Genomic DNA, 115,343 nt, shown 5'->3' with positions numbered 1-115,343 from the left:
AATTACGATAAACAGAAATGGATGCGGCAGTAAAAAGATATTGGCGAAGAAATCTACAACGCCTTCTATAACTGTAGAAATTCCATCAAACAGTGGACCGAGATGAGCGGACATCCAGTCCACCAAACTCTGAATCCAATCAGATAGCGGCAGTTTCGGAAGCATGATCATCCCCCCTTTCCAGTTCTGACCCGCCGGCAAGCGCACCCAGCAAAGCTCCGCGGATAATTACGCCAATCAGACGATTCTGTTCGTCTACGACGGCAAGCGGCAGCTTGGACGTGCTTGTCAGTTCAAACAGCTCGTTTAAGACACGGTCCGGAGATACGGTAGGCGTCTCCCGGATCATAATATCTTCCAGCGACTTCTTGCTGCGAATGGCCTCGGAAGCATCCTCCGCCGTAATGATGCCAAGAAGCTTCTTGGAACGGTCGATGATAAAGAGGTTCGAAATCCCTCTCTCCCGCATAAGCTCCAGTGCTACACGCGGACCCCGATCCAGCGTAATCGTCTCCGGCCGCCGCATCACATGGGAAGCCGTCAGCACCTTCGACAAATCCACGTCTTCCACGAATCGTTCCACATAACGGTTGGCCGGATGAATCATAATCTCCTCAGGCGTACCGATCTGCACCACAGCACCGTCTCTCATCAAGGCGATCCGGTCGCCAATCCGCAAAGCTTCATCTAAATCATGCGTGATAAACACGATCGTTTTCTTCATTTTCTCCTGCAGATCCAGCAGTTCATCCTGCATATCCCGGCGAATCAGCGGGTCAAGCGCACTGAAGGCTTCATCCATCAGCAGCACTTCCGGATCGTTCGCCAGAGCCCGGGCCAGACCGACCCGCTGCTGCATGCCGCCGCTGAGTTCATCCGGCATCTTGTCTTCCCAACCTTTAAGGCCGACAAGCTCAAGCGCCTGCGCTGCTTTTTCCGCGCGTTCCTTCTTATTTACTTTCTGGACCTCAAGTCCGTATTCCACGTTCTCCAGTACCGTCCGGTGCGGGAACAATGCGAATTTTTGGAAAACCATGCTGATCGTCTTACGCCGAACCTCGCGAAGCTGTTCACGATTCAACTTGAGCAAATCTTTGCCGTGAACCAGAATCTGCCCGCCTGTCGGCTCAATCAGCCTGTTCAGCATCCGAACCAGTGTGGACTTGCCGCTTCCCGACAATCCCATAATGACGAAAATTTCGCCTTGTTTAATATCAAAGCTGACTTGGTTGACACCAACCGTGATGTGTTTCTCTTTGGCCAGCTTCTCCTTGCCCCAGCCTTCCTCAAGCAGCTTCATCCCCTGCTCGGTGTGGGGACCAAACAGCTTGCTGACCTGTTTCAATTCCAATATAGCCATGTAAACACCCCTTTTGTGGTCAATCTTTTCTTGTGGTCAAACTTCCTTATAAGATCTCTTTATTTAGGATCTCTTGGTTTAGGCTGCCTGTAACGCCCAGTCTTCAGCATACGCTTCCGATCCGCCGTCTGCAGCCGAAGTTCGCCTGTCGGTCCAATGGAATGTACCTATTGTAACAACAAGCCGCGCCATATATCAACCTAAAAATCCGTACGTATAGTACGTACAGAAAAAACTGTACAAAGTATATCTCTATTTTCCTGCCATATGCTTCTAAATGCTGCCTAGATTGCTCCTTTACTTCCTAAGGGCGCTTCATTACAATGAACCATATTCAAATTGAACCTCCACTGCTTAGAGGTTTCCGCATAGGAATAGGAGGAAGAACAATCATGGTCCAGGACCAATTAACGGAAGAGCAGCAGGCTATTATTCTGAAGATACGAAAACGTGTCATTGAACATATAGGCATCAATATGGATTTGTACGGACTTACGCAATCGGCAGGCCATTTGTATGGGCTGTTATTTTTCACGGGCAAGCCGATGACCCTCGACGAAATGGGCAGTGAAATGAAGATGAGCAAGACGAGCATGAGCACCGCAGTTCGCAGCATGCTGGATTTAAGAATGGTCAATAAAATATGGGAGAAAGGCTCCCGGAAGGATTTGTACGAGGTTGAATATGACTGGCATCAAACGTTTCTCGACTACTTTGCAATCCGCTGGAAAAAAGCCGTGGAAAGCAATCTGCTTGCCATCCAGAAAGGAATCAAGGAAACCGACAAATGCCTACAGGAGACGGACAGCGAAACGTTTAAAGCGGTGCTGCAGCGGGATAAAGAAAAGCTGCTGGAGGCCAAATCGTATTACCACTGGCTTGACCGTCTGATCGACGCGATGGAGAGCGGGGAAATATTTGATCTTGTGCCCAGATAGTTCTTTTAAAAAATGAAAAGCCTCCCCGCTGATTTCTTATCGGGTGAAGGCTTTTTTTCATGTTACAATGATGTTAGCAAATCCATTCCGTCGTGAACGGATTTGATTGTCATTTCTACATCATTACAGGAGAACTTATGGATACTCAACTTGAAGCGCTATATCCTGAACGTCCCCGGCTCAAGCCTCCGCTCAGGCAGCGGTTGAAAGCACGGGTGGCGGCTACTTACCGCTATGATACTTTATTTTGGCAGGTTTCGCTGTTCGGCCTCTGGGCGGTTGTACTTGCGGCCTTCACTTTAACAGCCCTGGGGCTGCCCACCGGCTTCGGTACCGCAGCCGATGTACTGATGTTTACGGCCGGCGGCACGATCGCCATGGCCGTCTGCGCCAATGCGATCGCCCTGCTGCTGGCGATCGCCGGCCTTCCCATGCCCCGGTTATACGTCGGGGCATGGCTGTTCACCGCTGGAGCCGTGCTGACCATCTTCCGCTACGCGGGAGCCAGATGGGACGTGTCGACGGCGGTGGCCTTGTTTGCCGCGTGCGCCGGCACGCTTGCCGGCTTCACGGCCGGCTTCCTGGCCAAGCCGCGGCTGCGGACGCGCCGCAGGCTGGCCATGTCCCTGCTGCCGGCGGCTGCGTGCGCCGTGCTGTTTTATCTGCCGCTGCATACGAGCGGCAGCAAGCCGGCCGAGGAGCCAGCCGTGGAAACGGCGGCTGGCTCCTCGGCCGTAATCAAAGTCGCCAATCCGGGGCTCCCCGGGGCGGCGGCTTACCACTATTTTACCTATGGCAGCGGTAATGACCGGCACCGGGATGAATTTGGCAAGGAAGCCGAATTTCTCTCCGATTCCGTAGATGCTTCCGCGTATATCTCCAAGTGGTCCAAAGCCCGAACTTCGTTCTGGGGTTTTGATCAGAAAGCCCTCCCGATCAACGGCAGGGTCTGGATGCCGGAAGGCAGCGGTCCCTTCCCGCTCATACTGCTGGTGCACGGGAATCATTTAATGGAAGATTTCTCGGATGAAGGGTACGCCTATCTGGGCGAGCTGCTGGCCAGCCGGGGATTCATCGCCGTTTCCGTCGACGAGAATTTCCTGAATTATTCGGCATGGACCGGTATTCCGGACAACGACATGAAAGTCAGAGCCTGGCTGCTGCTGAAGCACCTCCAGCAAATTGAACAATTTGCGGACCTCAGCGGCACACCCTTTTACAATAAAGTGGATTTTAATCGGATTGGTCTGGTCGGACACTCCCGAGGAGGCCAGGCCGTAGCGATGGCAGCGGACCCGCTCCGCTGGTTCCAGCGCGGGGATTCACTTGAAGATATCGACAAGTTCCATATTGTGAGCGTAGCCGCTATAGCGCCTACCGATAAACTTGTGGACAATAACCAGGCCAGACTCAGCAACGTGAATTATTTCTCCCTGCAGGGAGCTCAGGATGGCGATGTCAGCGATTTTTACGGGGACCGCCAATACAATCGTGCGACCTTTGACAAGGGAGCATCGACTTTTAAAGCTACTTTGTACGTCGAGGGGGCGAATCACAGCCAGTTTAATACGAGCTGGGGGCACTATGATTCCAGTTTACCCACCGGTATTCTGCTGAGCCGAAGCCGGATTATGGATGAAGACAGCCAGCGGCAAATCGCCAAAGTCTATGTATCCGCCTTTATGGAAGCGACGCTTCATGGACAATCCGAATATACGAAGCTGTTCCAGGATTACCGCAGCGGGCTGGACTGGCTGCCTGATACTTCGTATTTCAACCGGTATGAGGACGGTCATTTCACGGTACTGGCCGATTATGAGGAAGACAATGATCCGCATACGATTCGGGGCGGCGGCACTGCCGAAGCCCGCAATGTTCAGGTAGTAGAGGAACAAGCGAAGGACCGCGACAATGCCGCCAAGAAAGAGCGCGGAGCGGTGCTGGAATGGCCGAAACAGACGCAGGAGCCGGCTCAAACGAATGGACAGACACGGACGCAGGGGCAGACTCCAAAGCAGAGCCAGACGCCAGTACAAGCAGAAACGCCAACGTATGGGCAGACGCTGGCTCCGGCTTCCTCCGAATCTATCCCGGCCAACGAAGAGCCTTCTTATACGCTTCATTTGCGATCGGCCGGCAACAGCAGCCGGTTTATCTATGCCCTGTCGCATGCGGCTGGTTTATCCTTTTCAATGGTGAATTTGAACTATCAGATCCAGGCCGCCGATTCGCCCGATATCTCTCTGGAGCTGGCAGATGCGGACGGCGAACGGGTTAAGCTGCCGTTAACGGATTTTATGCCTGTAAAACCGCTACCCGTAAGCAAATTCACGATCAATTCTTGGCTCGATAACAAATTCGAAGGCGGCAAATATAAAGAAGCAACCGAAGCGGTTTTCCAAACCTATCGAATTGATTTCAAACCTTTTGTTGATCAGAATCCGGCTTTTAATCCAGGCAAACTTGTTTCCATTGCCTTCTATCTGGGCGAAGGGCCGGGCAAAGTGATGCTGAGCACGATTGGCTTATATTTGAAGTAGAAGTTATCCAACATCCGCAGGCGCTGTCTTGTCCCATTTTCATCTAGACTTTAGCCTTGAGCCGGTTTGACAGTTCCCGGATATACTCGGCGGACGGCTCGCCGCCATGGTGCAGCAGGCCAATTGTAAAAGATCTCTCCAGCAGTGTTCCCGGGACCGGGAACACTGCTATTTCTTTATCTAACTCCTCCAGTCCTTCCGAGGCTGTTCGAGTTGCGAACGCGGCCCCTATTCCCAGCCTGACCGCCTGAAGCGCAGCCGCAAAAGACGATACCACCGTCCCGATTTGCATGCTGAGCTTTCGTTTCCCGGCCCAGTTTAGGGCGGCCTGGGTTAAATAAGAGGAGGCGTCATAGCCGACCAGCTTCTCCTGCTGGATTTCTTCTTCAGAAAGCCTCTCCTCTCCCGCCCATTTATGCTGCCGGCTGCAGATGATGACCAGCTCATCCTGAAACAATTCTTCAAACCTTCCGCCTGCCTTGTCTGCCGAGCTTCGCTCGCTGATTACGGCGTCAAGTGACCCTTCCTCAAACCATGTGATTAACTCCTTCTCCGGCGCAAAACGAACCTCCAATTGCAATTCCGGATTTTCCGTCCCCAAATCCCTGAGCCCTTTCATCAGTACAGCTGAATAAACATCTTCGGCGCCGACCCGTAGCACGCTTGCTCCTGTCCTTTTAAACAGCTCAAGGGTCCGCTCAGCCTCGCTGTATAATGTCGTCATTTTCTGGGCATAGGGATAAAGAGCTTTTCCTGCCTCACTAAGCCACACTCTGCCGCTTCTGATTTGATATAAGGTTACGCCAAGCTCTTCCTCTAAACTTTTCATATGGAAGGTTACGGTGGGCTGCTTGATATGGAGCTCATTCGCAACGTCGGTTACCTTTTTATATTTCTCTATAAGAACTAAGATCTGTAATTTCAATAAATTCAAAGCAAGTTCTCTTCCTTTCTGTACGCTCTAAAATGATTATACATTTTATCTATAACATTTATAGAGAATCTATATCGAATTTTATTATTAAATTTACATTATTCTGACTTCTGTCAAATGAACGATTTTTATAATTAAAAATGTCGATGAGGACAAGATAACTTATCGAGAAAACAAATAAATCATTATGGGGGAATACTACGTCATGAAATTTGGTAAATCCGCAGTACTTGCACTTACACTTGCGTTCAGTGTCTCTTTGGCGGCTTGCGGCAACAACAATAACAGCTCTTCCGGCAGCAATGCTTCGGACAATGCATCGAATGCTTCCGCCGCGAGCAACACTGCTTCAACAGCTCCAGCTGAAACTTCCCTTAGCGGTTCCGTTATCGCTTCCGGTTCCACAGCCCTTCAGCCGCTCGTTGACCAAGTTGCTAAGAAGTTCTCTGAAACAAACAGCGGTGTTTCGATCCAAGTGCAAGGCGGCGGTAGCGGTACCGGCTTGACGCAAGTATCTGAAGGTCAAGTTCAAATTGGTAACTCTGACGTATTCGCTGAAGAAAAAATCGAAGACGCTGCTAAAGCTGCAGAACTGAAAGATCATCAAGTTGCTGTAGTCGCTATGGCTGCTGTAGTAAATAAAGAAGTTGGCGTAACCAATCTGACTAAACAACAGCTGGTTGAAATCTTCACTGGCAAAATCACTAACTGGAAAGACCTTGGCGGTAAAGATCAAGGTATTGTGATCATCAACCGTCCAAGCAGCTCCGGTACTCGTGCTACTTTTGAGAAATACGCTTTGGGTCAAAAAACTGAAGACCTGAAAGGTTCTATCCAGGAAGATGCTTCAGGAACAGTTAAGAAGCTGGTTACTGAAACTCCAGGAGCTATCGGTTACCTGGCCTTCTCTTACATCGACGATACAGTCCAATCTGTACAGTACGAAGGCGTAGATCCAACAACTGAGAACGTTGCTACTGGCAAATATCCGGTTTGGGCTTACGAGCACATGTATACAAAAGGTGATCCAGATGCCGCTACTCAAGCTTTCCTTGATTACATGGTATCCGATGAAGTTCAAAAAGGCGATGTTGTTGAACTGGGCTACATTCCAGTATCCGATATGAAAATTGTACGTGATATCGACGGCAACATCACTAATAAATAATTAGTTCATCTGTTAGGCACTTGTTTTGACAGGAGGCCGAAGGCGTTTGCCTTCGACCTCTATTTTCACGTTTTCCCTCTATAAATAATTCAAGAAAGAAGGCCATTCATGAACGAAAAACAAGAGACCCCTCTTCTATTCCGAAAGCATCGGGCCGAAGAATGGATCGGGCGAATATACACGACCTTCTGTGTAGTACTTCTTATTGTGATCATTGTTTCGATTGTTTATTATGTTGCCAGTAAAGGTGTTGCAACTTTCGCAATCAACGGCGTAAGTTTGTCCCAATTTCTGTTCGGACAAACCTGGCAGCCTGATTCCAATAAATTTGGTGCGCTGCCTTTTATTTTCGGCTCTTTTGTCACATCACTTCTGGCGGCGGTTATTGCCAGTCCCTTAAGTGTGTGTGCCGCTCTTTTTATGACGGAAATCACCCCTAACTGGGGAAAAAAAGTGCTGCAGCCCGTTGTTGAACTTCTGGCTGGTATCCCGTCTGTCGTTTATGGCTTTATCGGTCTTAGTGTATTGGTTCCTTTTTTGCGGGATGTGTTTCCGGGTCAAGGGATTGGCGTTGCGGCTGGTTCGATCGTCCTGTCGATTATGATCCTGCCTACCATTACAAGTATTGCGACAGATGCTTTGAGCTCCCTGCCTCGCAATCTTAAAGAAGCGTCATACGGTTTGGGAGCCACACGCTGGCAGACGATTGCAGGCGTTGTCATCCCAACTGTCTTGCCTTCCGTCCTGACGGGGGTTGTTCTCGGCATGGCACGTGCTTTCGGGGAAGCTTTGGCTGTTCAAATGGTTATCGGGAATGCGCCGCATATCCCAACCTCACTGTTTGAATCTGCTTCTACCCTGACTAGCGTGATCACGTTAAACATGAGTAATACCGTAATGGGCTCCGTTCAGAACAATGCATTGTGGAGTATGGCGCTGATCCTGCTGCTCATGACCTTTGTTTTTGTCCTGATTGTGCGACTGCTTGAAAGGAGGACAAGAATTTGAGCGCAAAAGTTAAAGACCGGATTGCCACCGGCGTCATTATCTTCTTTTCCGTATTGATTATTGCCATTCTCGTAGGGATGCTCGGTTATATTATGGTCCGGGGAATCAGTCATATCGATTGGCATTTCTTGACTTCCGAACCGGAGACGATCAAGGCTGGGGGCGGAATTGGGCCCGAACTGTTCAATTCGGTATATTTGCTGATTCTGACCTTAATCATTACCATCCCGCTTGGTATCGGAGCGGGCATATACATGGCCGAATATGCGAAAGAAGGACGGATTACGGCTTCCATACGTCTGGTTGTTGAGGTCCTGTCTTCCTTCCCGTCCATCGTCGTTGGTTTGTTTGGTTTGCTCGTTCTGGTTAATACCTTTAATTTCGGATTCTCCGTCTTATCCGGCGCCTTGGTGCTGACGATCTTTAATATGCCGCTGATGGTTCGCGTCACTGAGCAGGCGTTCCACAACGTGCCTATCGAACAAAAGGAAGCCGGTCTAGCAATGGGATTATCCCATTGGAAGATCATCACCTCCATTCTGTTCCCGGTTGCACTCCCTGCTATCATCACCGGTACCATTCTTGCTGCGGGACGGATCTTCGGTGAAGCCGCTGCTCTGCTGTTCACCGCCGGTTTGACGACACCGAAGCTGGATTTCACCGACTGGAATCCAACAAGCCTGCATTCGCCGATTAACCCGCTGCGGCCTGCCGAAACGTTATCCGTTCACATCTGGAAGGTGAATAGTGAAGGCCTTTCGCCAGATGCGGCCCAAATTGCTGCCGGTGCATCCGCTGTGCTCGTCATCATGGTCCTGCTCTTTAACCTGCTTGCCCGATGGATCGGCAGATTGCTGTACAGAAAGTTTACTTCCATTAAATAAGAATTGGAGATCGATGAAATGACGGATATTCTTCGCACCGAAGATCTGAAGATTTATTACGGTCAAAATGAAGCCGTTAAAGGCGTCGATTTGTCCTTCTCGGAAAGTTCGGTTACCGCTTTGATCGGTCCTTCCGGCTGCGGCAAATCTACATTCCTTAGAGCCTTGAACCGCATGAATGATGAAATTCCGGGTTCCCGCATGACCGGAAATATCTGGATTGACGGTAGAAATATAAATGCTCCCGAAACGGATGTTACGGTACTGCGTCAAAAAATCGGGATGGTTTGGCAGCGTCCAAACCCTTTCTATAAATCCATCTACGCCAACATTGCGTTTGGCCCCAGATACCATGGAATCAGAAATAAAGCACAGCTGGATGAAATCGTCGAAGACAGCCTGCGTAAAGCCGCTTTATGGGACGAGGTTAAAGACCGTCTTCACTCTTCGGCTTTGTCCCTTTCCGGCGGACAGCAGCAGCGTCTGTGCATCGCACGCGCTTTATCCGTACAGCCCAAGATTCTGCTGCTTGACGAGCCGGCGTCGGCGCTTGACCCTGTCTCTACCTCCAAGATTGAAGAAACCATTCTTCAGCTCAAGGAACAGCTGTGCATCGTAATTGTGACGCATAACATGCAGCAAGCGGCCCGGATTTCCGGCCATACCGCCTATTTCTATATGGGCAAACTTATTGAATATGATGAGACCGAGAAGATTTTCACCAATCCTTCCGAACCAATGACCCAAGAATACATCTCGGGCCGTTTCGGTTGAGGCATTACATTCCTTCTTCTCTTTCCCTTTTGCTTTAAACAAACAGCGACAGGCTAGAGACCTTATTGGGTCCAGCCTGCCGCTGTTATTTATACAGCTATGATGATTTCACTTCAATCAGGAAAGCTCCTTGGGAATCCAATCAAAGATTTCCCCGCTCTCCATCGCATCAATTAAACGATCCAGCCAGGCATAATAGGCCATGGCGTTCTCCATTTTATTCTTATCCTGAAGCAGGATCTGACGAAATGCATCCGCTTCATCTTCCGGCTGTGACTGAAGCAGCAAACGGTTAATTTCCGCAAGGGAACGGCGTAAAGCATTCCGGTTACTCTCGACGGCTCTCCTCCACTCTGTAGCGAAGAAATCAGCAAAGGTCTGATGCCAGTCATACTCCACTTCATATAGATCCTTACGGGAGCCTTTCTCCCAGACTTTATTAACCATTTTCAAATCAAGCAGCTTACGCACCCCGGTGCTCATACTTGTCTTGCTCATCTTCATTTCCTGGCCCATTTCATCCAGCGTCATTGGTTTATCGGAGAAAAACATCAATCCGTACAAATGCCCCGTCGACTGGGTAATGCCGTACAAATCCATGTTGCTTCCAATGGTTTCGATGACTCTCTTGCGAATACGGGCAACCTCAGCTTGTTCTTCCGGAGTAAGCTGTTCCAAACCCATTGCTGCTAACCTCCCGTGAAATGTCTCCTGCTGCCGTATGACTAATTAGGACTAATCCTGCGGCTTATGCCGAGCTATGTACATTCTTGTCTTATTGTATGAAAGTGAACCCCAAAAGTAAAGAATACAAGAGCCCGAAGAACATGTATAAACCTTCCCTCGACTGGAGATATTTAAAAGGATAAATCAACAAAACCACTCCGGGTAACCCCGAAGAGGTTTTGTCAATCATACCCTGTTATAGCTAATTGCTTCTACTCAACCTAAAGAGTTACAGCCAGAAGGTTCTGGAGATGATGACGAGCAAGATGAACAATACGAGGATGATGCCGGTGGAAGTGAATCCAACGCCTGGACCAACCGGGCCTACATCGACGCCACCCACACCACAACCGCAATCTCCAACATTATTCATTCCGAATTCCTCCTTAAGTTCAACTTCAAGGGCAGTATATGTCCTTATCGCTCATAAGGCATAAACTAAAGTCCATCTCTGAAGAAAAGGGCAATTTAAGTTTATTTAAGGGCGCATCCATGGTATACTTAGCTTAAATTTAAAATAAGCGACAACTGGAGGAGCCTGCCAACGCAGGCTCCTTTATGCCTTTTTTTGGGTTGAAATCTGTGGATCCCCTGCGTTTGCGGCTTACTTTTGTTTGCTGGGAAAGGGGTTTTGTCATGGAATTCGTACTGACCTTATGTTTGATTTTAATCGTAACCAAATTGGCCGGCCATGCGGCGGCCAGACTGGGACAGCCTTCTGTATTAGGTAAATTGATCTCAGGGATCATCGTGGGTCCCGCTGTTCTCGACTGGGTGCATGATGCTGACTGGATTCATATTTTCTCTGAAATCGGGGTTCTGCTGCTGATGTTTATTGCCGGTCTTGAAACCGACCTTAAGCAGCTTAAAGAGAACTGGAAGACGGCTGTAGCCGTTGCTCTTGGCGGCATTCTTATGCCTTTGTTCGGCGGTTATGCCGCCGCTTTGGCCTTTGGCCTCAGCCAGTCCCATGCCTTGTTCCTGGGTCTGCTGCTCTCGGCTACTTCCGTCAGCATTACCGTTCAAAGCTTAAAGGAAATGGACCGTTTGAAATCCCGTGAGGGCTCGGCCATTCTTGGAGCTGCCGTAATCGACGATGTTGTAGTTGTGCTGCTGCTCGCCTTTATGCTCAGCTTCCTGGGTGCCAGTAACGGCGGGGATTCCCTGCTCTGGATTACAGGCAAGAAGCTGATTTTCTTTGGCGTATCCATAGCGGGAGCCTGGCTGCTTGTCCCGTTGGTCATGAAATTGTTCGGCAGGCTTAAAGTGACCGAGACCGCCATTACCGCCGGCTTGATCGTCTGCTTTGGCTTCGCTTATTTTGCCGAAATCATGGGTGTAGCCGGAATCATCGGCGCCTTCATCGGTGGTATTGCTGTTTCTGCTACTCCTTCGAAACATAAAGTCGAAACCCGGATCGAACCGATTGCTTATGCGCTGTTTGTGCCTGTCTTTTTCGTCAGCATCGGCTTAAAGGTCAGCTTCGACGGCGTACTCGAACAGCTGGGTATCATTGTTGTGCTAAGTATTGTTGCCATCTTGACCAAATGGATTGGCGGAGGCCTGGGAGCCAAATTAACAGGGTTTTCCCTGCGGTCTTCATCGGCAATTGGAGCCGGGATGGTCTCCCGGGGTGAAGTTGCCCTGATCCTGGCCGCAACGGGACTGACCTCCAATCTCCTGGCCGAGTCTTATTTTACAACCATTGTGATTGTGGTTATGATTACAACCCTTGTGACCCCGCCATTGCTGAAAGCAACCTTCCCTCGTCATGAAGGTAAAGGGCAGAAGTCTCCAGCAAATTCTAATAGGCCGAACAACCATTAAGGCCAAAATAAACAAACCGCAGAACAAACTTGCTTAAGCAAGTTTGTGTTCTGCGGTTGTTTTGCATTTATTTATGCGAAATCTTGGATAGTGGTGCGGGTTAGGACTTCTGGCTGTTCGCGAGCGAACGGAGGGCACGAAGCACATCAGGATCAAGCAAGCCCAGATTTTTGAGCATTTGGAGCGCGATCAGATCCGGAATGCTTTTGTCCGCTGAAGTTGTGATGGCGCCTGCAGCTTTGCCGGCACGAACAGCGGGTTCTGCCCACGACGGAAGCGGTTCCTTACCAGACATGTTCAGCTTCTTCTCCATGGCCGCTATCCGTGCTTCCTGGGCCTGAATAACCTGCTGCAGCTCTTCTATGGTTGCCATATCGTCCACATCCTTTCTACCTGACTTTCCCTCTGACTTTCCACCTGACTGGTTCGCTGTCCAAGCTCTAAGCTCGGTTAGTGATCCGCTGAACACGTTTAAATCGACTGCCCCCGAGATGCCGGGAACACTTCCTTTCTGGCTGTACTGCCAGAAGGTCCAGGCCGACCAAGCCGGTACGTTCCATGGAGGCTGGGTATTGTACCGGGCCACCCAGAGATCATAAGCGCCCATTGGAGTATTGAAGTTCTGTGCAAAGTCATTTCCGGTATAAAGAATAGGTTTTCTCGCGGTAATCCGTTCGATTTCCGTAAGGAAAGCCTTGGCAACCGCGTTCAGCTCACTTTGGCTGATTCCCGAAGGATTCGTTTCATAATCCAGCACCGGCGGTAAATCCAGACTTGCCGCGCCTCCGACCACGGACATGGCCGCTGCAAAGTTAGCCGCTTCATTTATGGCCGTTTCCCTATCCTTGGCATTCAGAAAATGATAAGCCCCGACAAGCAGTCCGGCTTGTCTCGCACCACGGACATTCGTCTCAAACGTAGGGTCCTTATAGGTCGTGCCTTCGCTCGCTTTCACGAAAACAAACGAATAACCGCTGGCCGCCACCCTTTGCCAGTTCACCGTACCATTATGGTGAGAAACGTCAATTCCTTTGGCATTATCAGAGCTTCGAGTCTGCATACTCTCCCCCCTTCTATCCTATTTAATGCCGAATTTAAGGAATCTGCTTGTGCTTATAACCTGTCTTCTTCCTTAAAAAATATTCGTCAGCCGCCAAAAGAATACGTGCTGTCTGTAATGTTTAAACGGCTTTTGAGTCCGGGAGTTGCGTATATTTTATTATCGTCCGTTACGAAAAAAGCCTCGATCTTCTCCGGCAGCGCCTCCAGATAAGCCAACCCATCCTGCACGCCCATCAGAAACACCCCGGTTGACAAAGCGTCGGCATCTGTTGCTTTTGGGCTCATGATGGTCAGGCTTTTAATCCCGTTTTGGGCAGGGAACCCGGTCCGGGGATCCAGAATATGATGGTAGCGAATGCCATCCTGCATAAAGAAACGTTCATAAACACCGGAGTCATCAATGACTTCGTTGTTGATTTTGATCGTGCCCAGCTGGGTCCCCCTGCTTTGATCAGGATCCTGCAGGCCGATATTCCAAAGCGATCCGTCCGGTTTGGCTCCCAAGGTAATAATGCTGCTGCCGCCCAAATCGATCAGCGCACTCGTAATGCCTTGACTTCGCAAATAGTCAGCCACCTTGTCCGCCGCATAACCTTTGCCGATGCCGCCAAGATCCAGAACCATCCCTTTTCGGGCAAGCTTAATGGTTTTGGCTGTCTCGTCTATCAGCACCGCTTTGTAATTGATTAGCTTCAGCGCCTCATCGATTTCATGCTGCTGCGGAACACGGGCATTCTCAGTACCTATTCCCCACAAATCTACAAGCGGTCCGATAGTCGGATCAAACAGGCCGCCCATTTCCTTGGCATAATTCAGCGACAGCTTGACGGCCTCCAGCGTTTCATCCGAAACCGGTACGGCCTGCACGCCCGCAAGACGGTTAACCTCATAGACTTCGCCGCCTTCTTTCGTTCGGCTAAGTTCCCTATCCAAACGCTCCAGCAGCTGCTTGATATCATCCAGGTTACGCTGTGACGCCTGTTCCCCGTACAGCTTGATATTAACTACCGTATCATAGATGTAATAGGTTTGAGAGAAAGACGGAGCATTGCTGCCGCTGCCTGAGTGAGGAACCCATCCTGATCCTGACTTTCCGGTGGAACTTAATCCATATATAACCGCTGCTGTAAAGCCGAGCAGTAGAATCAAAACAATCATATAGACGGAGAAACGTCTGCCTTTTTTGTTGGTCATGCTGACCCACCACCTTCTGAAGCTTCTATTCCCGGCTATCTTAACATGACGTTTCAGGTGGGCGATGAGACATTTGTCACTTTTATCCCTTCAAATTTAAATGATTTTTCATTGAAGTTTAATGATTTGCATTTAAGTAATCTGGACTTTAAATTTTCTAATCCGTTGTCTTCCTTTCTTTCTCTCTTCGTCTCAATATGAAATAATATAAAGAATAGGTTTGTTCCCGCATTTGGCGGGTAAGCTAGTTCATATACAGACTGAACCGAATGAATTCGACTTATAAGGAGAACTCTATGAATCACAACTCTAATATGGGCATCATTGATATCGGGTCTAACTCGATCCGGCTAGTCATCTATGAAATCGAACCTGGCGGCTGCTACCGGATTATCTATGAAAATAAATATTCGGCCCGCTTAAGCCGGGAGGTCGCTCCGGACGGAACCATTCCGCGCAGCCATCTGGATGCGGCCGTAAATATACTGAACCAGTTCAAAATGATTTGCCGCGATTTCCGAACGACACATATCCGCGCTGCCGCTACGGCTGCTATTCGCAATGCTGCGAATGCCGAGGAAATCATCGGCTGGCTTGAAGCCGACACCGGGCTGGTGATCGAGCGGGTGAGCGGTGAACGGGAAGCCTATTACGGCTTTCTGGGCGTGCTTCAGTCCATGGATGTTCAGGATGGTATGATCGTGGATATTGGGGGAGGCAGCACGGAGTTAACTCTGTTCCGGAACAGGAAACTGCTGCACAGCATCTCTATCCCTCTTGGAGCCGTTAACGGGCTCGCCCGCTTTGCGACGGAGGAGCAGTGGGACAAAAGCCAGATCGAAGCGCTCCGGGCAGAAATTAGACAGGCGCTTGAGCCGCTCGGCTGGCCTCAAAGCAATCCCGGCCTTCCGCTGATCGGACTCGGCGGAACAATCCGGACGCTGGCCAAAATACATCAGCGGCAGACGAAATATTCCCTGCCTGCTGTGCATCACTACGAAATGGAAGGGAAAACCGTGGATGGAATGGCCGAGCTGCTGCCCTCTGAATCCTCTTCTTTCCGCAAAAAATTACCCGGCTTGTCCAAGGACCGCGCCGATCTGATCGTGCCAGGCCTGCTGATTCTGCAGACGGTCTTTCATACCATCCAGGCCGATCGTTACATCGTCAGCGGCGCAGGACTGCGCGATGGTTTGTTCCGGGACTGGTTCGCTCCCAAGGAGCCGGTTGTCGCCGATGCACTGAAGACAAGCGTGCAGAACATGCTCCGCTTCGGTCCTCCAGCACCAGAAGCATCGCTTGAGGCAACCTACAAAGACATGTTCAAAATCTACAAAGCTTTGGAGCACAAGGAGCCTGACGAGCGGGACACAGCCGTCATGTATACGGCCGCCATGCTTAGCGATTCCGGCATTCTGATTAACTATTACAAAAGCAGCCAGCATGCCGTATACCGGATCATGTACGGGGGGATTTACGGCCTCTCCCATAGAGAAGCCTTACTTAGTGCGATTACGGCCGACTATCATCCCAAGAAAAGAACACCACAGCTGCTGGAGCAGCATGCCGACATTCTGAAATCCTCCGATACGGAACGGGTTCATCGGCTCGGGTCATTGCTCATTCTCGCGAAAGCCATCCGGTCTGCCCCGGTTGTCGAGGACATTTCCGTTAAGACAGCAAACGGCTCGCTGCACGTGCAGATGCACTGTACCGCTGAGCCGCTTGTTCAGAACAATCGATTGGAAGAAGCCTGCAAGGATCTTGAGGAAGCCTGGAAGATCAAGTTAACATGGTCAAATCTTGAGGTTTCCAAAGGTTAATATTCATCGCCTCCGTCTGGCTGCGCAGCGGAGGCTCTTCATTTTTCACAAATACATAATTGCCGCTGGCCTGAAGCTCTCTTGCCTTAATGTTATCCCGCAGCAGGAGCTTCAGAATGTTGATGACCATTTCCTTCGTCACCGGATCCGAAACCGGACACATCAGCTCGATACGCCGCTTGAGATTCCGTGTCATCCAATCTGCGCTGGACAGGAACACCTCTGGACTGCCTTCATTCTCGAAATAAAAGATCCGGCTGTGCTCCAGGAACCGGTCCACGATACTGATCACCCTGATATTCTCGCTCAGCCCCTCCACGCCGGGACGCAGGCAGCACACGCCCCTGACGATCAGCTCGATCTGCACGCCCGCTTGGGAAGCCAGATAAAGCTCATCAATCATGTCCTGATTGGATAAGGAGTTGATCTTGGCGATAATCCGGGCTTTCTTGCCTTTGCGGGCATGCTCCGCTTCCCGCCGAATCAGCCGGAACAGCTCGTCCTTGAGACCGGTTGGCGCAATGCGCAAAGCCTTGAGATTCTTCGGACCGGAGAAGCCGGTAATTTCATTAAACAGCTCCGAAGCATCGTCACCGATGACCGGATTGGAGGTAAACAGTCCTACGTCCGTATACATTCTGGCCGTGCTGGCATTGTAGTTGCCAGTTCCGACGTGTACATAACGGCGGAGTCCCTGCTGCTCGCGGCGGACGACAAGGATGATTTTGGCATGGGTCTTCAAGCCGACCAAACCGTAGACGACATGACAGCCTGCCTTCTCCAGCTTTCTTGCCCAGGCGATGTTTCGTTCCTCATCAAATCGGGCTTTAAGCTCGACCACCACCGTCACCTGCTTGCCGCACTCCGCGGCATGCGCCAATGCCGGAATGAGCTGCGAGTCGCCGTTCACCCGGTACAGCGTCATCTTGATCGCCATGACCTTCGGATCCTCCGCAGCCTCCTGCACAAAATCGGTCACCGCATCAAACGATTCATAGGGATGATAGACCAGCACGTCCTGCCTGCGCAGCACTCCAAAATGGCTTTCATGCGGCGCAAACTCCTGCGGATACACCGGCTGAATTGGCGGGTATTTCAAATGGGAGAAGCCTTCCAGACTATCGGCAAAACCGATCAGGTAACTCAAATCGAGCGGACCGTCGATTTCGTAAATATCCTCAAGCTCGAACTCTTCCTGTAGTTCGGCGAGCGCATCGGGGTGAATGCCTTTCTGAACTTCAAGCCGGACAGGTGCACCACGTCTGCGGCGGCGAAGCTCTTTCTCAATCTCCTCCAGCAAATCCTCCGCCTCTTCCTCGTTGATCGTCAAATCCGCATTCCGTGTTAAACGGAACTCATGAACGGCAAGGGGCGTATAGCCGACAAACAGCGTATGGATATGATGTTTGATCAATTCTTCGATCAGGATAAAGGATTTGCGCTTGCTGTTGGCCCGAAGCGGTACGGGAACGACCCGAGGCACATTCGACGGCACCTGGACAATAGCGAAAAAGGTCTCTTCCCCCTCCTCCGCATCCTCCGCATCCTCTTTGCGAAGCAAAACGGACAAATAGACGAATTTCGGATGCACGAGCGGAAACGGACGGCTTTGATCTACCGCCATCGGCGTTAATACGGGAAAGATAATTTCATGGAAGTAATGGTCCAATGCTTTCTGCTGAGTCGCATTAAGCGTCTCGTATTCCTGAAAGACGATCCCCTTACGGGCCATCGAACGTGTCAGATCCCGGTAGCTTTTGTACTGCTCGGCCGTCATCTGCTTGATCCGCTTGACCAGTCTGCGGTACAGGCCGGATGGGGCGTAGCCGGTGAAATCTTTCTGCGTAAAGCCCGCTTTGATCTTCTCCATCGTTTCGGCAACCCGCACGGCCATAAACTCGTCCAAATTGCTCGCTACAATACCAAGGAATTTCAAGCGCTCCAGCAGCGGCGTCTCACTGTCCTGGGCCTCCTGCAGCACCCGGCGGTTAAACTCCACCCAGCTCAGATCCCGGTTTACATATTTTCCTGTGTTTATTTCTCTCAACATGTCGGGCCTCCGAATGTCAGCATAATTAATCAGCTTAACTATATAATTGTACTTTGCAGACTTGTGGTTCGTGTAATGAGAGTGTAAAGCCAGTGTTAATTTTATGTAAATCCAATATTAAACCAGCTTAATACAAGCGAATTTGAATTTCCTAGTTTAGTTCCCAGTATACCTCTGAAATAAAAAAACTTCTTTAAAAATTCAACCTCAAATTCTTACAAATTTAGGTATAATAGCTGTACACCTTGGAAAACTCTTCCAGAATTGAATTACGATTTGTGTAGAAAGGAGGAAGATAATCTAGTATTTTGCAAACGCTTTCCTGTTATTTGAATCTAGTTTTAGTCAAGTCCACAAGCGGTTTATCAAAACCTATTACGGGAGGAGACAATTATGTTCAGAAAAGCAGTGTCCGTCGTTTCCAGCTTGGTCATGACGGTGGGATTCCTGGCGGCTGATCCCGGTTTTTCCCATGCAGCGTCGATCAGCGATGCAAACTCCACGATCTTTGGCCCTAATGTCTATGTATTCGACCCTTCTATGCCAGCTTCAGATATTCAAAACACGGTGAACTCTGTGTATGCTGTTCAGGAGTCCAACGAGTTTGGTACCCAGCGTGACGCTCTGTTGTTCAAACCAGGGTCTTACAATATTAATTTTAATGTAGGCTTCAACACCCACGTAGCCGGACTCGGACAAAATCCCGGGGACGTTACGATTAATGGGGGATTAAACATCAATGCGGATTGGGATAACGGCAACGCAACGCGCAATTTCTGGCGCGCCATCGAGAATTTGACCATCGCTCCTTCGAACGGAGTGACTCAATTTGCCGTCTCCCAGGCAGCACCGCTCAGACGGCTGCATATTAAAGGCGAGCTTGATCTGTTTGACTTCGACTCGAACTGGAATGCCGGCTGGGCGAGCGGCGGTTTCCTTGCGGATTCTATCGTGGACGGTACGGTTGTCCCGGCTTCCCAGCAGCAGTGGTTCTCGCGCAACAGCCAATGGGGCTCCTGGAACAACGGGGTTTGGAATATGGTCTTTGTAGGTGACACTAACGCGCCGTCGGGCCAGTTCCCGGAACCTCCGTATACCGTAGTAGACAAAACGCCGATCATGCGGGAGAAACCTTATCTGTATATCGATAACGCCAGCCAATACCGGATATTTGTTCCTTCGCTTCAAACCAACACCCAGGGCGTCAGCTGGGCAAACGGCTCCACCCCGGGCACATCCCTCTCTATTGACCAATTCTATATCGCCAAACCGGAGACGGCTACGGCGGACTCTATTAACGCCGCTCTTGCCCAAGGCAAAAACCTGCTGTTTACACCTGGTTTCTTCCACTTAAACGATACGATCCGCATCACCAATCCGAACACCGTCGTGCTTGGCATCGGTATTCCGACCCTCGTGCCGGACACCGGGAAACCGGCCATGTCGGTAGCGGATGTAGATGGCGTCAAAATCGCCGGATTGACCTTCGATGCCGGTCCGGTCAACACTTCAAGCCTGCTGGAAGTCGGCCCTGCGGGCAGCAGCGCAGGCCATGCCGCCAATCCGACTTCACTGCATGACCTCACCTTCCGGGTCGGCGGTGCTTCCAATGGCCGGACGGATGCCGGACTGATCATCAACAGCCGTGACGTGATCGGCGATCATTTCTGGATCTGGCGTGCCGACCACGGCAACGGAGCCGGCTGGACTAGCAACGTGTCCAAAAACGGTCTGATCGTAAACGGTGCCGATGTCACCCTGTACGGTCTGTTTAATGAGCATCACAACGAATACCAGACGCTATGGAATGGCAACGACGGACGACTATATTTCTATCAATCGGAAATCCCGTACGATGTTCCTAACCAGGAGGCCTGGATGTCAGGCGGCGGAACAGTTAACGGCTATGCCTCCTACAAGGTGGCCGATTCCGTAACAAGCCATGAAGCCTGGGGGCTTGGCGTTTACTCCTACTTCCGGGATGCGGCTGTCAAGCTGAACAGTGCGATTGAAGTGCCTAATGTGCCGGGCGTCAAGATCCATCACGCCACAACGATCTGGCTCAACGGCACGCCTGGCAGCGAAATTACCCACATTGTCAATAATACTGGCGACCGTGTTTATGGGAACAATCCGGCTTCCGCCATGCGGCAGACGCTTACCGAATTTACCGGAAACGGCAGCGGAAATTCGGGGGACGGCAGCACAAATCCGGGAGGAACAGCGCTGGATCGCAGCGGCTGGACAGCCGTCTCTGATCCTTCCAGCGGCGATGCCGCTGCGAATCTGTTCGATGGTAATGCCGCGACCCGCTGGAGCACTGGCGTGCCGATGGCTTCCGGTCAATCCTTGACGATCGACATGAAAAAGGCGTACAACGTGAGTTCGATCAAAATGGACTCGACCGGCAGCGATAACGATTATGCCCGCGGATATCAAGTTTATTTGTCCAGTGACGGCAGCACCTGGGGCAATCCGGTGGCATCAGGAACCGGCAGCGGTTCTGTAATCACCGTCAGCTTTACCGCGCAGAATGCCCGGTACATCAAAGTTGTACAGACCGGTACCAGCACCAGCTGGTGGTCGATCCACGAACTAAATGTATTTGGCTCCGCGGCCAGCTCCTCGGATACGCCGCTTGCCCGCAATGGCTGGACGGCTTCCTCGGCGCCTTCCAGCGGCGACCTGCCGGCCAGCCTGTTTGACGGGAACCCCTCCACTCGCTGGAGCTCAGGCGCGCCGATGGCACCGGGCCAGTCCTTGACCATCGACATGAAGACTGGGAGCAGCTTCAGTAAAATCGTCATGGACTCCGCAGGCAGCAACAACGACTATGCCCGCGGATACGAGATTTACGTATCCAATGACGGCACCAGCTTTGGTAGCGCCATTGCAACCGGCACAGGGAACGGTCCCGTTATAACAGCAACCTTCTCACCGCAAAACGCGAGATACATCCGCATCGTGCAAACCGGTACCAGCACCAGCTGGTGGTCGATTCATGAGCTGAATGTGTATCCTTAACCGCTGAAGGCTGGATCAATCGCAAGAGGGGTCTCCATTTTAGGAGACCCCTCTTTTTTTATGGAAAACAGCCAAGGCTGTGGATTGAACTGAGGCTTATGCCCGTTCAAGCCGAATCGCTATAGAGATCACTACAGCGGCCAGAAAAACAATTCCGCCGAGGACCAGAAATACGGTTTTCGCGCCGTAGCCGATAAGTTGAGTGGCCAGAATCGGGCCCATACTGGCTCCAACGAATACGAAGAAGGCATATACGGCAGTAGCACTCCCCCGCGCCTGACTGCCAAGCTGTCCGACCATGACAATGATGCCGGGAACCGCCGAGGCGATGCCGAGGACAAAGACCGCGCTTGCTACAACAAGCATCGGAAGCGAGCCGGAGAAGGCTTCAAGAATGAGGCCTATCCCGGCTAACAGTAAACTGTAGACGGTCACCTTTTTCGGACCTATCCGTTTGATCAGGCTCCCCGCTCCGATGGACAGCAGGATGCTGGGGATTCCCGCAACACGGATCCAGGTCAACGTTGACGAATCGCCGTGGAACTGTTCCGTAACAAAGGAAGAAAGGGCCGAGTACATACCGACAAAGCTGAGCAGAATGGAAACGGCAGCAAGCCAGGCAATCAGCAGTCTTCCGTTACTAAACAACCGCAGCATCTGCGCATAAACTTGAAACAGAGAAGCTTTTGTTGTCCCCTGGACAGCCCCTTTAGGCAGCTTCATCATGAATAAGGCAATAATGAAATATACGGCGGCCAGAATCCAAAATGCGCTCCGCCAGCCGAGAGATGCCTGAAGCGCTGTGGCATAAACCTGCCCCAAGATCCCGGCCAGCAGAAAGCCGCAGCTGATGAATGAAATGGCAAGCGCCCGGTAGTGCGGAGCAAGAACATCACCTACATAAGCAATCGCAACGGCAGGGAAAGAAGCGGCAATCAGTCCTTGCAGGCCCCGTAAAGCAATTAAAGCTCCGATAGAGGGGCTTAAACCGACGAGGATCGTGGCTCCGGTAAGCAAAAACAACCCTGTGTAAAGAATTTTTATACGCTGAAATCTGTCCGAGAGAGTCCCCCAAAAGATATTCCCCAGTGCATAAGCGAATCCAAAGGCACTGCCCGTCCAGACGGCAACGCTTTGGGCTACTTTATAATGGTCGGCCCATATAGGAACAAGCGGAATGGTTATATACATGAGCGAAAGGATAAGAACCGAACTTAATCCTAGTATGGTTACCACCTTAAGAAAAGCCGCCCGTTCGTTTGCTTGTTCTTGCTGAACTAAAGCTTGACTCACGGAAATTCCTCCTTAGTTACAATAAAATTCAAATATCCTCTGGACTTAGTATGGATGATTTGATAAAGCAGGCGGTAGCCTATTTCTATAGAGACTTTGCCTAATTCTCCACGGATTGTTTCCTCCTTCAATGCCTCCCCTTAAAACAAAAAGAGCCGCGTCATGCCAACGGGCTCTCATCCTTCTGTATTGATTTTGATCTCCTATGATTTTCTATGATCTCCTATGATCTCCTATCAGTTCCCGGGATTCAGGCTTCTTTAGTCAGCGGGAAAAAGACGGCTTTCACCTGTTCCGCCAGCTGCTGCGGGTTCAGCTCCATTTGTGTACCTATTCTGCCCGCGCTGACCGCGATGATCTTCAGCCCTTCGGCGCTGGCATCTATAAAGGTGGGATACAGCTTTTTCATGCCGACAGGAGAACAGCCGCCGCGGATATATCCCGTCCATTTGAGCAGGTCCTTCACGGGCAGCATCTCTATCTTTTTGGCGCCGGCCGCTTTGGCTGCTTTCTTCAAATCGAGTTCCTCCGCCACCGGGATAACAAACACGCAGATTTGACTAATTTGGCCGCTTTGGTGGGCCACCAGCGTTTTAAAGACGGACTCCTGTGGTCTGCCGATTTTCTCCGCAACAGCCGTGCCGTGAATCTGCCCGTCCTCGTGATCGTAATTCAAGGTTTCGTATGGAATTTGAGATTTATCGAGCAATCGCATTGCATTGGTTTTGCTTTCCGCCATTAGGGTGTTCCTCCTTCTTTATTGCTTAACCTTTGAATAAATTAGGACCAAACGATGAAATCCGAAAGGAGACAATCATGAGTTATCCCAAATATCCTTACATGGGCTGGACAACGCAGTGCCGCAGCGTCCCGGTTGTTTTCCCAGCGCAGCATCAAGACCGCCATCCCGGCTTTGAATATATCATGACCCCCCGCCCGATCTCCGATAATCCGGCATACTCCGGCAGCGGCAGATTAACCAACAAAATCGCGCTGATTACCGGCGGAGACAGCGGGATCGGCCGCGCCGCCGCCATAGCTTTCGCCAAGGAAGGCGCCGATATCGCCATCGTTTACCTCGACGAACATCAGGATGCGGCTGAAACCCAGCAAATGATTAACAAGCTTGGCCGCCAATGTTTGACCCTTGCCGCCGATTTGAGGCACGAGAACAACTGTTATGCTGTAGTAGAGAAAACCGTCCAAACCTTCGGCAAGCTGGACATTCTGGTCAACAATCACGGGGTGCAGTTCCATCAGCCCAGCATTTTGCAGATTTCCCGAGAACAGCTGCTGAATACCTTCCATACCAATATTATTTCATTTTTTGACATGACGAAAGCTGCGCTGCCCCATCTGCGTGCAGGAAGCTCGATTATTAACACCACCTCGGATACTGCCTTCTCCGGAATGGCTAACATGATCGATTACACCGCCACCAAAGGTGCCATTGTATCCTTTACCCGTTCATTGGCCCTCTCCCTGGCCGATCAAGGCATTCGCGTCAACGCTGTGGCACCCGGGCCGACTTGGACGCCATTAATCCCGTCCGCCTTCACTGCGGAAGAAGTCACCACCTTTGGAACCGAGGTTCCGCTCGGACGGCCCGGCCAGCCGTTTGAACTGGCTCCCGTATATGTGCTGCTCGCCTCGGACGATGCTTCGTATACGTCAGGGCAGATTTATTTTGCTAATGGAGGGTCCGTTGTTACCTGAATTGGAGACCTGAGCTGGGATTTATAGGTTTGTAGATTTGTTATTTAGAATGCTGCCTGAAGGAAGGGACGAAAGGACGTACCGACTCTAAAGAAACGGACATACCAACTCTAAAGGAGGGATCCGGTTGTTTAAACTTACGCTGGAGCTTGCCAAACAGCTGCTTGAGGCTGCAGAACAGAAAGCCCGCCAGATGAAGCTGGCCTGCGACATCGCTATCGTGGATGAAGGAGCTAATCTAGTCGCTTTCCACCGCATGGACAATGCCAGAATCGGCGATATCGAAGTGGCTCAGAGCAAGGCCTGGACCAGCGCCGCCCTAAAAATGCCAACAGAACAGCTCGCCAAGCTCGCTGCTCCCGGGGGTGAAGCTTTTGGAATTAATAGCATTAATCAAGGTAAAATTACGATTTTGGGCGGAGGCATCCCTTTTGTGGTGGAAGACAGAATGATCGGAGCAATTGGCGTAAGCGGAGGAGTCAGCGCGCAGGACATCGAAGTCGCCAAATCAGCCGTTCAAGCCTTTGAGAACCTGAAGCTGAGCGGCTCCCCTCCTCCTGTCCGTGCACGAATTGGGTCAAATGCGGCTGACTGGACTTTCCCCTGAACAGAAAAAGAAGCAGGTTCCGGATGTGCATTCCGGAACCTGCTTTCTATTTGGCTTGATTTTGCTGGAAAATCAGGCTTTAACGCTGTATTTCTCACGGCTGAGGCGAGTGGCTTCTACCATGTTTCTCAGCGCCAGCACCGTTTCTTCATCTTTGCGCGTCTTCAGACCGCAGTCCGGATTGATCCAGAATTGGGACGGCTTCAGCACCCGCAGAGCGCGGTCGATCATCGAGGTCATTTCCTCAACCGGCGGTACACGCGGGCTGTGGATGTCATAGACTCCCAGGCCGATGCCTTTGTCATACGTATATTTCTCAAAGCTTTCGATCAGCTCGCCGTGGCTGCGCGAGGTTTCGATCGAAATAACGTCCGCATCCAAAGCGCTGATTGCTTCGATGATGTCGTTAAATTCGCTGTAGCACATATGGGTATGAATTTGCGTTTCATCCTTGACCGTTGTCGTGGACAGTTTGAATGCCTTCACCGCCCATTCCAGATAATGCGGCCACTGTTCGCGTTTGAGCGGAAGCCCTTCGCGCAGAGCCGGTTCATCCACCTGGATCATACCGATGCCGGCTGCTTCCAACGCCTCGACCTCTTCTCGCAGGGCCAGCGCAATCTGATAAGCAACCTCTTCGCGGGACAGATCATCCCGGACAAACGACCAGTTGAGGATCGTGACCGGACCCGTCAACATACCTTTCACCGGTGCTTGGGTCAGCGATTGAGCATAAACCGTTTCAGCCACCGTCATCGGAGCGGTGAACTCGATATCCCCGTAAATGATCGGCGGTTTCACGCAGCGGGAGCCATAGGATTGCACCCAGCCCAGCGACGTGAAAGCAAACCCTTCCAGCTTCTCTCCGAAAAATTCCACCATGTCCGTACGTTCGAACTCCCCGTGAACCAGCACATCCAGCCCTAGCTCCTCCTGAATCCGGATCCAGTCCTGGATCTGCTCCTTGATGAACGTTTCATAGCGCTGCGGGCTCCATTCGCCCTTGCGCCATTTCAGTCTGGCGCTGCGGACCTCCGGCGTCTGCGGGAAGCTGCCGATCGTGGTTGTCGGAAGCAGGGGAAGCTGGAACTTGTCCTGCTGAACCTTGCGACGCGTCTCCACATCAGCCGTTCTCTCGGCAGGTTGGGCCACCGCCTCGGCGGTACGCTGGCGCACCGCCGTTTTGTTTCTGGCCGGCGACTGCTGGAGCGCCTTGCGGCCGCGATCAGCCGCAGCCAGCCCGGCGCTGACGGCTGCAGCGCCTTTGTTGCCGGCTTGGGTGAGCAGCACAAGCTCGGTGATTTTTTCATTAGCGAAAGCAAGCGCGTCTTTGAGGACTGGATCAAGCTTCTGCTCCTGAGCTGTTGTCACCGGGACATGCAGCAGACTGCTGGACGGCTGAACGAGCAGGCGTTCCGCCGCTACCTTTTGTTTCAGGGTATCCAACAGCTCCAGCTTGGCAGCCAGATCGGATTTCCAAATGCCTCTGCCATCAATCACGCCTGCTCCAAGCACTTTGTCGCTTGGGAAACCTTGCTCCAGCACAGAGCGCAGATTTTGCCCGCGGTCATGGACGAAGTCGAGACCGATGCCCTGCACCGGCAAAGCAACGATTTCCTTGTAGTGATCCACAGCTTCAAAATAGGTTTGAACCAGCACTTTCAATCCGGACAGCTGTTTGCTCAAAGACCCGTAAATATGCTGGACCTCTGCCAGCTCTTCGGACGTAAGCGTCGCCACCAGGGCAGGCTCGTCGATTTGTACCCACTGCACGCCCTCCTGCTCCAGCTCGGCCAGCACTTGTCCGTATAGCGGAAGCAGACGGTCTACCCAGGCCGAGAACTGCTCGGCTTCGTATCCTTTGGACAGCTTCAGCAGCGTAAACAGGCCAAGAAGCACCGGCTTGCCTTCAATACCCAGCTTGGTTTTGGCCTCCCGATATGCTTCAAGCGGACGGTTAACCGTCAGAACCGGCTGCAGATCCGCCGTAATCTCCGGCACAATATAGTGATAGTTCGTGTTGAACCATTTTGTCATTTCGGAGGCGGTGGCTTCCTTGTTCCCCCGGGCTATCGCATAATAGGTGGCCAGATCCACATGTCTTCCGTCCCAGGCAAAACGTTGTGGCACCAATCCGAACATCACAGCCGTATCCAGTACATGATCGTAATAAGTAAAATCATTCACAGGAATCAGGTCAATCCCCTGCTCCTGCTGAAGCTTCAAGTTCCCGAGGCGAATGGATTCCAGCTCGCTGTGCAGCTCCTGCTCTTCCAGCTTGCCGGCCCAATAGGCCTCGATTACTTTCTTCCACTCCCGGTTTTGGCCGATGCGCGGGTATCCTAAATTGCTGCTTTTCATTCGGAAACACTCCTCTATATTGAGATTGTCTTGAGCGGTTCCTGCAGGCCTGCCGTCGTCCGCTGTTCTTGTTAAACTCAAAATAGCATAGTTTTCCGGGTATAGGGTAAATCCTAAAAGATATAGCCGGTTATAACCAAAAACTATATCTAACCATAAAAATAATGCACAGTCAGCTGGTGCTGAGCTGCGCGCGTACGAGGAGAAGCGTTAACGTTATTTTATTTCCTTACTATTTAATCTCCTTAGATTGACTTATAACTTCTTTAATCGCTTTGTAATCAACATTGCCACCGACGATTTTGAAGGTGATCAGCTGGTTTTTCGTCTTTTGGGCATCATTGACTTCCAGGTATTTTACGGTCCCATTTTCACCAAATAAGCTAATCCCGTTTTGTTCCGTGTGATCACGATAATCTTTAAACATATAGAAATCGCCCATACGATCCCCACGTCTATCGAAGTTTTTTACCTTCTTTAAACGAACATCTTCAAAGCTGTTAAGGAAGTTCTTGATGACCTGAGGATCTTCTATAGATGTATCTGCTTCATTAAATAAGAGCATACGATCTACACCGTTATCCTGCATTTTGTTGATCAGCACCTTATCCAACGAATACGTTCTAAACCAGTCGATCACGCCCAGATTATAAACATTTACTCCAAGCATAATAAGGAGAAATAGGATAAGGAACAAACGTCCTTTACTGATTCTGATAGGGAATCCCTCCTTTGCAGTTTCTTATAAGAACATTTAATTCCCTTTAATAACCAGATCAATTCCGTTCATAAAACCCCATTTATTTACTTTTGTCAAGGCAAAGAAAAAGCTCCCTCAAGGGAGCCTAAGCAAACCTCTCTTCTCTTTATGCCCTAATAATTGACAGAAACGGTTTGCAAAATCTGAACGACACGTTTTTCCACTGAGGAATCGTCTGCCTGATCCAAATATTCGGGTTTTAGCAGCTGATACTTCTTCATCTGATAAAAGTCCATGACAGCTTGCTTGAGCGTTACATCATATTGGATTGAAAAAGACGGCTCCATCAGGCGCCGCAGCATGGCGTCGTCCTGAACCATAAACAGTACGGCATTCATCCGGTTGAAGATCCCCTGCTCCATTCCTGATTCAAAGAAGGCCTGCAGCTTTTTGTTCCTATCCTGCATGGCGGCGGAAAGAGCATCAAAATGATGAGGATAAAACTCCTTAAGATCGTCCAAAAACAAATCCGTAATATAAATGACGCAGACAAGCGACTGGATAAACGTCTTTTGAAATCGTTTAATGTACGAGAGATTTTCATCCTCAATCACCTGATCCACCTCATCCAGAAAATTGACCGAATAATCTACAACCTCCTGAATGATCTCGTCTTTGGAAGAAAAATGCTTATACAACGTCACTTTGCTGATGTCCATATACTTAGCGATTTCATCTATTTTTAATTGGCTGAATTTGGTATGCCTGATAACGGGCTTTATTTTCATGAGATATTGATCTCTGCTGACGGCTTTTCTCACGGCCTAAATCCTCCTTTAAACTCATGAATTCTATTATAACGAAAATAGGGTGTATCACAAACATTTCTTAATAAATTAACTAATTTAATAAAAATAGTTTATTTTATCAACATAACGTCTTATAATCGTTCCTGTAGCTACTCTTGATAACCTAAATTTAAGGAGGCCACAATTATGCGTGTTTTTGTTACAGGAGCGACTGGTTTTATTGGATCTGCAGTAGTAAATGAGCTTATTAGCGCCGGCCATCAAGTTGTCGGGCTTGCCCGTACGGATAAAGCGGTGTCCGAACTGACCGCTGCGAGAGCGGAGGTACACCGCGGGAGTCTTGACGATTTAGACAGCCTGCGCAGCGGATCCGCTTCGGCCGACGGCGTTATTCATCTGGCATTCAAGCATGATTTTTCGGATTATGAGGGTGCACTGGCAGCCGATCTCCGCGCCGTCGAAACCATCGGGGCTGCCCTTGAAGGATCCGGCAAACCCTTCGTGAATACCTCAGGGACTTTGATGATGTTAGGCGTTACCCCTCCGGGTACAATCGGAACGGAAGAAATCGTTGCCGGACAGCATGCCCGGGGCGCATCGGAAAATACGGCACTGGCGTTCGCCAAACGCGGCGTACGTTCATCTGTTGTCCGTCTTTCTCCTTCCGTCCACGGGGAAGGCGACCAAGGATTTGTCTCCTACTTGATCGGCGTCGCCCGCACCAAAGGTGCCGCCGCTTATGTCGGCGACGGGTCTAACCGCTGGCCAGCCGTACATCGCCTGGATGCCGCCCGTTTGTTCCGGCTGGCGCTCGAACAGGCACCAGCGGGTTCCATCCTTCATGGGGTTGGGGATGAGGGGGTACCCTTCCGCGACATCGCAGAGGTCATCGGACGGCATTTGGGCGTACCGGTCGTCAGCATTCCGCGAGAAGAAGCGGATGCTCATTTCGGTTTCCTTGGCGCTTTCGCCTCCGCCGATAACCCAACCTCCAGTGCGCTCACGCAGCAGCGTTTGGAGTGGCAGCCTAAGGAACCAGGCTTAATCGAAGATCTTGAACAGGGGCATTATTTCAAGAACTGATAAGGCCAACCTGCCTGCCAGCGATGTGATCCCATAGAAGAATAGCGAAATAAAGCCCTGCAAGCATAGAACCTATGCGGCAGGGCTTTTTAAACCTATACTACTATTTCATTTTTCCTACAACTTTGACTCTTAACCGGGTGGCATTCTCCGGATGATAAGCCAGCGGTGTCTCTTCCACTTCCACCAATTCAATGGTTTCGGAAACCGCACCGGCTAAAACGGCTTGTTTAACCGCTTTTTCCTCGGCATCCTTCAGGGAAGATTCGCGCGGCTCTCTGGAGTAAATATAAATCTGTTCGTATTGGCCGCTGATTTGGGCAATGGAGGCGCCGATGGCATTGGCAACATTTCCGTTTTCCGTTTTGATCATGCGGGCGACCCCGCGAATCTGATCCGGGATAATGATACTTCCTCCGCCCACAAGAACGAGCTGAATGTCTTCGGAAGAGGTTTTCATCTTATCGATGGCCTGCTCGATGATAGCCGCTATCTGGGCCTGTACCGCTAAGGCAAAATCCTCTTCCAGGTGAGACACCAGACTTTTATCGCCGACCTCAGCAAGCCCCAGACGGACTGCGATGTCCGTTGTTGTCAGTGTATTCCCGCCAAAGACAAGCGCTTCTTCGCCGATTCTATAGCCGACACTGTCCGGACCGACTGTAATGGCACCGCTGTCGCTCACCCGGACAATACTGCCGCCGCCCAGGCCAACGGAGATGATATCCGGCATCCGGAAATTGGTGCGGATATCGCCGACCTCAACGGCTACTGACGATTCCCGGGGGAAACCGTCCTGCAGAACGCCGATATCCGAGGTCGTGCCGCCGACGTCGAGCACCATCGTATCTTTGATCTGTGCCAAATAAGAAGCGCCGCGGATGCTGTTGGTCGGTCCGCAGGCAATCGTCAGAATCGGGAACTGCTTGGCATAATCAATGGACATCAGGGTTCCGTCGTTTTGGCACAGGTACACCTGCGCGCTTTTGATTCCTTCTTCCTCAAGGGCATGAATAAATCCCGACGTAGTTGCAGCAATCACCTTGCACAATGCCGCATTTAAAATCGTTGCGTTCTCCCGTTCAATAAGACCGACGGAGCCGATTAAGGAGGAGCAGGAAACCGGGAAGGCTTCCCCGTATTCTTCTTGAATGAGGTCACGAACCAAAAGCTCCTGGTCATTTTTGATGGAGGAAAATACCCCGATAACGGCAATGGACTCCACATGGTTCCGCCACTTGTCCAGCAGCGCCTTAATCTCCTCTTCATCCACCTCACCAAGCAGCTGGCCGTCGTATTCATAACCGCCCTGAACCAGCGAGTAGCTGCCGGACAGGATGTCCACCATATCTTTAGGCCAAGCCGTATACGGCGGTACGGATGCTGTAGCCGGGTATCCTAAACGGATAACGCCGACCTTCGCCAGCTTCTTGCGTTCTACAATAGCATTGGTGCATTGGGTTGTGCCCAGCATCGCGTGAGTAATCTGTGCTTTATCAATCTTGGCTTCCTGCAGCAACTGCCGGAGAGAGGATTCAATCCCCGTCTTGATATCCAAACTTGTCGGCGATTTCACGGCATGGATCAGCTGATGGCGCTCATCCAGAATAATGGCATCCGTATTGGTTCCGCCCACATCAATTCCGATTCTATACATGGTCTGCCACCGCCTTGTTCACCAATTTTTCAAGAGGAACATATTCATAGTCATATCCAAAATACTTGGGACCCGCTGTCTCTATGCCTTTCGCCGTTCTCCACTTCTCATGGGCAGGGAGTCCGATGACTCTTACACGTTTCCCGTATTTCAGGCTTTCTGTAGTTATAGGCGACAAGGTTTCGAAATCGACCAGACAAATCAAGTCCGGGGTCATCGCTACAACGCGGCCGTCCTTCTCCGCAACGAGATTTTCATTTTGAAAATGAACGTCCATGTTTCCGCCCTTATGGCCTTCAATCCCTTCCAGATTCATGCGGCCGAGGTTAAACCCTCCTTTGGTCTCCCGGATCACATCGACAATCTTGCCCTGGAAGAGCTCATAACCGGATACAAGCTGGAGCAGCTCCTCAAGTTTGTCCTTGGCATCTCTATTCTTCGAAGCAATAATTTCTCCAATCCGCTCCGAAAGCGTCACGATGCCATGCACACCGCTTGTTTTCATCTGTGCACCGGTCGTAGGGTACAGGCTCACCAGAGCGCTTGCTCCCATCTCCACCGTCGCCGCCCGGCCGAGCCGCTCCGTCCATTTATTATCAATCGTTTCAAAAATGCCGATATTCCCTTTCTCATCGGTAATCGCCATCGGCGTCGCCGGAACGCCATCCAGGTTAAACGTTACCATCTGCAGCTCCGGAAACGCTCTTCCCATCCCGTCGCAATCGACGAGCGGCAGTCCCAGCTGTGCAGCGACTACGATGGGGATCATCGAATTGACGCCGCCCGCTTCCATCGGATAGGTGCCTGCAATGTTGTCTTTGCCCAGGTACCGGGACAGCTTCTGAAATACTTTAACGAATTCGCTCCCGTTCGGGAACTTCTCGGACGATACGGAAGGTGCCCCCATCATGGCCGTCGGGATAAAAAAATCCTCATCGGCGATTTCATCAACCGAATACAGCCTGACCGGGCCGTTTTGTTCAATGGCGGAAATCGCCATCAGCTTGCCGATATAGGGGTCGCCGCCGCCGCCTGTTCCCAGGAAAGCGGCCCCGATTGAAATATTTTCAATAGCTGTTTTATCCAGATATCTCATTGCTGTTCCTCCAATACTACTGTTTTTGAAGCTGTAATCCGGTAACCTACGACATAAAGGACAAAGGAAATCACAATCCCGATCAGGGGCTGATTGGACACCTGCGGCAGGCTCGGGAACAGCGAGAGTACAACCGGAATGGCCGCGATCACCGAACCGATAAGCCAGGAGTAGATGCCCAGCTTGTTAACCCCTTCCGTCTCTCTCCAGCTGTTCTTGTCTCCCTTGTTGATCATCCAATAAGAGGCGATCATTACACCTGCTACCGGGGGAACCATGGCCGACAGGATCGACATCACCGGTGTAAAATAACCCAGAATACCGATTACGGCGAGCACTGTTCCGATAAGTCCGGCAGCCCCGACCGCCCATTTCTCTTTCTGCTTGGAAACGTTAAAGACGTTGATTAAAGCAAATCCGCCGGAAATGGCGTTGACCATATTGGTTTTCCAAGTGGCCAGAACCAAAGCGATCCCGCCGATCAGCGGAGTGGCAATACTCAAGAACACGGCTGTTACGTCATTGGTCTGATAAGCAAGCGTAAGTACGGCACCGACGCCGATCATCAGGACCCCTGCGGGAATAATGCCGAAGAGGGCCGCTTTCCACACATCGGAACGTTTTCTGGAGAACTGGGAGTAATCTCCCGCAATGACTGCACCGAGGGCAAAGGAGCCGATCGTGACAGCCAGCCCGTCCGTAAAGTTCATCTTCGATTCGGGTCTATAATTCGAAATCAGCTGCACATTGTCACCGGTCAGGGCATGAATCAGGCCATAAACACAAAGGACAACCAGTAAAGGTACAGCGATATAGCTTAGTACTCGAAGCACTTTGATCCCATACATGGCCGAAACAACCATCACCAGACCGCTGATCAGCGAAGCAACAGGTACGGACATTTTAATATCAAACTCCGCCATCAAGTTAGCCACCGCCGCTCCGCACACATTCGCCTGAATCCCGAACCAGCCCAGACAGGCAATCGTCAGAAGAATCGAGAGAATGGTACGCGAGCCTTGTTTACCAAACACCTGGCTTGCGACCTGAACGGTCGATTTGCCCAAGTCTGTGCTCTGCATGCCCTGGAGAATCATAAGGACTACGATAATGGCATACCCCACTACTGTGACAACTAAGGTCTGGGCCATGCTCATCCCTGCGATCAGGGTATTTCCGACGAGAAGACCAGGTATGCTGATCATGGCTCCGGCCCATACAAAGGCTAACGTAAACCAGGATTGATTGGCTTTATCTGTTTTCATATCTGCCTTCCTCCTATCTCGTTCAAATTGATTTTTCTTATTGTAAATGAAAGGATAGAAGATCGTCTTTTTCAGAAATAAAAAGAAAAATCCGAATTTTTGTCCTAAAAGACAAAAACCCGGATAGTTTTGGAAGGTCAGCTATTAATTAGCCGGTAAATCATGCAAGCCAGGTAAACCTCGTAAAACTCGGAGTTGACGGTAATATCGTATCCGACCAGCTCACTAATCTTCTTGATCCGATATTTCACCGTATTTTTATGAATGAAAAGCAGCCGTGCGCATTCATCCAGATTTCCCTTGGCATCCAGCAGGAAGGTGGCCAGTGTCCGGACCGACTCCGCATCATTTAGTACAGGCGCTATAGCGGACATCCATTCCTCGATAATCTCTTCGCCCTGTATACTCAAATCAATGGCCCGCTTCATGGAGCGAATCTCCGCTGCCGTAAATAATTTGCGGTGATTGTAGATCAGGTGAACCTTCTTCCCTACTTGATTCACAAGCTGGTACATCCGCCTTACATCCAGCGTATTTCTCATACGCGGCGCGTAGACCATTTCGGATATAGAGGCCAGAAAGCTTGTCGTCTCGGCATATTCAGCCGCAATTTCATATTCATTGTATTTGTAGGAGCAGTTCCCGAGCAGGACGATAATACAATGATCAATCGTTTGAATGACCGCCGTCTTATAGTATTTGGACAGGTACTCCTCTAACTCTTCTCGAACGTGTTTCTCCATGGACAAGTCCTGAAGGTACACCAGCCACATCATTTGAATGGCGGAGACATCAATATGAAGGAGCTGCGCAAGCCTGCGCATTTTCTCGCTTTCATCGTTGATGATAGCTTTCACCAAGGCATATTCGCTGACCTCATTATGTTTGTCGCCCCATAGGTTGATAGCCACCTGCACCACTTCACTGATTTTATCCATCGTTTTGGCGGGCAGCTTGGATTGTTCCTTAATCAAAAATAAATAAAGCACTTCCCCGTTCTTCTGATAGATGCCGCGGTGCTCCATAAAGCAGGCAGGCGCCCGGTCTTCAGTCCGGCTGCCGCTGTTTACCAGCTGTGGCGCGTAATCCCGGATCATTTGGGAGACCTCCAAAGGCGAGTTGCGCGGCCACATCACCTGATTTACGATTTGTAGGTTTTTGTTTGTTAGAATGAGGCTGGCCTTCAGCCGGTCGGATAACAGCTTCAGCGTCATCTCCACACTTTGCGAATGCTCAGGGAGGAGCGTCACCTTTTCCAGAGATTCATTGACGAAATTGTCGTTGATCGTCTGATTGTTCAGCACGATGGCTTCCATGACCTCATAGATGACCTCGTTGTAACGCAGCGTATAATCGTTCTCCGGCATGCAGATAATCATGAAGTTCAGGGATTCTGCAAATTCCAGCACCTCTTCCGGGAGCTCCCGAATGACAATGCCTACATAATATAAGATCAGCCCCACTTCTCCAAGTCCGTGCAAATAACGGATGGTCTCGCATTGCTTCTCAACACTGTCCTTTATCGAAAAAAGAGAGCTGATCACAAGTTCTTCCGCGTACCACTCTTCCTGTACCGAATTAACGATCTGGGAAGAAAAATCCGCATTGGACACCTCAAGAACAGACAAGGAGGAGACCGTACGGCTCAGATTGCTCTTTCCTGTTAATACTTTGGCCCCCCGAAAGGAAGGCAATTGTAAAATATCCTTAACGGTTACCCCCATTGGTATCACCACTTTTGTTTTGTTTTCTTATGGATAAATGTATCCCTATATTGTAAAACGTTTGGGGCTGTGGTGCCAGCCGGCTTTATCAGCCTTTTCTTGCATCAAGCGGCCCATTACAGATTATCGTTCGTAGATATTTACTCCTGAATTAACGATCTTATAGGGCTATTTCATCTATTATTGTTTCATTAGTAGTAAATTTATTAGGCGCGGTTATGGGGTACCAGTACTAGGTTTGTATATAATAAACAAGCCAATTCGTAATAAGGCTTCCTGGATTATAAGCGTAATTGCAGCTTGGATCTGCGCGTTGTTAGTAAACTTAATCGGCCCTTCTATTAATGCATATAGAGAGACAGGTCTATGGTTAGACATTGATTTTCCCCGAATAAAATACTCTCTTTCTATCTCTACAATTATGTTACCAATTACTTTTATCATGACAAGAGTGGCAATCAATTGGTTTCAAAAAATTGTTCTAAATTTAATCAAATAAAAAACCCACTTCCTAATTTAACAATTAAGAAGTGGGTTAAAACCTTTAGGTAGAGATTAAGGCTTTATCAGCCTTTTCTTACATCATGCCGCCCATACCGCCCATGCCGCCCATGTCAGGGGCACCAGCAGCGCCAGCAGGTTCTGGCTTGTCAGCGATGACAGCTTCAGTTGTCAGGAACAGACCTGCAACGGATGCAGCGTGCTGCAAGGCGGAACGAGTTACTTTAGCAGGGTCAACGATACCGGCTTCGATCATGTTTACCCATTCGCCAGTAGCGGCGTTGAAGCCGATACCTGTTTTTTCTTTCTTCAGACGGTCCACGATTACGGAACCTTCTTCGCCAGCGTTAGCTGCGATTGTGCGGATTGGCTCTTCCAGAGCGCGGAGTACGATCTCTACGCCTGTTTTCTCGTCGCCAGCCGCTTCAACAGCTGCAACAGCGTGATATACGTTAACGAGGGCAGTACCACCACCGGAAACGATACCTTCTTCAACCGCAGCGCGAGTTGCGTTCAGGGCGTCTTCGATGCGCAGTTTGCGCTCTTTCAGTTCAGTTTCAGTAGCTGCGCCGACTTTAACAACCGCAACGCCGCCAGCGAGTTTAGCCAGACGCTCTTGCAGTTTTTCTTTGTCGAACTCGGAAGTTGTTTCTTCCAATTGAGAACGGATTTGGTTCACACGAGCATCGATATCGGCTTTGTCGCCAGCACCGTCAACGATCGTTGTGTTTTCTTTCGTTACGATAACTTGACGAGCGTTACCCAATTGATCGATTGTAGTAGATTTCAGGTCAAGACCCAATTTCTCAGTGATCACTTGGCCGCCTGTCAGAGCAGCGATGTCCTGCAGCATAGCTTCACGGCGGTCGCCAAAGCCAGGAGCTTTCACAGCTACCGCGTTGAAAGTACCACGCAGTTTGTTCACGATCAGCATGGCTTGCGCTTCGCCTTCGATGTCTTCAGCGATGATCACAAGCGGACGGCTTTGTTGAACGATTTTCTCAAGCAAAGGCAGGATTTCCTGCGTGCTGCTGATCTTTTTATCTGTAATCAGGATATAAGGGTTATCCAGGTTAGCTTCCATTTTGTCGGTATCCGTAATCATGTAAGGAGAGATGTAGCCGCGGTCAAACTGCATACCTTCTACAACTTCCAGCTCAGTAGCGAATCCACGGGATTCTTCTACAGTGATTACGCCGTCTTTGCCAACTTTCTCCATAGCTTCAGCAATCAGTTGGCCTACTTCATCGTCAGCAGCAGAGATAGCGGCTACTTGAGCGATGGATTGTTTGCCTTCGATGGTTTTGGAGATGGCTTTCAATTCTTCAACCGCAGCGCGAACCGCTTTGTCGATCCCTTTGCGAAGTCCGATTGGGCTTGCACCTGCAGTAACGTTCTTCAAACCTTCACGGATCAAGGCTTGTGCCAACACGGTTGCAGTAGTTGTACCGTCACCGGCAACGTCGTTGGTTTTAGTTGCTACTTCTTTAACCAGCTGAGCACCCATGTTCTCGAATGCATCTTCCAGCTCGATTTCTTTAGCGATTGTCACGCCGTCATTGGTGATGAGCGGGCTGCCGAATTTCTTCTCCAATACCACGTTGCGGCCTTTAGGACCGAGTGTTACTTTTACAGCGTTAGCCAAAGCGTCTACACCACGGAGCATTGCACGACGAGCGTCTTCACTGAATTTAATGTCTTTTGCCATTTAAGAAAACCTCCCAATTATCGATTGTTATAGTTGTTCATTTCAGACAATCTGTCTTTCGATTTGGTGCGGGTCTATTATTCAACGATAGCTTGAATGTCGCTTTCTTTCATAATCAAATATTCTTTGCCTTCGTATTTCACTTCTGTGCCGGCATATTTGGAGAAGATCACCACGTCGCCAACTTGAACTTCCAAAGGAACACGAACGCCGTCTTTCAGCGTGCCGCTGCCTACAGCAACAATTTTGCCTTCTTGCGGCTTCTCTTTGGATGTGTCCGGAAGCACGATCCCGGATGCAGTAGTTTCGCTTTGTTCAATAGCTTCCACCAATACGCGTTCACCTAAAGGTCTGATCATGAAAAAATAGCCTCCTTCGAAATTATGTTAGATTTGAGTTTAAATGTGATTGTTCTTATGTATTAGCACTCAACCTTAGTTAGTGCTAACAACACTGTTTATGATACTCAAAGTAATGGCATTTTTCAAGTCCTTTGTACAACTTTTTCAGCATAACTTTTCACATAAAAAAAGCCGTTTGGACATTCCCTATTCATTCTATCCTTGTGAGAAAGAAGATATTCCAGGTTTGTACCCAAACGGACTATAAACTTATTCCTTTGTTTCTCCTTCTCCTTGATTCTGCTTCCGGTATACCCGTGCGGACAACACGATGCTGAATTCATAGAGCAGCAGCAGTGGAATCAATACAATGAACGCCGAGATGAAATCGGGAGGCGTAATCGCCGCAGAAGCGACTACAAGGGCGAAGTAAGCCATCTTCCGCATCTTGCGGAGTTTTGGCGGATTCACCAGACGCAGGTGTGTCAGAAACAAGACCATAAGCGGCAGCTCGAACACCAGCGACACCGGCACTACAATGTTCGTAAGAAACCGGAAATAATCGGCCGCCCCGTAGGTTTCCACCAGTCCCAATTCCTTGTTTAAATCAGAGGTGAAATGAATCGCAAGCGGAAAAACCGCGTAATAACCAAACGCAGCTCCGCCTACAAAACTTAGAAAGGCAAACGGAATGTACTTCAGCGTTGCTCTCCGCTCCTCCGCCTTCAGGCCGGGGCTTACAAAAGCCCACAGCTGATAGAAGGTAAAAGGCAAAGTAATGCCAAAAGCGACGGTCAGTGCAATTTTCATGTAAATGCCGACTCCGTCCCAAAAGGAAAAAGCATTCAGACGCACAAATACTCCGCCGCTGCCTCTGGTCGTTAGATAATGGTAGATCGGTTCAGCCGCCAGAAAACCGCCGATCAGCACAAGTCCAAATACAAGCAGCACGGCTAGCAGACGTTTGCGGAGTTCCATGAGGTGACTGGTCATGCTCATCGTTTTGGATGTCGATGATTCGCTCATGCGCTCCTCCTTCTACGGCCTTATCTTTCAACTATAGACGGAACTGCCCCGTCACCATCAGCAGAGCCTCCGGAAGCTCTTCCATAATGGCGGCCAAATTTTCATGAACCCCTTTCGGGGTGCCCGGCAGGTTGACGATCAGCGTTCTGCCGCGAATCCCGACCACGCCTCTGAACAGCATGGCAGCGGGATTTTTCTTCATCGCCCCCGCCCGCATCGCTTCCGCCATCCCTGGAACTTCACGTTCAATGACGCGACGGGTTGCCTCCGGCGTAACATCTCTTGCAGCAAGCTCGGTCCCGCCGGTCGTCAAAACCAGATTGGCCTGAAAATAATCGGTCATTTCAATAAGTGCGGCGATAATTTCATCTTCTTCGTCCGGAACAATCCGGTATTCAATAATTTCACCGTTCAATTCCTCTTCGACCAGTTCCCGAATTACCTGGGCGCTCGTATCCTCCCGATCTCCCCGGGAGCCTTTGTCGCTGGCCGTGAGGATGGCTGTTTTCCACTTCTCCATAAAGTTATCCTCCATCCGCATTAGGAACTCACTTGGAACACTAACTCTTTATGTTTGATTAACTCTTATGGTAGTCTCCGCTTTTACCGCCCTGTTTGGACTTTAATTCGGTAGGACCGATAACCATGTCCTTCTGAAGCGCCTTGCACATGTCGTAAACCGTAAGCGCCGCCGCGGAAACGGCTGTCAACGCCTCCATCTCTACGCCTGTGCGCCCTTCCGTCTTGACGGAAGCTTCAATATAAAGCTGATCATGGCCGTTATCGGAGAAAGTAATGTTCACTCCGGTCAGCGGCAGCGGATGGCACATCGGAATCCAGTCCGAGGTCCGCTTCGCGCCCTGGATGCCGGCGATCTGGGCCACGGCCAGCACATCGCCTTTATGAATATTGCCTTGCCGGATTGCCGCCAGCGTTGAAGGCAGCATCGTAACGGTCGTAACCGCTACGGCAGTTCTGAAGGTAACTTCCTTGCCGGAGACGTCTACCATTTTAGCCCTGCCCTGCTCATTAAAGTGGGTCATGCCGCTTCCTGGTTGTTCCATCTTAAACATCATCCTTATTTATGTAAAATACGTTCGCTGGCGTAATCAGAACGTCCAATCTCAAATCATGCGCTTGGGCCGGTACCTGCTGGGCAAGCTGCTCTTCAAACAGCAATGAAGCGAATAACGTTCGTCCCGCTCCCCCGCCCGCCGTCTGCTTCAAGCGCTGCGTGAAACGGTCATAATAACCGCCGCCGTAACCAATCCGTCCTCCGTGCAGATCATAGACCAGCCCCGGGACGATCACCACATCGATTTCGCCGTACCGTTCCTCCGGCCAGACCGGACTATCCGCAGCCGGTTCGGAAATGCCCCAGACTCCCGGCTTCAGCGAGGACCAGTCCTCAAAACGGTGGACAGCCAGCATCCCGCCCTTTGTAATTCTGGGCACAAGCACGGTGTCGCCTTTCCCCAGGCAGCTGTCCACAAGAGACCTTGTAGAAAGCTCATCCTTGAAAGACAAATAGCTGAACAGCGTAAGCTTTTGCCCCGGCCGGCTCCGGCGAAGCGGCGCAAGCACTTCATCCTCGGCAAGCCTGCAGGCAGATTCGGACAACATCCTGCGTTCGGTTTCTCCGAGCGAAGCCCGTTTAGCCGCCGCCTCTTGTCTGAGCAAACGTTTCTTTTCTTTCAGATCCATATGGCTTAACCTTTCAGGACAAAATACTCAATCCCGTTGACATAAACGAAATATCAGTTCTATTAGTTAGTTTATCATTGTTCCATGAAAATGAAAACAAGCCCTGCGGCTTCCCGCAAGCCTGGTCAAAAACAATTCAAACCTCTCTTTCCGGTGCAATCGGAGCCGGTTTCGGTTAAACTGAAAAAGTATATGTGTCCTGACTGCCGCCCATGCGAGCGGTTCATTATAAAGATGGAGGATGTTTGTTATTATGCTGCTTCAAGCCTCAAATATTACGAAGCTCTATGGAGTAACACCCATTCTTGAAGGCATCAGCCTTCAAATTCAGGAGCGCGAGCGGATCGGCCTTGTCGGTGTAAACGGCGCAGGCAAATCTACGCTGCTCAAAATTCTCGCCGGCGAGATGTCTTATGACGGCGGGCAGATTTTTAAAGCTAAAGAAACAACACTTGGTTATTTGGCCCAGAACAGCGGCCTCGCTTCCGACAAAACGCTGTGGGAAGAGATGCTGCACGTCTTCGCCCCCCTGCTGGAGATGGAGGCAGAGCTGCGGCGGATGGAGCATCAAATTGCCGACCCGGCTGCCAATCATGAAGATAAAAGCTATCAGGACCTGCTGGAGCGTTATGCTCATAACTCGGACCGCTTTAAGGATCTGGGCGGCTACGAGATCGAGACTCGAATCCGCAGCGTGCTGCACGGGATGGGATTCAGCGAATTCCCGCAAGATACGCCGATCGCCACGCTTAGCGGTGGGCAGAAGACCCGCTTGGCTCTGGCCCGGATTCTGCTGCAGGCCCCCGATGTGCTGATGCTCGACGAACCGACCAACCACCTGGACATCGAAACGCTGACCTGGCTGGAAGATTATCTTCGCGCTTATTCCGGCGCTTTGCTCGTCGTGTCTCACGACCGTTATTTCCTGGACCGGCTTGTCACGTCGATCGTTGAAATCGAACGCCATCAATCCAAACGTTATACGGGCAATTACAGCCGTTATGCCGAGCTGAAGGACGCCGAATACGAAAGTGCGATGAAGCAATATGAGAAACAGCAGGACGAAATTGCCCGCATGGAGGAGTTCATCCAGAAGAACATCGTTAGAGCCTCAACAACCAAAAGAGCGCAAAGCCGCCGGAAAATGCTCGACAAAATGGATGTTATGGACAAACCGCTTGGCGATTTGAAACGGGCCAACTTCTCTTTTGAAGCCGAAATTATGTCCGGCCGCGAAGTGCTGCAGGTCGATCAGCTGTCTTATGCGTTCGATCAAGACCATCCGCTCTTTAAAAATGTCTCCTTCGAGCTGCGCCGCGGCGAAACCGCCGCTTTGATCGGCCCGAACGGGATCGGCAAATCAACACTGCTCAAAATTCTGACCGGAGATTTGAAGCCGACAGCCGGCAAAATCAATTGGGGCACCAAAATCCGGATCGGCTATTACGATCAGGAGCAAACTCATCTGACCGGCACGAATACCGTATTGGAAGAGCTGTGGAGCGCTTATCCCCATGTAGAAGAAGCCCGGATTCGTACCATTCTCGGCAACTTCCTGTTTAGCGGGGATGACGTGCAGAAACGGGTCTCCAGTCTGAGCGGCGGTGAGAAAGCCCGTGTTGCGCTAGCCAAGCTGATGCTGCTGAAAGCCAATGTGCTTATTTTGGACGAACCGACCAACCACCTGGACTTGTACAGCAAGGAAGTGCTGGAATCGGCCTTGCTTGACTATGATGGAACGCTGCTGTTTATCTCCCATGACCGTTATTTCCTGAATAAAATGGCCGAACGGGTCATTGAGCTGCACCCGGAAGGAGCCAGACATTTCCTAGGAAATTATGACGACTATGTCGAGAAGAAGCTGGAGCTTGCCGAAATTGCCGCCGAGCAGGCAGCGAATGCGGCCGCCAAACAAGCCGCCGGAGGCAAAAAGGACGTTCCCGAGCTGAACGAAACCAAAACGGGCGCCGCTTCCTTTGAAGCCGACAAGCAGGCTAAACGGGAAGAACGGAACCGTCAGCGCCGCATGGAGCAGCTCGAAGCCTCCATTGCCAAACTTGAGGAAGAGATCGAAACGCTTGAAAATGAACTGACATTGCCGGAGGTCTATCAGGACTATACGGCCGTTCAGGAAAGACAAACCACGATCGACAAACATAAGGCCGGATTGGCCGACGCTTATGCCGAATGGGAGCAGCTTGCCGAAGCGTGACTAATCCCGCTTAAGCCGGAGAAAAAAAGGGCCAATAAATTCATAGATGTGACAACAAATTTGTGCACATAGTTATCCCCAGATACAGGGATCAATTCAGCGAAAAATGGAAAATAAAACGGTTGGAAACCCGCTTGTACCAACCATTTTCAAAAAAAAGGGGATATTATCCACTAAGTTATGCACATTATCCACAGTTTTCACATGATAATCGCAGCAAAAACGGACCCGTTTTCTGTTTCAAACAATCCCTTGCTGGGTATGCTTTCATCTTATTTACACACAGAATCATGCTGGAATGTGGATAATCTTGTCCACATCTTGACAGCCGATGAGAATTATTATAGACGATCCGGAGGATGCCCAATTGTAAGGGGCATCGCTCTAATGTTAAAATTCAAACAAGGATAGCGGATAAGGAGAGGATTAAATCATGAGCAAAATGATCTATGGGGTACCCCATATTGATGCAGATGAACTGCAGCAGATTCTAGAGGATAAAGAACGCGGAACCATTGTCATAGATGTCAGAGAGCCTTTTGAGTATGAAGCGGGCCACATCCCGACTGTTCCTTTGATTCCGATGGGCGAAATTGCGGAGTATGCGGATGATATGGACAAAGAACGCGAATATGTCTTCGTCTGCCGGAGCGGACAGCGCAGCCTCAATGTTGCCCGCTACTTTCAGGAGCTGGGCTTCGAGCATATCCTTAACTATGAAGGCGGAATGCTCGTATGGGATAAAGAGACCGTCAGCGGACCAGAGAACATTATCGCAGATTTCACAACTATGGAGCAGCTGGAGCGCAAATAAACGCCGTAATGCAGGAGAACCCTATACAAAACGCTCGGAGTCTTAATGGTACCGGGCGTTTTTTCTATATCTTTTTACAAGAATAAAGAAAACATCCGTATAAACAGGCCGTTCTCACGGCATCCTATGTCCGATTGGAAGATTCAATAAAGGAGACTGAAATGGATGTCTTTGGCGACTTTGTTGTGGCAATCGGTATTGACGTTGTTCATGCATCTGTTTGCGCCCGCTGCGATTGCCTCCTCGACCCTTCACTTTGACGATCCTGCTTATGCCAAATGGGGACAGATCGCTGTCAAACAGGCGCAAAGCAAATATGAAGCTTCGGTAGTCGATTATCTTCATATCGGGAGGTATTCGATTTCTCCTACCATCAGTGAAGAAAGATTCAAGCTGTGGCTGAGGAAAAAAGGCCGTGAATTTGGGGTTTATGTGTATGTCCGTTTTGATTCCTCGTCCGAAGAGCTGATCTCCGTTCATTTCGAGCAGGCGCGTTAAACCTGAATTGAAATTCAAGGATGGTCATCCTCTGGGGCCGTTGGGCCGTTAACTATTGCTGAAAAAAGCCTGATATACGCCCCGTAGCCGGCCTGCTCGAGTTCTTCTTTCGGAACAAACCGCAGCGAAGCTGAGTTTACCTCATACTGAAAACCCGATGGCGACGTTTCGCTGCGCAGCAAATAACCGAGATGTGCGCCGGATAACCGGCTCTTGAGCGCAACCTTAACCTGACTGCCGCTGTAGTCGGCTTCCTTGCGGACTAAACCTTCGTTAAGCGGCTGGCTGAAGCTTGGCCTTCCGGTTTCCGCCTCCAACTGATCCGGGGAGCTAAATAACGGATCTCCGTTGATAATATCTACATAAATCCCCTCACGGGTGTTGTTCCAGTATTCATTGTCATACGCCGGTTCGCTTGCGCCATGCTGGGTTACTTCATATTGCAGGGGGGTCAACTGTTTGCGAAGCTGCTCTAAATCCTTTTTGCCGCGCCAATGCTTCTCGGTGAAATCTACCCGGCCTGATGCCTCATAATAAAGATTGTAGTCATTGCGATGGGTGTTGTAGTAATTCTGGTGGACCTCCTCCGCCCGGTAAAAAGGACCCGCCGGCACGATTTCGGTAACAATCTTCCCCTTGAAACGTCCGCTGGCCTCCAGCGCCTGTTTGGACGCCTCGGCTTTCTGCCGCTGCTCTTCATTATGCGTAAAAATCGCTGACCGGTAGGAAGCGCCCCTGTCCATAAATTGCCCGCCGCTGTCCGTAGGATCGATGAGCTGCCAATAAATGTCGAGCAGCCGTTCATAGGGGAAAATTTCAGGATCATAGGTAATCTGTACGGCTTCCGCGTGACCGGTTGTTTCCATGCCCACTTCTTCATAGGTCGGGTTGTCCGTATAACCGCCCGTATAGCCCGATACAATCGAAATAACGCCGGGCAGCTGATCAAACGGTTTAACCATACACCAGAAGCACCCTCCCGCGAAGGTCGCGGTTTCAATCTTCTTTTGTTCCCGGAGGCCCGAAAGCTCCGGCTGCTGCTTCTCTTCATTCATATACGGATCTCTCCCCTGATTTCAGTCAAAATAACGGTTCCTTCCGCAGGCTTTACCATGATAGAATAGTAAGGCTGCTAACAACCGGAGGTGCGCACCTAAATGGGTTTTATCCAAACAGCCAGATGGGAACTGAATAAATGGTCCGGCAATATCAAATTGTTTTTCCTTGCCAATATTTTATATCAAATCGGCACCGGGATGTTTGGTGTTCTCTATAATTTATACATACAAGAACTGGGTTACAACGATGCAATGAACGGCCGGGTCGTCAGCATTCAGTCACTTGCCACCGCCTTGCTGTTCATTCCGATCGGTCTCTGGGGCGACCGGGCCAGCCGCAAGAAAATTTTGATTGTCGGCGCTATGTTCAGCGGTGCCGCCTTCCTGCTCCGCTCCTTTGTATCCGGCGAATCCGGCCTGATCGGACTGGCTGTGTTCACCGGCTTGTTCGCTTCTTTCTTCCAGGTACTGTCTATTCCGTTTCTGGCAGAAAACGTGAAACCCAAAGAGCGCCTACGCATGTTCAGTTACTTCTCTTCCCTGGTGCTGGCCTCACAGGTCATCGGCAGCATGGGCGGCGGACTGCTGGCGGATGGGCTGCAGGCAGCGGGTTTCAGCACGCTGGCCAGTCTGCAAACCGTACTCGCCTTGGGCGGAAGCGCCACCTTTGCCGCTTTCATTCCAATGCTGTTTGTACGCGAGCTTTCTGCCAAAGGACAAGCTTCCGCAGATGCTGGAGAAGAGCTAAAGTCACATGAGTCCGTAAAATCCAATACCGATGAATCAGATCAGCCGCGCGAGACGGCCGCCGAGTTCAAAACGATCGGCAAATTTGTCATCGCCCAGCTGCTGATCGGCTTTGGCTCAGGGCTGGTGGTTCCTTACCTGAACCTTTATTTTACAAACCGTTTCTCGGCTTCATTGTCTCTGATGGGCATATTGATCTCACTTGGCCAGGTAATGACAATCGTATCCATGCTGATCGGCCCTACACTCGCGAGGAAGGTCGGTCAGGTCAAAGCGGTCGTCATTTTCCAAATGTTATCCCTGCCCTTCCTGCTGCTGACGGGTTTCACGCATTGGTTTGTCTTAGCGGCGGTAAGCTTCCTCTTCCGGCAGGCGCTGATGAACGCGGCTAATCCGATTCAGTCCTCGATCATGATCGACCGGATCGCCGACAAACGGCGCGGTATAGCGAATTCTCTCACCCAAACAGCCTTTATGCTGGGCTGGGCCACTATGGGCCCCGTTCAATCCCGGCTTGTTACGGGTTACGGCAGCTATTGGGGTTACGCGATCACGTTCAGCATCACGGGCTGCCTCTATGTCGCGGCTTCTCTTATGTATTTCTTTATGTTCCGTAAATCTTCGCCGGCAGATGCACGCAGCGCAGTGGAGATGTAATTCCAAAAAGAGATGCGGCCGGTAATCCGGACCTGCATCTCTTCTTTTTGTGCTGTTTGCTGTTCCCCAGGCAAGCATTTATTTAAGCCTTGAATTTCCCCCGGTATTGTCCCGTGCGGAGTTCAATGGCATAAGGCTCCAATTGCGGCATGTCTCTTTCCTCCGCTTCGCGGATCGCTTCCTCCACATCGTAAGGCACACGGACGAACTGCAGACCAAACGCTGCTGCATCATGAGCGCCATAGACACCTTCCATGATCACGTAGGAAGCCTGGATCATATCCAGCGAATTGCCTACGCTTCCGGCGTTAAACAAAGTTCTGCCGTTCTCCAGATGCTGCAAGAAAGCCGTATGAATATCCCCATACCCGGCGACATCAGCAGGCTTCTGAACCCGGCAGTTCGCGGAAGGCTCAAATAAAGACTCCCTTTTCTCCATCTCATCCCACGGGTAAATCCGTTCATACAAACTCCGCGGCGATGCGTGAAACAGTCTTACCAGCCTTCCGCTCATCATAAACTCGATGCAAAAAGGCAGCGACTCCAGATAAGCCATCCGCTCTTGTCCCAAAATGTCCTGGTTCCACGTCACGATGTCGATGTCGCTTGGTTCGCGAATAAACTCATCCCAGTTGCCGGATACGACGATCTCGCATTTTTCTTTAATGAGATCAACAGCAAGATCGCCATGCGGTCCTTTTCCGACCAGATCACCCAGGCAGAAGATCCGTTTGATTCCCCGTTCTTCAATATCCTTAAGCACCGCCTTCAAAGCAGACAGGTTGCCGTGAATATCTGAAATGACAGCTATTTTCTCCATGCAAGACATCTCCTTTTCTCCGGTCGCTCCACTTGCCTTATCATGACCCAAAGACCGGCTGCCCACCCGCCGTAGCCGAGCCTTCTGGCCTACTCTACGATCAGCAGCTGTCTTGAGAAACGCCCCTTATAAATGCTGCAGGATTCCTTGATCGTCCAGCCTGATTTCCCGAGTGCAGGCAGGATATCTTCAAGAGTCAGGATGACGGCTTTCGGAGCCAGCCTCCGGGCGCTGCGCAGCATATCCAGCAGCTCTTCCTCGGGCAGAACCGAACACAGATTATAAGGCAGATCCAGAATCAAAACATCATACCGGCCGTCTAACTGCCGCATATCCCCAAGACGGACCGCTTCCTCCAGAAAACCAAAATGCTTAAGGTTCTCTCTGGCTCCGGTCACAGCAAGCGGATTGATATCAAAACCTTCCGTCTCAATCCCCATCGACAAAGCTTCAATTAATACGGTGCCAATCCCGCAGCATGGATCAACAAGCTTCAGCCCCTCCTGCCGGGGCACGGCGATGTTCACGGCGGCACGCGCCACCCTTGTACTGAGGGCCGTGGAATACTGCCGGGGTTTGCTGTTATGCTTTAGCCAAATGGACTCTCCCGCCACGCATTCGCCGAGCACCCAGCGGTCCTTGGAATAAGCGAAGCCGAACAGCCGGTCCGGGCTTTTCATTTCCGCTTTGCCAATGATCCGGGCTCCAATGCGCCGTTCAAGCGCTCTCTTGCCTTCATAGGTTTCTGTCTGATCGGCATCCAGATAACGGACTTTGAAGGTGGCCCCTTCAAGCGCAATCCGGCCGGCTTGTTCCTCCAGCTCTTCAAGAGTTTCGGCTTCAAACTGAACGGCCAGTCTTTCATGAAGAAAGGGACTGCGGTCCGGGGCAACCTGCAGCCGGCTTTCCACGTGGCGCTGGCCAGGAATTTCCCCGAGCAGCGAGCGAAGCTCCAAGCCGCACAATTCCCGTTCGTCTTCATGGCAGGCGTAGGTGTAAAGCCAGGAGGCTGCTGCCGGCTTCATCCCTTCAGACAGATTTGTCCCTTTAGATGGGTATATCCCTTTAGATTCAGATGGGCTCATCCTTCAATCCCGCCTATGCCCTGAATCGCTGTAAAAGCCTGTTCGCTCCAGACAAGCCCCAGCTCCTCCAGACTTTTCCCGCCGATTTCGATGGTTTCCCGTTCCGTCACTACGGCTCCAAGATGCTCATAAAAGGTTCTAGCCTTATTCTCTTCAAGCACCCAAACATGGGCAGCCTTCATGCCATCCAGGGACAAACGCCTGAACAAAGCGCTGACCAGCTTCCGCCCAAGCCCCTGACCTTGCGCCTCTTCCAGGAGATACAAAGCAGTAAGCTCCGCATCATAAGGAATTCCTGGAGTCTCAGAAGCCGGGGGCTCCTTAGCAGGATTGGCCGGTCCGCCCGAAATAAAGCCGACAATCCGTCCAGACTGATCTTCGTCTTCAGCCACAAAGACCCGGCCGCCGGGATAAGCCAAATTCCGTTTCCACAGCTCTGTCCGCTGCTCATAACTTAGTCCTTTCAAGTAAGCATCCGGCACAAGCCCCCTGTAAGTCGTTCTCCAGGAATCTACATGCACGGCTGCTATGCCCGGTTCGTCCCCTGAAACCGCTGCTCTGATCTTCATTGTCCGTCCCTCCTTTCCTTATTTAGAAACATGCTGCAAGGCTGCAGCTTTTCGTATAGGAATATGATCTTTATTTTGCTTGTCCGGCCCGGCGGATGTCAATTTGTAAAAAAAGAAACACCCGCCTGCGGCCCTCCAGGCGAGTGTAACATCATTCGACCGACCAGGCCTCCAGCGACAGGCCGGGGTCGGCCTTCAGGCTCAAATTGGCGTATTCGCCGGTTTGCCATTTCAGATAAGCCGCCGCTCCGATCATGGCGGCGTTGTCCGTGCAGTAGGCGAGGGGCGGGATAATCAGCTCCACGCCTTCCCGCCCGCAGCGTTCCGTTAAAGCGGCACGGAGCCCTTTGTTGGCGGCAACCCCGCCGCAAAGCAGCAGCTGCTCCGCCGAAGTGGAACGTACGGCGCGGATCGCTTTTTCCACCAGCACCTCGATCACGGATTCCTGGAAACCGCGGGCAATAGCGCCGTAATCCGGCGTTTCGCCTTTCATCTTGCTGCGGTTCACGAGGTTCAGCACCGCCGACTTCAAACCGCTGAAGCTGAAATCATAGGAGTCCGGCTCCAGCCAGACGCGGGGCAGCTCCTCCGCCGCCGGCGACTCCAAAGCCGCCTTGTCCACAAAGGGACCGCCCGGATAAGGGAACCCAATCGCGCGGGCAACCTTGTCATAGGCTTCGCCTACGGCATCATCCCGGGTCCGGCCGATCAGCCTGAAGTGCCCCTCACGTTCCATCAGCACCAGCTCGGTATGACCGCCCGAAACGACTAGCGCAACGCACGGATACCGTAGTTCACGGACAAGCCGGTTGGCATAAATATGCCCGGCAATATGATGCGTGGCAATCAGCGGCTTGCCGAGTGCGAACGCAAAGCTTTTGGCAGCTACAACACCGACGAGCAAAGCGCCGACCAGTCCAGGCCCCTGGGTCACCGCTACCGCGGACAGCTCATCAGGAGTGACTCCTGCTTTCTCCAGCGCTTCTTCCATAATGAGCGTAATCACTTCGACATGCTTGCGGGAAGCAACCTCGGGGACAACGCCGCCGAATGCCCGGTGCGTGTCAATCTGGCTTGAAATAATGTTGCTTAACACCTCGCTGCCGTTCTTGACCACGGATGCCGAAGTCTCATCACAGCTCGTCTCCACCGCAAGAATATAACAATCGCCGGACGCCCCGGCGGGCTGCTTATGAGGGTCCGGTTGAGATTTATTTTCAGATATAGATTTAGATTGATATTGAGATTGAAATATAGATTGTGAGTCTGCAGATTTTAACTCCAGTTCCGGGTCTACCACTTGGTTTCGCTTCCTTCCCTGCCGCCTTCAGCTTTCATCTTGTCCGATAAATCACACCACATAATAAGTGCATCTTCCCCGTTATCCGAATAATACCCTTTGCGCATGCCGATGCCGCGGAAGCCAAGCTTCTCATACAGCGACTGCGCCACATTGTTGGACACCCGAACTTCTAGCGTCATCCGGATCATTCCCAGCTCCCAGGCATAAGTCATCAGCTGGCGGAGCAGCAGCTCGCCCAGATGTTGGCCGCGATGGGCCGTTCTTACGGCGATGTTCGTAATATGCGCTTCATCCAGCACCGTCCACATGCCGGCGTACCCGATCGGCGCCCCGTTCCGCTCCATGACCAGATAGCGGGCAAACTGGTTATGCGTCAGCTCGTTCCGGAAAGCATCGCTCGACCAGGGCAAGGTAAAGGATTCATGTTCAATAATCATAATGTCGGGAATATCATCCATCAGCATGGGGCGAAAAACAATTTCGTCCTTATATGCCTTATTCGTCCGGCTATTTTCGCTCTCCATTCCAATCCCTCCTACAATCCCTGTAGTTTGTTCACTTCAGCTTCCGTCAGCTGGGTATAATTCGGCTGAAGCTCATGAGCTTCGTCGCGTTCGCCGCTAAGCAGCCGGGCCGCGCCCAGCAGCCCGCCCCACGCGCCTTCCGGCGCGTATTCGGCGATGCGCAGCGCATCGCCGAGCAAAGGCCGCAGCAGCTCTGCGACTGCGGCGTGTTTGTCCGTGTCGCCGGCAAGCGTCATCACGGACGGCCGCGCTTCCGGCGGCAGCGCGGACCAAAGGGCCGCCAGGCTGCCTGTCCAATCCGCCATCAGGCGGATGCCGTCCGGCTCAAGCCGGCGGGTGAGACCGCCCGGCGCTGCTTCAAACAGCGCCGTATAAACCTGGCCGCGCCGCGCATCCATCAGCGGCACGACCCATTCGGCTGCGGCGCTGGCCTGCCCAGCCGCAGCAGCGTTCGCGGCTGCTCCTGAGCCAGCCGCAGTGCCGTCGGCCGTGCGGGCAGCATCGCCGCTTCCCGCGGCCGTTCCCTTCGCAGCGGCTTCTGCCCCGCTGCGGCCTTCCACCGCCGGGATGAAATCCCCGGCAGTCAGGCCTGCGCCCTGCGCCCAGGCTCCAAGCGCCAGCATCTCCAGGCTGGAGATGCCGACAACCGGGATGCCAAGCGCCCAGGCCAGACTTTTACCGGCCGTCACGGCGATGCGAATCCCGGTATAAGATCCGGGACCGACACCGGTGATAATACCGGCAAGCTCGCGCTGAGAGGTTCTGGAATCCTCCAGAACCTTCTGTACCGCCGGCATCAGCAGCTCGGCATGGCCGCGCTGCGCCAGCAGGTTATTTTCAGCAAGCACCCGCGCCCCGTCCATGACCGCCGTGCAGAGCGTAGCCGTCGAGGTGTCCATCACCAAATAACGACGGGCTGTATCATTACGCTGTTCCATTTGTTATACCCCATTTTCTTTCAGGTCGGCCGTCCAAGCCGTGTACGGCTCTCCCTGTCCGTAGATATAAATCTGCCGTTCTCCGGATTCCATGACTTCCATATATAAATGAATCCTTGATTCCGGAAGCAGCTCTTCGATCAGGCTGCCCCATTCGACAAGCGTGACGCCTTCCCCGAAGAAATATTCATCCAGTCCAAGCTCGTCCGCTTCTTCCAGTGACAAGCGGTAAACGTCCATATGATAAAAAGGCAGTCTGCCTTCATATTCCTTAATAATCGTAAAAGTAGGACTGTTCACATGTTCTTTCACTTCAAGGGCTCTTGCAAAAGCTTGGGAAAAAGCCGTTTTCCCTGCGCCCAGGTCGCCGTCAAGCACCATCACCGTTCCAGGCGCCGCCAGCCGGGCCAGCCTGTCTGCCAGCCGCTGCGTGTCCTCAAGCTTGCCCGCCCGGTAAACAAGCTGCGCGAATTCCTTATTGATCAACGTGCTTACCGCCTTTCGGCTCATGCAGAAACGGGCGCCGCTTCCCGGTATCAGCCGTGAACAACGACGCGTTTCAGTGAGATATAGTCAGTTCCAGGCTTGTACCTTAACGGTTTAAAGCCCTGATTTTTCTATCCCATTATATATTTCATGCGTATGTCCCGCAAGGACGGACAATTAGCCGGCAGCCAATTTCTCCGGTATCTGCCTGAAATAATAAGGCCTGCTGCAACCATACTAAAGGGAAGGAAGGCTTCTCACGGGAAGCTGAAAGCCATTCGGAAAGGAGTTTGATGCCCGTGCATACGGTCTGGAAAGGAGCGATCAGCTTCGGCCTGGTGCATGTCCCGGTCAAAATGTTTTCGGCCACCGAAGACAAGGATATCTCCATGAAATATATTCATAAAACATGCGGCAGCCCGATTTCCTACGTCCGGCGCTGTCCTTCCTGTGATAAGGACGTCGAGTGGGATGAAATTACCCGAGGGTATGAGTATGAGAAGGGGAAGTACGTGCTGTTTGATAAAGAAGAATTGGAACAGCTTTCCGAGCAGAACAATAAAACGATTACGATTCTGGACTTTGTTGATTTACATGAAATCGATCCGATTTATTTTCAAAAAACCTACTATTTATCTCCCGATCAGGCCGGCTCCAATGCCTACAGACTGCTGCTTCAGGCGATGAGGGATACCGGGAAGATCGGCATCGCCAAAATCGCAATCCGCTCCAAAAGCAGCCTGGCAGCCATTCGCGTGCTGGAGGATGATTGTCTGGCCGTGGAAACCATTTTCTACCCGGACGAAATCCGCCCGGTCTCCCAAGTGCCGGGGCTGCCCGAACAAGCAGATGTGAACGACAAAGAGCTGACGATGGCCAAGCTGCTGATTGAGCAGCTCTCCACGCCGTTTGAACCTGAGAAATACACGGACGATTACCGGGCTGCCCTTCTGGATCTGATCCAGCATAAGGTGGCGGGAGAAGAGGTTTCTTTGGCGCCCGCGAAGCCGGAAACCAATGTTATTGATCTGATGGCCGCCCTCCAGGCCAGTATTGAAGCCGTGCGCCCGATCGGTACCGATCCGGGAACTCCTGCTGCTCCGGCGGCCCGGACGACCCGAACTGGAAGAAAGGCCAAAGCGGAAGATACGGCTGCGGCACAAACCGCAGGAGCCGGAGAGGCAGCGGGGGCGCCTGCCGCCGGGAAAACCCGGACTGCAGCCGGCCGCAGCAAAGCCGGAAGCAAAACGTCTTCGGCTAAAGCCGCATCCCCGGCAGCAGCTGGGCAAGCTTCAGGAAGCATCACGCCTGCGGCCTTATCTTCATTGACCGAACCGCCCAAACCGAAACGGAGAAGCACAAAACCCAAGAAAACCTCTTAACCGTTTCGGATTTCGTTGGCCGAGCTCAGATCAGAGCCTTTATCAAATTGGCTATTGTTGACTGTTAAATCTGATCTACTGTACACTGCTCGGCGCTTACACCCGCAAAGCCCTGGAGTACGGGATGGCGGAGTGTCCAGCCGCTCGTCCATTCCAAATATTCGACTCTCACCGTAAGGGACGGCAGCATCCAGGCCGCCCCTTTTACCCGTGCTGGCATGTTATGAAAAGGACGGTCCGGCACCTTTAAACGCTCCGCTTCTTCGGTCATGAAGCGCCAGTCTGTAACCGTGAATTTGCCCGCCCCGGCATGGCCGATATAAAGAAATCTTCCTTCCTCGTCATAAAGACCCAGCAGTAGGGCATTTACGATGCCGTCGCGGTAAGTGACGCCTCCTATGGCCGCGTATAAATCGCGGAAAAACTTCTTCTTCTGCCAGCGTTTGTCTTTCCCCCCTACCGCATAAGTGCTGTCCAGATCCTTGCAAACTACCCCTTCCCAGTTATGGCGCCGCATGACCTCGAAGAGCTGTTCCGCGTCCGGGTAATTTTGACAAAGCTGAACCCTTTCGTTTGGCACAATAACCTGCTCTAGCAGCTGCTGGCGTTCTTCGAGGGGACGATCCGTAACCCACTCTCCGTTGCAGTACAAAAGATCAAAGATCATATAGTTCACGGCAATCCGGTCGGCGGCAAAACGGATCTCGTCTGTTTTTCTCAAGCTGTCCCGCTTCATGATGGCATGGAATGACGGCTTGTTATTTTCGATCGACATCATTTCCCCATCCAGAATAAATGATTGTGCCTTACAGTACAGACTGGTGTCCGTAAACTCCGGATATTGAAGGGTTCGCTCGTTCCCTTTACGGTTAATCAGCCGGCTTGAGCCTCCGCTGCTGTAAGTCAGCATCCGCACACCATCCCATTTGACTTGGGCCGCCCACCGTTCTCCGGTTGGCAGGGACTCGGCAGTCAAGGGCTCAAAGGGCTTAACCGCTTTGAATTCCATCAGGGTTCCTCACTTTCATTTCTTTAACAGTAAGCTCTCTTACAGCATTTCCCTTGACTGGCCGCTCCATTCTTGAACTTGTAACCTCATAAACGATTCTCCGCCGGGGAATTCTAGGTTTAAGCGCGGCAGACCGCCGCTTCCCATTCCATGCTGCACAAGGGGGTTACCTGGGTTATGCCAACCGCTGTAAAAGGATCCATTCTCGTTGAAGGCCGTGAAATCACCATTTCCAACCCGGACAAGCTGCTCTGGCCCGAAGCCGGGGTAACCAAACTGATCTATTTGCAGAAGCTGGCCGAGCTGGCCCCTTATCTGCTTGAAAGATGTCGCAACAGGCTGCTGACTACCATCCGTTATCCGGGCGGTATCCACAGCTCTTTTTTCTATCAGAAAAATGCCCCTGAGCCACTGCCTGACTTCGTCACCACGGCCGAACATCAGGGAATCCGGTACGTAGTCCTGGACAGCCTCCCTACCTTGTTATGGCTAGGCAACCTGGCCTCGATTGAGTTCCACCCTTCCCTGCATTATATCGGCGAGACGCTCCCCTGCGAGTGGATCATCGACCTTGACCCTTCCGTAGAAGAGGAGCCCAGAATTATGGAAGCGGCCAGTTATGTCGGAGATTGTTTGTCTTCACTTGGCCTGGAATCCGTTCCGAAGACATCAGGCGCTACCGGCGTACAAATTATAGTGCCGATTCATTACGGTATCACCTTTGACGAGCTGCGTGCGGTCGGTCATTTTGTAGCCCGTTATATTACGGAGAAACATCCGGCACTGTTCACAATCGAACGTTTGAAAAAAGACCGGGGGAACCGGATATATTTCGATTATCTCCAGCATTATTCCGGGAAGACGATTGCGGCCGCCTACACCCCCCGGGCCAAGAAAGCAGCCAGTGTATCTACACCGCTTACCTGGGCTGAAGTCCGCCGCAATCCGAAGCCATCCGATTACCATCTGCTCAACATCGGGAACCGGCTCAAACAAAAAGGCGACCTGCTTGAGCAGGTACAGCCTCAATCTCTGGATTTGATTCTGAAGCATCTGCTGAACAAATGAACAGCCGAAGCAGCTGCCGCCTGGCCCATACAGGCGCCTGCCTTACAACAGCGGAGACAGCAGTCTGGCCAGCAGCTCCATCCCTTTTTGCCGGCGCGGACGGTTGAGGAAGGTTTCGAGCAGAATAGGCCTGCACTCCTGCAGATCCTCTTCAAACTGCCTGGCCAGCTCCTCAATCGGCGAAGCGTCGAACAAAATGGCTGTCATTTCGAAATTGCTGAAGAAGCTTCGCATATCCAGATTGGCCGAACCTACCGTTGCAAGCAGATCATCCACGATCATCACCTTGGCATGAACAAATCCCTTGGCGTATTGATAGAATTTAATGCCTGTCCGCAGCAGATCCTCTACATAAGACAACGAAGCCCAATGAACAAGCCGGTTGTCGGAATGGTAAGGAATGATGATCCGGACATCAACACCGCTGACCGCAGCCGTCTTCAGAGCCTCCAGGATTCCGTCATCCGGGATGAAATAAGGTGTCGTAATCCAAATCCTCCGGGTGGCAGCCGACGTGGCGCCAAAACACATTTCCTGAATCGCATTCCAATACTGATCCGGACCACTTGCCAAAATCTGTACCTGCTCCTTGCCCCCGCAGTTATGCTTTGGAAAATAACCGGCTTCATCCACCTGCTCGCCGCACGCGAGCTTCCAGTCGCCCAGAAACGTATTTTGCAGGAAATAGACCGCATCTCCTTCAATCCTCACATGGGTATCCCGCCAATAGCCCATGTTGGAGTACAAACCCAAATAATCGTCCCCGATATTGATGCCGCCCATAAATCCGATTCGGCCGTCTATGACAACGATTTTGCGGTGATTCCGATAATTAAGCCGTTTATCCAGCAAAGCAATCCATGGCGGCAGAAAATAGTGGAATTTCACGCCTGCCTCTTTTAATTCCTTGATAAACCCCTTCTTGAGCTTCAGGCTGCCCAATCCGTCACACAGCAGCCGAACTTCCACGCCTTCCCGTGCTTTACGGATCATCACGTCCTTGAACCGGCTGCCGATCATGTCGCTGCGGAAAATATAAAATTGTATATGTATATGGTCCCTGGCCTGCTCCATCGCTTCCAGCATAGATGGGAAGGTTTCTTCCCCATCCTTGAGCACCAGAGTTGAATTACAGCCGGTGATTGGGCTTTCAGACAAGCGGGTCAACAGCTTAAACAGCCGCTCCCGGTGGATAAACTCGGGATTCTGCATACCAGCAGCGTCTTCAACCCTGCTGGACTGCCTCCAAAGCAGGGCTTTCATTTCCCTGAACAGCTTCGATCCGCTCCGGCGGAGCCTGCGCCGGTTCTTGTAGTCTCTCGCGGCAAAATAATAAAGAACAAATCCGATAAACGGCACACAAAACAAAATAAATAACCAGGCCACCGTTTTGGGAGCGCTGCGGAACTCCAGAAGCATAATCGTTGCGATTTGAAATATAAAAGCTATCAGCGATAATAAGAGCCACAGCAAAAGCACCACTCCTCCTATTTCAGGATTCACCATCCTGCTCCCTTCTTATTCGCGGGCTTCAACATATTAATCTGAAAACATAGCATGTTTACGCCATAGCAAGAATACATAATGGATAGGCAAGCTTTGATTCTATTACAGATCGGAAAGGAGTCCTTATGAGAGCTGCAAGAACTTCGCGGGGCTTGACCCTGCTGGTGCTCAGGGAAAGCCAGTCGCCGGTCAGGCAGCTGTATGTGCCTAAGCCTATATTGGTTATTGTCCCTTTTGCCGCGATCTTGTCCATCTCCAGTTTGATCATCAGCCTCCAGCTCCGTTCGGCCGACCGGATTGCCGGGCTGCAGCATGAACTGGCCTCGAAGCAGCTCGAGCTGACCTCGAAGCAGCTGGCGATGGAAGCTGTTGTCTCCGACAAAGAAGAAGCGCTCCGAAGGCTGCGCAGCCAGGTTGTAAGCCTCTCCCAGCAATCCCAAAGCGTCCAGGGACGTCTTCAAACGGTTTCTGCTCTGCAGAAGCAGCTTGAGCAGTTTCTTGGCAGCCAGCCCTCCTCTTCTACCGCTGGCGACAGCAGCAGTGCCGCCGCGGATATCAAACCCTCCACCCTACAGTGGAACAGCGGAAATGCAGTTGGCGGCGAATTCATCGCTGCTCATCAAATCGGAACTGAGGCGCTTATCCAGGAAACCGAAGATGATTTTCAAGCGATTAATCAGCTGATCGACCAGATGCAGAAGCAGGTTCCTTATCAATTGGACAAAGCCCAAGCCAGGCTGGAGGCCTTATCCTCCACCCCTTCCTTATGGCCGACTTCATCCCATACAGTTACGTCAAGCTTTGGTTACCGTACCGATCCTTTTACGGGCAAATCTGCTTTTCATGCCGGTATTGATATTGCGGGCAGCACCGGTGATCCCGTGTATGCTGCCGCGGCAGGCACAGTGCTTTCTGTTCAGCGTGACGGATCGAGGGGCAATTATATCGTCATCCGGCACATCAATGGTCTGGAAACCTGGTATATGCACCTCAGCTCCGCGGTTGTCCAGCAAGGCGATTCCGTTATAAAAGGGCAGACGATCGGCAAGCTTGGGAATACCGGGCGAAGCACAGGCCCGCATTTGCATTTTCAGGTCATGAAGAAAAACGATCCGGTCAATCCTCTACCGTACATTCAATAACATTAGAAAGACTATAGAAGGAATTTTGAAGGACTTCAGAATCACTTCTTTGGGAAAATGATTCGCGCAAATTTACCAAGCTGGAGTCCGAATATCCATTCTTCTACAAGGAGGCATCATAATGAAAATGTCCAAATCAGGCAAAAATACCTACACGCTTATCGGCCAGGGAAGCGATATCGAGGGAGTTCTCCGCAGTCAATCCGGCGTGAGGATTGAAGGCACCTTCCGAGGAGAAATCGAAACCTCCGGTGAAGTATTCATCGGAGCCAGCGGCGAAGCCCATTCCAGCATTAAAGGCTCCTCGATTGTCGTTGCAGGAAAAGTTTTTGGCGATGTCGTTACAGAAGGACGGCTTACGCTTCTTGAAAACGGCCACATCGTCGGAAACATCGACGCCCGCTCGCTGGTCATTTCCGAGGGCGGCCGTCTAAATGGAGAAACCCGGATGGATCAGCCTGCCGCTGAAGGCCGAACTGCTTTCGGCAAAAAAGCCCTGCAGTCGGAGGCCGAAACCGTTTAGTCTCTCCTCCTGACAGGTAGTGCGTTTAAGAATTTAAGATCGAGTTCTTGTTCTGAAGATCACCCCGTTTTTAGGCTGGTGATCTATTTTGTTTTTTAGGCATCCTTCCTACAAAGGATTAAAATTTCCTTATATTCCCCTGGTAATAACCTTGATCTTTGGGAACCTTAAGTTTCAAGGAGTCGTGCAGCTGCTGAATACCTTGTTCCAAACCGGTCTGCTTTAATGCTGTGGCCCTTTGAAATAGTAAGCGCTTTTTACAACCTAAAAAAAACAAACCTCATACCTTAAATTCCCGTCTTGATGGAAGCGCTTCAAAAAGTAACAATAGACATATACCAAATAAGGGGGCATTGAATAATGGCGAACAAACCACTCAAAACATTAGCTGTAGTTCTGGCTGGCGCACTCACTTTGGGCCTGGCCGCATGTGGAAACGCTAACAACGACAGCAACTCCGGAGCCGCTTCTTCAAACGGTGGATCCAACAGCTCCAGCAGCGACAAGAAGGTAACTATCACCTTCCAAAACATTTATCCAGACCAAACAACTCCGTCTTACAAGACGCTGCATGATCTGGTAGACAGCTACGAGAAAGAGCATCCAAACGTAAAGATCGAGCTTGATACACTTAATACAGACCAACAGAAAGTGAAGCTCAAAACACAGGCCGCTTCCAAAGAAGTACCTGATATTACAATCGTTAACCCAGCTGCTCAAATGAAACCTTTCGTAGACGCAGGCCTTTTGGCTCCGCTGAACGATATGCTGGATCAAAACGGGCTGAAAGATACTTACCAAGCAGGCCTGCTTGATAACTACACCTTCGATGGCAACGTTTACGCCATTCCGGACGGTAACAACGTTGAAGCCGTTTTCTATAACAAAGATTTGTTCCAGCAAGCAGGTATCTCTCAAGTGCCAACCACTTTTGATGAGCTGCTGGCTGACGTAAAAGCACTCAAAGCTAAAGGCATTACGCCGATCGCAATCGGTGAAAAAGATACTTGGACGGGTTCCTTCCTGTTCATGAACATCCTGCTTCGCACAAACGGCGGCCCTGGCTTCCTGCAAGATGTTGTGGACGGCAAGAAAACATTTGAAGATCCTGCCTTCATCGAAGCTGTTGACCGCTTCCAGGATCTGGTGCAAGCCGGAGCATTCCCTGATGGCGCAACTTCCATCGATGCTAACGCAGGCGGCAACTTGTTCAAAACTGGTAAAGCTGCAATGTTCATCATCGGTACTTGGGAAACTGGCGCTATCGACGCTTCTTCTGTAGGCAGCCAAGTTGGTGCATTCCGCTTCCCTACCGTTGACGGCAAAGGCGATCTGAACGATTTCATGCTGGCTCCTGGTAGTGCGTTCGCAGTTTCCGCTAACAGTGAACACCTGCAAGAAACAAAAGATTTCTTGAACTACTTCGGCGTGAACTATCCTAAGAAACAATTCGAATACAAAAATGCTGTAGGTTTGGGTCAAAAAGTTGACGGCGACTTGAAAGCAGCCGGTTACTCCAACCTGGCTATGGATGTAGCAGCTTTGTTCAACGATATCAAAGGCGGAGACCTTGCCTTCGATAACACGATGAATCCTGCTGTAGCACAAGCTCACTTGAACAGCATCCAAAACCTGTTTGTACAAAAAGTGGATTCTGCAACTGTAGCTAAAGAGCATCAAGCCGCATTTGAAGCCAACAAATAAAAAAACGGCTTTTGATTCAGGATGCGAAGAAGCCGACAAAGCTCCTTCGCATCCTGCTTTTACGAAAAGATATATATAAAGGGAGGCGGAGAAACCATGAATGTCCTGAAAGTTCCGGCCCGTACAATCGCCGTGTTTGTGCTTCCATGTCTGCTGTTGTACGTCGTGCTCGTGTTTGTGCCTATTCTCGTATCCTTCTATACCGGCCTTCTAAGCTGGGATGGGATTACGGATTCCAAATTTGTAGGTTTCGCAAACTTTAAAACGATGTTTTTCGATGATCCTGTGTTCTGGCCTTCCGTACGGCGGACCTTGCTGTACGCGGTAGCGTCGATGCTTGAAATTCCAGTCTGTTTGTTTATGGCTATCATGCTTAATCGTTTTATCAAAAAGAGAGCAAACACACTGGTTTCCATTTATTTTGTTCCGGTTATTCTTTCGGTCGTTATCATCGGCCAACTTTGGAAAACGATTTACAACCCGGCGTCCATGGGCGGTATGCTGAACGGCATTCTCGTCTCCCTGGGACTGGACAGCTGGCAGCACGGCTGGCTGACTGAACCTAAGATCGCCATTTACTTCGTCTATATCATTTCGCTTTGGCAGTTCTTCGGTTACCACCTTCTGATTCAATTTACAGGGGTCCAGAACCTGCCGGAGGAAGTTTATGAAGCGGCTAAAATTGACGGCGCTGAAGGCTTCAAGGCAGACCGTTACATCACTTTGCCGCTGATAGTGCCAATCTTTAAAATTTCGATTGTGCTTGCGTTTATCGGTTCCCTCCAGGCCTTCGATATGGTTATGGTCGTAACCGGCGGCGGTCCTGCGCATGCCACGGACGTTATTTCTACCTTAATGTACAATAACTCCTTCCTGTCTTTGAAATATGGATACGGCAGTGCGATCGCGACCTTCTTGGTTCTCGTTTGTCTGATTTGTACATTTATCATCAACTTCATCTTCGGTCGCATCGAGAAAAAAGTAGGATAAGGAAAGGAGAACACGATTATGAAATACGTAAAAAAAGGACTCGTGTATCTTCTGTTCGCGATTCCTGTCGTTACCCAATTATACCCGCTGCTTTGGCTGTTCCTGTATTCCTTGAAATCAAATGAAGAAATCTTGGGAGGAAGTTTTTTCTCTCTGCCTAAGAAATTCCTCTGGGGCAACTATAAAGAAGCCTATGAGAACGGCAACTATCTTCAATATTTAGGCAACAGCGTTCTTGTCACTGTGTGTACTATGGTATTTGTTATTCTGCTTGCTTCCATGGTTGCTTACGCCATTTCCCGCTTCCGCTGGAAATACGGCAATGCCGTTATGCTCGTCTTCCTGATGGGTATGATGATTCCGATGCAGGCCACACTGCTGCCTTTGATGCTGATCTTCAAAAACTTGAAATATGGATCCTTCCATGTGCTGGATTCGCCTTTGTCCCTGATTCTGCCTTACATCGCCTTCCAGCTTCCAATTGCTATCTTCATTCTGTCCGGCTTCATGAGAAGTATCCCGGGTGAAATTGAGGAATCCGCTTTTGTGGATGGCGCCAGCATTTACCGGATCTTCCGCAGCATTATTCTTCCGATCTCGGCTCCGCCGATGATGACGGTTTGTATCCTGACCTTCATCAATATCTGGAATGAATACATTATGGCTGCAACCTTTATCTCTTCCGAAAGATGGAAAACATTGCCTTTCGGTATCTACTCTTTCGTCAGTCAATATTCGGTTAACTACGGCGACATTGGTGCCTTCCTGATTATGGGCGCTCTGCCGGTTATCATTATCTACTTCGTTCTGTCCGAACGTATTACTAAAGGCATGGTTGCCGGTGCGGTTAAAGGCTAACAAAATCTGACAAAGTGGGTTTGTTTTTCAACAAAACCGCATTATAATTAAACAGCAGAACACCATAACGGGGGGAGTAATTCCTTGAAGAAAGGCATTCATTCCATACACCACAGGTTGTTTCTGCTGTTTTTGTTTTGCATGTCCGGCATTCTATTGATTGTCAGTCTGCTCTACTACAACAGAACAACCTCTCAGTTCCACCAAAAGATCAGCGATCTGTCGACAAAAAACGTCTCGCAGACCGTAGCGCTGTTCGATCTGCTTTACAAAGGTTATGACAGCTTGTCCAAAACCTTGAGCAACAACTTTGATATGGTTCGAGTGCTGAATGAAACCACCAATGAGCCTGCGCTTCAGTATATCAATGAACAAACCATCACCAATATGATTGGTGCAGTATTTTATTCAAGGGAAGACCTGATCGGCATTCATGTCATCACCAACAAAGGCAAAATCTATAACTACGGGAACTACTTTAACATCGTTGACCCCAATTATCACTCCGAGGACTGGTATAAGCAGCTCACGGATTCGTCAGGCAGACTGATCCTGCTCGGCGTCTTCCCCCACTCCTTGATTGATCAGAACGAAAGCCGTCCCGTCCTTGCTTTCGGCCGGCAGATTTATAATCTGAATGAACATAAGCCGATCGGCATCGTGCTCTATGAAACAGATCCCCAGCCGATATTGTCGGCGCTTGATAATTTGAAATTAAGCGATCATAGCCAGGTCTATCTGATGTCCAAAGATGATCGCGTTATTTTTTCATCGGATACATCCAAGAAAGACGCTCCCAAATTGTCGGGTTTGACGGATACTCAGGATGTTGTCGTGCGGCAGGACAAACAGAATCTCATTGTGGCATCCAGCTTGCCCTTCTCGGACTGGTCGGTTGCAAACGTGACCCCAAATCGGGATTTAAACGTCGAGATGGTTCAGATGCAGCGTTATTTGCTGATTGTCATTTCCATTCTGATTATTGTGTCTGCTCTGATTGCCTCTATGGTATCCAGGACGATTTCCCAGCCTTTAATCCGTTTGATCCGGGAAATGAAACAAGTTGAGATCGGTAATTTCCGCGGAGAGGTTAATGTGACCTCCTACATGGAAATCAATACGCTTGTCGCTTCCTTCAACCGGATGGTGCATCGAATCGAGGAGCTGATTGAACGGGTGAAGATTTCTTCGGTCAGTGAGAAGAACGCCGAGCTGCACGCCCTTCAGTCGCAGGTGAATCCTCATTTTCTATACAACACCCTGGATATGATTTATTGGATGCTTGACGAGAAAGGACAAGACAGCTTAGGTGAGGTTGTGCTTTCCCTGTCTCATATGTTCCGCTACAGCAGCCAATGGGAGCCCGGAGCCAAAGTGACGTTTAGAGAAGAGCTAGAGCAGATCCAGCACTATCTCACCATCATCAAGATGAGACTGGAAGGACGTCTCCAGGTCGATGTTCAAATCGAAGACAAGCTGCTCGATATTCGGCTTCCGAAGATGACTCTGCAGCCCGTCATAGAAAACGCCGTCAAACATGGACTTGAGGCTTTGGACCGGCCAGGCAGGCTGGTGGTCTACTCCCGTGAGCAAGGTAACCTGATGGAAATCATTATTCAGGATAACGGCAAAGGCATGGCAAGGCCCGTGTTGGAGAAGCTTACACGATCCTTAAATGAGGGACAGGAGCTGGAAACCAGTACAAAAGGCGGCGGTATAGGATTAATCAACCTGCATCGCCGATTGCAATATATGTATGGCTCCGAAAGCGGCCTGGAAATTGAAAGCTCGCCAGGCGTAGGAACTACGGTCATTATTCGGCTGCCACAGCTGGAGGAAGGAGGAACAGGCTTGTGAATATTCTGATTGCGGACGATGAACGCGCAATCCGTGAAGGCATCAAACGGACGATTCTCCAGACGTTCCCCGCACATGAAGTGGACGTTGCCGAATCAACGGCCGAAGCTGCGGAGCTGCTGGGCAGCAAGCGGATCGACATTGTATTAACCGATATTTTAATGCCGGGCATCAACGGCCTTGAATTCATGAGGATGTCCAAACATCGTTACCCTTATGTGAAATGGGTAGTCATCTCGGCGCACAATGAATTTGCTTACGCCCAGGAAGCCGTCCGTCTCGGCGCCCGGGATTATCTGCTGAAACCGATCGGTAAGAAAAGGCTCGCAGAGCTGATTGAGGAGCTTGAGGACGAGGTTCGGCTGGAGCTTGAAACCTATCGGGAGGAAGAACTGCTGAAGTCCAACCTGAAATATTTGCGCGAAGGCGTCTTTCAGCGGCTGGCTTCCGGGCTTGATACCGGTAATCTGAACATTGAACCTTTCATTGAAGATTATCCAAGCTTCTATCTGATTCTTGTCCAGCTTGATGCTGGGGATCGCAGCGTGAATCTGGAGCATTTCATTATTGAAAATGTGCTCTCCGAGCTGATTGATCGCTGTGGCGGCGGGTTTGTAGTCAGCTACGACCGGCAAAGTGTGCTGGGGCTCTTCACGCCTGCCGACGAAAGCAAGCTGGAGAAGCTGCAAACGCAGCTGAAAGAGCATATGAATCATTACCTGAAGGTTCCGTTCCAAATCATGTATTCGGAAGAAAATAACGATATCCGCTCGGTTCCTCAAATTATTATGAAGATGCGCAAGGTTTCTCCGATCAAGCTGCCTGAACCGATCAAAGGCAGCGGTGAAACCGCCATCGAGGTAGCCCTGCAGTATATCAATGAACATTATAATGAGGACTTGTCCCTGGAACGCATCGCTTCGGTGGTATTCCTGAATCCGGTCTATTTCAGTCAGCTGTTTAAACAGAAGACAGGGCAAGGCTATAAAGAATATGTTATCTCTCTCCGGCTGGAGCATGCCAAACAGCTGCTGCTTAATCCGGGCTTTAAGCTTGCTGAAATAGCTGAACGGATCGGCTACCAGGACATGAGGCATTTTACCCAGGTCTTCCGAAAGAAATTTGGTTTGACCCCAACAGAGTTCAGGCAACAGCAGCTCAGCGGCTCGAAATGAGCCCGGAGCCCTCTATTGATTTAAAATGAAAACCCGCAAGCTTCCTTATTGGTTAAGGAAGCTTGCGGGTTTTCTGACGGATGCAGCTTTTATCAGGAAATCGATCTAACGGAATCGCTCAGGTTGAGTGGTTGAGTGGTTGAGCAGTTGAAGGGTTCCCGGTTTCCGCAATCCGGTATCCGTTAAGCTGCGACATCTCTTTTGATGAAGACAATCCAGGACACGGCCAGAAATAGGATCACATAAACCGCTAGCACCACAGCCGAGAATCCTAGGGTCATGCCGGCTGTCCCGCCGCCGCCAAGCATATAACGGCTCAGGTCCATGTTGGTAAACAACACATATTTGACCCAAGTGTAGCGCTCCGGATCCAGCAGTAGCTGGAAGATATTACGGGCAAATAGGATAAACATCGCCAAACCAATCGCAATTCCGCTGCTTCTAAACAAAGTTGACAGCATAAAAGCAAAGATAGAGATGACCAGCAAATCGATGTACCGGTAAAACAGCATCTCCATGCTGAACGAGAAAGCCGAATACCCCGCCGGATAGCTGCTGCTCGATGTTCCATGAAAGAGTACAAAGGATAGAACAAGATCAACCACTATGAATATGATCGTCAGCAGCAGGGAGAACAGAATGCCGGCAAGCAGCTTGGACAGCAGGATTTTCCCCCGCTTCCATGGCCGGATCAGCAGCAGCTTAATGGTTCCCCAACCAAATTCCGAAGCGACGATATCGGCAAATATAATCGCTGAAAAGACCGAAACCAGCAAATACATAACCGTCAAGTCCGAGAAGATATCCCAAGCCCCCGGCTCGCTACTCATGCTGACTTTCATTAATACAGCAATAAGAGCTGGAATCAGGATAACTAGACCAATCATAACCCAGGTCCGAAGACGTCTGTAAATCTTCATATTTTCATTGCTAAGCAGCTGGAGAAAGTTACCCAATTTGACCGCCTCCCGTCATTTCCAAAAATTGATCTTCCAGTGAACGGGTCAACGTACGAATGCCGTACACGCGAATGCCGGCGGCAGTCAGCCTGGCGTTTAGCATTGCGACCTCTTCCCTGTCGCCCGTGACGATCAGCAGCGAACCATCCATTCGTCCAGCCCCCGCTACAGCCGCTGCTTCCTCCGGCTTGTCCACTTCGAATGCTGTCTCCTGTTTATTCGTCTCCCCTTCGCCCCGGAGTGACTTCACATCCACGAGTTTGCCCTGCTTAATAACAGCAACCGTATCACACATTAATTCCATTTCGGCGAGCAGGTGACTGGAGACAAACACCGTTGTTCCCTCATGGTGCGCAAGCTCGCGCAAATAGTCGCGCAGTTCGCGGATGCCCTGCGGATCCAGGCCGTTGGTCGGCTCGTCCAGCACAAGCAGCTTAGGCCGGTGCAGAATCGCCTGCGCAACGCCAAGCCGCTGGCGCATACCAAGGGAATAGGTTTTGACCTTCTCATGTATCCGATTGGTTAATCCAACGCGGGCTACAGCCTCATCAATCCGTGCTTTGGTAACGCCGGGACTCATACGGGCATAATGCAGCAGGTTCTGATAGCCGGTCAGAAATTTGTACATCTCGGGATTCTCGACAATAGCCCCGATTTGCTTCATAGCGCCTTCAAAATCTGCTTTCACACTTGACTCACCGATAAAAATATCGCCTTGGCTGATCGACATCAGCCCGACCATCATTCGGATCGTTGTCGTCTTCCCGGCTCCGTTTGGACCCAGAAATCCATAAACCTGGCCGGCGGGGATTTCCAGGTTTAAATTGTCGATCAGCGTTTTGCCGCCAATCTTCTTACTGACGCCTTTAATCCGGACTACCGGTTGTTGGCTCATTGTGGGGCACACTCCTCATCTTTTTCTTGTACAACCCTCATTTAGGCAGTATTTCCCTTAATTGTAACACATTCAGCAAATAAAGGCCGGGTTCAAGGAAATCATCCTTTGTCCCGGCCTTCATTTACACTCCAATCAAATCTGTTGCCTTCGATCATCCGTTCCAATAGCAGATCAGTTGCCTGCTCTGGCCATCTCACGCATATTGGCTTCAAAGGCAGCCAGCAGCGCCTCTTCGCCCTGCAGTCCGTCATCATGGACTTTACGGATCTGTTCCAGCATCCGTTTGTAGTCCTTCGGAATGACGCGTACAAATTGCGGCAACGACTCAGACCAGCTGTCCAGCACTCTGCGGCCGATTTTACTGTCCGTGTACAGGACATGGCGGCTGATCAGCTTACGCAGCTCCTCTTGCTCCGCACTTTCCTCCACCCGCTCCAGCAGCACCATTTCAAGGTTGCAGCGGTCGATGAAGGTTCCTTCCGGATCGTAGACGTAGGCAATGCCGCCTGACATCCCCGCCGCAAAGTTGCGGCCCGTACCGCCCAGCACGACTACACGTCCTCCGGTCATATATTCGCAGCCGTGGTCGCCCACACCTTCCACCACAATGTTTGCCCCGGAATTCCGGACTGCAAACCGTTCACCGGCGATACCGTTGATGTAACCCTCGCCGCCGGTTGCGCCGTAGAAAGAAGTATTGCCGGCGATGATGTTCTCCTCCGGAGTAAAGGTAGCTCTCGGGGACGGCTTCACAATCAGCTTACCGCCGGATAAACCTTTACCAGTGTAGTCATTGGCATCGCCTTCGACAGACAACGTCATACCGCGAGGCACAAACGCTCCGAAGCTCTGTCCAGCCGAGCCTTCAAAGTGGAAGCTGATCGTATCTTCCGGCAGCCCTTTAGCCCCATATTTGCGTGTGACTTCGCTGCCAAGCAGCGTTCCTGTCGCACGATCAACGTTCGTGATCGGGAAGCGGGCGCTTACGGCCTCCCCGCGCTCCAGCGCAGGGGCGGCAGCCTTGATCAGCTGTTTGTAATCCAGCGTCTCTTCGATGCCGTGATTCTGCTGACGCGTGCAGTAGCGCGCTGTGCCTTCCGGAACTTCCGGCATATGCAGCAGGCCGGAAAGGTCGACGCCTTTCTTCTTCCAATGATCAATCGCTTCATTGGTATCCAGACAATCGTTACGTCCGATCATTTCGTTCAGGCTGCGGAAGCCCAGCTCCGCCATCCATTCCCGAAGATCTTCGGCTACAAAGGTCATAAAGTTCACAATGTGCTGCGGATCGCCCGTGAAGTTCTTACGCAGCTCCGGATTTTGAGTGGCTACGCCGACCGGGCACGTATCGAGCTGGCAAACCCGCATCATAATGCAGCCAACCGCAACCAGCGGCGCTGTAGAGAAGCCGTATTCTTCGGCGCCCAGAAGGGCAGCTACCGCCAAATCACGGCCGTTCAGCATTTTACCGTCCGTCTCTAGGACAACGCGGTCACGCAGCTTGTTCAGCATGAGCGTCTGATGCGTTTCGGCAAGACCCAATTCCCAAGGCAGACCCGCATGGCGGATCGAGCTTTGCGGAGAAGCGCCTGTGCCTCCGTCATAACCGCTGACGAGGATCACGTCCGCACGGCCTTTGGCCACGCCTGCGGCGATCGTGCCGACGCCGGCTTCGGATACCAGCTTCACGTTGATGCGTGCTCTGGCATTGGCATTTTTCATATCGTAAATGAGCTGCGCCAAATCCTCAATCGAATAGATATCGTGGTGAGGAGGCGGCGAGATGAGGCCTACGCCCGGCGTAGAGCCGCGGACTTCCGCTACCCAAGGGTAAACCTTACGTCCAGGCAGCTGTCCGCCTTCGCCCGGTTTGGCCCCCTGAGCCATCTTGATCTGAATTTCATCCGCATTCACCAGGTAATGCGATGTGACACCGAAACGGCCAGAGGCGATCTGCTTGATCGCGCTGCGGCGGGAATCACCGTTCGCATCCGGAATATAACGGGCCGGATCTTCGCCACCTTCGCCGGTGTTGCTCTTGCCGCCGATCCGGTTCATACCGATCGCAATCGTTTCGTGTGCTTCTTTACTGATCGAACCAAAGGACATGGCCCCGGTCTTAAAGCGTTTCATAATGGAAGCAGCGGATTCCACTTCTTCGATCGGCACCTTAGGTCCGACCGGCTTCAGTTTGAGCAGGGAACGCAGCGTCAAATGACGTTCGTTCTCCCCTTCCACCAGCTTGGCGAATTTCTTGTACAAGTTGTAATCTCCGGTACGTACCGCTTGCTGCAGCAGATGAACGGTCTGCGGGTTGAACAGATGCTCTTCGCCGTCCGCTCTCCATTGATATTCGCCGCCGGTGTCAAGCACTTCGTCACGGCCGCTTTGGTCGGTGAAGGCCCGGTAGTGCATGGCCAGATTCTCCATGGCTACCTCTTCAATGCCGATACCTCCGATCCGTGATGGCGTCCAGGTGAAGTAACGGTCCACAAAGTCGTTTTTCAAACCAACCGCTTCAAAGATTTGAGCGCCGCGGTAGGACTGAATAGTCGAAATCCCCATTTTGGAGAGAGTCTTCACGACCCCTTTGGTCGCAGCCTTGATGTAATTACGGATCGCCTTCTCCAGCGAAAGCCCGGTGATCATGCCTTGACCGATCATGTCGCGGATCGTTTCAAAAGCCAGATACGGATTGACGGCGCTCACGCCGTAACCAAGCAGCAGCGCAAAATGATGCACCTCACGCGGTTCGCCGGATTCCAGCAAAATGGTCACCTTCGTACGTGTCTCCCGTTTGATCAGGTGATGGTGCAGGCTGGATACAGCCAGCAGCGAAGGGATTGCCGCGTTCTCCGCGTCCACGCCTCTGTCGGACAGAATCAGTACGTTATGCCCTTTGTCAATAACGCGGTCAGCCGCTTCGCACAGCGTTTCTACCGCTTGACGCAGACCTTCTGCACCTTCAGCTGCCGGGAACAAAATCGGGATCGTCATCGAGCGGAAGCCTGGCCGGTGTACATGGCGCAGCTTCGCGAATTCCTCATTGGACAAAATCGGCGTCTCCAGACGGATCTGTCTGCAGCTTTCCGGTTCCGGATTCAGCAGGTTGCGTTCCGGACCTACCGTCGTCCAGGTAGAGGTCACCAGCTCTTCACGGATCGCATCAATCGGCGGGTTGGTTACCTGGGCAAACATTTGTTTAAAATAATTGAACAACCGCTGCGGGCGGTCGGATAATACCGCAATCGGAGCATCATAGCCCATGGAGGCAATAGCCTCCTGGCCTGTCAGGGCCATGGGTTCAAGCACCTTGCGAAGCTCCTCAAACGTGTAGCCGAAAGCAAGCTGACGCTGGGTCACGTTATGGTGATCCGGCTCCGGCAGCGCAGGGGCATCCGGCAGCTCTTCCAGCGTAATCAGATGTTCATCCAGCCAATCACGGTATGGATGCTCCGCCGCAATCTGGCTTTTCACTTCCTCATCGGAAATGATCCGGCCTTCTTTCGTATCCACCAGCAGCATACGCCCAGGACGCAGACGGTCCTTCAGACGGACATTTTCCGGTGCAATATCGAGCACTCCGGCTTCCGAGGACAAAACAATCAGATCATCCTTCGTTACATAATAACGGGATGGGCGCAGACCATTACGGTCCAGAATCGCACCGATCTGAATGCCGTCCGTGAAGCCCATAGCCGCCGGGCCGTCCCACGGCTCCATCAAGGTACTGTGGTATTCATAGAAAGCTTTCTTGTCTTCGGACATACTGCTGTGGTTGTTCCAAGGCTCCGGCACCATCATCATCGCTACATGCGGCAAAGAACGGCCTGCCAGATACAAAAATTCGAACGTATTGTCAAACATGCCCGTATCGGACCCGTCCGGATTGATAACCGGTTTGATCTTCTCCAGATCGTCCCCGAATACTTCACTTTCCAGCAAGGATTGACGGGCATGCATCCAGTTCACGTTTCCGCGCAGCGTATTGATTTCGCCATTGTGGATCATGAAACGGTACGGATGCGCTCTTTCCCAGCTAGGGAAGGTGTTCGTACTGAAACGGGAGTGAATGAGCGCGATTGCCGATTCCAGACGGGAATCTTTCAAATCCAGATAAAACTCTCCGACCTGCTCGGTCGTGAGCATGCCTTTATAGACGATTTTACGACAGGATAAACTTGGCATATAAAACTGCTCGCCATATTGAGCGCCCCCGTAACGGATATCAAGCTCGGCTCTGCGCCGAATCACATACAGCTTGCGCTCAAAGTCGATATCTTCCTTAAGCCCTTCGCTGCGTTTAATAAAAATCTGCCGGACAAATGGTTTGGCCGCTTTCGCTGTTTCTCCCAGCATTCCATCGTAAGTCGGCACCGTACGGAAGCCGAGCAGTTCCTGTCCTTCTTCTTGAACGATTTCAGCAAGACGATTTTCCTGTTTTGCACGGACTTCTTCATCATGCGGCAGAAAAATCATGCCAACTCCGTATTGTCCCGGCTCAGGCAGATGGAAACCCAAAGCTTCACACTCTTCAGCGAAAAAGCGGTGCGGAATTTGCAGCAAAATGCCCGCTCCGTCACCGGAGTTGGGTTCGCTGCCCTGTCCGCCGCGGTGTTCCATGGCGACGAGCATCGTCAATGCTTGGGTAATAATGTCGTGGGAAGCGCGGCCTTTAATGTGAGCAACGAAGCCCATGCCGCAGGCGTCTTTTTCAAACGTCGGATCGTACAGACCCTGTCTAGCGGGAATGTCAGTATGTTTCATACTCATGCAACCTTTCTGTACGTTATTTCTTCCAATCAGGAGATACAATCTATTAGAAATCAAAGAGGGTTAACGAATTCAGGAATCAAACTTGGATGCATAATTATTCAGCGTAGAGTCCTATTAGTTTTAATATTTTAGCACTGCAAAGCTTAAGAGGATAATACAAACTTTTTATGATGTTAAAAAGTTTTTTTATGACCGGCGATGGAAGTTATTTCTTCGCACCTCGATACGTGTCATATATAATGACTCAATAATTGATTGACCTGAATAATTTATGCAAATAAACTGCATAATTATGCTATTTTGCCCCGATTTCCATCCAAATCAATAAAACATAACACATATATGACTCGAAATAGAGTGCTATTTATGATAATTCACTCTAATTGATTAGATCATGTTATATTATATTACTTATAAATAACAAATTGACAGCGCTTCATTTATGGGAGAGAGCCTAATGAAAACATCTCTTCTATATATATTCCGCCAATGCCCAGTGCGAGCCAGTTCCAAAAAAGCCTCTGTCAAGGACAAATTCTCTCCTCAAAAGGCCTTTTTCAAGCCACAACAAGTGCCCAAAAAGCAAACAAGCTGCTCTAGTCCTATGCTGGACTTGGAGCAGCTTGTTCTTCTGAATCGAGTCATCTTATTTACATTTGGTTAAACAGATGCCGCCGTCTGTTCTTTATTAGAAGACACAGATGATTCACGCGGCGTGTGTGTAATGAAGTAAAGCAAAGTCAGCACTGCAAAAATAACCGCATAGATCAACATCAGATCGAGTTGACTCCACATGATGCTGAAATCGCCGCTGGCAATGACCGCTTTGAAGCCTTCCACCGAATGGCTCATAGGCAGCCATGGATGAATCGGCTGCATCCAGTCCGGAAGCAGTTCTACCGGGAAGGTTCCGCCGCTCGTTGTCAACTGGAAGATCAGCAGCAGAATCGCCACGAATCGGCCCGGTTGATCCAGCCATGTCACGATGGCCTGAATGACCATCATAAAGGTAAGACTGCAAATGAACGTGAACAGGTAGAACCGCGGTACACTGGCTACCTCCAGCCCCACTATGCTGTGTACGATAAACGCCGCAACAAGCGACTGGAACAAGCTCATCGCTCCAAAGGTCAGGAACCGGCTGACAAAACGCTGCCAAGCCGTAGCGCCCTCTACAGACGTTCCTCTCAGCGACAAAATGATCGTTGAGAGCAGTGCGCCCACAAACAAACCAAGAGACAAGAAGTAAGGTGCGATACCTGTACCATATTTACTGATCTTCCGGCTGTCGTTCTCATCCACGTCTACCGGCTGGGCGTACATCGATACCACATCATCGCCGCTCTTCACTTGAGCGGTTTGATCGGCCGCATCGTTCAGCTTGCTGGCCAATTCGCCCGATCCGCTGACCAGATCCGCCATGCCGCTCTTCAGCGTGCCCGCCCCTTCATCCAGCTGCTTGGAGCCGCTGGCCAGAGCGCTAACGCCGCCGCCGAGCTGCGCTACGCCCTGCTGCAGGGCAGTCGTTCCCGCTGCAAGCTGGCCTGCTCCGGCCGCAACCTGATGGCTGCCGGAAGCCGCTTCGGCAAGCTTCTTGCCGAACTCGCTCATGCCCTGCGTCAGCTGCGGACCTGCGGCCTGCAATTTGGCCGCTCCCTGCACCAGCTGCTGCTGGCCGCTTACGACCTGGTCGCTGCCGGAAGCGAGCTGCTCGTTGCCGGCTACCAGCTGACCGCTGCCTTCCAGCAGCTGCTTCTGGCCTTCCTGCAGCTGCTGAGTGCCCTGAGCGACCGCCTGACTGGTTGCAAGCAGCTTCTGCACATCCGCATTTTGGGCCAGCTCCGGATTCGCTTTAAGCAGCTGCTCCAGACCTTGGGCAACGCCGCTTGCCCCCTGCACCAATTGATCGGTGCTGTCGACCGAGCTTTGCAAGCCTTGCTGCAGCTTCTGGCTGCCTTCCAGCGCAGAATGAATGCCCTGGTTAATCTGGCTGTCCGCCGCCTGGGTTTTCTTCAGGCCGTCTGCAAGTTGATTCACACCGTCAACCGCTTGGACCGTGCCATTCTCAAGCTGTTTATGCGCTGCGCTCAGCTGGTCCAGGCCGCTCGCCAGATTTGCAGTACCGCTCTTGAGATCGCCCGCTCCGCCGCTCAGCTTGTCGACGCCGCTTCTCAGCGGACTCAATCCGCTGCTGAGTTCGTCCGTTCCCTTGACCAGCTTGTTTAAATTCTCTTTCAGCTTGGCCGTGCCATCCTCCAGCTTGCTGGCTCCCTCATGGATGTCTCCCGCTCCGCTGCCGGCATCCGCCAGGCCGCTGGAGAGATCCGTAACTTTGCCCAGCAGGCTTTCTGTGTAGGCTTCCGTGACTTTCGCGGAGACCTGCGATTTGATGTCCTTGACGGCACTATTGCCGATCTGACCGGCGATGAAGTTGTAATCGCCATTCGGCTCATAAATCAGCTCAGCCGGCTGGGGATTATCTTCCATCAGGGTTGTCGCCTGGGAAGAGAAATTTTCCGGGATTGTAATCTTCATATAATATTTGTTATCGGCAATCCCTTGTTCAGCTTCCTGCTCACTCACAAACTTCCAGTCAAAATCCTTATTCTCCTTCAGTTCATCGACCAGGTCGGAACCGATCTGCAGTGAGTCGCCTTCATATTCGGCCCCTTTGTCCATATTGACCACTGCGACTGGCAGTTTATCAAGATGGCCGTAGGGATCCCAGAAGGCCGCAATCAACATGCCGCTGTACAGAATAGGCACAAATATAACGGCAATAAACGAAATGATATTCAGCGGTTTCTTTGCCCCGAATTTCAAGTCTTTCAGAAAGACAGATAACGCCTTCATGACAGGCTCCTCTCCTTTGCTCCATATTTTATACTTCTATGGTCATTCCCGGGTCCTCAAGCCCGGAGGGTGAAACCTTCCCCCAAAATAATCCGGAAATACTGCTTGATGCTCTCTTTGTCGAGAGGGTCATGCTGCTTGCTCCAATCCAGACTGAGCGCAATGTACAGCTTCAGCATAATAAAGGAGACGATCTTCGGATCCACCGAGATCATTTCTCCCTGCTGAACCGCATATACGACCTGGCGCTCAATGTAATCGAGGATGACATTCTCCACACGCTGCATCGCCTCCTGCGCCTGAACCGTTCCGAATTCGCGGACCTCCTGAGCCAGTTTGACCAGCAGACCGTGTTCGCTGCGGAAATCCAGCAGCACATCGAGCCCTTTATACAGCTTGTCAAAGAAAGTCTGATCTTCCTTGATTTCACGAAGCACCACTTCAGTCATCTCCGCCAGGACCGAGCGCAGAATTTCATCAAACAGCTCTTCCTTGTTCGCAAAAAAGGTATAAATCGTCCCTTTCCCGACGTTTGCAATTTTGGCCACCTGATCCATGGTCGTCGCCTTGTATCCGAATAGTGAAAATGACTTAGCGGCCGCATCCAGCACCAGCTTGCGGCGATCTATGGCAGGCATCGCTCTCCCCCTTTTACTTTAAATCCAAAATAAACTGACCAAATTTCAAATTTGGTCAGTTGGTCAACCGACATCCATCACTTTACCACTCTTTAGAGTACAGTTCAAGGGATGCAAGGTCAGATTTTATAAAAATATTTATATATATTAATTCCGTTTCATCCTATCATCTATTTCTTCTTATTTATAAAAGGTATGATTGCCGATTGTCTTTGTTTTCGTCTGATGATGGTGCACACTCAAATCCGTAGCCAGCTTCAGGGATAGAAAATAATACGTATCATCGCTGACTTCCTTGCGGCCGTCCAGCGCGTCTGCTACCGCATTCACGGTGTCTTTGTTCGGTTTTACACGGTTGAGACGCCCGTTTGCCACAGGGCTGAATTGATGTTTTTCATAAACAACATCGTGAATCGTATCGGGAAAATTGGCTGACCGCAGCCGGTTCAGGACAACGTTGGCTACTGCCACTTTGCCCTCGTACGGTTCGCCTTCTGCTTCTGCCATAACGATCTTTTCCAGGAGAAGCAGATCTTCTTCGGTTACGGTGTAAGTGCTTGTCGCCTTTGCTTTCTGTTCTTCAGGCAGCAGCTTTGTCCGTGTAAAGAAGAGGGTAACGGGAGAATGAAGCTGAGAGGTTTGCAGCGTCTGTTCGGGTGACGCCTGTTTGGATACGGTGGTTTCAGCAGCTTCGGAGACTGCCCCCAAGGCTGCAGTCATTACTGTCTTCTGGCCGAAGGCCTGCTGTTTATTCGCACGGGAAAGAACCGACTGGTCCGCTGATACGGGTTTGCCGGGATCATTGCTTCCATATGAGGATGTAAATTTAACAAGTGCGGGGTTTGGCTGAAACGCAGGGGTTCCCTTATCCTGCAGCCGCTTTAGCTTCTGCTCTACTGAAACCGTCGATGGCTTCAAGCTGGATGACGTAAACGAAAGCTCAGACCATTCTGTCCTTGCTCCCAAGTTCCCTTTCTGCTGAAGACTCCATAATACATAAAATGCTCCTATACAAATAAAGATGGTGCTGATTAACATAATAATAAATCGGTTCTGCTTAATGACTTCCATAATTTCCTCCTTGTTTCGGCATCTCTACTTTAGCGCTCCGCCCGAAACCTCCCGTTCATACGGGATTCGGAACGCTTGCTGGGTGTCTAATTTGGCCCGCTCTCATCTATGTAACCCAAACCGGCAGGTTTGAATAACACGAGCCATAAAAGACTTTTCCTGAACAAAAAAAGACAGCTTTCGACAATAACAAACAGCAAAAAAAGCTGATGCCACCCAACATGGCATCAGCCTTCTGCTAGTTATCCGAATATTATATCATACTTTTGACCTATTTTGTAGTCTTTTAGTCGTTACGCTGCCTTGAGCGCGCTTCCCCGCCTTTGCGGCCGGCTTCTTCACGGCTCATTTTGCCGTCTCCGCCATCATGCGGAGCGCTTCCGCCTTTGGAGCCAATTTCCTGATAAAATTCCCTGTCGTGGGAGTCGGAAGTGGCTTCGCCGCCTTTACGCCCGATATCCTGATAAAATTCGCGGTCATGAGAATCGGAAGTAGCTTCCCCGCCTTTGCGGCCGATTTCCTGATAGAATTCCTTATCATGACTTTTAGCTGTTGCTTCTCCACCCATTCGGCCTGCTTCTTCACGGCTCATCGGTCGATTATCTCTTTGTGCCATTAGAATCACTCCTAGTTGAAGTTTGTCGTACCAACGGGTACGGTAGTATATTAAACTTCCCCCTGGCAATTAAACGCTATTTGGGAGGATTTCCGAAAAAAAGAAAAAACCCGGAAGCTCCGGGTCTAACGAATTTATCTCCTGCCGTACGTGTTACGCCATCTGTGATTCCCTGTGTTCAACCGTAGAGTCCTGCACATGCACAGGGACATATTCTGCAGCTACGGGCAGGTAGGTCTCCTTATCGATCAGGAATCCGCTGCCGACACGTTTGCCGTTAACGGTTACCGTAATTTTTGTAAAGCCGTTCATTTGCTGTTCCATCTTCAATTCTCTCCTTTTATTCCTAAATTCTGCTGTTTTATATCCAAACCGCTCCTGCGGTAATCCACGAACCCTGCATGAGATAAATTTACCCAGTAAGCAAAAATCGAAACAATCTCACGGACCGCTCAACCTTTTCTTCTTAGAAAAAAGAAAACTCCCTTACCGGATCACCGGTAAAGGAGTTCGATTGCGGACTGCCTTCCTCTTGCAGGAATAGGCCCGCGTTACGCTAAGTCTGTTTATTTGCCCAGGTAGGCGTTCAACATCCAGATTTGTTTGTCCAGCTCTTGGCGAATGCCGAGCAGAAGATCGGAAGTTGCCTGGTCTCCGGCTTCTTCAGCCTTTTCCATGCCCTGCTTCAATTCAGCAGTCAGCGTTTCAAAATCGCTGATTACGGCAGCGACCATTTGATCGGCCGTTTCCGAACCCGCCGCTTCTTTAAGCGTTGCCGTCTCCAATACTTCCTTCATTGTGGCTACTGGTTTGCCGCCAATCGCGAGCAGACGCTCGGCAATCTCGTCCAAATAACCGGCAGCAGCGCCGTACAATTCTTCAAATTTGGCATGCAGCGTAAAGAAATGATTGCCTTTCACGTACCAGTGGAAGTTATGCAGCTTGGTGTACAGCAGTGTCCAGTTGGCTACCTGGCGGTTCAGCTCTTGTTCAACAGCTTGGTTTGTTGCCGAATGTAATGTACTCATCATTCATTCCTCCATTTTAGGTTTATTGGGGTTACGACCAAAGAACGGCCGGTCACTCGTTTGTTTTAAATTTAGACTTATTCTAATTCTTGATAACATCATAACACCTTTGTACCAAAAATACAATGCGTAAATTCCACAATATGCAAGAACGTTTTTAGCCTGTACAGATTAGCGAATTTTATGCCGGAACCTGCATCAATGCTTCATTTAACCTGAAGGTTCCGGTGCGCAGCGCGACCTTAAAAATCATTTTTAACATTCAGCTTTAAGTGCTCCAGCGCCCGTTCCAGGCTGCGAATGCCATCTTCGACCACCCTGCGGTCCACCTTGTCTGTATTCTCCATTTTGGCCTTTTGCGCTGCAAATGACCGGCGCTCTTCTTCCCAGTTCGACTGACGGCGCTGAATCTCCTTATATTTGTCAAGCAGGTCGGTGATAATGTCGTAGAAACGCTCATAATCGACAATGATGTCATCCAGAAAGCTGTCTACCTGCTCTTTGTCGTACCCCCGCATTTTCGCGTCAAAATCTTTCTCATGTATGGTGAGTGCATCCAGTTTGATGCCCAGCTGCTTAAATAAACTCTGCTGATCCTCCAGCTTGCGGCTGTAATTGTCTGACATGTTTAGTCCCTCCGTCAATCAATGTTCTGTTAACAATGTACCATATTCCAAACAAGTTTTTAACTTTCCCCGGTCCCAGCTTTGCCCTTCGCTCAGCTTTTCTCCGTGAAAGTATGGACTGCTGGGCCCTTCCTGCTTTCATCCGGCAAAAAAAACACCGCTTATCCCGGTCTTTGGACAGGGTAAGCGGTGCTCAGCAGGCGCTGACATAACGCCGGGCAATACCGATTTATACTTTCTTCTCTTGTACCGTATCCTCAATAACCGCACCTGTTTCCGGCAGCTTATCTCCTGCCGCATCTCCGCGGATACTCCGTCTGAATTCCCGGAGCATCGTGCCAAAGCCGCGTCCAAGCTCAGGAAGTTTACTTGGTCCAAACAGCAGCAGGGCCGCTATAGCCAGCAGAAGCAGGTGGGATGGCCGAAGCAGACTTTCCAGCACAGTTACCCCTCCTCAATCATTTCTGTCTTCGATTATACACGCTAAGGCATTGAAAAGATAACGTTTTATTCCAGGGTTCACGGAATTCAAGAAACATATTCTGGGCTATGGGCATATGCTGTGTTGAAAGTAAGGCAAAGGAGCGAACAACATGTCTTCATACCATTTGCTGGCTATCCTCGCCATTGGCCTGGCCTCAAATCTCGACAACGCCGGAGTCGGTATCGCCTACGGAGTACGGAAAATCCGGATCCCCTGGTATTCCAATCTGGCTGTCGCCTTCATTTCCTTTCTTGGCACACTGCTGTCCGGAGCATTCGGCAGCCTGCTGGCATTATGGATCCATCCTTGGATCGGGCATGCCGTCGGTTCTGTCGTCATTATTGCCGTCGGTATCTGGGTGCTGCTGCAATCCTCCAAAGAAGCCCAAATTCAGGAAATCCCGCCGCCAAGCGCCGGGCACTTCTCACGCCTTCTCCGCAACCCGGAAGAAGCGGATAAGGACAGTTCAAAGTCGATTAGCCTTAGCGAAGCGATGATCTTGGGGACCGCGCTGGCCATGAATGCACTGGCCGGAGGTTTCAATGCCGGAGTGACGGAACTAAACATCTGGCTGACTTCACTTTCCGTAGGCATCTTCAGTTATTTGCTGTTTGCGCTCAGCGCCTGGTTTGGCGAAAAATATGCGGCCGAGAAACTGGGAAGCCGGGCAACCATTATCTCCGGTGTACTGCTTATTGTCATCGGCCTTGGTCAAATGTGGTAAACCCGGCCGGAAACCCTGCAGGAAGGGTTAGGCTGAACAGACGGCCGTACGCAAAGAGGTCAAGGCTCCTGCGGACGGCCGTTATTAGCTCTATCGATTCACTACGAAAGAAATAGATGTAAACAAATAGTCCCATCTTTTATAATATATTGTACATCAGGAGACGGCAGCCTGCTAATTATCGGGAGGTGCTCTGATAGATGGAATGGTATAAATCTTATGAACAGGATTTGAAAGAGGTGTTTGAAGAAGCCCGCAGGCATATCCTAGCCTGGGACAGTCCTTTTCAGGGACAAGCCCTGCAATATTTGGAAGGATTCGATATCACCAGACGAGAGGTGCCAACCAACTACATCTGCTTTCTGCTTCCTTTCTGGATGGAACAGGCGTCCGGGCAGGAACGAGGTATTAGCAGGCATTTATGCCTGGCTAATATTTTCGGCATGATGGCGTTTCATCTGCAGGACGAGGCGATGGACAAGCCGGGTGCTAAACTTCAAACGGTTCTCCCCTTATCCGCCCTTCTTGAAGAGGAGTTTCTCAGCCTTTATGCGGAGATTTTCCCGGCCTCCACCGAGTTCTGGCTGTATTATAAACGCTATTTGTTCCAATGGGCTGAAGCCGTTAGCGGTGAAAATGAACGGGATTGGTTCCATGAAAATCCTATCCGATTGGGGCATAAAGCCTCTTTGGTCAAGCTGGCCGGAACCGGTTTGCTCCTGCAGGCCGGCCGCAAAGATCGGCTGCAGGAAACCGAACAGGCCATGGATTTAACTCTGGTGGTTCTGCAAATGCTGGACGACTGGGAGGATTGGGAGAAAGATCTGAAGGACGGCACTTATAACAGTCTGGTTGCATTGGCTCGAAAAAAGCTGGATCAGCCAAAGCCGCACATGCTGACTAATGAGAAGATGAGAGAAGCGCTGTATACTCATGGGGTTTTGTCCCGTTTCTCGGAGCAGGCAGCCTTATGGGAACCGGAGATACGTCTGATCCAAGCTTTTGTTCCGGAGCTTTATGCTTTCTACCGTTTTCTGCTTGATAACCTGCAAAGCGGAGCCGCTCAAATCGAATCAGAGAAGAAGCTGCTGGAGACCGGGGGATTGTCCTATTTCTTGTCAAAATTAGAAGATAAAATGGGATAAATGTATAAATTCCATCTAGCTATCCAACTCTATTAATGGTAAACTGAATAGGAAAATATAACCAATTTTGAAAGGGTGAAATCGTATGTCAACTGGAGCTCTTCTTCAATCACAACTTATTCAGAAGGCCTGGCAAGATCCTACTTTCAAAAGCAAGTTATTGTCCGATCCTAAAGGAACGATTCAGGAGTTTTTAGGCATTTCCCTTCCGGATCACATTAAAGTCCGTACGGTTGAGGAGAACGCCGACGAGTTTTATCTGGTGCTGCCTCCAAACCCATCTTCCGTTCTGGAAGCCAATGTTCAGCCGCAAGCTATGTGGAATTCTTAATTCATTTTGGAAATAAGCTGCCGATCCGGTTCCCTGCTCAGGCTCCGCCTGACGGGAACCGGAGAACAGCCTCAGTGCCTTTGCCTTTTTCGCTTGTGAAATTTAATGTCCCCGCCATCGCTTCTATGATCCGGAAGGTGACCATCAGTCCCAGGCCGGTTCCTTTTGTTTTATTGGAGAAATAAGGCTCACCCAGCCGGTTCATCTCTTCCTTAGTCATTCCTCCCCCATTATCCTTGATATGAATGTATACATGCTCGTTAGCCTCGTAAGCCCAAACCAGAATCTCCCCTTCGTCCTTGAAAGATTCAATGCTGTTCTTGATGATATTCACGCAGGCCTGCTTAAATTTCGAGGAACTGCCCAAGACGTTTAAATCAGACGGAATATCTACAGCGATTTTCCCGCCCATTAAATGAACCATCGGCCGCAGAATGCCTTCAATATGCTTGAACTCTTCGCTGACATTCAGCTTGCGGATTTTGCTGCCTTCCGGTTTGGCAAAAGTCAGGAAGTCGGTAATAATCCCTGAAGCGCGATCAATTTCCTCAAGAGCCAGATCCAGATAAACCTTGTCCTGCTCCTTCTGCTGCTTTTCACCAAGCAATTGGATAAATCCCCGCGAAACCTGCAGCGGGTTGCGGACCTCGTGCGCGACAGAAGCTGCCAATACGCTGATAATTTCCATCTTCTCGGAACGCTGCAGCTCATTGTTAAACATCTCAAGCTTGCGTGAATACTCGATGACCTGCTCATGATTGCGGGCAAACCTGCGGGCCAGAATGATAATGAGCGACATGACGAAACAAAGCACGCCCCATTTCCACAACACGAGCCGATACTGCTGGCCGCTGGCGTAATACAAAATCAATTCACCTATCCCTGTCAATGCGAGAATGGCAAAACCAATGGTAAAAATAATCCCTTCCTTATTGCCTCTGAGCGCATTCGTAACCGCGAACAACACCAGTAAAACAAGCTCAGCAATCATAACATAACCCAAGAGGTTCCCTGTCACCCCGTTGTACACGGATTGAATGTCAATTGGCGTCAGCCGGTCAAGCAGCAGCAGGACAAAACAAATCAAGGAATAAACGGTTTGGAAGATCCGACAAACCCGGATCACCCCAATATATTTTTCTTTATCAAAAATCTGCTCTACATAAAAGATAAATATGGGAAGGAATACAAACAGAGCCGTATCAAACAAATTATAATAGAACCCCTCGTATTGCCCATAGTAGGTGTACAAAAACGGAGAATAAGTGATGACCAGAACGCCTATACACAAAATAATAAGGGTCAACGCCAGCCATCCCGGGATATTCGCTTCATTCAGGAATAACACGCACAGCAGCATGATTACAGAAATAAAGATAAATGCGCTTCCCAGCACAAAATCGGACAAATCTTTTTTAACAAAATCGATAAGCAGGGGTGTAAAAGCACCAATCCGCACATCTTCATACAGCCCGATTTGGCCGCTGTTCGAGGAAACACCTATGTATATGGTTTGCAGCTTCGGGCCATCGGAGGGTTTAACGGGGAGCAGCAAATTATTGGCGTCACGTCCGTTCAAATGTTCCACACTATGAATAACCTTATCCCCATAAAGAACCTTCACCCGTTCACCGTAAAGTTTACGGATAACGACCGCTGTGTTCCCGCTTTCCGGCGGCAGGCTGATTCGGATCCATCCCGATTCCGTAGGGCCGCCTTTATTCCCTGACAGCACAGGATGAACGGCATCCGCCGGAACCCAATGTCCCGTCTGTTCAAGCTGCTGCTCCGAAATATCGGGTAAGAGAGAGTTGACCTGCCAGACTTGCCAGCTGCTGATTTTGGTGCCGTCACCGGCTTGTCTGCACCAATCTGCGGCAGGTACAATGACGGCTCCCATAATAAGTAAAACTAAAATAATCACTACTGCTTTTAACAAATACTTCATTCTCCACCCCTGAGCTTGATTATATTCATCAGGCGTTATCCACCGTTACTCTTTATTCTCCTTCACCAAACACAAACTAACATTATCAAATTTTACCAGAGGGGTAAATAGATAATCCTCCCTGGTTCAAGAAAGGGACAACCGTTTATTAAATGTTCAAGGATAAATTTGCTTCATTATATGCGACTTAAGAAGGAGGAGAAGCCGATGTATGAACCAAGGGATCGCCGTGAAACAAGTGATGTAGACGTGGAGCACAGAGAAATCCATAAAAGCTCCGATTCCAGCAGAGTTGCTTCAACCTTTATTAAATATGCCGCTTATATCATTATCTTTTTTGGTTTTCTATACTTCCTCGTCAGATATGTATTCCCCAAATTCTAATGGGCAAGTTCGGTTGATTTAAACATGGTTTGGGTAAACTCCAACTAAGGAAATTGATTTTCAGATGGGGAGGACTATCCAATGGGCAATGCTGATGATAAATTCGATGAAATGGCTGAATTCAACGGACACCCTTTAAGAAGCAATCTGGAAGACCCGGTCGATAAAACTTACGGAGACCGTATGTATGAGCAATACGAACTGCTTGCGGATTATAATGCTGAAAATGACATCCCAAGCGATGATCTTCTGCCGCATGATACTCGCATCACCCAAAGCCTGAGCGCCTATGGCGACGAAGCTGACCGGAATGAGGAGCTGCTGGAACAAGGTGCGCTCCCCGATGTCCCGAATGCGGACGATGTCCAGCCCGAAAGTCCGGTTGATGCAGCCGCCCAGCCTGTGGATGTCATGCATGGCACGGATTTGATCAATGGCGCCGGTGCCGACGAAGAAGACGCCCCTCCGCTAGGAGGAGCACAAAAGTGATTGAACCTGACAAGCACCCCGGCAGGACCGGAGGTGCTTGCTTGTTGTTCGCTTAATCCATTGTAAACCGAAAAAAAATCGCCATAAGGCGATCATTGCTGCAGTTTACCTGTCAGGCTTTAACCTACGCAAACCCGATTACGCCCCAGATGTTTGGCCTTGTAAAGCATCTGATCAGCTTGTTCGAACAGCTCCGTGCAGGCCGTTTGCGGATAAGACGCAGCTCCAACAGACACCGTCAAATTAAGCCGGGTTCCGTTAGGCAGAATAAAAGGTTTATTTTGTACGTTATTTCTCATATTATCTGCGACTTGGCCAATTTTATCTCTCCCGCACCGCTCAACAATAACCACAAATTCTTCCCCGCCCTTTCTGGCTATATAATCGCCGGAGCGGAACGAGTCATTCAGAACCTCCGCCAATTGAACGAGAACAGCATCGCCTGCAGCATGGCCGTAAGTATCGTTGACTTCCTTGAAGTGATCAATGTCTATGACCAGCATGGAGTAGGGATGCTTCTCATTTTCGCTGTTGTCCGAGCGGTGCTCAAAATAAGCTTCTAAGGAACGAGTATTATAAAGCCCTGTAAGATGGTCCCTCGCTGCGGCCTCTTTCATCCTCTGCATCATCGTATGTGTCCGCTTTAAATAACGGATCATGAAATAAAGCAGTAAACCGCTGATCAGATAAAAGAGCGCAAAATAGGAAAGATCCATAGACGTTTTGCCTTGCAATTTAATAAGCATAAAAGAGAAAGTCAAAAGGTCTGTCAGCAGCAAAGCCGTAACCCAGCGCTTAAAATCCAGCTTCCCCTCATTGATTAAACTTATTGCGATTCCCAAAGTCGCAAATATATTTATGGCGGCATACACCGAAGTTCCATTAAATTCATGAACAAAAAACAAGCGGTAAATCAATAAGAACGCCATCGTGAACAAACCGGATAACCAGCCTCCAAGATAAACCGAAACTAACACGGCGAGCTGCCTGGCGTCCGCTCTTACGTGCTCCGTAAGAGGAAAAGAAAAATGAATGAGGAGGACACCAAAAATCCCTAATAAAGCGCCCTCACTCATTCGTCTTAACGTCGAATTAGCTTTGATCCCGGTAAAGTATCTGGAACGAACCATATTTCCGAAAAATAAAAAGCTTGTCAGCAACGTAAAGTTATTAATCAGTTTCTCAATCATAGCTTCCTTCCGTTCCTGCTTTTACAAATAATATAGATATACCATAGCATAAAAATCACGAAATTTGTCTAAGTTTATTCTGGAAGCAAACTCGGGTATGATAGTAATATCAAAATTTAACTTTATCCGATCAAGGAGGCTATTTTTTTCATGAAACGCCGCAACTTTTATGCTCCAGTCTTAATTTCCATTATGCTGGTATTCGTGCTTGCTCTTGCTGCATGCGGAAATAAACCGGAAGCAGGCAGCTCCGGAAACTCCAATCAAGCCGCCGGTTCCAACGCTTCAAACAATACCGGTAATACCGCCAATGACGGCACAAACGCAGCCGCTTCCGAGGCTCCAGGCTCCGCTCCGGTAACCGACGATCCCTCCAAAGAGGTCGAACCCGATCCTGCGTTCACTTCATCCGAGAATCCGGTGGTCACCATTGAAATGAAGACCGGTAACCAAATTCAAATCGAGCTGTATCCTAAAGCGGCTCCGAATACGGTTAACAATTTTATTTCTCTCGTTCAAAAAGGGTTTTATGACGGAACCAAATTCCACCGCGTTATTCCAGGCTTTATGATTCAGGGCGGTGATCCGCAAGGCAATGGTTCCGGCGGCCCTGGATATTCAATTAAAGGAGAATTCACCTCAAACGGCGTGAAGAACGACTTAAAGCATACGCGCGGCGTCATTTCCATGGCCCGGGCTCAAGATCTGAATTCAGGCGGCTCCCAGTTCTTTATTATGGTGGCTGATGCCGATTATCTGGACGGGCAGTATGCAGCCTTTGGCAAAGTCATCAAGGGGATGAGCACTGTAGACGCCATCGTAAATCTGCCGCGTGACAGCAGCGATATGCCTGCTGATAACGATCTGGATGTGATGAGCAAAGTAACCGTAGATACTAAAGGTAAAACTTACCCTGAGCCTGAAAAAGCCGGTTCCAACTAAACCGGTTTTAAATCCCCCCCGCTGTAAGCCTGGCTGACAGCAGGGGGATTTTTTTGCAATAAAAACAGGTATGTTCTACTTTAGCAGTATTGATTAACACCCGAAGGCGTTTTATAATTTCTATAGCTGGAATTATTTTACTTATAAAGAAGGTATCACATGTTAGCGGATTTATTGAAACCATTAATGCCGGGCGAAGGTTCCATCGTAATTTCTGCTTTATATGAAGGGCTTGGCGAATATTCAGGCATCTATATAGGCGATGAGCAGATCATTACCCTTTCAAACAAACATACGCCAGTGCTGATGAGCATGGAACAGTTCAGCCAGATGCACTCTACCAGGTTCAGAAGCGAGATCTATTGGGCCTGCCGCCTTTTTAATCGTCATGCAGTCCGTTTTCCCGAAGCAGCACAAAGAGCCCTACATACGTTAGACAACAGCTCCTACAAAACCATGTTGATCAACAGCCATCAGTTTTGTTCAGGATGCCTTACAGGCAATTTTGATAATGAGGATATTCAGCTATCGGAATTAAAGAAGAGAATTAAAGAGCTTTACCCTCACCGGCATGTTTGGCATAAACAGTCTTAGCCTTAGATTAAAAGCTGTCCTTAAAAGTCATTTTGTGATTTGCCAGCTCTCACTGAAGTTCGACTTTTAAACAAATTAAAACCTCCAGCTCCACGTATACAGTGGTTTTGGAGGTTTTTTCATTCCTATTTTGGGAGGCTCATTTGAATGTCCTTTAAGATTTCCGCTTGGACGCTACATCGTCATTGGCTTCCCGGAATTTCTTGGTTTGAGCAACATGCAGGAATCCGCCAATGCTGTATATAAAGATGCTGCCTACAATACAGCCGATCCCAGCCATCAGGTACATGTTTCGGTCATTGAAATCAGATAAACGAATCAGACAGAGCACAATACCAACAATCAGTACAACCCACGCAATCGTCGTTAATGCCAAAGCAAAATAATTGCCATTTTCACGCATTTCTTTCCGGTCTTTAAACGGATATATTTTAGCGGCCATGTTAATCACTCCCGGTCAAAGTTTAGACGTTTAGTTAAGTAATTGTTCCTTTGTACTGTATACTAACCTTTTCCGGGAACAATTAAACATGGTGCAAAATACAAACATGGCTCACAACTTAATAAAGTCCATGCAAGGGTTCAAGTAGCAGTTTCAAGCAATAAATCTACAAATAAAAGGCCTGCATGTTTATACATGCAGGCCTTTTGGAAAACTAAAAACCTCGTTGTTTTTAGTACCCGATCTTGTTGACTTCCATGATCCAGATCGAACCGCCGACAACCGTAACCAGAATGATAATGCCGAGGACAAGCCCCATAACGTTCCAGCGAGGTTTTTCGGTCTCACGAAGATGCATGAAGAAGAGCAGCTGAACCAGGAGCTGCAGTACTGCAGCAATCATGATTACGATGAAGGTGGCGGTCTTCGCCATCAAATCGTTCATCACAATAACCAATGGAATGATGGTCAGTACGATGGAAAGAATGAAACCGAGAACATACGATTTCACCGATCCATGGGATTCGTGAGCATCATGGCCGTGCGTATTAGGTTGCGCCATTTACATCACCCCCATCAGATATACGATCGTGAGCAGGAAGATCCAGATAACGTCCAAAAAGTGCCAGTACAAGCTGATCAGCGTAACTTTACCTTTTGTCGTTTCCGTAATTCCACGTTTGCCCAGCTGAATCATAAGTGCGATCATCCAGCAAAGACCAACCGAAACGTGAATTCCGTGTGTGCCGACCAGAGTGAAGAATGCGGACAGGAATGCGCTTCTGGAGAAGCCCGCGCCTTCATTCACCATTTTAACGAACTCGGAAACCTCAAGGCCTACGAACGATGCGCCGAGGATGGCCGTTACGATCAGCCATCCGATCAGCTGTTTCTTGTTGCCGCGGTTCATGGCCAAAGTGGCCAAACCGCTTGTAAAGCTACTTGTCAGGAGGATAAAGGTTTCCCAAATGACTCCTGGCAGTTCAAATAACTCTTTACCGTCAGGTCCGCCCGCCGTATTGTGACGCAACACGATAAAGGTTGCGAACAAGACGGAGAAGAGGATAACGTCGGAAATCAGAAAGAACCAGAAACCAAGAACCTTAAGTTCGTTTGGATCGTGATGCCCGTGATCATGGTCTGCACTATGATTTCCTTTGTGTGCCACGCTTTGTGCCATTATACAGACCCCCTTATTGCCTCTTCAGTACGCTCTACTTCCTCGACAGGGATGTAATAATCCGTATCGTAAGAGAAGGAACGTGCGATCATGCAGATTGCTACACCAATCATGCCTGGGATGTAGAACCACCACCACTCGAATACAAATCCGAAGCCTGCTACAAACCAGCAAGCACCCATGATCGGCGGAATGATCGAGTTCTTTGGCATATGAATCGGTTCGATCGGCGGCATTGGATCATCTGCAATCCCTTTGGCACGACGTTCTTTGGCTTCCCAGAAGTCATCCACAGAATGTACGTGCGGGATTACTGCAAAGTTGTATTCCGGAGCCGGAGATGCAGTTGTCCATTCAAGCGTACGAGCATTCCAAGGGTCGTTGCCGACTTTCTTGTGTTTGAACGTACTGTACAAGATTTGTGCCACTTGGAAAAGGAAACCGATACCCATCAGCAGGGCGCCGATTGTGGAGATAAAGTTAAGCGGTCCCCAACCAGTATCCCACGAATATTCGCTTACGCGGCGGGTCATACCCATCAAGCCGAGCGAATATTGCGGCATAAAGCACACATAGAAACCAATGTTCCAGAACCAGAACGCCCAAACGCCCAGTTTGTGATCCAGAATGAAGCCGAACATTTTTGGCCACCAGTAGTACAGACCTGCAAAATAACCAAACACTACACCACCGATCAGAACTTGGTGGAAGTGAGCAATCAGGAAGTAACTGTTGTGGAACTGGAAGTCCGCAGGTGCTACGGCGAGCATCACCCCTGTCATACCTCCGACTACAAAACAAGGAATAAAGGCAATTGTCCACATCATCGGCAGCTCGAAAGTGATACGGCCGCGATACATCGTAAACAGCCAGTTAAAGATTTTAACCCCTGTCGGGATTGCGATAATCATGGTTGTTATAGCAAAGAACGCATTGATATCCGCGCCGGAGCCCATGGTAAAGAAGTGGTGAAGCCAAGTGAAGAACGAAACCACACTAATGGTCAGCAAGGCGAATACCATGGATTTGTAACCGAAAATCCGCTTGCGCGAGAAAGTCGCCACGACTTCGGAGAAGATACCGAAAGCCGGAAGAACGACAATGTAAACCTCTGGGTGTCCCCACATCCAGAACAAGTTGATGTACATCATTGGGTTGCCGCCCAGGTCAAGCGTAAAGAAATGGCCTCCCGCAAAACGGTCGAGGAACAGCAGCGCCAGCGTTACCGTCAGAATAGGGAACGCCAGAATGATGATGATACAAGTCGCAAATACGGACCAGGAGAACATGGGCATTTTCATCAGCGTCATGCCTGGCGCACGCATCTTGATCAAGGTAACCATAAAGTTAATACCCGTTGCCAGGGAACCGATACCTGAAATCTGAATCCCCCAAATGTAGAAGTTCTGGCCTACGCCCGGGTTATGCATCAATTCGGAAAGCGGCGGATAACTGGTCCAGCCTGCGTCCGGCGAACCGCCGATAACGAAGGACAGGTTGAACAGCATGGCTCCGACAAAGAACAGCCAGAAGCTCAGTGCGTTCAGGAACGGATACGCAACGTCGCGCGCTCCGATTTGAAGCGGGATAATAATGTTAAACAAACCGAACATCAGCGGCATCGCCATAAACAGGATCATGATTGTGCCGTGTGTCGTGAAGACTTGGTTGTAATGCTCAGGCTCGAGGAATTTCATTCCCGGAAGCGCAATTTGAGTCCGCATCATGATGGCATCTACACCGCCGCGGAACAGCATAAGCAGCGCAGCAAGAATATACATGATACCGATTTTCTTGTGGTCAACCGTAGTCAGCCAGTTCTTCCAGATCCAGCCCCATTTCTTGAAATGGGTCAGTGCCCAAAAAATCGCGATTGTCGCAATCACGATGGATACGTCCGCACCGTAAATGAGCGGATCCCCCGTGACGAAGAACCACGATGCGAAGTCTTTAATAGAATCTAGCATGGAGGGTCTCCTTCCCTTTCATCAGTGTGCTGGTTGGGCCTCGCCCAATCCGTTAACGCCAAAGCCCGTATTCAGAGGCATTCCTTCATTCTTTGTCCCCTCTGAGGATTCAGAGTTTTGCTTGCCGTCCACTACGTACTTGTAAGCAATCTTGCTGTACAGTCCTTCAGGGAACGAAGAATATTCGGTTTGACCCATGACACCTGGCTTAGCGAGATCAGCATAGCTTGCTTCCGTAAGCGTGCTGCCCGTATTGCCCTTCACTTTGTCTACCCATTTCTGGTAGTCGGCCGGCTCTACAGCATTTACGTCAAAACGCATTTGCGCAAAATGCTCGCCGGTGAAGTTAGCTCCGGAACCAAAATATTTGCCGACTTCGTCAGCCTTCAAATAAAGGGTCATTGACATGCCGGACATCGCATAAATCTGTCCACCAAGCTGTGGAATCCAGAACGAGTTCATCGGGGAGTCCGCCGAAATCTCGAAACGAACCGGTACACCCTTTGGAATCGTCAGTGTGTTCACCGAAGCGATGTTCTCTTCCGGATACAGGAACAGCCACTTCCAATCTAGAGAAACAACCTGAACCGTAACCGGCTTCTGCTCGGCATCAATCGGCTTGGAAGGCTCAAGCGCATAAGTATAACGCGCCGTTACTACCGCCAGAACGATGATAATGAGAATCGGCACGCCCCACCATACGGTTTCCAGCACCTTGCTGTCATGCCAATTCGGACTGTAAGACGCTTTGCGATTCGGTTTGTCGCGATAGCGCCAAACGATGAATGCAGTCAGAATCAGAACAGGAACGATAACGATGCAGCAAAGCAGCGTCGAAATGATGATCAGATCCTTCTGGGATTCTCCCACAGGTCCCTTCGGGTCGAGGACAAGGTAGTCCGCTGTGAAGAACATTCCCCAGATCAGCACTCCCAAGGTGACCAGAGTAATCACCACTGCGATCAGCGTTCGAAGCGATCTTGGTTTTTTATCCATCTTTTCCTCTCTCCTTAATTATGCCTTAAGTACTTGTAATGCCGGACATTGCAGAATTTTTACATTCACAATGCATCACCCATAACCTTACCCTATAAAGATAGCAGAAAACAATATCTCACATGGCTTTTTTAACAAAATTGTCGATTTTTAATTTGAAATTTGTGATTTTTTTCTCAAACTTTTCACAAGCTTGTTATTCCGTATTCTTACTTGATTGTAAGCAAAGTATACGGTCTGCCTGGATTTATACGAGAAAAAAAGCATTTTTTCGCCTTAGGCCTCCGGCATCTTCTTTTTAATGAACGTTTGACCAGCGTCATGTCGTGATATAATACTGGCGTACATATTGGCTTTTAGAATCAAAGGAGTGTAATAGACCATGTCATCCAGGGAGAATGTTCCCCCTTTAAGTCCGATAGATATATGCATGCTAGCCGGAAAAATCATGCTTCAAAGCGGCGCCGAAACATACCGCGTGGAAGATACGATGATCCGGATCGCCCATTCGCTGGGCCTCTCCGGCTCTCACAGCTATGTAACGCCTACCGGCATCATCTTTCAAGCCGGAGGTCCGGAGGCCGCCAAGCTGATCCGGATAGCGGAGCGCACCACTGATCTTGAGAAGGTCGCTTCTGTAAACAGCATTTCAAGGCAGCTTGTAGCCGGCGAAATCAGCGCCGAACAGGCCGCCGATCAGCTTCGCGGCATCGAAGAATCGTCGCATGCCTACTCCGTGGGCCTGCAGGTGGCAGCCGCTTCTATCTCCAGCGGCTGTTTCGCCATCATGTTTGGCGGGAGCATTTATGACTTCCTGCCCGCCCTTATTAGCGGGGGCCTCGGTTACGCAGCGGTTATCTTGTTCCACAAACTGATCAACGTCAAGTTTTTCGCCGAGTTCACGACCGCGCTGCTGATCGGCATGGTCTCTTATCTGTTTATCTATCTCGGTCTTGGACAAGAGCTGGACAAGATCATTATCGGCTCTGTTATGCCGCTTGTACCCGGCCTTCTGATTACGAACGCCGTACGCGACCTCATGGCCGGACACCTTGTGTCGGGCTTATCCAGGGGCGCTGAAGCGATGCTTACCGCCTTCGCCATCGGGGCGGGCGTTGCGGCTGTTTTTACCTTTTTATAAAGGTCATTTTTATAGGTAAAGAGGGATTTTATGTACATCATTGCCCAGTTAGTAACCAGCTTTATCGCCTCGGCCGGCTTCGGCATTATCTTTAACGCGCCCAAGCGGACTTTATTTCAGTGCGGGCTTGGCGGCATGATGGGATGGATCATCTATCTCGTGCTGGATCCTTATTACGACACCGTTATTTCCACGGTAGCCGCGACCTTTGTGGTCGGCGTGATCAGTCAGGTATCGGCCCGGGTGTACAGAATGCCCGTCATCGTCTTCAGCGTAGCCGGCATTATCCCGCTGGTTCCCGGCGGTCTTGCTTATGACGCCATGCGTAAATTCGTGGAAAATGATTATAATACGGCTATTCAGCTGGCTGCCCAGGCTTTTCTGATCTCCGGCTCCATCGCGATTGGGCTGGTTGTTTCGGAAGTATTAAACCAGCTGCTGAGAAAACGAAAACCGCACCAGGGCTGACTCACAGCCTACCGGGTGCGGTTTTTATTTGCGGGAATATTTGCGGGATTATTGCAGAATTCCAATCAACAAAGGCAGCGTAACAAAGGACAACAGCGTGGTCCATAAAATGCAGCGGGATACCGTTCTGGCATCTGCCCCGAACTCTTCAGCCATAATCAGTGCATTAACCGCCGCAGGCATGGCGCACAGTACCAGAAGCACTGAAAACAGCAGACCGTGCACGCCGAGTACCAGCAGCAGAAGGCATGAAGCCGCAGGCGCTATAATCAGCCTCACCACCATAGCGGCCGTAAATGGCCGTCTCCCGTTTGCTGTCTTAGTCTCTGTCCCTGTCTCTGTCCCTGTCTTTGTCTCTGTTTTGCCTTCCCTGCTTCGTCTCCCCGCCATCTGCATGCCCAGAATGCTTAAAGCTACCGGCGCATAAGCCGCAGCCATCAAAGAAACACCGTCCTCCAAAGCCCCGGGTATAGAAAATCCCGTCATTCGGACTATGGCTGCCAGCACAGCGGCGTAGACAGCAGGCATCGTCAGCACCTTCATCAGCGCCTTCTTCATCGTAAAATGGGAGCGGGCCGCAAAATATACCCCAACCGTATTGCCCAAAATCATCTGAATCACGACAAACACAGAGGCCTTGTCCAGTCCGGCCTGCCCAAACGCCAATTGAATGAGCGGCAAGCCGTAATTGACACTATTGGTAAAGACGGACACGAGCGTCAGGCCAGCCTGCTCTTCTTGATTTAATTTCAGGATTTTGGCCATCAGAGCGGCTATGCCCCACATGAAAATTACATTTATGATACAAAATAAAACCGTTGTTCCTACATCGCCGGAACCAACCTGCGCATGAACCAGCGTTTCAAAGATCAGCGCAGGACTCAGCACATACAAAGCCAAGGCCGAAAGCGCACGGTTATCCACGCCTTTGAAGCGTTTAAGCAGCGCTCCCCCGGCTACCGGCAGAGAAATGGGTAATGATACATGATAAAGCGTAAGCAAAAACGAATAAAACACCCTGGTTCACTCCTGATTCTATCATCACGATCTCAAGATTCCCGAGAACTATAATACGATCCCTTTATGCTGTCAATCTTTCACCCTTCAATCAGGGCCTCACATATCTTATTTATCTTAACTTATTCGGCCAGGTATTTAGTTTGGTAATCAGTTTGGTAATCAGCCGGATATTTAGTGATAATAATTCAGTTACTTGATTTAATATAGTAAATAGGATACATTGTAGGCATACAGGTTGAACCCGGACCAAGAATCGGAGGAATCGAATATGCAATTAAAAGGCATACATCATGTTTCGGCCATGACCGCCAAAGCGCCGGCCAATTATAACTTTTACACTAAAGTGATGGGCCTTCGCCTCATTAAGAAGACCGTCAATCAGGATGACGTTTCCATGTATCACTTATTTTACGGGGATGAGAAAGGCAATCCCGGCACGGAGTTGACCTTCTTTGAAATGCCGATGGCCGGTCAGAACCGGGATGGAAATGACAGCATTTCCGCCTTATCCCTGCGTGTGCCGAGTGACGCGGCCCTCGAATATTGGACTAAACGGCTGGACGAATTCGGTATCGCCCATGAGGACATCCGGCCTAGAGCCGGCCGGTTGACACTGGCATTCCGCGACTTCGAAGGCCAGCGGCTGATTCTCATCTCAGATGAGCATGACACCGGCGTGGCTGCCGGAAAGCCATGGAGCCAAAGCCCGGTTCCCGCTGAATTCGGTATCACCGGCTTGGGGCCAGTGAAACTCACCGTGCACGAGGCTGCTCCAACAGCCGCCGTACTGACGGAGCTTCTCAACTTCCGCCGCAAAGGCAGCTTCCCGAATATAGACGCCCCCGATCAGCCCGACATTCTGGTGTTCGAAACCGGAGAAGGCGGCAGTGGAGCGGAAATCCATCTGGAAGAACGCCATGATTTGGCTCATGAGAGGCTGGGGCGCGGCGGCGTCCATCATGTCGCCTTCCGGGTCGACAACGATGATGAACTGAAGCAGTGGATTGAAGCTGTACGCAAAGTTCAGTTTCCGAACTCGGGTTACGTGGACCGCTTCTACTTCCACTCCTTGTATTTCCGCGAGCCGAACGGAATCTTGTTCGAGCTGGCAACGGATGGACCGGGCTTTGATACGGATGAGGACTTTGAGCATCTGGGCGAATCGTTGGCTCTGCCTCCGTTCCTAGAACCAAAACGCGCCCAGATTGAAGCCCTGCTGAAGCCGCTGGAAACGGCCAATCCCCAGGCAAACTTCTAAGCGAACTTCTAAGGAAGCAAACGAACAAAACAATCCCCCGCTAATCGCAGCCAGGCGACAGGCGGGGGATTGTTGCAAATCTACTAATCTATTTAACTTGCATCCGGTTACTCCTTCTATCTGGCTTTCTCCTATTTAACCCTCCTATGGGGCTTTCCGACCGGTAAACAGCAGCATCAGGAACGAGATGACAATTACCGTTCCCGTCCAAACCCAGGCCATTGACATGTTACCTGAATCCACCGCCACATAAATGGCCGTTGGAACCGTCTGGGTTCTGCCCGGAATGTTCCCGGCAATCATCAGCGTAGCCCCGAATTCACCCAAAGCCCGGGCAAAGCCGAGTATGTAGGCGCTGAGCAGCGACTGGAATACAAGCGGCAGCGAAACGTACCGGAAGAGCTGCCATTCACTGGCGCCAATCGAACGCGCCGCATCCTCCAGACTGCGGTTTATCGAACGAAATCCGGTCTTCATCGTCTGATAAACTAGCGGAAAAGCAACAACCACAGAAGCGACCACGCCAGCATACCAGCTGAAAATAATCGGCGCATCAAACACCCATTCAATCAAACGTCCGAGCCAGCTTCTACGGCCTAATACAATCAGCAGCAGGAAGCCGACAACGGTCGGCGGAAGCACCAGCGGCAGCATAAACAATGTCTCCACCAGCACCTTGCCCCGGAACCGGGCGCGGGACATCCAGCGCGCAGCCACAACCCCCAGGACAAGAGCCGCAAAACTCGAAAGCAGGGCTATTTGCAGTGAAAGCCGGACCGGCGGCCAGAAATCATGCCAAGTTATCTCCGTCATACGTTAATTCTGCGGGATCGTGAAGCCGTACTTCACAAATACATCCAGCGCATCCTTGGTTTGCAGATATTGATAGAAGGCTTCCGCTTCCTGGCTATGTTTCGTGGCTTTCACAATTCCGATCGGATACTCGATCTGCTTGTAGAGAGAGGGATCAACGCTAAAAGCCACTTTGACCTGCTCTGATGTCAGCGCATCCGTTTTATAAACAAATCCGGCATCCGCATTCCCCGTTTCCACATACTGCAGCACCTGTCTCACGTCCTTGCCCTGAACCGTCTTAGCCTTGAGGCTCTCCCAAATACCGGCTGCCTTCAGCGATTCCTGTGCATAATTCCCCGCCGGAACGCTCTCCGGAATCCCGATCGCAACAGTTTTCACGTCAGGCTTCTTCAAATCGTCCAAGGTTTGAACAGAACCTGCTGCTTTATCCGCAGGTGTAATAACAACAAGATCGTTATATAGGAGATTTACTTCCTGCAAGCTGTCAATGAGCTGCTTATCGAGAAGTGCCTGCATATTTTTGGCTGAGGCCGACAGAAACAAATCCGCTGGCGCCCCTTGTTCAATTTGCTGCTGAAGCGTGCCCGAAGCGCCAAAGTTAAAATTCAAATGAATATGCGGATTTTGGGCCTCAAAGGACTGACTGATTTCCGTTAAAGCATCAGTAAGGCTGGCCGCTGCCGAAATCGTCAACTCCACATCGTCCTGAGGCTCACCCGAAACAACATCACCTGAGGCACCGCCACTTGAAGCTGTTGCTGCTGAAGTTGGTGATAAGACCGATGAAGCTTCGTTATCCTTACTGCTGCTGTTCCCGCAGCCTGAAAGAACAGCGACAACTATAACAAATAATAACAAAACCATACTAAACTTAATTTTATTTATCATCATTTATCCTCCATAGTTATGTTTATGTATATTTAGTTATCGTTATTATGATTATACTTTTATAAAAAACAGCTTGTAAATCTCTTTTTCTGCTCAAATAAGCTTTATGTTAAAATAATTAAACCAAACGGTTCGTAGCTTCTATTAGCTTTCTATTTAAGGAGGACAATCATGTCCAGCGAAGTTTCCTATACAACTGAAGAGATCGCCAAGCTGCTTAAAATATCCAAATTGACCGTATACGATCTTATAAAAAAAGGCGACCTGCCCGCCTACCGTGTCGGCAAACAAATGCGGGTGGACGCCGCCGATCTGGAGGCGTTCAAGAACCGCTCCAAGGGAATAAGAACGACAGCGGACGTTCCGTCTTCTCCTTCCGGCAACGAAGCAGCTTCTGCGGCTTCCGCCGCTCCCCCATCTTTGCCGCAAAACGGCGTTCGGCCTCTCGTCATCACCGGCCAGGATATCAGCTTGGACATTCTGGCCAAACATATGGAACGGCAAATTCCCGGCGTCCGTCCACTGCGTTCCTTCGTCGGCAGTGTGGACAGCCTGATCTCCATGTACCGCGGACAATCTGACATTGTCAGCACCCACCTGCTGGACGGGGATACCGGGGAGTATAATCTCCCTTACATCCGGAAATTTCTGATTGGCTCTTCTTATGTTGTCGTCCATTTATTAAAGCGGAAGGCGGGACTTTACGTCAGAGAAGGCAACCCTGAAGGGATCAGCGGCTGGGGGGACTTGAAACGTCCGGGACTGCGGCTTGCCAACCGCGAGAAAGGCTCCGGCGCTCGTGTGCTTCTCGATGAGCAGCTTCGTCTGCTCGGCATTCGCGGAACTGATATTCAAGGTTATGGCCGGGAGGAAACTAACCACCTGGGCGTGGCCGGCAAGGTGGCTTCAGGCGAAGCCGATGTCGGCGTAGGGATCGAGAAAGCAGCCATGACTGTTGGAGGTGTTGATTTCATCCCTTTGACCGATGAATGTTATGACCTTGTTCTGCTCAAGCAGCAGGGGAATTCCGGCTGGATCGAAGCTGTGCTTCATATCATCAGATCTGATGCCTTCCAAAGCGAGCTGCGCTCGATCTCCGGCTATGATTTGTCAGAGACTGGGACGGTTTTATACGAAACCTGATTGGACTGACTGAAATGAGCCGTTCCAAACATCACGCATACTTGAACAAAACACCAGATAAATAAAAGGGTACCCTCAGTCTGAACGACCGGGATACCCTTTTATTTATGCCTATTTAACTCTAAAATTTATAACCGTTAAACCGGGTCGCGTTATTGAGCGCCTTCCAGACGCCGTCATGCTCCCCGCCAATAGACCAATAAGCGAATCCTGCAACCTTTCGCCCTTGCCCCATCCGGTATTTCAGTGTCAGCGAGCGGCTGTCTTCAAACCACAGCTGATGCCGGACTCCGTTCAACTGATAAGCTGCCGTATATTGGCCGAGAGCCGATTTCCAAGATGGATACATGCCGTAGCGGGGAATTCTGGCATTCTGCTCGCTTAACGTCACATCCTCCGCCGAAAGAGTCGTGCCGTTCGCCCTGACCGACCAATCCCGGCTGTACAGAGGCAGTCCCAGGATCACCTTCCCTGCTCCCGCCTGCTTCACCAGCTTGTCCAAACCGGACTGTACCCAGGCCAACGACCCTACCGGTCCCGGCTCCGGATCGCTGCCCCAATGCTCGTCATAACCCATCAGGATCAAATAATCCGCGCTTTGGGCCAACGCTGCATAATTGAAGGCTGCCGTCCAATCGGTCCCCAAATCCGGGGAAACGCAAACCGACAGCTTTTTGCCGGCTTGATGCAGCTTTCCGGCTAAATTAGCTACAAATGAAGTCAAATACGCGCGGTCAGCCGGAAGCACATTTTCAAAATCGAGATTGAGTCCGTCCAGCTCATATTTGGAGGTATAGGCTGCCAGAGAGGCCGCAGTCCGCTCCGATAAAGCCGGATTGGAAAGCATGGCGTGTGTGGCTTCCGCATTAGAGCGGTTGCCGACAAGCGGCCAGACTTTCCGGCCAGTGGACTTGGCCCAGCTGATCAGCGGCGTTTTGGTTGAATCACTTAAAGTATCGTCCGCATTCAGGAAATACCACCTGGGAGAAAGCACGTTAATATTGGATGAAGACACGCTTGCCTTAAATTCCGCATCCGTCTGCCCGTACTGCCAGCCCAATTGGATCGGCTGGGCTACAGGAGCGGAAATGGGATTCTCATAGGTGCCATTCGTCACAATTCGGTCCATAACAGCCGCCATTTCCTCACGGGTCACGACGGCTTTTGGCCGGAAACGTCCATCCGCTCCCTCCATCAGCCCCAGCTTCTGAACCGTATAGACGGAAGGAGCCGCCCAATCGGCGACCTCTGCAGCATCCGAATAGAGACTGGACAAGCTGCCGCTTGATGCCGTTTGTTTCAGAAAGCGGATCAGCCAAACCGCCAGCTCCTGCCGGGTTACTCCGTCAGAAGGCATATATTTCCCATTCCCTTTCCCCTGCGCCAAATTCAAATAGACGCCGGCCTGCACGTAACCGTAATACCAGGCCGCTTTAGGCACATCCTGGAAGGCCGGGATCCCCCCCTCCACTGGTTGAAGCTTCATCAGTTCCATCATCGCCTTGGTTCCTTCGGCGCGTGTCAGGGCTCTCTTGGGTGAGAAGGTACCGGGTGCGGTTCCTTCTACGATTTTACGTTGATAAAGATCCATAATCGCTTCTCTAGCAAAACTGTCGTTAATATCATAGAAAACTTGGGAATTCCCCGCTGCAAGACCGACCGTCGGAGCGCTGATAGAAAGCGCCGCCGAACAGATCCCCGCACCTAAACATGCGGCTGCCGCAGCTTTTAGCCAACGATGCATACAAGATAACCCCCGCTTTTGATTCGGTAAATCTACCGGAATAAGTCTATGTTACCAAATCTCTTCCAGCGTGGTCATGAAGTAAATTTTGGCAGAGTGATAGATTATTATTTTTGATAAAAAGCCCCTTTTCGTATAGACTATTTCTATAAATCAAACGTGAGATCAGGGAGGTTTTTGCCTTTATGCCATCTTTCGATACACCTATCGACCGTACCAATACGTCATCCGAGAAATGGGGATCTCTGGCTAGAATCTTCGGCAGCGAAGATGTGCTCCCCATGTGGGTGGCCGACATGGACTTCAAAGTACCGGAAGCCGTTATTCAAGCTTTGCATGAGAAAGTAGATCACGGGGTTTTCGGCTACAGCTTCTTAAGCGACGACTATAAGGAAGCCGTGGCCGGATGGATGCTGAGAAGACACCATTGGAAGATCGATCCTCAGTCTATCGTTTACGCTCCAGGGGTGGTTCCCGCGCTGTACCATCTCGTTGAAACCTTTACAGAAGCCGGGGAAGAGGTCATTATCCAGCCGCCGGTTTATCCGCCTTTTGCCAAAGTCGTTAACAATCTGGAGCGCAAGCTTCTGCTGAACCCTCTCCGCGAGCTGGAGGGCGGACATTACGAGATGGATTTCGAACAGCTTGAGACGCTGATGAGCGGCACCTCCGGCAAAGCCAAAATGCTGATTCTGTGCAGTCCGCACAACCCGGTTGGCCGCGTCTGGACCCGTGAGGAGCTGCTGAAGCTCCACGAGCTCGCAGAACATTATGGCGTTCTTGTCGTCTCAGACGAAATTCATGCGGACCTGGTGTTTGAGCCTAACGCCCATGTGCCTTATGCTTCTTTATCGGAGCAGGCCAGCCAGCATTCCGTCATTTGTACAGCCCCTAGCAAAACCTTTAATCTGGCAGCTCTGAATACTTCCAATATCATCATTGCGAATCCGGAGCTGCGCGAGAAATTTGTGCACAATCTCAGTACTCGCGAGGTGGCTCATGCCGGCATATTCGGATTAACCGCAGCCGAAGCCGCCTATAAACATGGCGATGCCTGGCTGGACGATTGCCTCGCTTATATCCGTTCCAACATGGAATATGTACAGCAGTACATGGCCCGTTATCAGAAAGCAGACGGTACCCCGCTAGTTAAAACCCTGCTGCCCGAAGCCACCTATCTGCTTTGGCTCGATTTCCGCGAGCTTGGGCTTTCTGCGGATGAGCTTAACGCTTTTATGATCAAGGAAGCCCGTCTCGGCCTTAACAACGGGGCTCCGTTCGGCAAAGAAGGCGAAGGCTTTATGCGGATGAATCTGGCCTGCGCCCGCAGCATCGTTGAAGAAGCCATGTCTCGTCTGGACAAAGCCATGGAGCATTATATCGGGAAGTAAATCAAACGTTGTGGTTGTGCCGGATCTGCCAGCACCCGAACACCAGCCAGAAACACGGTTTCGGAAGCGTGCCCGAAATATGCAACAACCCTCCCACAGAATGCGGGAGGGTTGTTTGTTATTGCAAGCTATTTTTGATTTAAGATCTGAGATTTAAGATCTGAGATTCAAGATTGAAGATTCAAGATTCAAGTTCTAAGATTCAAGATTCAAGCCCGCCTTCGGCGATCACTTGTTTATACCAATAATAGCTGTCTTTCGGCGTCCGTTTGAACGTTTTGAAATCGACATGCACCAGACCAAACGGCTTGCTGTAGCCAAACGCCCATTCAAAGTTGTCCATCAGGGACCACAGGAAATAACCTTTGACATTCACGCCGGAAGCCAACGCGCGGTTCAGCTGGATCAGGTGCTTGCGCAGGTATTCGATCCGTTTCGGATCGTGATACACTCCGTTCTCTTCTTCGGATTCATAATATGCGCCGTTCTCCGTAATGTAGATCGGAATATCCCCGTAATTGGCTTTCACCCAGGTCAAAACGGAATAAAAGCCCTGCGGGTAAATGTTCCAGTCGAAATCGGTTTTGTCGAACGCCGCGTCCACGATTTCAAACTCCAGCAGTCCTTCCTCCGGATTATTGCGGCCAACCCCGCCTGTATAATAGTTGATGCCCAGGAAATCAATCGGCTGGGAAATGGTCTCCATGTCGCCCGGTTGAACCGGCGGCTCATATCCTTTTGCCTTGTACCAGTCCAAAGCCAGCTGCGGATAATGCCCTTTAAATACAGGATCAAAGAACCATCCGTTAAAATAAGCGTTGCGGCGTGCGCAGGCGTCGATATCTTCCTGATGGTTGCTGAACGGCTCAAACCATTCCGTGTTTGGCGCAATACCGATCGCGCCGTCTAGGCCGAGTTCACGGAAACGTTTCACGGTTTCGCCGTGCGCCACCAGCAGATGGTGAGCGACGTCAAGCGCGGCCTGGAAGTCCGTTTTACCCGGAGCATGCGCGCCAATCTCGTTGGACAGGAACGATACGCACCAAGGTTCGTTAAAGGTAATCCAGTTCTTGATTTTGCCTTCAAAAGATTTAAACATCGTTTCGGCGTAACGCACGAAAGCCGAAATCGTCTCGCGGGATTCCCAGCCGCCCTTGTCCTGCAAGGCCTGCGGAAGATCCCAGTGGTACAGCGTGCACATCGGCTCAATGCCGTTTGCCAGCAGCTCGTCCACCAGACGGTGGTAATAATCCAGGCCCTCCTGGTTAACGGCGCCGTCGCCGTCAGGAATAATACGCGGCCAGGCGACCGAGAAACGGTAGGCTTTGGCCCCCATATTTTTCAGAAGCTGAACGTCTTCCTTATAAAGATGGTAGCTGTCGCAGGCCAGATCGCCTGTGTCCCCATTCTCTACCTTGCCGGGTGTGCGGGCGAATGTGTCCCAAATGGACATCCCCCGTCCTCCCTCGTTGTATGCGCCTTCAATTTGGTATGAAGATGTAGCCGAACCAAAGATAAAATCCTCAGGAAATTTAAAGCTAGTCATAACCCCGTCTCCCCCCAGTGTTTATATAAGATTATTGTAGATGAAATCGATTCCGCCGGCAATGCTGTGATTTTTAGTTTAATGCCCCTTTTTCGGGCTCCATATTAATTTTCCAAACACATAATAGGATCCTCTTCTGGCCAAATTATGAGTTGTGGCCTTTCGGCCTGCGTCGGCTCCTTATTTCTTGGTTCCGTCCCTCCGAAGAGGGTAATGTTATAGCGACTCCCCTTTCTATATAACCAACTCAGCAAGGAGGCTGATTATCATGCCAGAACAAAGACTTCAAGGCCAAATCGCCGTAGTCACCGGCGGCGGCTCCGGGATCGGGAAAGCAAGCGCAATTGCTTTTGCCCGTAACGGCGCCAAAGTGTACATGCTGGACCGGACGCCGGAGCACGCCGATGAAACGAAGCAGGAAATTGAGAAAGCCGGCGGCACGGCCACCGTCATTAAATGCGACGTCTCTGAGCCTCAAATGGTTGAACAAGCCTATAAAGAAATTGCCAAACAGGAAGACCGGGTGGATATCGTCTTTGCCAATGCCGGGATCAATGGCGCCAAGACGCCTATTGAAACGCTGGACGTTGAAGAGTGGGACCAGACGCTGAACACCAATCTGCGCGGGACCTTTGCCACGGTCAAATATGCAATCCCTTACATGAAAAAGAAAGGCGGCAGCATCGTCATCACCAGTTCCATCAACGGCAACCGCGTGTACTCCAACTTCGGGTTCGCCGCTTATTCCTCTTCCAAAGCCGGTCAGGTCGCTTTCATGAAAATGGCCGCGCTTGAGCTTGCCCAATATAAAATCCGGGTCAACGCGATTTGTCCTGGGGCCATTGAAACCAACATCGGCGAGAATACCTTCCCATCGGATGATCTCAAGAAAATCGTCATTCCCGTGGAATATCCGGAAGGAAGCCAGCCTCTGGAGAAAGGTCCGGGGTCGGCTGAGCAGGTGGCTGACCTTGTCCTGTTCCTGGCATCAAACGAATCGTCTCACGTGACAGGCACGGAGATCTATGTGGACGGAGCCGAATCGCTGCTGTAACAAAGCACCATAAAATAAAAGCCGGAGTCGGCCCCTGCTAGGTCCGTTCGGGCTCTAAGATTTGTTCAGGCTGTCGGAAATTCCCGGCAGCCTTCTTTCGTTTACGGACGTTTAGCTGTTAATTGTTTGTCATGCAACAATATTTTATACAAGGTTAAATAAATTTTATGTTGACAACAAAGTTTACCTAGGGCAAAATCAAGGTAACGAATTTGGTTCCGCATCAAGGACCAAAGATTCCATCGCCAAAGAGGTGAATGAATATGGAAGAAATACCTGCTGTCCAACAAAAATCAAAACTTATCAAGCATACCAACGGTGCCAGTCTGGAGGAAGTAAACAATACGGTCAGCCTTCCAAAGCAAGCCGGATTTTGGAAGAAATTAGCCGCCTTTAGCGGACCAGGCGTATTGGTAGCCGTAGGTTATATGGATCCCGGCAACTGGATTACGTCCATTCAAGGCGGCTCCCAATTCGGCTATACGCTGCTGAGTGTTATTTTAATCTCCAGCCTGGTTGCTATGCTGCTTCAAAGTATGTCGGCCAAACTGGGCATCGTTACGGGAATGGATCTGGCCCAGGCCACCCGTCAAGCTACAAGCAAACCTGTTGCTTTTATTTTATGGATTTTAACCGAGCTCGCGATTATGGCCACAGATATTGCCGAGGTGATCGGGGGAGCCGTAGCGCTCCAGCTGCTGTTTAAAATCCCGCTGCTCGTAGGTGTACTGATTACAACGCTGGATGTGCTTTTATTGCTGCTGCTGACCAAGGTCGGCTTTAGAAAAATCGAAGCGATTGTAGCAACATTGATCGCGACCATCTTTATCGTCTTTCTGTATGAAGTGCTGCTTTCCAGCCCAAGCATCGGCCCGCTCCTTTCCGGATTTATCCCAAGTCCTGAAATCGCCACAAATAATGGTATGCTGTTGATTGCTTTAGGGATCGTCGGGGCCACCGTTATGCCGCATAATTTGTATTTGCACTCCTCGATTGTTCAGACCCGCCAATTTAAAAGGGATGAGCAAGGGAAGAAAGAAGCTATCAAATTTGCGACGATTGATTCCAACATCCAATTGACCATTGCTTTTATCATTAACTGCCTGCTACTGGTTTTGGGGGCAGCGATGTTTTTCGGGACGACAAGCGATTTGGGGCGTTTTACAGATCTGTATAATGCTCTTTCGGATAATGCCATCGTTGGAGCGATTGCCAGTCCTCTGCTCAGTACGCTGTTTGCGGTTGCGCTGCTTGCTTCGGGTCAGAACTCGACCATTACCGGCACCTTATCGGGGCAGATAGTCATGGAAGGTTTCATCCGAATGAAGATCCCGACCTGGCTGCGCAGAATCATCACACGGCTGATCGCCGTGATCCCCGTTATCATTTGTGTAATTATGTTCGGAGGAAGGGAAAATGCCGTCGAGCAGCTGCTCTTGTATACGCAGGTGTTTCTGAGCGTTCAATTGCCTTTCGCCATTATCCCGCTCGCTCTTTTTACCAGCGACAAACGATTAATGGGTCCCTTCGCCAACCGGACATGGGTTAAATACGCTTCGTGGATTATAGCCGTTGTCCTGTCCGTGCTGAATGTTTTCCTTATCTATGGCACCTTCGCGGGAATAGGTTAAGCCGGCATGTCGTTAAACCCGATCTTTCAGTAAAAATAAAACAGCCGGACCTGGGGTCCGGCTTTCTTGTTTTTCAACACGAATAAGAATTAAGAATAAGAAGAATTACTCCCAATAATCCTTTGGATTGTAGATAATCTCACCGCCAGCCGAGATTCGCAGTACACCGCCGTTTTCCTCGTAATGCACCTTATCGCCCGAGTTGACGTAAAACCAGTGTTTGATCGTATCGCCCTGCTCCGGCTCCTCAAACAGGAACAAGTTAAGCTCTTCCTTCAGGCTCATTACGGCAGCGCCAATTTCAGGAGCTACTCCCAGCAGCTCTATAACCGTCTCGCCGCCGCTCCGGCTGACCTCATAAGTAACTCCGGCCTCCTTGGAGGTATCCAGCAGCATCCGGCCTGCAACCGCATGTTTCACCAATACACGTTCCGCCATCCCAATCCCTCCCTTGAAAAAAAGATCTATAATTGCCGCCTTCAGGTTATGGCAAATCAATCAGCATAAAGAGAACATCCTCTTTCGCCGTCACTTCCAGATCCGTGACCTGGACAATCCGGGCCGAATCACGTGCTCCCAGCTCGTATTCGTGCTGCAGAGAAAGCCGTCCTTCGATGACAAACAGGAAAACCCGGCGACCTGCTTCCTGATGGAAGGAGACCGCCTCCCCAGCCTGCAGCCTGCTCATATAAATCGTCAGATCCTGACCGATGTCCGCCGCCGTGTCGCTTCCTTCCTGTGTCACTACAGGCAGTAAACGGCCATTAAGCTGCTCGGGATCAAACTGACTGGTGGTATAAGAAGGCTTCTTGCCTCGTTCAGACGGCATAAACCAGATCTGCAGCAGGTTCACTTCTTCTTCCTGCGAAGGGTTATGCTCCGTATGGATTACACCGCTTCCCGCGGACATCCGCTGCACCCCGCCAAAAGTGGTGACCGCTTCGTTGCCCATGCTGTCTTCATGGCGCAGCTGTCCGGACAACACGATGGAGACGATCTCCATATCGCTGTGCGGATGCGCGCCAAAGCCGCGGCCTGGTGCAATAACATCATCATTAAAGACACGCAGCGGCTCAAACGCCATGTTGTTCTCGTCCTGGTAATCGCCGAAGGAGAAACTCCGGCCCGTCTTCAGCCAGCCCATATCGGCTTTGTTACGTTCTAAATCAGGATAAAGAGTAATCATAGTCCCGCCTCCTTTTGTTGAACCTATTCATTTCGTACGAAGTTAATATTCTTAAATTTGAAATACTTGTTCTTTCTGTAGTGTAACAGAAGTTTTAGGACTATACAAATGGTTGTTACTTACTTTTATTAAGATTATCCTCGCTTGTATGCTCCAGTCCGCCAAATATAGTAAACTATGAATCAGTAACTTAAATCAGCAACGGGGTGAATCCTTTTGAATTATACAGCCATCGATTTCGAGGTTGCCAATATGCGAAACCGCGCCAGCGTCTGTTCCATCGGCCTGGTTGAAGTCCAGGACGGCGTTATTGTCCAGGAAAAATATTCGCTCATCAATCCCCATGACGCCTTCGACCCTTTCTGCGTGGCCGTCCACGGGATCACACCGGAAATGGTTGCAGATGCGCCGACATTCCTTGAGTTCTGGCAGGAGATCCGGGAGCTGATCGAAGGCAGAACGCTGGTCGCCCATAACGCCTCTTTTGATATGAGCGTGCTCCGCTATTGTATGGAGGCCTTTGGCCTGGATTATCCGGATTGTACTTATGTCTGTTCTTATTTATTATCGCGAAAAATCTGGCCCGGCCTGCCCGGCTATAAGCTCAATCAAATGGCGGCCTTCCACCGGCTGTCCTCCTTCCGTCATCATGACGCGCTTGAGGATGCCCGGGTGGCAGCTCTGCTGCTGCTAAAATGCTTTGAGACCTCGGGCGGAGCGCCGGATTGCCAGGGTCTGGCCGAATCCTACGGCTACCGGCTCGGAGCCTTGTTCCCCGGAGGGAGCTATCAGACCTTTACCTCGGCCAAAACGAAAGCGGCCGGCAAAGGAAGCCGTACAAGAAAGGGCCAAGCCGGGGCAACGGCACCTGGGGCCCGTTCCGGCGGAGCACGCAGCGAAGCGAAGCCGGCGCTTGTACCTGCAGCCGAGGTGGATGGAAGCCATATTTTCTACCGGAAAAATATCGTGTTCACCGGCAGGCTCGGTTCCCTGACCCGGCTGGAAGCGATGCAGCGGGTCGTGAACTGCGGCGGCCGCTGCGCCGACGCCGTGGAGCTGCAGACCCACTACCTGGTTGTGGGCCAGAAAGATTTTGTGAAGCTGCAGAGCGGCGAAGCCCGCAGCAGCAAAATCCAAAAGGCGGAACGGCTGGCCGGCGCGGGCCTGCCGATCCGCCTGATCTCCGAGCAGCAGTTTCTGGAGCTGCTCGGGTAAAACCGCCGCAGCCGCTCGGCCTGCGGCGTGGAATCTGCCGCCGCTGCGTGGCCGGCGGCATGGAAGTCCGCCGCGCTTTAGGCTGCGCGGCGGCCAGATTTGCCCCGGGCGAGCGGCTAGCCCCGCCCGGGATAAACCAACAAGGCAGCCCCCATTTACAAAGGGGGCTGCCTTGTTGCTGTGCCGGTCTAAACCCGGCCGGATAACACCATCCGGCCTCACCTGACCGGCACACCTGCGCATCGCCCTGATTGGTTCCCCAATCAGCGGCTTTTCACTTTTTCTGCCGCGCTCTGATTCTCCGCGTCCGGCTTCCCGGTAGCTGCCGTCTCCGCATCCGGCACCTCGTGAACCTCGGCTTTTATCGGCCTTACTAAATACCCGTCGGCGATTTGATAAAATCCCACGAAATGGTCCGTGTTGTTATGCCGGTTTACCGCTTCCTGATCCTCCCACTTCTCAATCCATACAAAGGTATTCGGCTCTTCGACGGCTTCATACAGCAGAGAGCATAAATTACCGGACTCCTCACGCGTTTTGCGCTGCAGTATCCCCGCCTGCTCAAGGAAATCCTCGCGTTCAGACGGATGAACATAGAAATGAGCCTGAATCATGATCATACGAACAGCCTCCTTTGCTAAGTTGTCATTCAGCTTGCAGCCAGGTCATTCAGCTTGCGTTGTATTCATGTGCAGCTTGAGAGTTCTCTCAGCTTGCTGCTTCTTAAGGTATATAACCCTGTGCTGACTTAAACTAACAGAGGCTTTGACTATGACCCCTTAAACCCCTAAGCTTCGGCCATTACGTCGCGATGATGATCCATCATGAGAATCGCTTTGAATCCTTTGAATCGCTTAGATCACTCAGATTATTCAGATCGCTTTGATTCCATTCAATCATTAGATTCAATTTGAACCGCTTTGAACCGCCGCCAGCCAGCAAACCCACAGGCCAACCCGGCCTTACTCCACCGGCCTTTGTCTTCTTTGGTACGCCCAATGGTTGGTTGGACCATGCCCGTGCCCAATGCCCAGGCTGTCCTCCAGCGCAGCCTGGATAAAAGCTCTTGCCCGGCCTACCGCTTCGGTCACTTCAAGTCCTGAGGCCAGACCGGCGGTGATTGCCGCCGAGAAAGTGCAGCCCGTTCCATGCGTATGCGGCGTGGATACTCTAGTCCCGGCAAATTCCGTAAAGCCGCTTCCGTCATACAGCAGGTCCACCGAACGTTCAGAATCTCCTTCTTCATGTCCGCCTTTAATGACGACATAGGCCGTTCCGAGCGCGTGCAGTCTACGTGCGGCTTCCCGTTTGCCTTCGCTTCCCGAGATCTTCATCCCGGTCAGCCTTTCGGCCTCCGGCAGATTCGGGGTAACGACCAGCGCCTGCGGCAGCAGGTGGCTGCGCAATGCCTGCACAGCTTCCTCCAGCAGCAGCTCAGCCCCGCCCTTGGCAATCATAACCGGGTCTACCACCAGCTTCCTCCAGCCAAAGCGGCGGATTTGTCCGGCTACCTCTTCGATGATGTCCGCGCTGAACAGCATCCCGGTCTTCAGCGCGTCCGGCGCCAGATCCTCGCCGACCGAAGCAATCTGCGCAGCCACAGTTTCCGGCGGCACGGGATGGACGCCCTGTACGCCTAGTGTGTTCTGAACCGTTACAGCAGTCAGCGCAGACATCCCGTATACCCCTAATTCCTGAAAAGTCTTCAGATCGGCCTGGATCCCCGCGCCGCCCCCACTGTCAGATCCTGCTATCGTTAACGCTTTATACACGCGGTTCATATCCTATTCCTCCTGCTTCGTCCACTTGGATTTCCGTTATAACCGCTTCCCGAAGCACAGCTTCCGGAGACAGGTTATACAATTCGTTAAGCAGCTCGATTTGAAAAGCGCCCGGACCCGTCTCCGCACTTTTGGCGGCCGCGAGCGAGGCCGCCACACCATAACCTGCCAGAGCAGCCGCTCCGGACAGCAAAGTATTATTCTCGACTGCACAATAAGCCCCGATAATGGAAGTAAGAAGGCAGCCTGTTCCCGTTACCCGGGTCAGGATCGGGTGACCTCCTTCAATTTCATAAACGGTTTCACCGTCGGAAATATAATCTTTGGGTCCCGTTACAGCTGTTACGGTATTCCAGCGTTTGGCCGCCCGCTGCGCAAGCTCGGCCGGATGCTGTCCCTCCGGCAGTTCGCCGGCATCCACGCCTTTAATCGCCCAGTTCTCGCCGATCAGGTTGGCTACCTCCGCCGCATTTCCGCGGATCACATCCACTTTAACCGTGCTCAGTATCCGCTGCGCCGTTTCGCTGCGGAATCTTGTCGCTCCTGCCGCTACCGGATCAAACAGAACCGGCACCCCGGCTTCGTTGGCTCCTTGAGCCGCGAGCAGCATCGCTTCCACCGTACTGCCGGTTAACGTCCCCATATTAAGCACCAGGGCGCCCGCTTTGCCGGCCATTTCTGCCGCCTCTTCCACAGCTGATGCCATAACGGGGGAAGCTCCCAAAGCGAGCAGACCGTTGGCTGTAAAATTTGTGACCACCTCGTTCGTAATGTTATGAACCAGTGGATTCACCCGGCGGATCCGCCCGATAAGCGGTGCGGCTTCCTTTACGATTTCGTTTCCTCTTGCTGACATGAGATCCCAACCTTTCCGGGAGCCTGAATGCGGCTGAACTTCCGGTTCCTTCCCCGCGCAATTCGTCCATAAAACAACAAAAAGACACTCCGCCTAAGCAGAGTGTCCCTATCACCCGGATCACTATCTCCCTACGCTGGCATTACCCAACAGGTTCGAACGGTCTACGACGGATCAGTCGTACTCTCAGCTTGCTTCCGCAGGCTCCCATGCATATGAGTTTGTTTGTTGCAGCTTGTTCTTATGCCCTCATTTTACCACAAGCAGCACCTTTATTTCCTGATTTATATAAAAATCTTACACGATGTCCAGCGGCACCTTGCTCGCCGGAGCCGGGAAAACGCCGTCCATATCGGCAAGCTCCCGAGCCGTCAGCCGAATATCAGCCGCCGCGGCGTTGTCCTTCACATGCTGCGGCTGCACCGCTTTAGGAATAGCCAATATATCGTCTTCGCGGATAACCCAGGCCAACGCAATCTGGGCCGGGGTGGCGCCGCGTTCTTTCGCGATGCGGCCAATAACCGGATGCGTAAGCAGCTCGCGCCGCAGCTGCCCGCCTTGTGCCAGCGGACAATAGGCCATTGTCGGCACATGATGCTGCCGCGCCCAAGGCAGCAAATCCACCTCAATGCCGCGTGAAGCGGCATGATACAGTACCTGGTTGGCTGCGCATTGATCCCCGCCCGGCAGACTCCACAGCTCCTCCATGTCTGCTGTGTCGAGGTTGGAGACTCCCCAGGCGCGGATTTTCCCCGATTGCCGGAGCCCCTCCATGGCCGTCACCGTTTCTTCCAATGGAATATCTCCCCGCCAATGCAGCAAATAGAGATCGATGCAGTCGGTGCCAAGCCGTTTCAGGCTTTGGTCGCAGGCACGCTGCATTTGCGAACCTGCCGCATGATGAGGGTAAACCTTGGAGACGATGAATACCTGATCCCGGCGTCCCTGGACCGCTTCTCCCACGACCCGTTCCGCGCCGCCCTCCGCATACATTTCCGCTGTGTCGATCACCGTCATGCCCAGATCAATGCCAAGCTGCAGCGCGTAAACCTCCTGTTTGCGCTGATCCGCCTTCTCCCCCATATACCAGGTTCCCTGCCCGATAGCCGGAACCCGGTTCCCCGGGGTAAGTTCAACTTGTCTGTTCATCCTCTTCGTCCTCTCCATGATTCCATGATGATTTGCCAGTCCATGATTAATCCTTGTACAGGCGGGTATGTAATGCTTGTAGACCTTATCTCCCTTTTAAAGAAACGGTCCGGCGCCTTGCAGGCCGGGATTGCCGTTTCTTCTTTTGTTTACCCTTAAATACGTCAGGACTACCCCTAGTCTGAAATACTGCAAATGCTATAAAAACCTAAACACACACAGACAAGGCCTGTGTGCTTTAGGTTTCTCCTGTCGGGGTGCGCCCCCTGCGCTATTCTTCAACCTCTTCTTCAACTAATCCTCTCTGGTTGGGAACCCTTGCCCGGACGCCTCATAGGCTTGAAGCACGGCATCCAGAACACCCGGAAAACGGTAATCCAGATCTTCGGCACGTACCGAAACCAACCGCTGCGTCCCCTGGCTGCGGGTAAATATCACACCGGATTCACGCAAAGTGCGAATATGATGGGACAACGTTGATTTGGCAACCGGAACCTCGAAATAATTACACGGATTCTCACCGTACTTGCGGATTTGCGACACAAGATATAAACGAATAGGATCGCTTAAAGCATATAACACGGAAGAGAGCTCGATATCGTCCCGATCCGGATGGTACAGTACTTTCATTTGAAAGTCCCCTTCGCTGCAAAGAAATTTGGGTACAACTTCTTGAGATGTTTTAATCTTTCGTCGGGCTTTGTCCTAAAATTTCTGTAAAATCACTCGAAACGGACGAAAGACAACGGCCGCTTCGAAATTTAAATTCCTAATTGCATTTTAAAACATCTCATGCTATATTTCAATTGTTCGATGATCTTAGAACAATAAAACAGATAAGAGTGGGTGAGATTTTATGAAGGCAGCATCTCCTGATGTTTCCTCTTCCCTCCATACTGAGGGCCATGCACCACAAAGTTCAGGTTTAAAAAAGGAAGGCATATTGACGGTGCTGCTGGGGATTGCCGTTGTAGTGGCTATTATGAATACCTCTATGTTTAACTTGGCCCTTCCCGAGATTACCCAATCATTTGGCCTTTCGGATTCGGTTTCATCCCTGATTGTCACCGGCTATTCCATCATGTTTGCTATTTCTTCTATTACCTACAGCCGGCTTTCAGACTTTGTGCCGCTGCGGCGTCTGCTTGTAATCGGGCTGCTGACATTGGGGATTGCCGCCCTTGGCGGACTGTTCAGTTCAAGCTTCTGGCTGCTGCTGACGATGCGCGTGCTTCAAGCTGTGGGTGCCGGCGCAGTCATTTCCTTGTCGATGGTGCTGTTTACCCGCTATATTCCGGTTGAACGCCGCGGCAAAGCGATGGCCTTCATTATGTCGGCCGTTTCCCTTGGACTCGGTCTCGGTCCGGTGGCCGGCGGAGCGATCGTCGATTATTTCGGCTGGCGTTATCTGTTCCTGATTACTGCCATCAGTTTGCTGCTGGTCCCGCTGCTTTATCTGTTCCTCCCCCGGGAAACACCAAAGCGCGGCGTATTCGATACAGCCGGAGCAGTGTTCCTCGCTGTTGGCACAAGCGGAATTCTGCTGTTTCTGACCAACCATTCCTGGCCTGCGCTGGCTGCGGGGGTTATTGGGCTCGTTCTGTTTGTCCTGCGCATTCGCCTGGCATCAGAGCCTTTCGTTCAGCCTGCCTTATTCGCTAACTCAGCTTATGTAGCCTTATCCCTGGTCGGCATTCTTTCGTACCTGTGCAGCTTTGCGACCTTGTTCCTGATTCCGCAGATTTTGGTACACCGTTTTGATTTCAGCGCCAGTCATGCCGGATTCATTATTTTCCCCGGGTCTCTGCTGGCTATCATAGCTTCGCGTAAAGTCGGAACGATCATTGACCGGCATGGCAATCTGCATATTTTACGTTATGCTCCTTTGCTGGTGTTAGGCGCGACCCTTTTGTTTGCCTTGTTTGCCGCAAACTCCTGGCTGGCGATTCTGTTGATCTATCTGCTGATCAGTCTCAGCTTCACCATGCTGTCGAGCAGCGTTTCCAACGAAATCTCCCGCATTCTTCCTGCTTCTCAGGTAGGTTCCGGCATGGGGCTCTTCCAGCTTCTCCAGTTCTTTAGCGGCGCCTTCAGCGTAGCGGTCGCTTCCAGCGCTATGGAGTGGCAGAAAGGACTTTCCCTGTCAGCCGCCTATTCCAACATCTTCTGGGGACTGATGATCATGGCTCTGCTGGCCATCATCTCGTCTTATGTATATTTACGGAGCACCGGTTCTTTACGCTCCGGCAGCAAATCCGGTTCGCTTGACAGCTGATCGATCTTCCAATCACGCGCCGCCTTTAGCGTCGCTTTAAATAAATACAGGCCCTGCAGCGGAGTTTCTGCTGCAGGGCCTTAGTGTTTTATTGGGAGCGGATCAGCGGCTGACCCCTATTTTTTTTACGGATTACAAACTATTTCTTCCGTTTCAGCATCGCTTGCTTCCTCGTTCGAAAGATAAAAAAACGGAAGCCTCAAGGCTTCCGTTCCCATGCTCCCGCTTTCCCGGAAGCTTGTTCTTATGAGTGCTAGACACAATCAAAACTGAAAGTCGTCGTCGGTCAAAGGCTCTACGTTCAGCGCCTTCACATAACCGTTCCCTTTTTTAGAGAAAAAGTCATGCTGCTTGGTGTGTGTGCTGATACCGTTGAAGACGATCGGGTTCACTTCTTCTTCCTCAAACAGAGGGTCAAAGCCCAGGTTCATCATCGCTTTGTTAGCGTTGTAGCGAAGGAACACCTTCACGTCCTCGACCAGGCCAATCGGCGCGTAAATCTGCTCGGTATAACGTTCTTCGTTCGTATGCAGATAACGAAGCAGGCCTACCAGCGTTTCATGCGCATCGCGCTGTTCTTCTTCCGAAAGCTCGGCAAAAATCTCCTGAGCCAACACGCCGACATAAACGCCGTGAATGCTCTCGTCGCGGAGAATCAAGTCGATGATTTCG

105 protein-coding genes (2 of these 105 cut by a window edge) are annotated in these 115,343 nt (G+C 50.7%); 41 read left to right on the top strand and 64 right to left on the bottom strand.

All coding sequences use genetic code 11. From position 1 onward, the window contains the following. Window positions 1-165, bottom strand: partial view of an ABC transporter permease gene (locus CBE73_RS18935; RefSeq protein WP_094095563.1) — the 5' portion only. The gene continues 684 nt to the left of window position 1, outside the view; the window shows 165 of its 849 coding nt (coding positions 1-165); it begins with the start codon at window positions 163-165; its stop codon lies off the left edge, out of view. Next, window positions 140-1,360, bottom strand: a complete 1,221-nt coding sequence (locus CBE73_RS18930; RefSeq protein WP_094095562.1) for a quaternary amine ABC transporter ATP-binding protein — start codon at window positions 1,358-1,360, stop codon at window positions 140-142. Before CBE73_RS18930 ends, CBE73_RS18935 begins: the two co-directional genes overlap by 26 nt. A 392-nt stretch (window positions 1,361-1,752) precedes the next feature. Here CBE73_RS18930 and CBE73_RS18925 point away from each other — a divergent pair, with 392 nt between their 5' ends. Beyond that, window positions 1,753-2,298, top strand: a complete 546-nt coding sequence (locus CBE73_RS18925) for a GbsR/MarR family transcriptional regulator (protein ID WP_094095561.1) — start codon at window positions 1,753-1,755, stop codon at window positions 2,296-2,298. A 137-nt stretch (window positions 2,299-2,435) separates the two neighbouring features. Then, complete coding sequence (locus CBE73_RS18920) at window positions 2,436-4,838, top strand: alpha/beta hydrolase family protein (protein WP_094095560.1); 2,403 nt, start codon at window positions 2,436-2,438, stop codon at window positions 4,836-4,838. 43 nt (window positions 4,839-4,881) lie between these two features. Here CBE73_RS18920 and CBE73_RS18915 read toward each other — a convergent pair whose 3' ends face one another. Then, window positions 4,882-5,763, bottom strand: a complete 882-nt coding sequence (locus CBE73_RS18915; protein ID WP_244905552.1) for a LysR family transcriptional regulator — start codon at window positions 5,761-5,763, stop codon at window positions 4,882-4,884. Between the two features lie 214 nt (window positions 5,764-5,977). Here CBE73_RS18915 and CBE73_RS18910 point away from each other — a divergent pair, with 214 nt between their 5' ends. The 4 genes from CBE73_RS18910 (at window position 5,978) to pstB (ending at window position 9,606) form a co-directional block, all read left to right on the top strand. Next, window positions 5,978-6,940, top strand: coding sequence for a phosphate ABC transporter substrate-binding protein (locus tag CBE73_RS18910; protein ID WP_094095558.1), 963 nt, complete (start codon window positions 5,978-5,980; stop codon window positions 6,938-6,940). Window positions 6,941-7,048: 108 nt separating this feature from the next. Beyond that, window positions 7,049-7,948 carry a phosphate ABC transporter permease subunit PstC gene (pstC, locus tag CBE73_RS18905; protein WP_094095557.1) on the top strand — a complete coding sequence of 300 codons (900 nt, stop codon included), beginning with the start codon at window positions 7,049-7,051 and terminating at the stop codon, window positions 7,946-7,948. Further along, complete coding sequence (pstA, locus tag CBE73_RS18900; protein ID WP_094095556.1) at window positions 7,945-8,832, top strand: phosphate ABC transporter permease PstA; 888 nt, start codon at window positions 7,945-7,947, stop codon at window positions 8,830-8,832. The genes pstC and pstA overlap by 4 nt, the downstream gene beginning before the upstream one ends. An 18-nt stretch (window positions 8,833-8,850) precedes the next feature. Then, the gene (gene pstB / locus CBE73_RS18895; protein WP_094095555.1) at window positions 8,851-9,606 is read left to right on the top strand and encodes a phosphate ABC transporter ATP-binding protein PstB; all 756 of its coding nucleotides are present in this window, start codon (window positions 8,851-8,853) and stop codon (window positions 9,604-9,606) included. Window positions 9,607-9,723: 117 nt separating this feature from the next. Here pstB and CBE73_RS18890 read toward each other — a convergent pair whose 3' ends face one another. Together CBE73_RS18890 and CBE73_RS22000 are read right to left on the bottom strand one after the other, a co-directional pair. Continuing rightward, a complete protein-coding gene (locus CBE73_RS18890; RefSeq protein ID WP_094095554.1) occupies window positions 9,724-10,290 on the bottom strand; it encodes a GbsR/MarR family transcriptional regulator in 567 nt (188 codons plus the stop codon). Window positions 10,291-10,561: 271 nt separating this feature from the next. Continuing rightward, entirely contained in the window at window positions 10,562-10,705 is a 144-nt protein-coding gene (locus CBE73_RS22000) for a hypothetical protein (protein WP_157739625.1), read from the bottom strand. Window positions 10,706-10,968: 263 nt separating this feature from the next. On the opposite strand from CBE73_RS22000, the gene CBE73_RS18885 reads away from it, so the two are divergent. Beyond that, window positions 10,969-12,159 carry a cation:proton antiporter gene (locus CBE73_RS18885; protein ID WP_094096418.1) on the top strand — a complete coding sequence of 397 codons (1,191 nt, stop codon included), beginning with the start codon at window positions 10,969-10,971 and terminating at the stop codon, window positions 12,157-12,159. Between the two features lie 100 nt (window positions 12,160-12,259). Here the strand turns inward: CBE73_RS18885 and CBE73_RS18880 are convergent, their stop codons facing one another. Both CBE73_RS18880 and CBE73_RS18875 read right to left on the bottom strand, forming a co-directional pair. Next, a complete protein-coding gene (locus tag CBE73_RS18880; protein ID WP_094095553.1) occupies window positions 12,260-13,219 on the bottom strand; it encodes a glycoside hydrolase family 25 protein in 960 nt (319 codons plus the stop codon). 86 nt (window positions 13,220-13,305) lie between these two features. After that, a complete protein-coding gene (locus CBE73_RS18875) occupies window positions 13,306-14,415 on the bottom strand; it encodes an FAD:protein FMN transferase (RefSeq protein ID WP_094095552.1) in 1,110 nt (369 codons plus the stop codon). A gap of 296 nt (window positions 14,416-14,711) precedes the next feature. Here CBE73_RS18875 and CBE73_RS18870 point away from each other — a divergent pair, with 296 nt between their 5' ends. Further along, on the top strand, window positions 14,712-16,238 hold the full coding sequence (locus CBE73_RS18870; RefSeq protein WP_157739624.1) for a Ppx/GppA phosphatase family protein: 1,527 nt from the start codon (window positions 14,712-14,714) through the stop codon (window positions 16,236-16,238). On the opposite strand, the gene ppk1 is transcribed toward CBE73_RS18870, so the two are convergent. Continuing rightward, complete coding sequence (gene ppk1, locus CBE73_RS18865) at window positions 16,198-18,288, bottom strand: polyphosphate kinase 1 (RefSeq protein ID WP_094095550.1); 2,091 nt, start codon at window positions 18,286-18,288, stop codon at window positions 16,198-16,200. The two genes, CBE73_RS18870 and ppk1, sit on opposite strands and share 41 nt — an antisense overlap. Before the next feature lie 393 nt (window positions 18,289-18,681). Between ppk1 and CBE73_RS18860 the strand changes: the two genes are divergently transcribed. After that, window positions 18,682-21,312: a discoidin domain-containing protein gene (locus CBE73_RS18860; protein ID WP_094095549.1), complete on the top strand. Its 2,631-nt coding sequence runs from the start codon at window positions 18,682-18,684 to the stop codon at window positions 21,310-21,312. A gap of 96 nt (window positions 21,313-21,408) precedes the next feature. On the opposite strand, the gene CBE73_RS18855 is transcribed toward CBE73_RS18860, so the two are convergent. Then, window positions 21,409-22,605, bottom strand: a complete 1,197-nt coding sequence (locus CBE73_RS18855) for an MFS transporter (protein WP_094095548.1) — start codon at window positions 22,603-22,605, stop codon at window positions 21,409-21,411. A 250-nt stretch (window positions 22,606-22,855) separates the two neighbouring features. Continuing rightward, on the bottom strand, window positions 22,856-23,344 hold the full coding sequence (gene ybaK, locus CBE73_RS18850) for a Cys-tRNA(Pro) deacylase (RefSeq protein WP_094095547.1): 489 nt from the start codon (window positions 23,342-23,344) through the stop codon (window positions 22,856-22,858). Window positions 23,345-23,421: 77 nt separating this feature from the next. Here ybaK and CBE73_RS18845 point away from each other — a divergent pair, with 77 nt between their 5' ends. Together CBE73_RS18845 and CBE73_RS18840 are read left to right on the top strand one after the other, a co-directional pair. After that, window positions 23,422-24,321 carry an SDR family oxidoreductase gene (locus tag CBE73_RS18845; protein ID WP_094095546.1) on the top strand — a complete coding sequence of 300 codons (900 nt, stop codon included), beginning with the start codon at window positions 23,422-23,424 and terminating at the stop codon, window positions 24,319-24,321. A 127-nt stretch (window positions 24,322-24,448) separates the two neighbouring features. After that, window positions 24,449-24,928, top strand: a complete 480-nt coding sequence (locus tag CBE73_RS18840) for a GlcG/HbpS family heme-binding protein (RefSeq protein WP_094095545.1) — start codon at window positions 24,449-24,451, stop codon at window positions 24,926-24,928. 72 nt (window positions 24,929-25,000) lie between these two features. Here the strand turns inward: CBE73_RS18840 and metE are convergent, their stop codons facing one another. The 3 genes from metE to CBE73_RS18825 form a co-directional block, all read right to left on the bottom strand. After that, window positions 25,001-27,289: a 5-methyltetrahydropteroyltriglutamate--homocysteine S-methyltransferase gene (metE, locus tag CBE73_RS18835; protein WP_094095544.1), complete on the bottom strand. Its 2,289-nt coding sequence runs from the start codon at window positions 27,287-27,289 to the stop codon at window positions 25,001-25,003. Between the two features lie 232 nt (window positions 27,290-27,521). Then, complete coding sequence (locus CBE73_RS18830) at window positions 27,522-27,959, bottom strand: hypothetical protein (protein WP_174704772.1); 438 nt, start codon at window positions 27,957-27,959, stop codon at window positions 27,522-27,524. Between the two features lie 203 nt (window positions 27,960-28,162). Beyond that, window positions 28,163-28,810 (bottom strand): TetR/AcrR family transcriptional regulator, encoded by a 648-nt coding sequence (locus CBE73_RS18825; RefSeq protein ID WP_373286344.1) that lies wholly within the window; start codon window positions 28,808-28,810, stop codon window positions 28,163-28,165. A 174-nt stretch (window positions 28,811-28,984) separates the two neighbouring features. Here CBE73_RS18825 and CBE73_RS18820 point away from each other — a divergent pair, with 174 nt between their 5' ends. Next, a complete protein-coding gene (locus tag CBE73_RS18820; RefSeq protein ID WP_094095542.1) occupies window positions 28,985-29,881 on the top strand; it encodes an SDR family oxidoreductase in 897 nt (298 codons plus the stop codon). 103 nt (window positions 29,882-29,984) lie between these two features. On the opposite strand, the gene CBE73_RS18815 is transcribed toward CBE73_RS18820, so the two are convergent. The 10 genes from CBE73_RS18815 to CBE73_RS18770 form a co-directional block, all read right to left on the bottom strand. After that, entirely contained in the window at window positions 29,985-31,538 is a 1,554-nt protein-coding gene (locus tag CBE73_RS18815; RefSeq protein WP_068693743.1) for a hydantoinase/oxoprolinase N-terminal domain-containing protein, read from the bottom strand. Further along, window positions 31,531-32,634, bottom strand: coding sequence for an S-methyl thiohydantoin desulfurase family protein (locus CBE73_RS18810; protein WP_094095541.1), 1,104 nt, complete (start codon window positions 32,632-32,634; stop codon window positions 31,531-31,533). The genes CBE73_RS18815 and CBE73_RS18810 overlap by 8 nt, the downstream gene beginning before the upstream one ends. Continuing rightward, complete coding sequence (locus CBE73_RS18805; RefSeq protein WP_068693739.1) at window positions 32,631-33,899, bottom strand: cytosine permease; 1,269 nt, start codon at window positions 33,897-33,899, stop codon at window positions 32,631-32,633. Before CBE73_RS18805 ends, CBE73_RS18810 begins: the two co-directional genes overlap by 4 nt. A 137-nt stretch (window positions 33,900-34,036) precedes the next feature. Continuing rightward, complete coding sequence (locus CBE73_RS18800) at window positions 34,037-35,623, bottom strand: PucR family transcriptional regulator (RefSeq protein ID WP_229752542.1); 1,587 nt, start codon at window positions 35,621-35,623, stop codon at window positions 34,037-34,039. A gap of 577 nt (window positions 35,624-36,200) precedes the next feature. Beyond that, window positions 36,201-37,832: a chaperonin GroEL gene (gene groL / locus CBE73_RS18795; RefSeq protein ID WP_094095539.1), complete on the bottom strand. Its 1,632-nt coding sequence runs from the start codon at window positions 37,830-37,832 to the stop codon at window positions 36,201-36,203. Between the two features lie 77 nt (window positions 37,833-37,909). Then, entirely contained in the window at window positions 37,910-38,191 is a 282-nt protein-coding gene (gene groES, locus CBE73_RS18790) for a co-chaperone GroES (RefSeq protein ID WP_068693732.1), read from the bottom strand. Between the two features lie 252 nt (window positions 38,192-38,443). Then, window positions 38,444-39,199: a twin-arginine translocase subunit TatC gene (gene tatC, locus CBE73_RS18785; RefSeq protein WP_094095538.1), complete on the bottom strand. Its 756-nt coding sequence runs from the start codon at window positions 39,197-39,199 to the stop codon at window positions 38,444-38,446. A gap of 31 nt (window positions 39,200-39,230) precedes the next feature. Next, window positions 39,231-39,719, bottom strand: coding sequence for a MogA/MoaB family molybdenum cofactor biosynthesis protein (locus tag CBE73_RS18780; protein WP_094095537.1), 489 nt, complete (start codon window positions 39,717-39,719; stop codon window positions 39,231-39,233). Between the two features lie 58 nt (window positions 39,720-39,777). Further along, window positions 39,778-40,263 (bottom strand): cyclic pyranopterin monophosphate synthase MoaC, encoded by a 486-nt coding sequence (moaC, locus tag CBE73_RS18775; RefSeq protein ID WP_280522996.1) that lies wholly within the window; start codon window positions 40,261-40,263, stop codon window positions 39,778-39,780. 1 nt (window position 40,264) lies between these two features. Continuing rightward, entirely contained in the window at window positions 40,265-40,903 is a 639-nt protein-coding gene (locus tag CBE73_RS18770) for a 5-formyltetrahydrofolate cyclo-ligase (RefSeq protein ID WP_094095536.1), read from the bottom strand. Window positions 40,904-41,156: 253 nt separating this feature from the next. On the opposite strand from CBE73_RS18770, the gene CBE73_RS18765 reads away from it, so the two are divergent. From CBE73_RS18765 to CBE73_RS18755, 3 genes are all read left to right on the top strand, one after another. Further along, window positions 41,157-43,115 (top strand): ABC-F family ATP-binding cassette domain-containing protein, encoded by a 1,959-nt coding sequence (locus tag CBE73_RS18765; protein WP_094096415.1) that lies wholly within the window; start codon window positions 41,157-41,159, stop codon window positions 43,113-43,115. A gap of 433 nt (window positions 43,116-43,548) precedes the next feature. After that, window positions 43,549-43,929, top strand: a complete 381-nt coding sequence (locus CBE73_RS18760; protein WP_094095535.1) for a rhodanese-like domain-containing protein — start codon at window positions 43,549-43,551, stop codon at window positions 43,927-43,929. A gap of 165 nt (window positions 43,930-44,094) precedes the next feature. Further along, on the top strand, window positions 44,095-44,427 hold the full coding sequence (locus tag CBE73_RS18755) for a DUF3889 domain-containing protein (RefSeq protein ID WP_094095534.1): 333 nt from the start codon (window positions 44,095-44,097) through the stop codon (window positions 44,425-44,427). A 14-nt stretch (window positions 44,428-44,441) separates the two neighbouring features. On the opposite strand, the gene msrA is transcribed toward CBE73_RS18755, so the two are convergent. Further along, a complete protein-coding gene (gene msrA / locus CBE73_RS18750) occupies window positions 44,442-45,482 on the bottom strand; it encodes a peptide-methionine (S)-S-oxide reductase MsrA (RefSeq protein ID WP_094095533.1) in 1,041 nt (346 codons plus the stop codon). 102 nt (window positions 45,483-45,584) lie between these two features. On the opposite strand from msrA, the gene CBE73_RS18745 reads away from it, so the two are divergent. Continuing rightward, the gene (locus tag CBE73_RS18745; protein ID WP_094095532.1) at window positions 45,585-46,889 is read left to right on the top strand and encodes an MFS transporter; all 1,305 of its coding nucleotides are present in this window, start codon (window positions 45,585-45,587) and stop codon (window positions 46,887-46,889) included. Between the two features lie 82 nt (window positions 46,890-46,971). On the opposite strand, the gene CBE73_RS18740 is transcribed toward CBE73_RS18745, so the two are convergent. The 7 genes from CBE73_RS18740 to tsaE form a co-directional block, all read right to left on the bottom strand. Then, window positions 46,972-47,709, bottom strand: coding sequence for a metallophosphoesterase family protein (locus tag CBE73_RS18740; protein WP_094095531.1), 738 nt, complete (start codon window positions 47,707-47,709; stop codon window positions 46,972-46,974). Window positions 47,710-47,798: 89 nt separating this feature from the next. Continuing rightward, window positions 47,799-48,794 (bottom strand): TRM11 family SAM-dependent methyltransferase, encoded by a 996-nt coding sequence (locus tag CBE73_RS18735; protein WP_094095530.1) that lies wholly within the window; start codon window positions 48,792-48,794, stop codon window positions 47,799-47,801. Continuing rightward, window positions 48,791-49,363 (bottom strand): GNAT family N-acetyltransferase, encoded by a 573-nt coding sequence (locus tag CBE73_RS18730; RefSeq protein WP_094095529.1) that lies wholly within the window; start codon window positions 49,361-49,363, stop codon window positions 48,791-48,793. The genes CBE73_RS18735 and CBE73_RS18730 overlap by 4 nt, the downstream gene beginning before the upstream one ends. Before the next feature lie 151 nt (window positions 49,364-49,514). Beyond that, window positions 49,515-50,522 carry a tRNA (adenosine(37)-N6)-threonylcarbamoyltransferase complex transferase subunit TsaD gene (gene tsaD, locus CBE73_RS18725; protein WP_244905551.1) on the bottom strand — a complete coding sequence of 336 codons (1,008 nt, stop codon included), beginning with the start codon at window positions 50,520-50,522 and terminating at the stop codon, window positions 49,515-49,517. Window positions 50,523-50,656: 134 nt separating this feature from the next. After that, window positions 50,657-51,190: a ribosomal protein S18-alanine N-acetyltransferase gene (gene rimI, locus CBE73_RS18720; protein WP_229752540.1), complete on the bottom strand. Its 534-nt coding sequence runs from the start codon at window positions 51,188-51,190 to the stop codon at window positions 50,657-50,659. An 11-nt stretch (window positions 51,191-51,201) separates the two neighbouring features. Beyond that, the gene (gene tsaB / locus CBE73_RS18715) at window positions 51,202-52,128 is read right to left on the bottom strand and encodes a tRNA (adenosine(37)-N6)-threonylcarbamoyltransferase complex dimerization subunit type 1 TsaB (RefSeq protein ID WP_094095528.1); all 927 of its coding nucleotides are present in this window, start codon (window positions 52,126-52,128) and stop codon (window positions 51,202-51,204) included. Window positions 52,129-52,131: 3 nt separating this feature from the next. Then, window positions 52,132-52,611 (bottom strand): tRNA (adenosine(37)-N6)-threonylcarbamoyltransferase complex ATPase subunit type 1 TsaE, encoded by a 480-nt coding sequence (gene tsaE / locus CBE73_RS18710; protein ID WP_373286345.1) that lies wholly within the window; start codon window positions 52,609-52,611, stop codon window positions 52,132-52,134. A gap of 302 nt (window positions 52,612-52,913) precedes the next feature. On the opposite strand from tsaE, the gene ku reads away from it, so the two are divergent. After that, complete coding sequence (gene ku / locus CBE73_RS18705) at window positions 52,914-53,996, top strand: non-homologous end joining protein Ku (protein WP_094095526.1); 1,083 nt, start codon at window positions 52,914-52,916, stop codon at window positions 53,994-53,996. A 64-nt stretch (window positions 53,997-54,060) separates the two neighbouring features. On the opposite strand, the gene CBE73_RS18700 is transcribed toward ku, so the two are convergent. Next, entirely contained in the window at window positions 54,061-55,005 is a 945-nt protein-coding gene (locus CBE73_RS18700; RefSeq protein ID WP_094095525.1) for an ATP-dependent DNA ligase, read from the bottom strand. Window positions 55,006-55,182: 177 nt separating this feature from the next. Between CBE73_RS18700 and ligD the strand changes: the two genes are divergently transcribed. Continuing rightward, a complete protein-coding gene (ligD, locus tag CBE73_RS18695) occupies window positions 55,183-56,073 on the top strand; it encodes a non-homologous end-joining DNA ligase (protein ID WP_094095524.1) in 891 nt (296 codons plus the stop codon). A gap of 42 nt (window positions 56,074-56,115) precedes the next feature. On the opposite strand, the gene cls is transcribed toward ligD, so the two are convergent. Then, window positions 56,116-57,546, bottom strand: coding sequence for a cardiolipin synthase (gene cls / locus CBE73_RS18690; protein ID WP_094096412.1), 1,431 nt, complete (start codon window positions 57,544-57,546; stop codon window positions 56,116-56,118). A gap of 158 nt (window positions 57,547-57,704) precedes the next feature. On the opposite strand from cls, the gene CBE73_RS18685 reads away from it, so the two are divergent. The 7 genes from CBE73_RS18685 to CBE73_RS18655 all read left to right on the top strand — a co-directional run bounded on the left by CBE73_RS18685 (window position 57,705) and on the right by CBE73_RS18655 (window position 65,828). Next, window positions 57,705-58,721, top strand: a complete 1,017-nt coding sequence (locus CBE73_RS18685) for a M23 family metallopeptidase (RefSeq protein ID WP_094095523.1) — start codon at window positions 57,705-57,707, stop codon at window positions 58,719-58,721. Between the two features lie 121 nt (window positions 58,722-58,842). Next, window positions 58,843-59,244 carry a bactofilin family protein gene (locus CBE73_RS18680; protein WP_094095522.1) on the top strand — a complete coding sequence of 134 codons (402 nt, stop codon included), beginning with the start codon at window positions 58,843-58,845 and terminating at the stop codon, window positions 59,242-59,244. A 360-nt stretch (window positions 59,245-59,604) separates the two neighbouring features. Beyond that, entirely contained in the window at window positions 59,605-60,948 is a 1,344-nt protein-coding gene (locus CBE73_RS18675) for a sugar ABC transporter substrate-binding protein (RefSeq protein ID WP_094095521.1), read from the top strand. 96 nt (window positions 60,949-61,044) lie between these two features. Continuing rightward, a complete protein-coding gene (locus CBE73_RS18670) occupies window positions 61,045-61,938 on the top strand; it encodes a carbohydrate ABC transporter permease (RefSeq protein ID WP_094095520.1) in 894 nt (297 codons plus the stop codon). 18 nt (window positions 61,939-61,956) lie between these two features. Beyond that, window positions 61,957-62,796, top strand: coding sequence for a carbohydrate ABC transporter permease (locus CBE73_RS18665; RefSeq protein ID WP_094095519.1), 840 nt, complete (start codon window positions 61,957-61,959; stop codon window positions 62,794-62,796). A gap of 84 nt (window positions 62,797-62,880) precedes the next feature. After that, entirely contained in the window at window positions 62,881-64,653 is a 1,773-nt protein-coding gene (locus CBE73_RS18660; protein ID WP_094095518.1) for a sensor histidine kinase, read from the top strand. Continuing rightward, window positions 64,650-65,828, top strand: coding sequence for a response regulator transcription factor (locus tag CBE73_RS18655; RefSeq protein WP_094095517.1), 1,179 nt, complete (start codon window positions 64,650-64,652; stop codon window positions 65,826-65,828). Before CBE73_RS18660 ends, CBE73_RS18655 begins: the two co-directional genes overlap by 4 nt. Window positions 65,829-66,010: 182 nt before the next feature. On the opposite strand, the gene CBE73_RS18650 is transcribed toward CBE73_RS18655, so the two are convergent. The 11 genes from CBE73_RS18650 to CBE73_RS18600 form a co-directional block, all read right to left on the bottom strand. Further along, entirely contained in the window at window positions 66,011-66,784 is a 774-nt protein-coding gene (locus CBE73_RS18650) for an ABC transporter permease (protein ID WP_094095516.1), read from the bottom strand. Continuing rightward, window positions 66,777-67,682: an ABC transporter ATP-binding protein gene (locus tag CBE73_RS18645; RefSeq protein WP_094095515.1), complete on the bottom strand. Its 906-nt coding sequence runs from the start codon at window positions 67,680-67,682 to the stop codon at window positions 66,777-66,779. The genes CBE73_RS18650 and CBE73_RS18645 overlap by 8 nt, the downstream gene beginning before the upstream one ends. A gap of 174 nt (window positions 67,683-67,856) precedes the next feature. Next, entirely contained in the window at window positions 67,857-72,452 is a 4,596-nt protein-coding gene (gene gltB, locus CBE73_RS18640; RefSeq protein WP_094095514.1) for a glutamate synthase large subunit, read from the bottom strand. A gap of 669 nt (window positions 72,453-73,121) precedes the next feature. Further along, complete coding sequence (locus tag CBE73_RS18630; RefSeq protein WP_094095512.1) at window positions 73,122-75,314, bottom strand: YhgE/Pip domain-containing protein; 2,193 nt, start codon at window positions 75,312-75,314, stop codon at window positions 73,122-73,124. Window positions 75,315-75,370: 56 nt separating this feature from the next. Further along, window positions 75,371-75,952 carry a TetR/AcrR family transcriptional regulator gene (locus tag CBE73_RS18625; protein ID WP_094095511.1) on the bottom strand — a complete coding sequence of 194 codons (582 nt, stop codon included), beginning with the start codon at window positions 75,950-75,952 and terminating at the stop codon, window positions 75,371-75,373. Window positions 75,953-76,132: 180 nt separating this feature from the next. After that, the gene (locus tag CBE73_RS22525; protein ID WP_229752539.1) at window positions 76,133-77,023 is read right to left on the bottom strand and encodes a cell wall hydrolase; all 891 of its coding nucleotides are present in this window, start codon (window positions 77,021-77,023) and stop codon (window positions 76,133-76,135) included. Between the two features lie 286 nt (window positions 77,024-77,309). After that, complete coding sequence (locus CBE73_RS18615; RefSeq protein ID WP_094095510.1) at window positions 77,310-77,639, bottom strand: KGG domain-containing protein; 330 nt, start codon at window positions 77,637-77,639, stop codon at window positions 77,310-77,312. Window positions 77,640-77,792: 153 nt separating this feature from the next. Continuing rightward, window positions 77,793-77,963, bottom strand: a complete 171-nt coding sequence (locus CBE73_RS21995) for a hypothetical protein (protein WP_157739622.1) — start codon at window positions 77,961-77,963, stop codon at window positions 77,793-77,795. Between the two features lie 242 nt (window positions 77,964-78,205). Beyond that, window positions 78,206-78,670 (bottom strand): Dps family protein, encoded by a 465-nt coding sequence (locus CBE73_RS18610; RefSeq protein ID WP_094095509.1) that lies wholly within the window; start codon window positions 78,668-78,670, stop codon window positions 78,206-78,208. A 239-nt stretch (window positions 78,671-78,909) separates the two neighbouring features. Beyond that, window positions 78,910-79,293 carry a DivIVA domain-containing protein gene (locus CBE73_RS18605; protein ID WP_094095508.1) on the bottom strand — a complete coding sequence of 128 codons (384 nt, stop codon included), beginning with the start codon at window positions 79,291-79,293 and terminating at the stop codon, window positions 78,910-78,912. 229 nt (window positions 79,294-79,522) lie between these two features. Then, window positions 79,523-79,735 carry a twin-arginine translocase TatA/TatE family subunit gene (locus CBE73_RS18600; RefSeq protein WP_094095507.1) on the bottom strand — a complete coding sequence of 71 codons (213 nt, stop codon included), beginning with the start codon at window positions 79,733-79,735 and terminating at the stop codon, window positions 79,523-79,525. Window positions 79,736-79,886: 151 nt separating this feature from the next. Between CBE73_RS18600 and ytaF the strand changes: the two genes are divergently transcribed. From ytaF to CBE73_RS18585, 3 genes are all read left to right on the top strand, one after another. Then, complete coding sequence (gene ytaF / locus CBE73_RS18595; RefSeq protein WP_094095506.1) at window positions 79,887-80,501, top strand: sporulation membrane protein YtaF; 615 nt, start codon at window positions 79,887-79,889, stop codon at window positions 80,499-80,501. 200 nt (window positions 80,502-80,701) lie between these two features. Next, window positions 80,702-81,646, top strand: coding sequence for a hypothetical protein (locus CBE73_RS18590; RefSeq protein ID WP_094095505.1), 945 nt, complete (start codon window positions 80,702-80,704; stop codon window positions 81,644-81,646). A gap of 85 nt (window positions 81,647-81,731) precedes the next feature. Continuing rightward, the gene (locus tag CBE73_RS18585) at window positions 81,732-81,977 is read left to right on the top strand and encodes an NHLP leader peptide family RiPP precursor (protein WP_094095504.1); all 246 of its coding nucleotides are present in this window, start codon (window positions 81,732-81,734) and stop codon (window positions 81,975-81,977) included. Between the two features lie 37 nt (window positions 81,978-82,014). Here CBE73_RS18585 and CBE73_RS18580 read toward each other — a convergent pair whose 3' ends face one another. After that, window positions 82,015-83,925, bottom strand: coding sequence for an ATP-binding protein (locus CBE73_RS18580; RefSeq protein WP_094095503.1), 1,911 nt, complete (start codon window positions 83,923-83,925; stop codon window positions 82,015-82,017). A gap of 207 nt (window positions 83,926-84,132) precedes the next feature. Between CBE73_RS18580 and CBE73_RS22235 the strand changes: the two genes are divergently transcribed. Together CBE73_RS22235 and CBE73_RS18575 are read left to right on the top strand one after the other, a co-directional pair. Further along, complete coding sequence (locus CBE73_RS22235) at window positions 84,133-84,309, top strand: hypothetical protein (protein WP_174704771.1); 177 nt, start codon at window positions 84,133-84,135, stop codon at window positions 84,307-84,309. Between the two features lie 81 nt (window positions 84,310-84,390). Beyond that, window positions 84,391-84,798 carry a hypothetical protein gene (locus CBE73_RS18575; protein WP_094095502.1) on the top strand — a complete coding sequence of 136 codons (408 nt, stop codon included), beginning with the start codon at window positions 84,391-84,393 and terminating at the stop codon, window positions 84,796-84,798. A 119-nt stretch (window positions 84,799-84,917) separates the two neighbouring features. On the opposite strand, the gene CBE73_RS18570 is transcribed toward CBE73_RS18575, so the two are convergent. After that, on the bottom strand, window positions 84,918-85,988 hold the full coding sequence (locus CBE73_RS18570) for a diguanylate cyclase (protein WP_094095501.1): 1,071 nt from the start codon (window positions 85,986-85,988) through the stop codon (window positions 84,918-84,920). A gap of 150 nt (window positions 85,989-86,138) precedes the next feature. On the opposite strand from CBE73_RS18570, the gene CBE73_RS18565 reads away from it, so the two are divergent. Then, the gene (locus CBE73_RS18565; RefSeq protein ID WP_094095500.1) at window positions 86,139-86,930 is read left to right on the top strand and encodes a peptidylprolyl isomerase; all 792 of its coding nucleotides are present in this window, start codon (window positions 86,139-86,141) and stop codon (window positions 86,928-86,930) included. 159 nt (window positions 86,931-87,089) lie between these two features. Next, window positions 87,090-87,524: a hypothetical protein gene (locus CBE73_RS18560; RefSeq protein ID WP_094095499.1), complete on the top strand. Its 435-nt coding sequence runs from the start codon at window positions 87,090-87,092 to the stop codon at window positions 87,522-87,524. A gap of 154 nt (window positions 87,525-87,678) precedes the next feature. Here the strand turns inward: CBE73_RS18560 and CBE73_RS18555 are convergent, their stop codons facing one another. The 5 genes from CBE73_RS18555 to cyoA form a co-directional block, all read right to left on the bottom strand. Continuing rightward, window positions 87,679-87,966: a hypothetical protein gene (locus CBE73_RS18555; protein WP_094095498.1), complete on the bottom strand. Its 288-nt coding sequence runs from the start codon at window positions 87,964-87,966 to the stop codon at window positions 87,679-87,681. Window positions 87,967-88,198: 232 nt separating this feature from the next. Next, a complete protein-coding gene (gene cyoD / locus CBE73_RS18550) occupies window positions 88,199-88,528 on the bottom strand; it encodes a cytochrome o ubiquinol oxidase subunit IV (RefSeq protein ID WP_068693656.1) in 330 nt (109 codons plus the stop codon). Then, window positions 88,529-89,146, bottom strand: coding sequence for a cytochrome o ubiquinol oxidase subunit III (gene cyoC, locus CBE73_RS18545; protein WP_094095497.1), 618 nt, complete (start codon window positions 89,144-89,146; stop codon window positions 88,529-88,531). Next, window positions 89,146-91,113: a cbb3-type cytochrome c oxidase subunit I gene (locus tag CBE73_RS18540; protein WP_094095496.1), complete on the bottom strand. Its 1,968-nt coding sequence runs from the start codon at window positions 91,111-91,113 to the stop codon at window positions 89,146-89,148. Before CBE73_RS18540 ends, cyoC begins: the two co-directional genes overlap by 1 nt. Window positions 91,114-91,134: 21 nt before the next feature. After that, the gene (gene cyoA, locus CBE73_RS18535; RefSeq protein WP_094095495.1) at window positions 91,135-92,109 is read right to left on the bottom strand and encodes a ubiquinol oxidase subunit II; all 975 of its coding nucleotides are present in this window, start codon (window positions 92,107-92,109) and stop codon (window positions 91,135-91,137) included. A gap of 382 nt (window positions 92,110-92,491) precedes the next feature. Between cyoA and CBE73_RS18530 the strand changes: the two genes are divergently transcribed. Further along, window positions 92,492-93,250, top strand: coding sequence for a threonine/serine exporter family protein (locus tag CBE73_RS18530; protein WP_094095494.1), 759 nt, complete (start codon window positions 92,492-92,494; stop codon window positions 93,248-93,250). Between the two features lie 30 nt (window positions 93,251-93,280). Then, a complete protein-coding gene (locus CBE73_RS18525; RefSeq protein ID WP_094095493.1) occupies window positions 93,281-93,718 on the top strand; it encodes a threonine/serine exporter family protein in 438 nt (145 codons plus the stop codon). A gap of 48 nt (window positions 93,719-93,766) precedes the next feature. Here the strand turns inward: CBE73_RS18525 and CBE73_RS18520 are convergent, their stop codons facing one another. After that, window positions 93,767-94,735, bottom strand: a complete 969-nt coding sequence (locus tag CBE73_RS18520; protein WP_094095492.1) for an AEC family transporter — start codon at window positions 94,733-94,735, stop codon at window positions 93,767-93,769. A 271-nt stretch (window positions 94,736-95,006) separates the two neighbouring features. Between CBE73_RS18520 and CBE73_RS18515 the strand changes: the two genes are divergently transcribed. After that, the gene (locus tag CBE73_RS18515; protein ID WP_094095491.1) at window positions 95,007-95,996 is read left to right on the top strand and encodes a ring-cleaving dioxygenase; all 990 of its coding nucleotides are present in this window, start codon (window positions 95,007-95,009) and stop codon (window positions 95,994-95,996) included. Window positions 95,997-96,140: 144 nt separating this feature from the next. On the opposite strand, the gene modB is transcribed toward CBE73_RS18515, so the two are convergent. Both modB and modA read right to left on the bottom strand, forming a co-directional pair. Beyond that, a complete protein-coding gene (modB, locus tag CBE73_RS18510) occupies window positions 96,141-96,809 on the bottom strand; it encodes a molybdate ABC transporter permease subunit (RefSeq protein ID WP_094095490.1) in 669 nt (222 codons plus the stop codon). A 3-nt stretch (window positions 96,810-96,812) separates the two neighbouring features. Further along, window positions 96,813-97,700 (bottom strand): molybdate ABC transporter substrate-binding protein, encoded by an 888-nt coding sequence (gene modA, locus CBE73_RS18505; RefSeq protein ID WP_094095489.1) that lies wholly within the window; start codon window positions 97,698-97,700, stop codon window positions 96,813-96,815. Between the two features lie 171 nt (window positions 97,701-97,871). On the opposite strand from modA, the gene CBE73_RS18500 reads away from it, so the two are divergent. Then, on the top strand, window positions 97,872-98,843 hold the full coding sequence (locus CBE73_RS18500; RefSeq protein WP_094095488.1) for a helix-turn-helix transcriptional regulator: 972 nt from the start codon (window positions 97,872-97,874) through the stop codon (window positions 98,841-98,843). Window positions 98,844-98,964: 121 nt separating this feature from the next. On the opposite strand, the gene CBE73_RS18495 is transcribed toward CBE73_RS18500, so the two are convergent. After that, on the bottom strand, window positions 98,965-100,587 hold the full coding sequence (locus CBE73_RS18495) for an S-layer homology domain-containing protein (protein ID WP_094095487.1): 1,623 nt from the start codon (window positions 100,585-100,587) through the stop codon (window positions 98,965-98,967). Between the two features lie 185 nt (window positions 100,588-100,772). Between CBE73_RS18495 and CBE73_RS18490 the strand changes: the two genes are divergently transcribed. After that, window positions 100,773-101,978: a MalY/PatB family protein gene (locus CBE73_RS18490; RefSeq protein ID WP_094095486.1), complete on the top strand. Its 1,206-nt coding sequence runs from the start codon at window positions 100,773-100,775 to the stop codon at window positions 101,976-101,978. Window positions 101,979-102,180: 202 nt separating this feature from the next. On the opposite strand, the gene CBE73_RS18485 is transcribed toward CBE73_RS18490, so the two are convergent. Beyond that, entirely contained in the window at window positions 102,181-103,524 is a 1,344-nt protein-coding gene (locus CBE73_RS18485; RefSeq protein WP_094095485.1) for a GH1 family beta-glucosidase, read from the bottom strand. Between the two features lie 268 nt (window positions 103,525-103,792). Here CBE73_RS18485 and CBE73_RS18480 point away from each other — a divergent pair, with 268 nt between their 5' ends. Continuing rightward, the gene (locus CBE73_RS18480) at window positions 103,793-104,578 is read left to right on the top strand and encodes an SDR family oxidoreductase (RefSeq protein WP_094095484.1); all 786 of its coding nucleotides are present in this window, start codon (window positions 103,793-103,795) and stop codon (window positions 104,576-104,578) included. A gap of 263 nt (window positions 104,579-104,841) precedes the next feature. Then, entirely contained in the window at window positions 104,842-106,209 is a 1,368-nt protein-coding gene (locus CBE73_RS18475; RefSeq protein ID WP_094095483.1) for an Nramp family divalent metal transporter, read from the top strand. 105 nt (window positions 106,210-106,314) lie between these two features. Here the strand turns inward: CBE73_RS18475 and CBE73_RS18470 are convergent, their stop codons facing one another. Continuing rightward, window positions 106,315-106,647: a hypothetical protein gene (locus tag CBE73_RS18470; RefSeq protein WP_094095482.1), complete on the bottom strand. Its 333-nt coding sequence runs from the start codon at window positions 106,645-106,647 to the stop codon at window positions 106,315-106,317. 46 nt (window positions 106,648-106,693) lie between these two features. Beyond that, window positions 106,694-107,395 carry a pirin family protein gene (locus tag CBE73_RS18465; protein ID WP_094095481.1) on the bottom strand — a complete coding sequence of 234 codons (702 nt, stop codon included), beginning with the start codon at window positions 107,393-107,395 and terminating at the stop codon, window positions 106,694-106,696. A 216-nt stretch (window positions 107,396-107,611) separates the two neighbouring features. Between CBE73_RS18465 and CBE73_RS18460 the strand changes: the two genes are divergently transcribed. Continuing rightward, window positions 107,612-108,610, top strand: a complete 999-nt coding sequence (locus CBE73_RS18460) for an exonuclease domain-containing protein (protein WP_094095480.1) — start codon at window positions 107,612-107,614, stop codon at window positions 108,608-108,610. A 263-nt stretch (window positions 108,611-108,873) separates the two neighbouring features. Here CBE73_RS18460 and CBE73_RS18455 read toward each other — a convergent pair whose 3' ends face one another. The 5 genes from CBE73_RS18455 to CBE73_RS18435 all read right to left on the bottom strand — a co-directional run bounded on the left by CBE73_RS18455 (window position 108,874) and on the right by CBE73_RS18435 (window position 113,026). Continuing rightward, window positions 108,874-109,230, bottom strand: a complete 357-nt coding sequence (locus tag CBE73_RS18455) for a putative quinol monooxygenase (protein ID WP_094095479.1) — start codon at window positions 109,228-109,230, stop codon at window positions 108,874-108,876. Window positions 109,231-109,572: 342 nt separating this feature from the next. Next, a complete protein-coding gene (gene thiD / locus CBE73_RS18450) occupies window positions 109,573-110,391 on the bottom strand; it encodes a bifunctional hydroxymethylpyrimidine kinase/phosphomethylpyrimidine kinase (RefSeq protein ID WP_094095478.1) in 819 nt (272 codons plus the stop codon). Continuing rightward, complete coding sequence (thiM, locus tag CBE73_RS18445; RefSeq protein ID WP_094095477.1) at window positions 110,375-111,247, bottom strand: hydroxyethylthiazole kinase; 873 nt, start codon at window positions 111,245-111,247, stop codon at window positions 110,375-110,377. Before thiM ends, thiD begins: the two co-directional genes overlap by 17 nt. 297 nt (window positions 111,248-111,544) lie before the next feature. Then, window positions 111,545-112,396, bottom strand: coding sequence for an aldo/keto reductase (locus CBE73_RS18440; protein ID WP_094095476.1), 852 nt, complete (start codon window positions 112,394-112,396; stop codon window positions 111,545-111,547). Window positions 112,397-112,690: 294 nt separating this feature from the next. Then, complete coding sequence (locus CBE73_RS18435; RefSeq protein WP_094095475.1) at window positions 112,691-113,026, bottom strand: ArsR/SmtB family transcription factor; 336 nt, start codon at window positions 113,024-113,026, stop codon at window positions 112,691-112,693. 226 nt (window positions 113,027-113,252) lie between these two features. Here CBE73_RS18435 and CBE73_RS18430 point away from each other — a divergent pair, with 226 nt between their 5' ends. Further along, on the top strand, window positions 113,253-114,671 hold the full coding sequence (locus CBE73_RS18430; RefSeq protein ID WP_094095474.1) for an MFS transporter: 1,419 nt from the start codon (window positions 113,253-113,255) through the stop codon (window positions 114,669-114,671). Between the two features lie 263 nt (window positions 114,672-114,934). On the opposite strand, the gene nrdF is transcribed toward CBE73_RS18430, so the two are convergent. Continuing rightward, window positions 114,935-115,343, bottom strand: the 3' portion of a protein-coding gene (gene nrdF / locus CBE73_RS18425; protein WP_094095473.1) for a class 1b ribonucleoside-diphosphate reductase subunit beta. 551 nt of this gene lie beyond the right edge of the window; 409 of the gene's 960 nt are visible here — the last part of the coding sequence; its start codon lies beyond the right edge, outside the window; its stop codon occupies window positions 114,935-114,937.

Origin of the sequence: Paenibacillus physcomitrellae (assembly GCF_002240225.1) — a bacterium.
Classification (GTDB): Bacteria; Bacillota; Bacilli; order Paenibacillales; family Paenibacillaceae; genus Fontibacillus; species Fontibacillus physcomitrellae.
The sequence above is the reverse complement of the archived record's forward strand: the minus strand, read 5'-3'. Positions and strand labels throughout refer to the sequence as shown.

Bases quoted from the DNA above. Each gene is read 5' to 3' on its own strand.
- CBE73_RS18480 (WP_094095484.1), top strand. From the start codon at position 103,793: ATGCCAGAACAAAGACTTCAAGGCCAAATCGCCGTAGTCACCGGCGGC.
- ytaF (WP_094095506.1), top strand. From the start codon at position 79,887: ATGTCTTCATACCATTTGCTGGCTATCCTCGCCATTGGCCTGGCCTCA.
- ppk1 (WP_094095550.1), bottom strand. From the start codon at position 18,288: ATGTTGAGAGAAATAAACACAGGAAAATATGTAAACCGGGATCTGAGC.
- CBE73_RS18685 (WP_094095523.1), top strand. From the start codon at position 57,705: ATGAGAGCTGCAAGAACTTCGCGGGGCTTGACCCTGCTGGTGCTCAGG.
- CBE73_RS18810 (WP_094095541.1), bottom strand. From the start codon at position 32,634: ATGAGATATCTGGATAAAACAGCTATTGAAAATATTTCAATCGGGGCC.
- thiM (WP_094095477.1), bottom strand. From the start codon at position 111,247: ATGTCAGCAAGAGGAAACGAAATCGTAAAGGAAGCCGCACCGCTTATC.
- CBE73_RS18760 (WP_094095535.1), top strand. From the start codon at position 43,549: ATGAGCAAAATGATCTATGGGGTACCCCATATTGATGCAGATGAACTG.
- CBE73_RS18670 (WP_094095520.1), top strand. From the start codon at position 61,045: ATGAATGTCCTGAAAGTTCCGGCCCGTACAATCGCCGTGTTTGTGCTT.
- CBE73_RS22000 (WP_157739625.1), bottom strand. From the start codon at position 10,705: ATGAATAATGTTGGAGATTGCGGTTGTGGTGTGGGTGGCGTCGATGTA.
- CBE73_RS18465 (WP_094095481.1), bottom strand. From the start codon at position 107,395: ATGATTACTCTTTATCCTGATTTAGAACGTAACAAAGCCGATATGGGC.
- CBE73_RS18780 (WP_094095537.1), bottom strand. From the start codon at position 39,719: ATGGAGAAGTGGAAAACAGCCATCCTCACGGCCAGCGACAAAGGCTCC.
- msrA (WP_094095533.1), bottom strand. From the start codon at position 45,482: ATGAATGAAGAGAAGCAGCAGCCGGAGCTTTCGGGCCTCCGGGAACAA.
- CBE73_RS18580 (WP_094095503.1), bottom strand. From the start codon at position 83,925: ATGAAGTATTTGTTAAAAGCAGTAGTGATTATTTTAGTTTTACTTATT.
- CBE73_RS18820 (WP_094095542.1), top strand. From the start codon at position 28,985: ATGCGTGTTTTTGTTACAGGAGCGACTGGTTTTATTGGATCTGCAGTA.
- CBE73_RS18575 (WP_094095502.1), top strand. From the start codon at position 84,391: ATGGGCAATGCTGATGATAAATTCGATGAAATGGCTGAATTCAACGGA.
- CBE73_RS18590 (WP_094095505.1), top strand. From the start codon at position 80,702: ATGGAATGGTATAAATCTTATGAACAGGATTTGAAAGAGGTGTTTGAA.
- CBE73_RS18470 (WP_094095482.1), bottom strand. From the start codon at position 106,647: ATGGCGGAACGTGTATTGGTGAAACATGCGGTTGCAGGCCGGATGCTG.
- CBE73_RS18605 (WP_094095508.1), bottom strand. From the start codon at position 79,293: ATGTCAGACAATTACAGCCGCAAGCTGGAGGATCAGCAGAGTTTATTT.
- CBE73_RS18925 (WP_094095561.1), top strand. From the start codon at position 1,753: ATGGTCCAGGACCAATTAACGGAAGAGCAGCAGGCTATTATTCTGAAG.
- ligD (WP_094095524.1), top strand. From the start codon at position 55,183: ATGCCAACCGCTGTAAAAGGATCCATTCTCGTTGAAGGCCGTGAAATC.
- CBE73_RS18490 (WP_094095486.1), top strand. From the start codon at position 100,773: ATGCCATCTTTCGATACACCTATCGACCGTACCAATACGTCATCCGAG.
- CBE73_RS18430 (WP_094095474.1), top strand. From the start codon at position 113,253: ATGAAGGCAGCATCTCCTGATGTTTCCTCTTCCCTCCATACTGAGGGC.
- CBE73_RS18845 (WP_094095546.1), top strand. From the start codon at position 23,422: ATGAGTTATCCCAAATATCCTTACATGGGCTGGACAACGCAGTGCCGC.
- CBE73_RS18830 (WP_174704772.1), bottom strand. From the start codon at position 27,959: ATGCTTGGAGTAAATGTTTATAATCTGGGCGTGATCGACTGGTTTAGA.
- CBE73_RS18680 (WP_094095522.1), top strand. From the start codon at position 58,843: ATGAAAATGTCCAAATCAGGCAAAAATACCTACACGCTTATCGGCCAG.
- CBE73_RS18735 (WP_094095530.1), bottom strand. From the start codon at position 48,794: ATGAGCCCATCTGAATCTAAAGGGATATACCCATCTAAAGGGACAAAT.
- cyoC (WP_094095497.1), bottom strand. From the start codon at position 89,146: ATGGCACAAAGCGTGGCACACAAAGGAAATCATAGTGCAGACCATGAT.
- CBE73_RS21995 (WP_157739622.1), bottom strand. From the start codon at position 77,963: ATGGAACAGCAAATGAACGGCTTTACAAAAATTACGGTAACCGTTAAC.
- CBE73_RS18700 (WP_094095525.1), bottom strand. From the start codon at position 55,005: ATGGAATTCAAAGCGGTTAAGCCCTTTGAGCCCTTGACTGCCGAGTCC.
- CBE73_RS18560 (WP_094095499.1), top strand. From the start codon at position 87,090: ATGTTAGCGGATTTATTGAAACCATTAATGCCGGGCGAAGGTTCCATC.
- CBE73_RS18880 (WP_094095553.1), bottom strand. From the start codon at position 13,219: ATGCAGACTCGAAGCTCTGATAATGCCAAAGGAATTGACGTTTCTCAC.
- pstB (WP_094095555.1), top strand. From the start codon at position 8,851: ATGACGGATATTCTTCGCACCGAAGATCTGAAGATTTATTACGGTCAA.
- CBE73_RS18875 (WP_094095552.1), bottom strand. From the start codon at position 14,415: ATGACCAACAAAAAAGGCAGACGTTTCTCCGTCTATATGATTGTTTTG.
- CBE73_RS18475 (WP_094095483.1), top strand. From the start codon at position 104,842: ATGGAAGAAATACCTGCTGTCCAACAAAAATCAAAACTTATCAAGCAT.
- CBE73_RS18730 (WP_094095529.1), bottom strand. From the start codon at position 49,363: ATGAAGATCAGAGCAGCGGTTTCAGGGGACGAACCGGGCATAGCAGCC.
- CBE73_RS22235 (WP_174704771.1), top strand. From the start codon at position 84,133: ATGTATGAACCAAGGGATCGCCGTGAAACAAGTGATGTAGACGTGGAG.
- CBE73_RS18885 (WP_094096418.1), top strand. From the start codon at position 10,969: ATGGAATTCGTACTGACCTTATGTTTGATTTTAATCGTAACCAAATTG.
- thiD (WP_094095478.1), bottom strand. From the start codon at position 110,391: ATGAACCGCGTGTATAAAGCGTTAACGATAGCAGGATCTGACAGTGGG.
- cyoD (WP_068693656.1), bottom strand. From the start codon at position 88,528: ATGGCGCAACCTAATACGCACGGCCATGATGCTCACGAATCCCATGGA.
- tatC (WP_094095538.1), bottom strand. From the start codon at position 39,199: ATGAGCGAATCATCGACATCCAAAACGATGAGCATGACCAGTCACCTC.
- moaC (WP_280522996.1), bottom strand. From the start codon at position 40,263: ATGGAACAACCAGGAAGCGGCATGACCCACTTTAATGAGCAGGGCAGG.
- CBE73_RS18920 (WP_094095560.1), top strand. From the start codon at position 2,436: ATGGATACTCAACTTGAAGCGCTATATCCTGAACGTCCCCGGCTCAAG.
- CBE73_RS18495 (WP_094095487.1), bottom strand. From the start codon at position 100,587: ATGCATCGTTGGCTAAAAGCTGCGGCAGCCGCATGTTTAGGTGCGGGG.
- CBE73_RS18440 (WP_094095476.1), bottom strand. From the start codon at position 112,396: ATGAACAGACAAGTTGAACTTACCCCGGGGAACCGGGTTCCGGCTATC.
- CBE73_RS18585 (WP_094095504.1), top strand. From the start codon at position 81,732: ATGTCAACTGGAGCTCTTCTTCAATCACAACTTATTCAGAAGGCCTGG.
- CBE73_RS18665 (WP_094095519.1), top strand. From the start codon at position 61,957: ATGAAATACGTAAAAAAAGGACTCGTGTATCTTCTGTTCGCGATTCCT.
- tsaB (WP_094095528.1), bottom strand. From the start codon at position 52,128: ATGGAACAGCGTAATGATACAGCCCGTCGTTATTTGGTGATGGACACC.
- CBE73_RS18675 (WP_094095521.1), top strand. From the start codon at position 59,605: ATGGCGAACAAACCACTCAAAACATTAGCTGTAGTTCTGGCTGGCGCA.
- CBE73_RS18615 (WP_094095510.1), bottom strand. From the start codon at position 77,639: ATGGCACAAAGAGATAATCGACCGATGAGCCGTGAAGAAGCAGGCCGA.
- CBE73_RS18525 (WP_094095493.1), top strand. From the start codon at position 93,281: ATGTACATCATTGCCCAGTTAGTAACCAGCTTTATCGCCTCGGCCGGC.
- CBE73_RS18890 (WP_094095554.1), bottom strand. From the start codon at position 10,290: ATGGGTTTGGAACAGCTTACTCCGGAAGAACAAGCTGAGGTTGCCCGT.
- ybaK (WP_094095547.1), bottom strand. From the start codon at position 23,344: ATGGCGGAAAGCAAAACCAATGCAATGCGATTGCTCGATAAATCTCAA.
- CBE73_RS22525 (WP_229752539.1), bottom strand. From the start codon at position 77,023: ATGGAAGTCATTAAGCAGAACCGATTTATTATTATGTTAATCAGCACC.
- CBE73_RS18815 (WP_068693743.1), bottom strand. From the start codon at position 31,538: ATGTATAGAATCGGAATTGATGTGGGCGGAACCAATACGGATGCCATT.
- rimI (WP_229752540.1), bottom strand. From the start codon at position 51,190: ATGGAGAGCGAAAATAGCCGGACGAATAAGGCATATAAGGACGAAATT.
- groES (WP_068693732.1), bottom strand. From the start codon at position 38,191: ATGATCAGACCTTTAGGTGAACGCGTATTGGTGGAAGCTATTGAACAA.
- CBE73_RS18910 (WP_094095558.1), top strand. From the start codon at position 5,978: ATGAAATTTGGTAAATCCGCAGTACTTGCACTTACACTTGCGTTCAGT.
- pstC (WP_094095557.1), top strand. From the start codon at position 7,049: ATGAACGAAAAACAAGAGACCCCTCTTCTATTCCGAAAGCATCGGGCC.
- modA (WP_094095489.1), bottom strand. From the start codon at position 97,700: ATGATAAATAAAATTAAGTTTAGTATGGTTTTGTTATTATTTGTTATA.
- CBE73_RS18870 (WP_157739624.1), top strand. From the start codon at position 14,712: ATGAATCACAACTCTAATATGGGCATCATTGATATCGGGTCTAACTCG.
- CBE73_RS18570 (WP_094095501.1), bottom strand. From the start codon at position 85,988: ATGATTGAGAAACTGATTAATAACTTTACGTTGCTGACAAGCTTTTTA.
- CBE73_RS18745 (WP_094095532.1), top strand. From the start codon at position 45,585: ATGGGTTTTATCCAAACAGCCAGATGGGAACTGAATAAATGGTCCGGC.
- CBE73_RS18455 (WP_094095479.1), bottom strand. From the start codon at position 109,230: ATGATCATGATTCAGGCTCATTTCTATGTTCATCCGTCTGAACGCGAG.
- groL (WP_094095539.1), bottom strand. From the start codon at position 37,832: ATGGCAAAAGACATTAAATTCAGTGAAGACGCTCGTCGTGCAATGCTC.
- CBE73_RS18515 (WP_094095491.1), top strand. From the start codon at position 95,007: ATGCAATTAAAAGGCATACATCATGTTTCGGCCATGACCGCCAAAGCG.
- CBE73_RS18805 (WP_068693739.1), bottom strand. From the start codon at position 33,899: ATGAAAACAGATAAAGCCAATCAATCCTGGTTTACGTTAGCCTTTGTA.
- CBE73_RS18435 (WP_094095475.1), bottom strand. From the start codon at position 113,026: ATGAAAGTACTGTACCATCCGGATCGGGACGATATCGAGCTCTCTTCC.
- CBE73_RS18555 (WP_094095498.1), bottom strand. From the start codon at position 87,966: ATGGCCGCTAAAATATATCCGTTTAAAGACCGGAAAGAAATGCGTGAA.
- CBE73_RS18755 (WP_094095534.1), top strand. From the start codon at position 44,095: ATGTCTTTGGCGACTTTGTTGTGGCAATCGGTATTGACGTTGTTCATG.
- modB (WP_094095490.1), bottom strand. From the start codon at position 96,809: ATGACGGAGATAACTTGGCATGATTTCTGGCCGCCGGTCCGGCTTTCA.
- CBE73_RS18565 (WP_094095500.1), top strand. From the start codon at position 86,139: ATGAAACGCCGCAACTTTTATGCTCCAGTCTTAATTTCCATTATGCTG.
- CBE73_RS18765 (WP_094096415.1), top strand. From the start codon at position 41,157: ATGCTGCTTCAAGCCTCAAATATTACGAAGCTCTATGGAGTAACACCC.
- CBE73_RS18930 (WP_094095562.1), bottom strand. From the start codon at position 1,360: ATGGCTATATTGGAATTGAAACAGGTCAGCAAGCTGTTTGGTCCCCAC.
- CBE73_RS18540 (WP_094095496.1), bottom strand. From the start codon at position 91,113: ATGCTAGATTCTATTAAAGACTTCGCATCGTGGTTCTTCGTCACGGGG.
- CBE73_RS18610 (WP_094095509.1), bottom strand. From the start codon at position 78,670: ATGATGAGTACATTACATTCGGCAACAAACCAAGCTGTTGAACAAGAG.
- CBE73_RS18740 (WP_094095531.1), bottom strand. From the start codon at position 47,709: ATGGAGAAAATAGCTGTCATTTCAGATATTCACGGCAACCTGTCTGCT.
- CBE73_RS18770 (WP_094095536.1), bottom strand. From the start codon at position 40,903: ATGGATCTGAAAGAAAAGAAACGTTTGCTCAGACAAGAGGCGGCGGCT.
- cyoA (WP_094095495.1), bottom strand. From the start codon at position 92,109: ATGGATAAAAAACCAAGATCGCTTCGAACGCTGATCGCAGTGGTGATT.
- gltB (WP_094095514.1), bottom strand. From the start codon at position 72,452: ATGAAACATACTGACATTCCCGCTAGACAGGGTCTGTACGATCCGACG.
- CBE73_RS18630 (WP_094095512.1), bottom strand. From the start codon at position 75,314: ATGAAGGCGTTATCTGTCTTTCTGAAAGACTTGAAATTCGGGGCAAAG.
- CBE73_RS18645 (WP_094095515.1), bottom strand. From the start codon at position 67,682: ATGAGCCAACAACCGGTAGTCCGGATTAAAGGCGTCAGTAAGAAGATT.
- metE (WP_094095544.1), bottom strand. From the start codon at position 27,289: ATGAAAAGCAGCAATTTAGGATACCCGCGCATCGGCCAAAACCGGGAG.
- CBE73_RS18860 (WP_094095549.1), top strand. From the start codon at position 18,682: ATGTTCAGAAAAGCAGTGTCCGTCGTTTCCAGCTTGGTCATGACGGTG.
- CBE73_RS18485 (WP_094095485.1), bottom strand. From the start codon at position 103,524: ATGACTAGCTTTAAATTTCCTGAGGATTTTATCTTTGGTTCGGCTACA.
- CBE73_RS18625 (WP_094095511.1), bottom strand. From the start codon at position 75,952: ATGCCTGCCATAGATCGCCGCAAGCTGGTGCTGGATGCGGCCGCTAAG.
- CBE73_RS18800 (WP_229752542.1), bottom strand. From the start codon at position 35,623: ATGGGGGTAACCGTTAAGGATATTTTACAATTGCCTTCCTTTCGGGGG.
- CBE73_RS18500 (WP_094095488.1), top strand. From the start codon at position 97,872: ATGTCCAGCGAAGTTTCCTATACAACTGAAGAGATCGCCAAGCTGCTT.
- CBE73_RS18530 (WP_094095494.1), top strand. From the start codon at position 92,492: ATGTCATCCAGGGAGAATGTTCCCCCTTTAAGTCCGATAGATATATGC.